The 98,735-nt window shown below is 59.5% G+C and carries 87 protein-coding genes, 7 pseudogenes and 1 riboswitch; of the genes and pseudogenes, 42 read left to right on the top strand and 52 right to left on the bottom strand.

The window, feature by feature from the left end:
- From AAGW05_RS14140 to AAGW05_RS14120, 5 genes and pseudogenes are all read right to left on the bottom strand, one after another.
- Positions 1 to 339: pseudogene (locus tag AAGW05_RS14140) on the bottom strand (hypothetical protein); the annotation flags it as partial.
- 15 nt (positions 340 to 354) lie between these two features.
- Positions 355 to 627 carry a hypothetical protein gene (locus AAGW05_RS14135; protein ID WP_411805189.1) on the bottom strand — a complete coding sequence of 91 codons (273 nt, stop codon included), beginning with the start codon at positions 625 to 627 and terminating at the stop codon, positions 355 to 357.
- Between the two features lie 155 nt (positions 628 to 782).
- Positions 783 to 1,388, bottom strand: coding sequence for a hypothetical protein (locus tag AAGW05_RS14130; RefSeq protein ID WP_411805188.1), 606 nt, complete (start codon positions 1,386 to 1,388; stop codon positions 783 to 785).
- Positions 1,389 to 1,703: 315 nt separating this feature from the next.
- Positions 1,704 to 2,288 (bottom strand): recombinase family protein, encoded by a 585-nt coding sequence (locus AAGW05_RS14125; protein WP_411805187.1) that lies wholly within the window; start codon positions 2,286 to 2,288, stop codon positions 1,704 to 1,706.
- A 161-nt stretch (positions 2,289 to 2,449) separates the two neighbouring features.
- Positions 2,450 to 5,524, bottom strand: coding sequence for a Tn3 family transposase (locus tag AAGW05_RS14120; protein WP_411805186.1), 3,075 nt, complete (start codon positions 5,522 to 5,524; stop codon positions 2,450 to 2,452).
- Between the two features lie 397 nt (positions 5,525 to 5,921).
- Between AAGW05_RS14120 and AAGW05_RS14115 the strand changes: the two are divergent.
- The 9 genes and pseudogenes from AAGW05_RS14115 to AAGW05_RS14075 form a co-directional block, all read left to right on the top strand.
- Positions 5,922 to 6,131: pseudogene (locus AAGW05_RS14115) on the top strand (hypothetical protein); the annotation flags it as partial.
- Positions 6,132 to 6,215: 84 nt separating this feature from the next.
- Positions 6,216 to 6,713 (top strand): hypothetical protein, encoded by a 498-nt coding sequence (locus tag AAGW05_RS14110; RefSeq protein WP_411805185.1) that lies wholly within the window; start codon positions 6,216 to 6,218, stop codon positions 6,711 to 6,713.
- A gap of 106 nt (positions 6,714 to 6,819) precedes the next feature.
- Positions 6,820 to 7,422 carry a DUF305 domain-containing protein gene (locus tag AAGW05_RS14105; RefSeq protein ID WP_411805184.1) on the top strand — a complete coding sequence of 201 codons (603 nt, stop codon included), beginning with the start codon at positions 6,820 to 6,822 and terminating at the stop codon, positions 7,420 to 7,422.
- An 86-nt stretch (positions 7,423 to 7,508) separates the two neighbouring features.
- Positions 7,509 to 8,402 (top strand): F510_1955 family glycosylhydrolase, encoded by an 894-nt coding sequence (locus AAGW05_RS14100; RefSeq protein WP_411805183.1) that lies wholly within the window; start codon positions 7,509 to 7,511, stop codon positions 8,400 to 8,402.
- A 4-nt stretch (positions 8,403 to 8,406) separates the two neighbouring features.
- Positions 8,407 to 9,156 carry a cytochrome c biogenesis CcdA family protein gene (locus AAGW05_RS14095; protein WP_411805182.1) on the top strand — a complete coding sequence of 250 codons (750 nt, stop codon included), beginning with the start codon at positions 8,407 to 8,409 and terminating at the stop codon, positions 9,154 to 9,156.
- Between the two features lie 26 nt (positions 9,157 to 9,182).
- The gene (locus AAGW05_RS14090) at positions 9,183 to 10,739 is read left to right on the top strand and encodes a multicopper oxidase family protein (protein WP_411805181.1); all 1,557 of its coding nucleotides are present in this window, start codon (positions 9,183 to 9,185) and stop codon (positions 10,737 to 10,739) included.
- A gap of 12 nt (positions 10,740 to 10,751) precedes the next feature.
- A complete protein-coding gene (lgt, locus tag AAGW05_RS14085; protein ID WP_411805180.1) occupies positions 10,752 to 11,684 on the top strand; it encodes a prolipoprotein diacylglyceryl transferase in 933 nt (310 codons plus the stop codon).
- Positions 11,677 to 12,312 carry a DUF3105 domain-containing protein gene (locus AAGW05_RS14080; RefSeq protein WP_411805179.1) on the top strand — a complete coding sequence of 212 codons (636 nt, stop codon included), beginning with the start codon at positions 11,677 to 11,679 and terminating at the stop codon, positions 12,310 to 12,312. Before lgt ends, AAGW05_RS14080 begins: the two co-directional genes overlap by 8 nt.
- 29 nt (positions 12,313 to 12,341) lie before the next feature.
- Complete coding sequence (locus AAGW05_RS14075) at positions 12,342 to 12,587, top strand: hypothetical protein (protein WP_411805178.1); 246 nt, start codon at positions 12,342 to 12,344, stop codon at positions 12,585 to 12,587.
- A gap of 68 nt (positions 12,588 to 12,655) precedes the next feature.
- Here AAGW05_RS14075 and AAGW05_RS14070 read toward each other — a convergent pair whose 3' ends face one another.
- The 3 genes from AAGW05_RS14070 to AAGW05_RS14060 all read right to left on the bottom strand — a co-directional run bounded on the left by AAGW05_RS14070 (position 12,656) and on the right by AAGW05_RS14060 (position 15,516).
- Positions 12,656 to 13,348 (bottom strand): M23 family metallopeptidase, encoded by a 693-nt coding sequence (locus AAGW05_RS14070; protein WP_411805177.1) that lies wholly within the window; start codon positions 13,346 to 13,348, stop codon positions 12,656 to 12,658.
- Positions 13,349 to 13,479: 131 nt separating this feature from the next.
- Positions 13,480 to 13,681: riboswitch (cyclic di-AMP (ydaO/yuaA leader) on the bottom strand.
- A gap of 493 nt (positions 13,682 to 14,174) precedes the next feature.
- Entirely contained in the window at positions 14,175 to 14,459 is a 285-nt protein-coding gene (locus tag AAGW05_RS14065) for a hypothetical protein (protein ID WP_411805176.1), read from the bottom strand.
- A 103-nt stretch (positions 14,460 to 14,562) separates the two neighbouring features.
- Positions 14,563 to 15,516 carry a LysR family transcriptional regulator gene (locus AAGW05_RS14060; RefSeq protein ID WP_411805175.1) on the bottom strand — a complete coding sequence of 318 codons (954 nt, stop codon included), beginning with the start codon at positions 15,514 to 15,516 and terminating at the stop codon, positions 14,563 to 14,565.
- 106 nt (positions 15,517 to 15,622) lie between these two features.
- Here AAGW05_RS14060 and AAGW05_RS14055 point away from each other — a divergent pair, with 106 nt between their 5' ends.
- The 5 genes and pseudogenes from AAGW05_RS14055 to AAGW05_RS14035 all read left to right on the top strand — a co-directional run bounded on the left by AAGW05_RS14055 (position 15,623) and on the right by AAGW05_RS14035 (position 21,621).
- Positions 15,623 to 16,810 (top strand): TDT family transporter, encoded by a 1,188-nt coding sequence (locus tag AAGW05_RS14055; protein WP_411805174.1) that lies wholly within the window; start codon positions 15,623 to 15,625, stop codon positions 16,808 to 16,810.
- A 766-nt stretch (positions 16,811 to 17,576) separates the two neighbouring features.
- Positions 17,577 to 18,208, top strand: a pseudogene (locus tag AAGW05_RS14050) (STAS domain-containing protein); the annotation flags it as partial.
- A gap of 376 nt (positions 18,209 to 18,584) precedes the next feature.
- Entirely contained in the window at positions 18,585 to 18,902 is a 318-nt protein-coding gene (locus AAGW05_RS14045; RefSeq protein ID WP_411805191.1) for a PadR family transcriptional regulator, read from the top strand.
- Positions 18,899 to 20,173 (top strand): APC family permease, encoded by a 1,275-nt coding sequence (locus AAGW05_RS14040; protein ID WP_411805173.1) that lies wholly within the window; start codon positions 18,899 to 18,901, stop codon positions 20,171 to 20,173. Before AAGW05_RS14045 ends, AAGW05_RS14040 begins: the two co-directional genes overlap by 4 nt.
- A gap of 146 nt (positions 20,174 to 20,319) precedes the next feature.
- Positions 20,320 to 21,621, top strand: coding sequence for an ISL3 family transposase (locus AAGW05_RS14035; protein ID WP_411805172.1), 1,302 nt, complete (start codon positions 20,320 to 20,322; stop codon positions 21,619 to 21,621).
- A 214-nt stretch (positions 21,622 to 21,835) separates the two neighbouring features.
- On the opposite strand, the pseudogene AAGW05_RS14030 reads toward AAGW05_RS14035, so the two are convergent.
- The 5 genes and pseudogenes from AAGW05_RS14030 to AAGW05_RS14010 all read right to left on the bottom strand — a co-directional run.
- A pseudogene (locus AAGW05_RS14030) lies at positions 21,836 to 22,949 on the bottom strand (MBL fold metallo-hydrolase); the annotation flags it as partial.
- Positions 22,950 to 23,086: 137 nt separating this feature from the next.
- Positions 23,087 to 23,482, bottom strand: a complete 396-nt coding sequence (locus tag AAGW05_RS14025; RefSeq protein ID WP_411805171.1) for a DsrE family protein — start codon at positions 23,480 to 23,482, stop codon at positions 23,087 to 23,089.
- 109 nt (positions 23,483 to 23,591) lie between these two features.
- On the bottom strand, positions 23,592 to 24,020 hold the full coding sequence (locus AAGW05_RS14020) for a metal-sensitive transcriptional regulator (protein ID WP_411805170.1): 429 nt from the start codon (positions 24,018 to 24,020) through the stop codon (positions 23,592 to 23,594).
- A gap of 106 nt (positions 24,021 to 24,126) precedes the next feature.
- The gene (locus AAGW05_RS14015; protein WP_411805169.1) at positions 24,127 to 24,438 is read right to left on the bottom strand and encodes a rhodanese-like domain-containing protein; all 312 of its coding nucleotides are present in this window, start codon (positions 24,436 to 24,438) and stop codon (positions 24,127 to 24,129) included.
- A 64-nt stretch (positions 24,439 to 24,502) separates the two neighbouring features.
- Entirely contained in the window at positions 24,503 to 25,159 is a 657-nt protein-coding gene (locus AAGW05_RS14010) for a class I SAM-dependent methyltransferase (RefSeq protein WP_411805168.1), read from the bottom strand.
- Between the two features lie 97 nt (positions 25,160 to 25,256).
- On the opposite strand from AAGW05_RS14010, the gene AAGW05_RS14005 reads away from it, so the two are divergent.
- From AAGW05_RS14005 to AAGW05_RS13990, 4 genes and pseudogenes are all read left to right on the top strand, one after another.
- Positions 25,257 to 25,622, top strand: coding sequence for a thioredoxin family protein (locus tag AAGW05_RS14005; RefSeq protein ID WP_411805167.1), 366 nt, complete (start codon positions 25,257 to 25,259; stop codon positions 25,620 to 25,622).
- A gap of 140 nt (positions 25,623 to 25,762) precedes the next feature.
- Positions 25,763 to 26,479 carry a hypothetical protein gene (locus AAGW05_RS14000; RefSeq protein WP_411805166.1) on the top strand — a complete coding sequence of 239 codons (717 nt, stop codon included), beginning with the start codon at positions 25,763 to 25,765 and terminating at the stop codon, positions 26,477 to 26,479.
- A gap of 134 nt (positions 26,480 to 26,613) precedes the next feature.
- Positions 26,614 to 26,961: pseudogene (locus tag AAGW05_RS13995) on the top strand (class II aldolase/adducin family protein); the annotation flags it as partial.
- Positions 26,962 to 26,984: 23 nt separating this feature from the next.
- Positions 26,985 to 27,488: a class II aldolase/adducin family protein gene (locus AAGW05_RS13990; RefSeq protein WP_411805165.1), complete on the top strand. Its 504-nt coding sequence runs from the start codon at positions 26,985 to 26,987 to the stop codon at positions 27,486 to 27,488.
- On the opposite strand, the gene AAGW05_RS13985 is transcribed toward AAGW05_RS13990, so the two are convergent.
- The 4 genes from AAGW05_RS13985 to AAGW05_RS13970 all read right to left on the bottom strand — a co-directional run bounded on the left by AAGW05_RS13985 (position 27,485) and on the right by AAGW05_RS13970 (position 30,086).
- Entirely contained in the window at positions 27,485 to 27,895 is a 411-nt protein-coding gene (locus AAGW05_RS13985) for a DUF302 domain-containing protein (protein ID WP_411805164.1), read from the bottom strand. The genes AAGW05_RS13990 and AAGW05_RS13985 overlap by 4 nt on opposite strands.
- A gap of 56 nt (positions 27,896 to 27,951) precedes the next feature.
- On the bottom strand, positions 27,952 to 29,439 hold the full coding sequence (locus tag AAGW05_RS13980; RefSeq protein WP_411805163.1) for a multicopper oxidase family protein: 1,488 nt from the start codon (positions 29,437 to 29,439) through the stop codon (positions 27,952 to 27,954).
- On the bottom strand, positions 29,439 to 29,714 hold the full coding sequence (locus AAGW05_RS13975; RefSeq protein WP_411805162.1) for an SHOCT domain-containing protein: 276 nt from the start codon (positions 29,712 to 29,714) through the stop codon (positions 29,439 to 29,441). Before AAGW05_RS13975 ends, AAGW05_RS13980 begins: the two co-directional genes overlap by 1 nt.
- Positions 29,715 to 29,828: 114 nt before the next feature.
- Positions 29,829 to 30,086: a metal-sensitive transcriptional regulator gene (locus tag AAGW05_RS13970; protein WP_186760291.1), complete on the bottom strand. Its 258-nt coding sequence runs from the start codon at positions 30,084 to 30,086 to the stop codon at positions 29,829 to 29,831.
- Positions 30,087 to 30,276: 190 nt separating this feature from the next.
- Here AAGW05_RS13970 and AAGW05_RS13965 point away from each other — a divergent pair, with 190 nt between their 5' ends.
- A complete protein-coding gene (locus tag AAGW05_RS13965) occupies positions 30,277 to 31,677 on the top strand; it encodes an MBL fold metallo-hydrolase (protein WP_411805161.1) in 1,401 nt (466 codons plus the stop codon).
- 201 nt (positions 31,678 to 31,878) lie between these two features.
- Positions 31,879 to 33,078 carry an MFS transporter gene (locus AAGW05_RS13960; RefSeq protein WP_411805190.1) on the top strand — a complete coding sequence of 400 codons (1,200 nt, stop codon included), beginning with the start codon at positions 31,879 to 31,881 and terminating at the stop codon, positions 33,076 to 33,078.
- A gap of 571 nt (positions 33,079 to 33,649) precedes the next feature.
- Here the strand turns inward: AAGW05_RS13960 and AAGW05_RS13955 are convergent.
- From AAGW05_RS13955 to AAGW05_RS13945, 3 genes are all read right to left on the bottom strand, one after another.
- Positions 33,650 to 34,414, bottom strand: a complete 765-nt coding sequence (locus AAGW05_RS13955; protein ID WP_411805160.1) for a sulfite exporter TauE/SafE family protein — start codon at positions 34,412 to 34,414, stop codon at positions 33,650 to 33,652.
- Positions 34,411 to 35,019: a rhodanese-like domain-containing protein gene (locus AAGW05_RS13950; protein ID WP_411805159.1), complete on the bottom strand. Its 609-nt coding sequence runs from the start codon at positions 35,017 to 35,019 to the stop codon at positions 34,411 to 34,413. The genes AAGW05_RS13955 and AAGW05_RS13950 overlap by 4 nt, the downstream gene beginning before the upstream one ends.
- A gap of 158 nt (positions 35,020 to 35,177) precedes the next feature.
- Complete coding sequence (locus tag AAGW05_RS13945; RefSeq protein WP_411805158.1) at positions 35,178 to 35,480, bottom strand: rhodanese-like domain-containing protein; 303 nt, start codon at positions 35,478 to 35,480, stop codon at positions 35,178 to 35,180.
- A gap of 674 nt (positions 35,481 to 36,154) precedes the next feature.
- On the opposite strand from AAGW05_RS13945, the pseudogene AAGW05_RS13940 reads away from it, so the two are divergent.
- Together AAGW05_RS13940 and AAGW05_RS13935 are read left to right on the top strand one after the other, a co-directional pair.
- Positions 36,155 to 36,521: pseudogene (locus tag AAGW05_RS13940) on the top strand (thioredoxin family protein).
- Between the two features lie 359 nt (positions 36,522 to 36,880).
- Positions 36,881 to 37,585, top strand: a complete 705-nt coding sequence (locus AAGW05_RS13935; protein ID WP_411805157.1) for an IS30 family transposase — start codon at positions 36,881 to 36,883, stop codon at positions 37,583 to 37,585.
- Positions 37,586 to 37,854: 269 nt separating this feature from the next.
- Here AAGW05_RS13935 and AAGW05_RS13930 read toward each other — a convergent pair whose 3' ends face one another.
- The 9 genes from AAGW05_RS13930 to AAGW05_RS13890 form a co-directional block, all read right to left on the bottom strand.
- Positions 37,855 to 38,322 carry a hypothetical protein gene (locus AAGW05_RS13930; RefSeq protein ID WP_411805156.1) on the bottom strand — a complete coding sequence of 156 codons (468 nt, stop codon included), beginning with the start codon at positions 38,320 to 38,322 and terminating at the stop codon, positions 37,855 to 37,857.
- Between the two features lie 299 nt (positions 38,323 to 38,621).
- A complete protein-coding gene (locus AAGW05_RS13925; RefSeq protein WP_411805155.1) occupies positions 38,622 to 39,005 on the bottom strand; it encodes a hypothetical protein in 384 nt (127 codons plus the stop codon).
- A gap of 1,188 nt (positions 39,006 to 40,193) precedes the next feature.
- Positions 40,194 to 40,865 (bottom strand): hypothetical protein, encoded by a 672-nt coding sequence (locus tag AAGW05_RS13920; protein ID WP_411805154.1) that lies wholly within the window; start codon positions 40,863 to 40,865, stop codon positions 40,194 to 40,196.
- A 115-nt stretch (positions 40,866 to 40,980) separates the two neighbouring features.
- Entirely contained in the window at positions 40,981 to 41,676 is a 696-nt protein-coding gene (locus AAGW05_RS13915; RefSeq protein ID WP_411805153.1) for a helix-turn-helix domain-containing protein, read from the bottom strand.
- Positions 41,677 to 42,660: 984 nt separating this feature from the next.
- Positions 42,661 to 42,954 carry a transposase gene (locus tag AAGW05_RS13910; protein ID WP_411805152.1) on the bottom strand — a complete coding sequence of 98 codons (294 nt, stop codon included), beginning with the start codon at positions 42,952 to 42,954 and terminating at the stop codon, positions 42,661 to 42,663.
- Positions 42,955 to 43,153: 199 nt separating this feature from the next.
- On the bottom strand, positions 43,154 to 43,636 hold the full coding sequence (locus AAGW05_RS13905) for a GIY-YIG nuclease family protein (RefSeq protein ID WP_411805151.1): 483 nt from the start codon (positions 43,634 to 43,636) through the stop codon (positions 43,154 to 43,156).
- 151 nt (positions 43,637 to 43,787) lie between these two features.
- Entirely contained in the window at positions 43,788 to 44,003 is a 216-nt protein-coding gene (locus AAGW05_RS13900) for a hypothetical protein (protein ID WP_411805150.1), read from the bottom strand.
- Between the two features lie 276 nt (positions 44,004 to 44,279).
- Positions 44,280 to 45,476, bottom strand: coding sequence for a type II toxin-antitoxin system HipA family toxin (locus tag AAGW05_RS13895; protein ID WP_411805149.1), 1,197 nt, complete (start codon positions 45,474 to 45,476; stop codon positions 44,280 to 44,282).
- Positions 45,473 to 45,772, bottom strand: coding sequence for a helix-turn-helix domain-containing protein (locus AAGW05_RS13890; protein ID WP_411805148.1), 300 nt, complete (start codon positions 45,770 to 45,772; stop codon positions 45,473 to 45,475). Before AAGW05_RS13890 ends, AAGW05_RS13895 begins: the two co-directional genes overlap by 4 nt.
- A 918-nt stretch (positions 45,773 to 46,690) precedes the next feature.
- Between AAGW05_RS13890 and AAGW05_RS13885 the strand changes: the two genes are divergently transcribed.
- The 6 genes from AAGW05_RS13885 to AAGW05_RS13860 all read left to right on the top strand — a co-directional run bounded on the left by AAGW05_RS13885 (position 46,691) and on the right by AAGW05_RS13860 (position 54,502).
- A complete protein-coding gene (locus AAGW05_RS13885; RefSeq protein ID WP_411805147.1) occupies positions 46,691 to 49,105 on the top strand; it encodes a TOTE conflict system archaeo-eukaryotic primase domain-containing protein in 2,415 nt (804 codons plus the stop codon).
- A 321-nt stretch (positions 49,106 to 49,426) separates the two neighbouring features.
- Entirely contained in the window at positions 49,427 to 50,776 is a 1,350-nt protein-coding gene (locus tag AAGW05_RS13880; RefSeq protein WP_411805146.1) for an MFS transporter, read from the top strand.
- A gap of 78 nt (positions 50,777 to 50,854) precedes the next feature.
- Positions 50,855 to 51,547, top strand: coding sequence for a GntR family transcriptional regulator (locus AAGW05_RS13875; RefSeq protein ID WP_411805145.1), 693 nt, complete (start codon positions 50,855 to 50,857; stop codon positions 51,545 to 51,547).
- Positions 51,544 to 52,326 (top strand): aspartate/glutamate racemase family protein, encoded by a 783-nt coding sequence (locus AAGW05_RS13870; RefSeq protein WP_411805144.1) that lies wholly within the window; start codon positions 51,544 to 51,546, stop codon positions 52,324 to 52,326. Before AAGW05_RS13875 ends, AAGW05_RS13870 begins: the two co-directional genes overlap by 4 nt.
- Positions 52,327 to 52,334: 8 nt before the next feature.
- Positions 52,335 to 53,762, top strand: a complete 1,428-nt coding sequence (locus AAGW05_RS13865; RefSeq protein WP_411805143.1) for a dihydroorotase — start codon at positions 52,335 to 52,337, stop codon at positions 53,760 to 53,762.
- An 8-nt stretch (positions 53,763 to 53,770) separates the two neighbouring features.
- Positions 53,771 to 54,502 (top strand): aspartate/glutamate racemase family protein, encoded by a 732-nt coding sequence (locus tag AAGW05_RS13860; protein ID WP_411805142.1) that lies wholly within the window; start codon positions 53,771 to 53,773, stop codon positions 54,500 to 54,502.
- A gap of 68 nt (positions 54,503 to 54,570) precedes the next feature.
- On the opposite strand, the gene AAGW05_RS13855 is transcribed toward AAGW05_RS13860, so the two are convergent.
- From AAGW05_RS13855 to AAGW05_RS13830, 6 genes are all read right to left on the bottom strand, one after another.
- The gene (locus tag AAGW05_RS13855) at positions 54,571 to 54,717 is read right to left on the bottom strand and encodes a hypothetical protein (RefSeq protein ID WP_411805141.1); all 147 of its coding nucleotides are present in this window, start codon (positions 54,715 to 54,717) and stop codon (positions 54,571 to 54,573) included.
- Positions 54,718 to 54,854: 137 nt separating this feature from the next.
- Positions 54,855 to 55,241, bottom strand: a complete 387-nt coding sequence (locus AAGW05_RS13850) for a hypothetical protein (protein WP_411805140.1) — start codon at positions 55,239 to 55,241, stop codon at positions 54,855 to 54,857.
- 6 nt (positions 55,242 to 55,247) lie between these two features.
- Positions 55,248 to 55,664, bottom strand: coding sequence for a hypothetical protein (locus AAGW05_RS13845; protein ID WP_411805139.1), 417 nt, complete (start codon positions 55,662 to 55,664; stop codon positions 55,248 to 55,250).
- Positions 55,665 to 56,303: 639 nt separating this feature from the next.
- Complete coding sequence (locus tag AAGW05_RS13840) at positions 56,304 to 56,975, bottom strand: hypothetical protein (protein WP_411805138.1); 672 nt, start codon at positions 56,973 to 56,975, stop codon at positions 56,304 to 56,306.
- A gap of 115 nt (positions 56,976 to 57,090) precedes the next feature.
- Positions 57,091 to 57,786, bottom strand: coding sequence for a DNA-binding protein (locus AAGW05_RS13835; RefSeq protein WP_411805137.1), 696 nt, complete (start codon positions 57,784 to 57,786; stop codon positions 57,091 to 57,093).
- A gap of 1,147 nt (positions 57,787 to 58,933) precedes the next feature.
- Positions 58,934 to 59,305, bottom strand: coding sequence for a hypothetical protein (locus AAGW05_RS13830; protein WP_411805136.1), 372 nt, complete (start codon positions 59,303 to 59,305; stop codon positions 58,934 to 58,936).
- 189 nt (positions 59,306 to 59,494) lie between these two features.
- On the opposite strand from AAGW05_RS13830, the gene AAGW05_RS13825 reads away from it, so the two are divergent.
- Both AAGW05_RS13825 and AAGW05_RS13820 read left to right on the top strand, forming a co-directional pair.
- Complete coding sequence (locus AAGW05_RS13825) at positions 59,495 to 60,280, top strand: FRG domain-containing protein (RefSeq protein WP_411805135.1); 786 nt, start codon at positions 59,495 to 59,497, stop codon at positions 60,278 to 60,280.
- A complete protein-coding gene (locus AAGW05_RS13820) occupies positions 60,273 to 61,445 on the top strand; it encodes a DUF262 domain-containing protein (protein WP_411805134.1) in 1,173 nt (390 codons plus the stop codon). Before AAGW05_RS13825 ends, AAGW05_RS13820 begins: the two co-directional genes overlap by 8 nt.
- 324 nt (positions 61,446 to 61,769) lie before the next feature.
- Here the strand turns inward: AAGW05_RS13820 and AAGW05_RS13815 are convergent, their stop codons facing one another.
- The 3 genes from AAGW05_RS13815 to AAGW05_RS13805 all read right to left on the bottom strand — a co-directional run bounded on the left by AAGW05_RS13815 (position 61,770) and on the right by AAGW05_RS13805 (position 65,260).
- On the bottom strand, positions 61,770 to 62,129 hold the full coding sequence (locus tag AAGW05_RS13815) for a hypothetical protein (protein ID WP_411805133.1): 360 nt from the start codon (positions 62,127 to 62,129) through the stop codon (positions 61,770 to 61,772).
- A gap of 605 nt (positions 62,130 to 62,734) precedes the next feature.
- Positions 62,735 to 63,289, bottom strand: coding sequence for a hypothetical protein (locus AAGW05_RS13810; protein ID WP_411805132.1), 555 nt, complete (start codon positions 63,287 to 63,289; stop codon positions 62,735 to 62,737).
- Positions 63,290 to 63,325: 36 nt separating this feature from the next.
- On the bottom strand, positions 63,326 to 65,260 hold the full coding sequence (locus AAGW05_RS13805) for a DNA-binding protein (protein WP_411805131.1): 1,935 nt from the start codon (positions 65,258 to 65,260) through the stop codon (positions 63,326 to 63,328).
- Positions 65,261 to 65,558: 298 nt separating this feature from the next.
- Between AAGW05_RS13805 and AAGW05_RS13800 the strand changes: the two genes are divergently transcribed.
- The 5 genes from AAGW05_RS13800 (at position 65,559) to AAGW05_RS13780 (ending at position 69,713) form a co-directional block, all read left to right on the top strand.
- Positions 65,559 to 66,047 (top strand): TIR domain-containing protein, encoded by a 489-nt coding sequence (locus AAGW05_RS13800; protein WP_411805130.1) that lies wholly within the window; start codon positions 65,559 to 65,561, stop codon positions 66,045 to 66,047.
- Positions 66,044 to 66,958 (top strand): HIT family protein, encoded by a 915-nt coding sequence (locus AAGW05_RS13795; RefSeq protein ID WP_411805129.1) that lies wholly within the window; start codon positions 66,044 to 66,046, stop codon positions 66,956 to 66,958. Before AAGW05_RS13800 ends, AAGW05_RS13795 begins: the two co-directional genes overlap by 4 nt.
- Positions 66,959 to 67,122: 164 nt before the next feature.
- Positions 67,123 to 67,584 carry a hypothetical protein gene (locus tag AAGW05_RS13790; protein WP_411805128.1) on the top strand — a complete coding sequence of 154 codons (462 nt, stop codon included), beginning with the start codon at positions 67,123 to 67,125 and terminating at the stop codon, positions 67,582 to 67,584.
- The gene (locus AAGW05_RS13785) at positions 67,571 to 68,278 is read left to right on the top strand and encodes an HD domain-containing protein (RefSeq protein ID WP_411805127.1); all 708 of its coding nucleotides are present in this window, start codon (positions 67,571 to 67,573) and stop codon (positions 68,276 to 68,278) included. Before AAGW05_RS13790 ends, AAGW05_RS13785 begins: the two co-directional genes overlap by 14 nt.
- The gene (locus AAGW05_RS13780) at positions 68,259 to 69,713 is read left to right on the top strand and encodes a TIR domain-containing protein (protein WP_411805126.1); all 1,455 of its coding nucleotides are present in this window, start codon (positions 68,259 to 68,261) and stop codon (positions 69,711 to 69,713) included. Before AAGW05_RS13785 ends, AAGW05_RS13780 begins: the two co-directional genes overlap by 20 nt.
- Here AAGW05_RS13780 and AAGW05_RS13775 read toward each other — a convergent pair.
- Positions 69,691 to 70,335 carry an NUDIX domain-containing protein gene (locus tag AAGW05_RS13775; protein ID WP_411805125.1) on the bottom strand — a complete coding sequence of 215 codons (645 nt, stop codon included), beginning with the start codon at positions 70,333 to 70,335 and terminating at the stop codon, positions 69,691 to 69,693. The genes AAGW05_RS13780 and AAGW05_RS13775 overlap by 23 nt on opposite strands.
- 211 nt (positions 70,336 to 70,546) lie before the next feature.
- Here AAGW05_RS13775 and AAGW05_RS13770 point away from each other — a divergent pair.
- Together AAGW05_RS13770 and AAGW05_RS13765 are read left to right on the top strand one after the other, a co-directional pair.
- A pseudogene (locus AAGW05_RS13770) lies at positions 70,547 to 71,733 on the top strand (IS3 family transposase).
- An 84-nt stretch (positions 71,734 to 71,817) separates the two neighbouring features.
- The gene (locus AAGW05_RS13765; RefSeq protein ID WP_411805124.1) at positions 71,818 to 72,654 is read left to right on the top strand and encodes a hypothetical protein; all 837 of its coding nucleotides are present in this window, start codon (positions 71,818 to 71,820) and stop codon (positions 72,652 to 72,654) included.
- Between the two features lie 102 nt (positions 72,655 to 72,756).
- Here the strand turns inward: AAGW05_RS13765 and AAGW05_RS13760 are convergent, their stop codons facing one another.
- The 6 genes from AAGW05_RS13760 to AAGW05_RS13735 all read right to left on the bottom strand — a co-directional run bounded on the left by AAGW05_RS13760 (position 72,757) and on the right by AAGW05_RS13735 (position 80,392).
- Positions 72,757 to 74,118: a hypothetical protein gene (locus AAGW05_RS13760; protein ID WP_411805123.1), complete on the bottom strand. Its 1,362-nt coding sequence runs from the start codon at positions 74,116 to 74,118 to the stop codon at positions 72,757 to 72,759.
- Positions 74,119 to 74,347: 229 nt separating this feature from the next.
- Entirely contained in the window at positions 74,348 to 75,163 is an 816-nt protein-coding gene (locus AAGW05_RS13755) for an ExeA family protein (protein ID WP_411805122.1), read from the bottom strand.
- Positions 75,160 to 76,749, bottom strand: a complete 1,590-nt coding sequence (locus AAGW05_RS13750) for a DDE-type integrase/transposase/recombinase (RefSeq protein ID WP_411805121.1) — start codon at positions 76,747 to 76,749, stop codon at positions 75,160 to 75,162. The genes AAGW05_RS13755 and AAGW05_RS13750 overlap by 4 nt, the downstream gene beginning before the upstream one ends.
- 85 nt (positions 76,750 to 76,834) lie before the next feature.
- Entirely contained in the window at positions 76,835 to 77,236 is a 402-nt protein-coding gene (locus tag AAGW05_RS13745; RefSeq protein ID WP_411805120.1) for a hypothetical protein, read from the bottom strand.
- 443 nt (positions 77,237 to 77,679) lie between these two features.
- Positions 77,680 to 78,939 (bottom strand): hypothetical protein, encoded by a 1,260-nt coding sequence (locus AAGW05_RS13740; protein WP_411805119.1) that lies wholly within the window; start codon positions 78,937 to 78,939, stop codon positions 77,680 to 77,682.
- Between the two features lie 31 nt (positions 78,940 to 78,970).
- A complete protein-coding gene (locus AAGW05_RS13735; protein ID WP_411805118.1) occupies positions 78,971 to 80,392 on the bottom strand; it encodes a hypothetical protein in 1,422 nt (473 codons plus the stop codon).
- 588 nt (positions 80,393 to 80,980) lie between these two features.
- Here AAGW05_RS13735 and AAGW05_RS13730 point away from each other — a divergent pair.
- The 4 genes from AAGW05_RS13730 to AAGW05_RS13715 all read left to right on the top strand — a co-directional run bounded on the left by AAGW05_RS13730 (position 80,981) and on the right by AAGW05_RS13715 (position 84,156).
- Entirely contained in the window at positions 80,981 to 81,874 is an 894-nt protein-coding gene (locus tag AAGW05_RS13730; protein ID WP_411805117.1) for an oxygenase MpaB family protein, read from the top strand.
- A gap of 47 nt (positions 81,875 to 81,921) precedes the next feature.
- Positions 81,922 to 82,425: a hypothetical protein gene (locus AAGW05_RS13725; RefSeq protein WP_411805115.1), complete on the top strand. Its 504-nt coding sequence runs from the start codon at positions 81,922 to 81,924 to the stop codon at positions 82,423 to 82,425.
- A 277-nt stretch (positions 82,426 to 82,702) separates the two neighbouring features.
- Positions 82,703 to 83,185, top strand: a complete 483-nt coding sequence (locus AAGW05_RS13720; RefSeq protein ID WP_411805114.1) for a hypothetical protein — start codon at positions 82,703 to 82,705, stop codon at positions 83,183 to 83,185.
- A 119-nt stretch (positions 83,186 to 83,304) separates the two neighbouring features.
- Positions 83,305 to 84,156, top strand: coding sequence for a hypothetical protein (locus tag AAGW05_RS13715; RefSeq protein ID WP_411805113.1), 852 nt, complete (start codon positions 83,305 to 83,307; stop codon positions 84,154 to 84,156).
- Between the two features lie 168 nt (positions 84,157 to 84,324).
- Here the strand turns inward: AAGW05_RS13715 and AAGW05_RS13710 are convergent, their stop codons facing one another.
- The 3 genes from AAGW05_RS13710 to AAGW05_RS13700 form a co-directional block, all read right to left on the bottom strand.
- A complete protein-coding gene (locus AAGW05_RS13710; RefSeq protein ID WP_411805112.1) occupies positions 84,325 to 85,140 on the bottom strand; it encodes an ExeA family protein in 816 nt (271 codons plus the stop codon).
- Positions 85,137 to 86,693, bottom strand: coding sequence for a DDE-type integrase/transposase/recombinase (locus AAGW05_RS13705; RefSeq protein WP_411805111.1), 1,557 nt, complete (start codon positions 86,691 to 86,693; stop codon positions 85,137 to 85,139). Before AAGW05_RS13705 ends, AAGW05_RS13710 begins: the two co-directional genes overlap by 4 nt.
- Before the next feature lie 89 nt (positions 86,694 to 86,782).
- Positions 86,783 to 87,289: a hypothetical protein gene (locus AAGW05_RS13700; RefSeq protein ID WP_411805110.1), complete on the bottom strand. Its 507-nt coding sequence runs from the start codon at positions 87,287 to 87,289 to the stop codon at positions 86,783 to 86,785.
- A gap of 497 nt (positions 87,290 to 87,786) precedes the next feature.
- On the opposite strand from AAGW05_RS13700, the gene AAGW05_RS13695 reads away from it, so the two are divergent.
- A complete protein-coding gene (locus AAGW05_RS13695) occupies positions 87,787 to 88,845 on the top strand; it encodes a DUF4192 domain-containing protein (RefSeq protein ID WP_411805109.1) in 1,059 nt (352 codons plus the stop codon).
- A 122-nt stretch (positions 88,846 to 88,967) separates the two neighbouring features.
- Here the strand turns inward: AAGW05_RS13695 and AAGW05_RS13690 are convergent, their stop codons facing one another.
- From AAGW05_RS13690 to AAGW05_RS13675, 4 genes are all read right to left on the bottom strand, one after another.
- Positions 88,968 to 89,537, bottom strand: a complete 570-nt coding sequence (locus AAGW05_RS13690) for a helicase associated domain-containing protein (protein ID WP_411805108.1) — start codon at positions 89,535 to 89,537, stop codon at positions 88,968 to 88,970.
- A 508-nt stretch (positions 89,538 to 90,045) separates the two neighbouring features.
- The gene (locus tag AAGW05_RS13685) at positions 90,046 to 95,250 is read right to left on the bottom strand and encodes an AAA domain-containing protein (protein WP_411805107.1); all 5,205 of its coding nucleotides are present in this window, start codon (positions 95,248 to 95,250) and stop codon (positions 90,046 to 90,048) included.
- Between the two features lie 363 nt (positions 95,251 to 95,613).
- Positions 95,614 to 96,294 carry a DUF6308 family protein gene (locus AAGW05_RS13680; RefSeq protein WP_411805106.1) on the bottom strand — a complete coding sequence of 227 codons (681 nt, stop codon included), beginning with the start codon at positions 96,292 to 96,294 and terminating at the stop codon, positions 95,614 to 95,616.
- Between the two features lie 93 nt (positions 96,295 to 96,387).
- Positions 96,388 to 98,685 (bottom strand): C-terminal helicase domain-containing protein, encoded by a 2,298-nt coding sequence (locus AAGW05_RS13675; RefSeq protein WP_411805105.1) that lies wholly within the window; start codon positions 98,683 to 98,685, stop codon positions 96,388 to 96,390.
- Positions 98,686 to 98,735 lie beyond the last annotated feature (50 nt).

The raw sequence follows: 98,735 nt of genomic DNA, 5'->3' as shown, positions 1-98,735 counted from the left end.
AGATACGGCAAAACCCATAGCGGTATCTGGATAAAGTACAAGCACTGCTGGAACAGCATAGGCAGATAATACCCCAGCAGAAACACTCAAGACCGAAGTGCGGTTCCTGCTGGCAACTTTTCGGATGAGGGCCCAGCAGCAGACAATGGTTGCGCAGGCCCACACAAAGATAGATATGACTATTCCAAGAATTGATCCAGCCTGAAATGACTCATAGGAGTTCACCAAGTCGAGACCAGTATATTCCGCCGAAGTAACCAGAACTGCATAAGCACCGGAAATTAAAGGGATCGCTGAAGCCACGATGAGAAGTATTGCTATGGGTTTTTCGATATTCATGAATGTAGGCCTAATTTACCAATTGCAGGTGGCGCTCAGAGGCGATACTCGACCGATCCTGTCGCGCCAGTTGGGGAGTGAACGTCGATCGTATTCGAGGTCGAATGTACCCCATTCGGCAATGCCACCCAACACGTGGCACTCCCACTGTTGGCGCATTGTGGGTGTGAACATCCACTCGGGGTATTTGGTCTTAAGTAGGTTCCAACCTGAGTTGACGAATTGACCTGCGTTGAGAATGACGTCACTGCGTCCCCAGGAGGAAAGCTCCATTGAGAGCTGATTCATTCCGTAGGTAGAGTTCCAGCGCCATTCGGACCAGGTGAAAAGCTGCCACCACGCATAGTAGATTTTCGGATCGGCCACCACGGGATACGCGACACCTGCACCCTGGTGATTGACGATCTGAGTAACGCTTGTACCGTCGATTTCATAGTGTGTCGCTACCGGAGCGCCGTTGGCATCAATGGCCCATGCGGGCTGAATGATCCTTGAGAGTTGCCGCTGGTGCCCGCAAGCGTGATGGACCCATCCGACTCGGGCCTGAGTGTGATCCCACTCGGAGTCTCAAGCTTGTATGCATACTCCCGTGGCGCGTCCTTGCCATTGATGACTGTGAGGGCACGGAAAGACCCGTCTTCCAATGTCTGAACACCAACGTCCACGAGTCCTTGGGGATCGGTGTAAATCGTTGTTCCATCAGCAGCGGTTGTGGCTTCTTTCGCATTAGCCGCCGTCGGAAGCCCGATCGATATCTTAAGGCCATCGGCGCCACCGTCAAGAACGGTAGTCGCATCGGTGCCTTCTTTGTGAATCTCGACAGTCCCCTCACCCACCGTACTGACGATAGTGTTATTCGTGGAGACCTCTGGTTTGATGAGCGAGAAACCATCTTCGTTGGCGGCAATGACCGCTTCTTTAATGACCTCAGCGGACACCTCTGCCTTTATATTCTCGCCGTCACTCGCTGATGCCAACGGAGCGGGTGCGAGAAGAGAAAAGGCTAATGCGGCGGCCGCAATTGTCGGACCGTAATTCCTGCGTTTCATACTTCCCCAATACTTTTCTATTCTGATTTGAGATTTTTCTGAAATTTGCAGCCTACTCTAGGTGGTCGGCGGTTTCGCCTGCGCCCAGAACGGAATCTGAAAGTCTGCCCAAAAGGTTAGCCCATTTGGTGATCGAATTTATGATGATTCGCAGACCTTGCCATCCCACCGGGGTGGGATGAACGCCGTCGGCACTGAGGTGCCGTCAGTGCCGAACAATAGGGTTTTGGGAACGACGATGGACGGGTTTGGCCTTCGGAAAGATCGACTTCGCGCGGTGCAGGGGTCCTGGTAGTAAGGGAGCGCGATTGAACGCTAAGCCGGCGGCGTGAGGCTGGGGCTGGTCTTGTGGGCTGCGATGACGGTGTGGACGGTGCCGATGGATAGTTTTGTGGCACCGGCGATGGTGCGGATGGACTCGCCGTCGAGGTGGCGGGCGATGATGACGCGGCGCTTGTCGGCGTCGACTACGCGGGGCCGACCTCCGGTCCGGCCGCGTCTGCGAGCTGCGTCGAGTCCGTTGCGGGTTTTACGGACGATGTCCCGGCGCCGGTCTTCTGCCAGGGCAAGTGCGAGGTCGAGAATGAGGCTGCGTTCGGTGTGTTCGCCCGCAGCGATCCCGTCCAGGACCTTGACTGCGATGCCGCGGGAGAACAGCTCGGTGAGCACGATCAGCCCCTCGAGGAGGTTGCGGCCGAGCCGGTCGACTTCCTGCACGGTGAGCATGTCCCCGCCTCGCATGTAGTCGATTGCTGCTGTAAGCCCTGGACGGGCGTCGATAGCAAGCTTGCCGCTAACCTTCTCCTCGAATACTCGCTCACAGATCGGGCCCAGGGCGTCGTGTTGCCGTGTGGTCTCTTGCTTGCTCGTGCTGACTCGAACCAATCCCACTAGCGCCATAACGTCTCCGTTTTGTTCAATAAATGTGTTCAACAAGTAGGATGGAGTCTACATGTTGTTGAACGGGTTTTTGAACACCGGAACTGAATTTTGCGTCGTTTGATCCGCGCGAGGTTGGGTGTTCAGTAATCGAACGTTTTCTGAACGAGGGTGGCATCCGATCAGTCTTCGATGGGATGCACTGCTTCCTCCCGCAGGGGCCGTAGCGTGTTGGGGGTTGGAGTGGTGAAGGCGTAGCGGCCGAGCATCTTGATGTGGGCGTCCCCGAGCGGGGACAGGCGGGCGACGTCAACGTCAGAGATCTCTTGTCCGGCAGCGCGCAGGGCTGACACAGCGAAGTCGATGTAGCGGGTGTTCCACAGAACGACGGCGTTCAGGACGAGGCCGAGTGCGCCAAGCTGGTCTTCTTGGCCTTCGCGGTAACGCTGGTAGATTTGTCCGCGCCGCCCGTGGAAGATTGCCCTGGCCAGGCGGTGGCGGGACTCCTGGACGGTGAGCTGGGTGTTGATCGAACGCCGGTAGCTCTCATCCGCCGGATCGATCAGGGCGAGCAGGTGCAGCGTCTTGGCGATGCGCCCGTACTCGGTGATCGCGGCACCGAGCGGGTTCGGTGCCCCGTTCTCGCGGGTGAGCATGCGCAGTACGTCGTACGCGCGGACCGTTCCGGTGGCCAAGGATGCCGCGACGCGGGTCATGTCTTCCCAGTGGGTGGTGATCTTGTCCAGGTTGATCTTGTGCCGGGCGACGCCGTTCAGGGATCCGTAGTCGCCCGGTGCCTGGCCGGGAACGGTGGCGCGCCACAGTCGCTGGTCCGCGAGGTCGGCGATCCGTGGTGAGAACCGGTAGCCGAGCAGGGTGAAGATCCCGAAGACCATGTCGGAATAGGACGCGGTGTCGGAGGCGACCATCTCGGGTTTGGGTCCACCGTCGAGGTTGAGTATGGTGTCCAGCACGTAGAGAGAGTCACGCACCGTACCGGGCACGACGACGGCGCCGATGCCGGCGACCTGGTCGTTGACGGCGTTGAACCAGGTCAGGCCGCGACCGTGGCCGAAGTACTTCGGGTTGGGGGCAGCGTTGATTGTCCGCACGGGGACTACGAAGCGCAGCCCGTCGACCGAGGCCAGCAGTCCGCCACCCCACTGGCCCACGATCGGTACCCGGGCTTGCGTTTCGATGAGCAGTGCGTTGGCGTCTGCGTGGGTTTCGGTGCGCACGTAGTTCGCCTGCACATGACCCAGCCGGTCGCGAGTCAATGCCGCGTGCCCCTCAGCAGCCACCGGTGTCAGCCCCACGTTGCAGGCCTCGGCGATCAGTACCGCGGCCACCGAGACCGGCAGGTCGCTCATGCGCGAGCCGGCACCTGAGACGTGGGTGTACGCGTTAAGGAATCCGGTCCAGGAATGCACCTCAAGCAGGATCTCCGGGAGGTCCACCTGCGGAAGTAAGCCCGCCACCTGTGTCCGCAACCGGATCAGGGACTCCGGTACCTCAAGGGCATCCAGCCGTGCGACCGAGAGTTTGACCTTGCCGCCCTCGGCCTCCGTCAGCCGCACGCTCGCGTCCGGACCAGCGTCGGTGACCTCGTCCGCCAGGCCCCGCCAGGCGGCGTCCAGCAGTTCAACTTTGCCAGCCAGGTGCTCGCTCACAGGGCCGTCTAGGCTCAACGATCGTAGCGCCGGCCCACGAGCCGCGTCCCATGCGAGTCCGTCGAGCAGCTGTGCGCGCGGGTCGCCCCACCGGTTCGAGGTCGTGGCGAACACGTCCCGGCGACGCAGGGACGAGCGCAGCAGCTCCAGCACGCACACGACCCACGCATCCCGGTCCACCTCATCGTCGTTACTGCGCCCGAACACTGCGGCTCGCCACGAGGCCGTCACGAGGCTTTCGTCGATCTCCTTCCGCCGGACCTTTCGCCGACCGCGCAGCGTGTCCAAGGTGGCCAGGGCGTCGAGAACGGGCTTCCCGCCAGCGGTCGCACCCCACGGGATTGTGGTGGACAACGTTTGCAGGAACGGCGCCACGGTGCGGAACCGGCGTGCCATCTGCTCGCGCATCGCGCCCTCAGCGCCGGAGGCGTCAGGGACAAGTTCGTCCACCCTCGCCACCGCGTCGGCGATCCGATCACGGCCAGCGACCTGTTCCAGAGCTGCCCACGCTACCGCGACATCAACCTGTTCCCCGGATTCCTCAAGGACGCGCAACAGAGTCTGCCCGACCCGGGCCAGGACGCTCGAGGCCTTCTCCAACTCCGGCAGCTTCGCCAATCGCTCCGCGGCCGCCGCACGGCGCGAGGGCCCGAGGACCTTCGTGGCCATCAGCAAATCGAACAAGTCCAGTGCGTCATCGACGGAGTCGGCCTCCAACGCCGCCACCGTCGCGACCAGCGTCGCCGTCCCCCGTGGTTCGGCCAACCGGCGCAATGACTGTGCCTTCGCGCCCAGCCCATACCGGGCCAACGCCCGCACTCGTGCCGCCGGCAGGCCGGATAAGTCGACCGCACCTGCACCGAGCATCCGCACCGCGGCAACCCGCTGCAGCGCCCTGTCCAGCTCCGGACCGGACACCCTCACAGGCCCTACCCGTAACGCTTCCAACCGGCTCGCCCGCTCACCCTGGTCAGCGCTCAGCAGACTCCGCAGCACCGCAGGCAACCCCAAATCCTCGGCAGCGGAAGCCGCCGCGACGACCTCGTGAAGGCGGGCGATGGACCGCTCACGTGCCGCTGTCACCAGCCGCGCCAGCACGCTCACGCCGGGCAGCAGCACCCGCTCCCGGCGAAGCCATGCCGTCGCGTGATCGAACAACACGGCCAGCCCCTCACCGTACGTCCAGGCACGGGAATATACGAACAGCGTCAGTTCTTCGGTCAACTCTCCCGCCAAGTCGCGGTACCCGTAGGCCGTCCGGATCTCGCGTGCATGCCCGTGGACCGTCGGCGCCCGCTGAGGGTACTTCTTTACGACCGAGGGATCCGTAATCTTGAGCTGGGCTGCGAGATAGTCAACGACGCCCCGCGGAACGTCAAGCGAATCAGAGAGGAACGCCCCCAGGAAGCGGACCGTCCCCAGCTGCACCGCGAACCCCAGCCTGTTGTGATCACCACGTCGAACGGCGATCAAATCCCGGTCGGCATCATCGAGATGGAAGAACCGCTCCAGGTCCGTCTGCGACAGCTCACCCTTAAACCGCCCAAACCGAGCATCCTGTTCATCGCTGAGGAATTCCACCGGCATGCCCTCACATTACCGAACCACGAAAGTTAGCGTTCAATCCTGCTCCATTACTACCAAGACCCCTGTTCGTGGCTGACACTGATCAGCATCTCTTCCCCGGTTGGACGGTCCCAATCATCGCCGGTATCCCCTCCATCCCGCTCCGGACCGTTGAGTAGGCATCGAAGCAGCTTCTTCGGTTCCGTCCGTGAGAAATACAGGCCCTGCTTGCGGCAGCCACCCTTTCCTTAGTAGCAATGCAAAACACCGCCGAATACATCGATCATGTGCACCGCCTCCGCGGTCACAGTGAAAGCGCCATGGTCGGGGGTTGCTTACTTGTAGATTCTGCCCATCCAGTGATTACGCCATATGTCCGGCTTTCTCATCGATGGACGTGGTGCGTGAACGGTTCTAGGCCAACTACCGCAAGATGTGACAAAACCTGATCTGTGCCACTGGCTACAACATCATTTCCGTCCTGTTGGCCGCGGGAGTATTGGCAGGCGCTGGTTCTGTACTCTCCCCCGCTGCAGGAGCAGCACTCATGTCTCTGTCAACCACCGTGGTGGCATTGAACTCTCAATTACTGCGCAGACTCAAGCTCAACCCGGCTGACGTTAGCTAGTACTAGGCTCACCGGAACCACCCAGTACGCTCCGGTACACTACACAACGACCGTCACTGCCAAGCCACCAGAAAGGATCCCGCCATGAACGCGTCAAGCACGCTGCGACTGCGGGGATCGTTGCTGCGTTGGGTGGGTTTAATCACGCTGGCGGTCGCTATTGTGGGCGGCCTTCTGGGCATGCACGTAATCGACAACGCACAGGCTGCACCGATGGCGTCCGTCCACATCAGCAGCGCTGGCACCCCAGTAACAGCCGACGTGACAGAAGCTCCTGCTGCTGCACACCCCGCACCGTCACTAACCATGTCAGTCGCCGACCATGCCGAGGTTTCGGCAGTGGCCTCCCCCCACGGAAACATGAATGTGTGTGGGTGTTCACCCTTGGGATGCGAGATGCCCATGGCCAGCCACGGAACTTGCATCCCCTTCGCCGGGGCGGCCACACCAGTGGCCCCGCAACCAGGCCTCGTGCCCAACCCTGCCGCCGGGCCCACCATATCGGGCCATGAGGGATACAAATGCGCAGGGCGCATCCCTGACCCTCCTTCCTTGACTCAACTCTCCATCAGCAGGACGTAAAACGTTCGATTCTGACCTGTCACCGTGTGACGGGTCCTCGTTAACGCACCCCACCGAGGGGTGACGTCCACCTGTAGTGAAACTTTTGAGTTGAGGACTGTTCCCTGTGAAGAAAATTCTGACGATTTCCGCCACCGCCCTAGCCGCCGTTATTGCTCTGTCCGGTTGTTCCACCAGCGCCGATGCAGGCTCCATGGAAGGCATGGACCACGGCAGCTCGGCCATGTCCACCGCCCAATCCCCCGCTATCGGCGCTGATCACAATGCAGCAGATACGATGTTCGCCCAAATGATGCTGCCCCATCACTCCCAGGCAGTGGAGATGAGCGACATCATGCTCGCAAAGCCCGGCTTGGACACAAAAATCATAGCTTTGGCCAAGGAGATTAAGGCCGCCCAGGCCCCGGAGATCAACACTATGACCAACTACTTGAGCGCGTGGGGCGAACCCACTACCATGACGGGCGATCACGCCATGACCGGCATGATGACCAGCGCCGACTTGGACAAACTCAAGGCAGCTCAAGGCAACGAAGCGGCAAGAATGTTCCTGGTCCAGATGACCGCCCATCATGAGGGCGCCCTGGAAATGGCCAAGACAGAAGTCACCTCCGGTAAGAACGCCGACGCCATCACCTTGGCCAAGTCAATTGTTTCCAGCCAAGAAGCTGAAATCAATGACATGAAAAAGCTGCTGTCAGCTCTCTAGAAGACCGACCGCACCAACCGCCGGTGGCGGCCCCATGGTGGGCCGCCACCAACCACAGCCTTCCCCTCTTGCCTTGGAGACCCCTGATGACCCCTCGAACCCTCTTTTCGCGTCCCCACCTTCCGCTGGTCAGCGCGGCCCTGCTCCTGCCACTGGCTCTGTTTGGCTGCACACCAGCGACGACCTCTGCAGTTACTCCCGAACCGGTGCCAGCTTCTGCCGGGCATGTCCACGGAATCTCTGTGGATCCTGTATCCATGCAGATCCTGCTCGCCACCCACGACGGTCTCTACGACGCCACCGGCAAAACCCCCGTCAAAATTGGTACTGAGACCATTGACCTGATGGGATTCACCGCAACTGCAGACCCTAAGGCCTTCTATGCCTCCGGGCACCCCGGCCCCGGATCGACACTACCTGAGCCCGTGGGTCTGATCCGTTCCTTGGATGCCGGCAAAACCTGGGAACCTCTCTCACGTGGAGGCCCGTCCGACTTCCATGCTCTCAGCAGCACTGATCACGGGCTCGTCGCCTTTGACGGGAAACTGCGTACCAGCGCCGACGGCCTCACATGGGCAACATCGACGGCGAGCTTTGCCCCGGCAGTATTGGCCGGAAACCCGGCCACCTCAATAGTCTTGGCCACCACCCAAGAAGGCTTGCAACGCTCCACCGACAGCGGGAAAACCTGGAGCGCAGTCCCTAGTGCCCCGCTGATGCAGTTCGTGTCCTTCGCCGCCGAATCCGCTAAGGCGGGGCCGGCCCCCACGCACGTAGTAGGCATCACCCCGGACGGAAACGTCCACATCTCCACTGATGCCGGCCTGACATGGACTCCCGCAGGGAAGATTGAAGGTCAGATCCAAGCTGTGACTGCGCTAGCCGGAGCCACTGGAAAACCCGGGATCTGGGTGGCCACAGCTGAAGGCGTTCAACGCTCGTCCGACGGCGGAGCCACCTTCGCCCCGCCAGTACCCTAACGCCGTGGGTATCGGGGAATTCTTCGCCACCAACGTCACCGACGGCGCCCTGCTTTTTGCCATGCTGCTGGCCCTGATCGCTGGCATAGTGTCCTTCCTGTCACCATGTATCCTGCCGCTGGTGCCCGGATACCTGGGCTATGTATCCGGGCTGTCCAATCCAAACGAGCCCGGCAACCGCCGCCGCGTCCTGACCGGGGTGGGGTTGTTCATTCTGGGCTTCGCCGCCGTGTTCACCCTCTACGGGGCAGCATTTGGACTGATTGGATCGTGGCTGCTGCGCTGGCAGGACCTGCTCATGCGCATCCTGGGAATCGTGGTCATCCTGATGGGCCTGGTGCTGCTGGGCAGTTTCTCCTGGCTCCAACAAACCCGCAAAATGAACCTCACCCGCCGCACCGGGCTCGGAGGCGCACCCGTGTTAGGCATCGTGTTTGGCTTGGGCTGGACCCCCTGCATGGGCCCCACACTCAGCGCCGTCCTAGCCCTGAGCGTCTCCACAGGCAGCGCCGGGCGCGGGGCCCTACTGGCCTTCGTCTACTGCCTGGGCCTCGGCATACCGTTCGTCCTTGTGGCCTTGGGACTGGGCTGGGTCACTCGTGTCCTGGGCCTGGTGCGCCGGCACATCCGCGTGGTCAACATCATCGGGGCAGCCATGCTCATCGCCTTGGGCCTGATGATGGTCACCGGCCTATGGATGAGATGGATCTATCAATTGCAAAACCTCGCCGGCACCTTCATCACCCCCGTCTAACCGGCCACCAACAAAAGGATTTCATTATGAACACCACCCCCACCCGGCGCTCCTTTCTAGGACTATCCGTGGCCGCTGCAGCCATGGCCGCACTCAGCGCCTGCACTCCCGCACCGGCTGTGTCCGGAGCGAACCGGATACTGCCCACGGATGTATTGATCGCAGAGATCGAAACCGCCCGCGCCGCCACCGGCACAACCATCACCGCAACATTGACCCCGGCAGCACTAACCACCACACTGGCAGGCAAGACCATCACCACCGCCGGATACAACGGCTCCCTCGTGGCACCAACCCTGCGCGGCACAGTGGGCGACCAGCTCAACGTCACTATTGCCAACAAACTCAGTGCCGGCACCAGTGTGCACTGGCACGGCCTGGCCCTACGCAACAATGACGACGGCGTTCCCGGCCTGACCCAGGACGCCTTCGCCCCCGGGTCCCAGAACGGCTACGACTTCAAACTTCCCCACCCCGGCACCTACTGGTACCACTCCCATGTGGAAATGCAGCGCGAACAAGCCCTCTACGGGGCGCTCATCATCGATGATCCCAACGAGACACTCGTTTATGACAAAGAGTGGGTGATCGTCCTTGACGACTGGCTCGACGGCATCACCGGCACCCCCACCGATGTTCTGAAGGAACTTTCCCAAGGCATGGGCACAGGTGGCGGTGGAATGAAAGGTATGGACCACGGCAACACGAACCAAGGAGAAATGGACCAAGGCGGCACCATGGACATGAGCCACATGCTCATGGGTGCCTCCAGCGACTTTTTGGGCGGCGACGCCGGCGACGTCGCCTACCCCTTCCATCTCTTCAACGGCAAGGACCCAGGGAATCCGGAAACGTTCGCAGCCAAACCGGGTGAGAAGATCCGTCTGCGCATCATCAACGCCGCAGGCGACACCGCCTACCGCGTCGGCGTCCCGGGCCAGCAGCTGACTCTGACCCACACCGACGGGTTCCCCATCCAGCATGCCATGGTCGACGCCGTCGTACTTGGCATGGGCGAACGCATCGACGCCCTCCTGACCGTCCAGGACGGCTACACACCGTTGCTGGCACTGGCTGAAGGGAAAGGGCAGATGACCTACGGGCTGATCTACACCGGGACCGGGACAGCGCCGGCCCGGGAGTCCTTGCCAACTGCCCTGACCGGCACAGTGGTCGACGGCGGCCAGCTCACCGCAGACCCCTCCGTGACTTTGCCCGCCAGGAAACCCGACCGGGTCCATGAAGTGCACCTGACAGGAGGGATGATGAAGTACGACTGGGGCATCAACGGCCACCGCTTCGACATGACTAAGCCATTTGAGAACGCCTTCGATCTCAAAGCCGGGGAACGCGTGGAAGTGAAGTTCATCAACGACACCATGATGTGGCACCCCATGCACATCCACGGGCACACCTTCCAGATCGGGACCAAAGGCGCCCGCAAGGACACAGTCATCGTCCGACCCATGGAAACCGTGAGCGTCCAATTCGATGCCGACAATCCGGGCCAGTGGCTCTTCCACTGCCACAACGCCTACCATGCCGAACGCGGCATGATGGGTGTCTTTTCCTACCTCAGCTAAGGCCCAACCATCATGAATCCCACAACACTGACCACCGCGTTCCTTCCGTCCCCCACCGTGGCGGCTTTCCAACTCGGACCGCTAACCATCCGCTTCTATGCCCTGTGCATCCTGGCAGGAATCATCATTGCCGTCTGGCTCGCCGGACGGCGATTGACCGCCCGGGGCGGAACACCGGGGGTGATCCTGGACATTACGATGTGGGCGGTCCCCTTCGGCATCGTCGGCGGACGCCTCTACCACGTCATCACGGACCCCGAACTGTATTTCGTGCCCGGGAAAAACCCCTGGAACGCCCTGAAAATTTGGGACGGAGGCCTGGGTATCTGGGGCGCCGTCGCCTTGGGCCTGCTCGGGGCCTATATTGGCTGCCGCCGCCACAATGTCCCGTTCACCACCCTGATTGACGCTGCCGCTCCTGGCTTGCTGATCGCCCAAGGCCTGGGCCGGTGGGGAAACTGGTTCAACAACGAACTTTACGGCGACCCGTCCACGGCACCGTGGAAACTGCAGATCCACCAGATGGACTTCACCACCGGCCGCGCCGTCCTCGACAATGCCGGGACACCCGTGGTGCTCGGCTACTTCCAACCAACATTTCTCTACGAATCCCTGTGGTGCCTAGCCACCGCCGCAGTACTGCTGATCCTTGACAAAAAATTCCGTCTCGGTGCCGGATCCGTATTTGCGCTCTACGTTGTTTTCTACACTTCCGGACGGTTCATCTTCGAACTGCTGCGCTCCGACTATGCCAACACCATCCTGGGACTACGAGTCAACACCTGGGTCTCAGGCCTGCTCTTACTGGCCGGGGCTGCTTGGTTCCTCGCTGCGCGCCGCAAGCCACGCTCCACCGCTAGTTCCTCAACCGTAAATCCAGCGGAGCCCACCAGTTCCCCCGACGACGCTGTGAAGCCTTCAACCCCGGGCGCCCCCCATGAGTGATTCCACTGACCGCCAAGCCGAGCGCCAGGGAAAAGTCAAGGCCGTGTTGGCCGAGCACCGGAGCAAGCAACGTAAACGAAACATGTTTATCTACGGCGGCTTTGGCCTGCTGGCCATCGCCGTCATCACCATCGTCACGTTCGTCGTCACCGGCTCAGTTCAGACCCGAACTGCCACGGAGGAGGCCGCCAAGAAGCCCATCGCCGGCGTCGAGACCTACTCGAACCTGACCCGCAACCACATCCAAACTCAGGTGGGCTACCCGCAGGTCCCCGGAGTCGGCGGGGACCACTCGCCGACCTGGACGAATTGCGGCATATACCCGGAACCCGTCAACGAAGAGCGGGCCGTCCACTCCCTTGAACACGGCGCAGTGTGGATCACCTACAAGCCCGGTCTCTCCCCAGCAGATCTGGGAACGCTGACAACACTGGTCAAGAACAAGCCTTATGTCCTGCTCAGTCCCAACCCGGACCAGGCCTCCGCTGTAACCGCCTCCGCGTGGGGAATTCAGCTCAACGTCCCGAACACCGGGGATATCCGCCTGCCCAGCTTCATCAAGGCGTATGCCATGGGCCCTCAAACACCCGAACCTGGGGCAGCCTGCTCCGGCGGCACCAACGGCTGACCCCACCACACCCCTTAGGAGACACCCCCATGAGCAACAACCTCCCTGGCAGCGACGCTGCGAAGGACTACCGCCACCACCGCTTTTTGGTCCGAATGGGACAACTCATCATAGCCGTCGGGATCCTGGTGGGACTCTCCCACTGGATCGCCCACGTCGCCATCACTGGGGGCCCACCCGGCATCCAAGACCTCTTCATCGGCTATCCCACCGCCGCAGTCCTCATGATCCTCGGAGCCGTTCTTGCCGGACGGGCCACTCCCAAGAAACGCTGACGGATGACCAGAGAGGCCGGCTGCCTGGTGGCAGTCGGCCTCACCGGCGTTTGGCGCCGTGGAGTTGGCTAGAGGTACGGGGCAGGATTGACAGTTTGGCCATTTTCCATTACTTCGTAATGCAGGTGGCAGCCGGTGGAATTCCCTGTTGTTCCGACGCCGGCAATCTGCGCACCAGCACCGACCGTCTGGCCAACGCTGACAGCGATGCTATTCAAGTGGTTGTACGTGCTCTGAATACCGCCACCATGGTCAACAACAATGCGGTTGCCGCCACCGTACTGGCTCCAGCCCGCCTCCGTCACCGTGCCAGCACCAGCGGCGAACACCGCAGTTCCGCATGCAGCACCAAAGTCAATACCTGTATGCATTTCCGCCGCCGCGCCTGTCAACGGATTGGTGCGGTATCCAAATGGAGAGGTCACCGTCAAAACGGCCAGAGGCGCGCGCAGCCCGGCGGCCGCTTGAACAGCCGGGGCTTGCTCCGGGGCTTGTGGCGCAGCCGCGCCCAACAGCGCGGACTGATCTGTAGCGGCGGGCTTTACCGTATCAGCGAGCGAGACCGGAGGTGCAGGCTTGCTTGACACCAAGGGCCTGGCAAAAGTCACCACAACATCCTTGTCGGCAATCACTGCCGGCTGCGGCGTTGTCGCAGCCGCAGGAGCCCCTGCGGTGACGGCCGGTGCCAAGCGGTGGGATTCGGCGTGTGCCACCGGCAAAGCAGTCAGGGCAATGGCGCCTACTACCGCGACGATACCCATCTGTTTGCGGCCTACGCCGCCTCTGAATCTCGACTCGATTCCCGGGGCCCAATGGCGCCCCGGCAATGCTGGCGAAGATTTGGTGGGCGTGGCTCTACGGCGGCCATGCTGGGGTGCGGCAGACAAAATGGCAATCCTCTCGACGCCGGCGAAGTTAGCTGTCGGATTCGGACGAGGTGCCTGCCCGGCCCGCCCAACACACGCATGTGAGATCCATGATGTGTCAGGTGGACTTCACCCCAAGGCGCACTATGGCGCCGATGGTGGTTCCTCCGCCCCCGTCAAGAAGCTCAATAGTCGTGGCCCGCCGACGGGGTTTGGCGAAGCGGCCCACAAACATACCCGTTTGGGGCATGTATTTTTATTAGCTTAGCGGACATCGAGCCAAAAGTTATAACTTCGTTACCTATTAATTGTGGGCACCATTGCCATCGTCAGTTTCTCCAGAGTCCCAGCCAAGGCAGTGCATACTCTCGCCTCTTGCGGTCCAGTAGAATAACGGCTAGCTCAGGTACCGGCCGCCGATAAGGAAAAATGAACCTTAACCCCGCACCAGTAATGCCGTACTGGATCGCTGAGAATCAACGCAACCTACCAGTCACACCCCACGACAGGCGGCCCTTGTGGCAGCCACAAGATTCCATTTTGGTCCCGTTTAATGGCCTACCTTCAAAGCCCCAACACCAATACTGGCTAACTAACACGCATCCACTAAAACGGCGGCCATGAATCCTGGGACGGTTCAGTTCCCGCATCTCATCGTGACAACAAGATCGGCAGCCTATACACTATCTCCGCTGTGTGGGCGGGGAATCTCTTTAAGAGATCAGCACCAGCCTCGGCCAAGGCTGGTATCGGCTGGGGCTTCCACCTCGATAACCGATGGAGACCGGCGGATCCAATCTTCACCGCTCCACTGGCTATGTCCGGCCACCAAAACGGCGGCCATCTGGAACCTGCTGGCGTTGTGGACGCGGACAAAAAGCACTTCTGAGACGGCGGGGACCAAGGCACCCTTGGTTTCGGCCAGGTTCTTCTGACGGTTAGCGGCAAATCGTGCTGTGGCTGCTGGCAGAAAGGTGCGGATCGGTGAGGTCCGCACCTGTGCCAAGTAAGACTCGAAATCGACTGCTTTAGACAGCGCTTCCTACTTTTCTGCGACCATCGGGCGGGGGACGTTTTGATCACGCTCTTTGCTCCGAAGCCGCCGGGTCTCATACCTTCCGGCGGGTGCCGGATATTGGTAAAACGCTGGCGGCGATGGCTGTCAGGTCTCTGGCCGGCCCTAGAGGAGGTGAGCCGCCGGTCTGCCAGAGAGCAGTCAGTGTCCGGCGTAGGGGCAGACCGCGGACGGGGACGACGACGAGCCGGTGCAGGGCTAGGTCGTCACGGACGGCCAGTGCACTGAGCACGCCGGGGGCTGTGCCAGCGGCAATAGCGGAGCGGACGGCCGCTGTTGTTGATAATTCCACCAACGGTTCTGCTAGAGCCTCGGCTCCGGCGGTCGTGAGCAGGTGCTCAAGCACATCTCGGGTGCCGCTGCCGTGTTCCCGAGTCACCAGTGCTGTTGCTGCCAGTTCCCTTGTTGTGACGGGTGTCCGTCGCCTCGCCCAAGGATGCTCCGGCGCGACAACCAAGACCATGTCATCGTCTTGTACCGCGGCGGCGCTCAGGCCCGGGGGAAGGTGGGGGCTTTCGATGAAACCGAGGGTCGCCTGTCCGGAGCGGACCATAGCCACGGTGGATTCACTGTTGCCCACCGTCAATTCCACGACCGTGGGAGTGAGCCCCAGACTCTCCTGCTGCCGGCGCAGTGCGACCAGCCAGAGCGGCACAAGATGTTCAGCGATCGTCTGACTGGCTGCGACCTTCAGCTGACGAGCGGCGTCGGATCGGAGCGAGGCTATCCCAGCATCGAGCCGCTCCGCGGCGGCAAGGACCTCCGCAGCCCACCCCGCGACTAGAACACCGGCCTCTGTGAGGGTGGATCCCCTCGGGGTCCGGGTCAACAGCGCCGACCCGATCTGGGACTCCAGGGAACGCATCCGAGAGGAGACGGCCTGCTGAGAAAGCCCTAAGTGTTTCCCAGCAGCAGAGAGAGATCCTAGCTCATCAACTGAAGCGAGCATTTCCAAAGCGGAGAGCTCCGGTATCCGGGGGCTGAGCATTGAGGATTCTCCTTCAGAAAGAACGCTTGTGATACAAGTCAGGCTTGTAGCCTAACAAGTCTATGCCCCCTACTGCGGCAGCTCTAAGACCGGGATCATGGAAGACATGGGAACAATGCTACTGACCACCAACCAACACCACACCACACCACAGGCACTGCCCTTGGGAGGACGTACTACCGGCCGTCGTGTCCTGCGCCTGTTGGATAGGCCCTCTGACCTGTTTGCGAACCTGACCCCGAACTGGTTCGCATCCATCATGGGCACCGGGATCGTCGCGACTGCCGCTGCGACGCTTCCCTTGCAGTTCCCCGGCTTACGCACCGGCGCCACGCTCGTCTGGGCCCTCGCGTCATTGCTGCTTATCCTGCTGACCGCCGCGACAGGGGTGCACTGGCTCAGGCACCGAGAGACCGCCAAAAGCCACCACTCAAATCCTGTGATGGCGCATTTCTACGGCGCACCTCCGATGGCGCTGCTCACCGTCGGGGCCGGGACCCTGCTGCTGGGCAAAGATATCCTTGGCGAACAGCTGGCGCTCGGCATTGATGTAGTGTTGTGGACCGCCGGGACCGTACTAGGTCTGGCCAGCGCCGTCGCGATCCCGTATCTGCAGTTCACTCGTCATGAGGTCAAACAGGACAGCGCGTTCGGTGGCTGGTTGATGCCCGTGGTCCCACCGATGGTCTCAGCTTCTACCGGAGCGCTGCTGCTGCCCTACGTCCCGGCCGGACAGGCACGGATGACGCTGCTGATGGGCTGCTATGCGATGTTTGGAATGAGTCTACTGGCCTCGATCATCATTATCACCTTGATTTGGAGCCGGTTGGCCGAACATAAGATCGGGGCCGCTGCGGCAGTCCCCACTCTGTGGATCGTTCTGGGTCCACTAGGCCAGTCCATTACTGCCGCGAATCTGCTGGGCGGGAATGCCCACTTCGCCGTGTCCGGGACCCTAGCCCGGGCGATGGAAGCCTTCGGCGTCCTCTACGGGGTTCCAGTCCTAGGCTTCGCACTCATGTGGGCAGCCCTCGCAACCGCCATCACCATCCGCACCGCCCGCCAGGGCTTACCATTCTCCCTAACCTGGTGGTCCTTCACTTTCCCCATCGGAACCTGCGTCACCGGATTGACCGGCCTCGCTGCTCACACACACCTGGCCCTGTTCGAGTGGATGGCCGTCACCGGCTACGCCGTCCTGGTAACCGCCTGGATCATCGTCGCCGCCCGAACCTTCCACGGCAGTATCCTCGAAGGCACCCTTCTCCAGAAGCCCGCAACGATCACCCGGTAAGAGAACCCAAGGTTCCCCTCCGGAACAGATCCTAACTCAGCTTGGATCCGAGGTTTGGTTCTGCTGAAGTAAGACGTGCGCCACGAGGCGCTTGTTGTTCGAATGGAGGTGTGAGACCTCGGTCTGCTGGCACTCGTAGGTGCTGGTTGAAGCTGACGGCAGCCGGGCCCATGGGTTGATGGGTGGGGTGGGAGCAGCCGTGACGAAGTCGGAACGGTCCGGGATTCCTTGACGGGCAGGGTCTGGTGAGCGAGGCGGGAAGGTATACGTAAGGAACCGGTGTTGTTAAACCTCTTCAATCAGTGCCTGCTCAAATCAAGGAAATATGGGCAGGGGTGCGGTGCGTACCCGTTCTCTTCCACAGGTAGTGGGAGCGGCGGGGGACTCCTGGTTCGGTTTGCCTCGTTGGGGCCAGGAGATCACGGTGAAGGTCTACGGCGTAGCCGTGATGATGCCGCAGGGGTAAAGCCGGGTGCCTCACTCGCTGATCGAATGCAAGTGAACCAGGGAACCAGAATCCTCTCGTTCCGTGCCGCTGTGTTTTGGTGGGGCGGATAGACACTTTGCCTGTTGAAGGGCGTTTTTGGGGCGGAGCCGCCGTAGTAGTCCGAGGCAGGGAAAGCCGGCCACATGGCCAAGGGCGGCAGTGTGTCAGGTAGTGGAATCGTGTAAAGGGTTGGAGGTTCGCTGGTGAATATCGGTGATGACATGCGTGCACGCAGTAATGCGGCGTCGGTGTCAGTACAACGGATGCAGGTAAAGCTACATCAAGGCCTCCGGTGCCCGCACCCGGATCTCGACCTTCCTCGCGGGCGTGTTCCTGCTGATCCTGGTCGTCGCGTTGGGCGACATCGTTGCCTTGATCCCGATGGCTGCGCTGGTGGCGGTGATGATCTTCGTTTCAGTGGCCACCTTCGACTGGCACAGCATCAGGGCCTCCACCTTGCGAATGATGCCCAAGAGCGAAACCACGGTCATGCTCGCCACCGTGGTCTTCACCGTCTTCACCGTCGTCACCGACAACCTGGCCATCGGAGTGGGTGTGGGCGTGCTCACCGCCATGGTCCTGTTTGTCCAGCGCGTGGCTCACTTCGTCACGGTGAAGCGAAGTATCGAGGAACACTTCGGACAGCAAATCGCCAAGTACGAGGTGGTCGGTGAACTGTTCTTCGCCTCGTCCAACGACCTCTACACCCAGTTCGAGTATGCGCAGGATCCGAGCCCATCGTCATCGACATGTACAACTCGCACCTGTGGGATGCTTCCACGATCGCTGCAGTGGATGCCATCACCGAAAAGTACAAGAAGTACGGCAAGACCGTCGAAATCGAGGGTCTGAATGTGGCCAATCTGAAGATGCGTGAACGCATGGCAGGGAGACTCGGAGGCGGACACTAACCGACTACCACGACGCGGTTGGGCTTGGTGGTTCAGCCCGAAAGGCGGAACCACCAATCCAGCTGCGGTTAAATCCGCAGCTAACCCGTCATCCGCATGTGACAGTCACAGCCTTGGCGGTCTCCTCCCCAGCATGTTCCGTCAACGTTCGTTACCGGACGCATCGATCTTGTGGAAAGCGCACTTTTCGCGGCACGGTGTTCCGTTCCAGGTCCATGCGTGTCGACGGCGACGCAGTGCAGCCATGGGTCCGGTCAGCACCGTCGAAGGTTTCCCGGAAATACTCCGTGCCGGCTGACATTTGGGGAAGGATCTGACGTAGTATCCACCATAGATATCGTTTCCCGATATCGGATATTGACAGATTGGGGTCGTGATGCGTGAATTGATGCGTGCGGCGGTGCGGCTGCATATCCTCCACCACGCAGCGGAGGAAGACATCCATGGAGCCTGGATGGCCGAAGAGCTGGCCAACCACGGGTATTCCATTTCCCCCGGGACCCTGTATCCGACCCTGCATCGGATGGAGGAAGAGGGCCTGCTCCTCTCCCGCCCGGAAGTCGTCGGCGGCAGGCCGCGCCGAGTCTACCGGGCCACGAAGGCAGGCCTGGACGCGCTGGGTGAGGGCCGCCGGTCCGTTGCCGAACTCGCCGCCGAAATCCTTCCACAACCTATCGAAAGAGAACAGTTATGAGTAGCCCCCAGGGCCTGGCCCGTCGACTCGGCACATTCGACGCTGTGGTCATTGGGCTGGGCTCAATGATCGGGGCAGGAGTTTTTGCAGCTTTCACCCCGGCTGCTGCCGCTGCCGGGTCCGGTCTGCTGGTCGGGCTCGCCGTTGCAGCCCTGGTGGCCTTTTGCAATGCCACCTCCTCAGCCCAGCTCGCTGCCATCTACCCGACTTCGGGTGGGACCTATATTTACGGCCGTGAACGCCTCGGCCCATGGCCTGGCTACCTGGCCGGGTGGGGCTTCGTGATCGGTAAGACCGCCAGCGCCGCGGCCATGGCCATGACCTTCGCCGCCTACGCAGCGCCAGCCGGTTGGCAGCGCCCAGTCGCCATCGCCGCCGTGATCGTGCTCGCCGCGGTGAACTATCACGGAGTAACCCGAACGGCGGGGCTCACGCGCATCCTGGTCATTGCCGTTCTGGCGGCCCTGGCAATCGCCATGGCGGCATCATGGGGCGGCTCAGTGGCAAATCCGGCCACTGTTCTCGGAGACGGGTTGCTGGCTCACGGAGCGTATGGGATCCTACAGTCCGCCGGACTAATGTTCTTCGCGTTCGCCGGCTACGCCCGGATCGCAACGATGGGTGAGGAAGTCCGTGACCCCAAACGGACCATCCCCCGCGCGATCGGAATCGCCCTAGCCGTTACCGTTGTGGTCTATGCCGTCATCGCGGTCACCATTCTGGCAGCCCTGGGCCCGGATGGGGTAGCTGGGACTCCCACACCCCTGGCCGCGGCCGTCGGCGCCGGTTCCTGGGCATGGGCCGGACCAATCGTGCGGATCGGCGCGGCCCTCGCAGCGCTGGGCGCGTTATTGGCGCTCATCGCCGGGCTGGGGCGTACGAGCCTTGCCATGGCCCGCGAGCATGACCTGCCACACTGGCTTGCCGCGATCCACCCCCGCTACAAGGTCCCACACCGGGCCGAGGCGACCTTGGCCGTGGTGATCTGCGCGGTCATCTCCGTCGCGGACTTGCGCGGGGCGATCGGCTTCTCCTCGTTCGGCGTGCTCATCTACTACCTGGTGGCCAATATCGCCGCTTTCACCCAACCCGCCACGGACCGCCGCTACCCCAAAGCCATCCAGGTCCTTGGAGCGCTGGCCTGCGTGGTCTTGATTGCAACCCTTCCGCCGCTGTCCGTGGGGCTTGGCATCCTCATGTACGTAGCGGGCATCATCCTGCGAATCATCCGGCTGCGCAAAAAACCTCACGCCACCATCCAATCTCCCTGAGAACATTAACGCCACAAGAGAACCCCTGTTAATCGGCTCTTGTGACTCTTCCGTGGGTCCTTTTGGCGCGCCTTAACGAGCGCACGCCGCTTTCCGTCTAGGTTTCTGACTGTCTAAGGAAAGAAACTTGAAGATGGGAAAACGGCGTGCAAGATGCAACTCTATGGCGGACTCTGCTTGGAGTCGAAAAAACGATCGTGGAGGACGTCAATTATGACGAGGAATCCGGGATCCTGATCGCCTCTGTCAGGCCCACGGCCTCGATGCAGCGCCGCTGTGGTGAATGCCGGCGGCGGTGCCCGAAATATGACTCGGGCGAGGGGAGGCGCCGGTGGCGGGCACTGGATCTGGGCACGGTCCCGGTGCTCCTGGAAGCCGACGCTCCCAGGGTGAGGTGCCGGGCTCACGGAGTCATCGTGGCCGCCGTTCCCTGGGCCCGGCACCAAGCAGGGCACACCCACACTTTTGATGCCCAGGTCGCCTGGCTGGCGACCCAAACATCCAAGACAGCGATCACCCAATTGATGCGTGTTGCCTGGCGGACCGTGGGGGCAATCATTACCCGGGTCTGGAACGACACGGCCGCGACCTTTGACCCGTTCGCGAACCTGACACGGATCGGCATTGACGAGATCTCCTACAAGCGCGGACACAAGTATTTGACCGTCGTCGTCGACCACGACTCCGGCCGGCTGGTGTGGGCTTCCCCTGGCCGGGACAAGGCCACGCTGGGCAAGTTCTTCGATGCCCTCGGTGCGCAGCGCTCGGCCGCCATCACGCATGTTTCCGCCGATGCGGCCGAGTGGATCGCCACCGTCGTGGCCGCCAGGTGTCCCAACGCCGTCCGCGTGGCCGACCCGTTTCACATCGTCAAATGGGCCACCGATGCCTTGGATGATGAACGCCGTACGGCTTGGAACCGGGCACGGAAAGCAGCCAAGGAAAACGAGCCGCCCCGTGGCCGTGGACGCCCGCCCAAGGACGCCCCCGCCCGGCCCGACAGCGAGCGGGCCGTGAAGCTGAAGAACTCCCGCTTCGCGCTCTGGAAAAACCCCGAGGACCTCACCGAGAAGCAGCAGGTGAAGCTGGCCTGGATCGTGCAGACCGACCCAAGGCTGGGCCGGGCCTACTACCTGAAAGAAGGCCTGCGCACAGTCTTCAAACTGCCACTGGACGAAGCCACCGAAGCACTGGACAAATGGGTGAACTGGGCCAGACGCTGCAGGATCCCCACATTCGTGAAACTACAAAAAAGCATCGTCAAACACCGCGCCAGCATCCTGGCCTCCATCGAGCACGGACTCTCCAACGGACGCATAGAATCCATGAACACCAAGATCAGGCTCATCACCAGGATGGCGTTCGGATTCAAATCCCCGGAAGCCCTAATCAGCCTGGCCATGCTCAGCCTCGGAGGTCACAAGCCAGCACTTCCCGGACGGAAATGACCCACGGATACGTCAGACGAGACGGATATTTTCTGTAATTTTCGGAGTCCTTTGACAACCTTTGTACGGCCTCCAAGGATGCCAACCACCAGGCAGGAGAGGATGAGGCAGGAGAGAGGGGAACCAAGCAGCCGAGATCGTCGACGCCCACGACGCACTCCTTATCGGCCACTAACCGCGGTCAAAACCACGCCACTTATCGACGCGACTCACAGTCCAGGACCTTTTCGCCCGCTCCGCGCCCGGTCAGCACTTCCTCCCAACCGGTCCGGAGGTAGGACGCTGTGGGGGCATCCGGGGCCAGGGCCTGCGGGTCGGTTCCCAGGGCGGCCTCTGGGGAGTCGATGCCAATGCGTGAGAGGTCCCGGATTGCGTTCTCCACATCCTCCCGGGACCCTAGAAGGGTCACCTGCTCACCCCAAGGCAGTATCCAGCCGAGGTAGGTTGTGAAGCTGGACCCGTCTCCGTATTCAAAGCTGATGCTGCCCTGGAGATGGTTGGGCGCGAACGCGACCCTCTGACGGAGATCCACAACCCATTCGCCGGCTTCGAGCCGGCGCCGAAGCTCGGCAGGGTCCACGGATTCGGGAACGCCGAGGTCCGCCGGGCCCGGGCCCTGGGTGTTGACCGGGCCCATGTGGGCGTAATACGACGGGTACGCGCTCAGGTTCGCGATCAGCTCCTGGACGAAGTGCTCCTCATCGGCATCCGTCAGTGCGTGGTTTACGTGCAGTTGCTCACCGACAGTGGAGGACCCGGCCCCAGTAGCCGGGCCCGAGGAACAGAAAGAACCGAAGCCGTGGGTGGGGAACAGGTCCGCGCTATGGTCTGCCTCGTGGGCCAGCGCATGCACTGAGGCGTACTGGTCCCGGGTCAGCCCGACTGTGTCTTCAGGGGCGACCAGGTCGGTGCGCCCCACCGACCCGTAAAGCAGGCTCCCGCCGGAGAACACCGCTTCCTTCTCTCTGTCCCGAACGATGTATGACAGGTGCGTATTGGTGTGCCCGGGGGTGGCGACGGCCTTGAGTGTGAGCCCGCCGATCCGCACAAGCTGCCCATCGATAACCGGTTCGCGCTCAAACGGGACCGGGTCGGCAGCGTTCATCAAATACACTGCCCCGTGGGCGCGCCAGTTCCAGGCCACCGGTGAGGTGATCATTGTGCATATGGGTTTCGGTCACATGGGTGATCCTCACCCCCGCATCCCGCGCTGCGGCATCGACCCGATCGGTGTCACGCTGCGGATCAATGACCAGGGCCACGTCCCCGTCATGCACCAGGTAGCTGCGGTCCCCCAACTGCGGGGTTTCAATAACAACAACGTCCATCATGTCTTCACTCTCCTATATCAACTAGCGGAACGCCATGGCGCCCCCCTCAACAGGGTCCGGGATACGGGCCGAAGCGATCGGCGCTACGGCACGGCGCGGGCTGGTCATCACCCCACCTGCCCCCTGTTGTCTTATCAGAGCCTGATGTAAGCCCAACCGGCCCACTGTAGGCGGGCCAGATACCCCACGGCGGCAGGTACGGTTCCCACCCCGGCAGTGAGGTCTGTGGCCTCGAGGCCGACCGAGCGGAGGCTGTTTCCGCAGGCCAGGACTTTTACCCCGCGCCTGAGCAGGGCCTCCAGCCGGTCCGCGGCGGCGTAGCCCGGGACCAGCAAGGCAACGCCAGGGCCCTGGATCACGACATGGATGTCGGTGCCGGCGCCGAGGTCCTCGGCGGCGTTGGATGCTGCGCGGAGCACATTCGGCAGCCAGGTGCCCGGATCCGGTCCGGTGCCGTGAAAGACCAGCCCGGCCCGCCCGGCCGGAACCACCTCTCCTGTCGGTGAAGATGAAGTACTGATGTCTGTCAAAGTAAAACCTTTCTGTGCTCCCCGGCCCAGCCATCCCGTTCAGGATGCCTTAGGCGCCGGAGGTGTGGAGTGGAAGCAGATAGGGGCACTGTTGCCTGGGAGTTGGTGATCAGGCGAGGGGGAGGAAGAGTTTGTGGATCTCCTCCAGCGACAGTGCTCCCGGACCGGCGGTCCCGTCCCCCTCCTCCGGGGCGCCGGTAAAGCAGTCGCGCATCGCGGTGGAAATGATGGAGAAGCCAGCCTGGTCCAGGGCAGCCCGGACGGCGGAGAGCTGGGGAATCAAGACCGGGCAGCCCGCCCCTGACTGCATCGCCGCGATCACCGCGCCGAGCTGGCCGTGGGCCTTCCTGAGCCGGTTCACCGTCCGCCGCTGCTCCGTCCCGGCCGCGACAGCCGGGACCAAGATCCGACCCGGGCTACAACCGCCCCGCGCTGGGCGGCCCAGCACGGAACGGTTCTTCCGCTGACCGGCAGACTGCACCGGGGCATGGGCTAGGCCGAGGGCTGCCGCTGGTGGGGTCTGGGCTGTGGTGGACATTGCGCTCTCCTGATGGTGGTATTTTCGGTCCCGCCCCCCACATAAGGGTGGGTAGCCTTCCCTGGGGCCGTTGCCGATGGACCGGCCAGGGCAGGGCACGTGTTCGCTACTTGACGGTGCCGTAGGTGACGGGGTGGCCGTCGCGATACCACTCGGTAATGCCGCCCATGACGTTCACCGCGTCATAGCCATGCTCGCTCAGGTGGGCGGCAGCGCGGGAACTCCGACCCCCGGAGGCGCACATCACATACACCGGGCGTCCAGGTGGAATATCACCCATTGACGCTGCGAGCCGGGAGAGCGGGACGCTCTTTGCCCCGGGTACCCGGGCCTCTGCGTACTCCTCGTCCTCGCGGACGTCGATGATAGGCGCGCCGGTTCCCAGGGCGGCCAGCTCGTCAACACTGATGCTCTTCATGGCGGGTGTCCTTATCTTTCAAATGAAACGGCAGGCATGAACCAATTTTATACCCCCAAGGGTATTACCGGCAAGGGCTGGTGGCCGGTGGCTGTTCTTCGCGGATGGCCATCACGACGCAGTCCAGGGCCGGCCTGAGGGACCCGGCCACCGGTCGGGAGCGGGTCTCGGCTGTGAGAACCGTCAGCCCGGCGCTTGCCAGCCAGTCGCTGACCTGCTTCGGGGTCTGCAGCACGTCCGGATCCTGCGGGCCTCCGTTGCCTCCGGCCAGGTTCGCCAAATCGTGGCTGACCAGCAGGAAACGGCCCCCTGCGGTCAGGGCGGCCGCGGCTGAGGCGACGGCGTTTTCCAGCAGGTCCTCGGGCAGTTGCAGATATGCCAGCAACGCTAGGTCCAGGCTGTCCGGAGCGGCGGCAAAGGCCGTGGCGTCCGCGACGGTCCAGGTGATCCGGCCCCCCACGCCTTCGGCCGTGGCTTGCCGGCGTCCGGTCTGCAGGCCGGCGGCGGAAAAGTCGACCGCTTCAACCTCCCAACCGCGCCCTGCCAGCCACACCGCGTGCCGGCCCTCCCCGGCTCCCAGGTCCAGCGCCCGGCCAGGGGGCAGCCCATTCAATTCCGCTGCGACCCACCGGTTGGGCTGATGGCCCCACACGACGGCGGTTCCACTGTAGCGCCGATCCCACTCCCGTGCTCCCATAGGAGGCGGTAATGACTTATCCATAGTCGATTCCATCCCCTCTGCGGGCGGCCTCTGCATGCCGCCCTGCGTCTTTGCTGATTCTTGCATACTGTACCCCAGGGGGTATATTATTTTGGCTATGGCAACCATAGATATCACCGAAAAAACGTTCGAGGACACCGTCACCGGCCAGGGCATCGTGCTGGTGGATTTCTGGGCCGCATGGTGCGGTCCCTGCCGGTCCTTCGCCCCCACCTTCAGCGCCGCCTCCGAAAAGCACCCGGACATCGTCTTCGCCAAGGTCGACACGGAGGTCGAACAGGGCCTGGCCGCCGCCGCTTCCATCACCTCCATCCCAACGCTCATGGCGTTCCGTGACGGAACCCTGGTCTTCTCCCAACCCGGGACGCTGAATGCCTCCTCCCTGGATGAGCTCATCGACCGCATCAAGGACCTGGACATGACCGAGGTCCAGGCCAAACTGGCATCGCGCCAGTCAGCCTGAGGCCCCCAAAAGGTCCATTGGAGCCATCCACACCCCACCAAACAGCTCGCAACAGCGGTGCCCAGGCCCAGCAGCAAGCCTAACCACCCCGTGCGCCGCCATCCTTTTCCACCCTCGTATGCCACGTCAGGACTCTGCGCATGAACCACATCGGACACCCGCAGGGCACGGCCGGGAGATCCACCGCTCCGCCGGCCACCGGGAGCCGGCTTGCCCGGGCAGGCCTGCGGGCAGTACGGACGGCGACGGTGCTGCGGCGCTGGCAGTGGTCCCGCTGGGTAGTGGCGGCCACCGCCACGCTTTTGGTACTGGCGGGGCTTACCGCTGCCGGCGGGCTTCTTTCCGGGGCCCGGCCTGCCGCTTTTTCCGGCCCGGGCGTTCCCGTCCCGTGGTGGGATTACCCCCTTGTTGCCGTCACCGCCGTGCTCGCCGGTCTCCTTATTGCCAGTTATGTCCGTGCGCCCATCGGTGCGGAGGCGACGCTGTGCGATACCCGCTGGCCGGTCCTTGGCCTGGCCGGCACGGCCCTGGCCACCGGCCCGTCCTCTGGCGATAACCTGCTGACCCAAGTGTTTGCCGGCAGCTCCCCGGCACTGCTGGCCGAGCTGATACAGCCGGTCCTGGGCATCGCCGCGGCAGCGCTGCTGGCGCGGGCCCTGGCCACCCACCTGTCCCGCGAACGCAGTGCTCTCACACCGTCCACCGATGAAACCGGTGCAACAGACCAAGGCACATGCGTGAGCTGCCGTCCCCTCTTCAACCCCCGCCGTGGACCGTCCACCGCCGCCGGAGAACAGACACACCAGCGCACTCACACACCAGACGATCTAATGAGACAAAAAACTGGAACGGGTTGACAATCGGTCCGCCACGCGCGTGGCGGCAGCATACCAAAAATGGTAGGTCCACACCCCCTCTGCTGCGCAGCATTGACATTGACACGACCAGGAATTTTTGCAGTTGCCGTTGAGAGATACCGAGGACAGAAACCATGGACACCAACAACCATCCCAGCCTCACAGAGAGCAAGGAAGCTATCCTTGCCGCGGCCAGGCACCTGTTCGCTTCAGGTGTGATGTCACACTCCGGTAACGCCAACCTCAGTGCCCGGACAGAAGGGGACCGGTTCGTCCTGACGGCCACCGGCGCCGTGCGGAACCTGCGGGCCGACCAGCTGGCGACCGTCAGCCTAGCCGGAGAAGACCTGGAAGGGACGCTGGGACCCGAGAACGCCGAAATCGTGGCCATGCACACCGTTATCTACACCCAACGCCCGGAAACCGGCGCCGTAATCCACACCCACTCCCCGGCCGCTACCGCGTTTGCCCTCGCCCAAAAGCCGCTGCCCTGCCGGGCGGACCGTTGCTGCGGTTCGGCCAGGCCCAACCGGTCCCGGTCATTCCCTGGGGGCCGCGCGGATCAGATACCTCCGTGCGCGGCATCGCCGAAGCGCTCAAGGACAACCCGGGAACTTCCGCCGTCCTGCTGGCCAACCACGGTCTGTTGGTATTCGGGTCCGACCCTCTGAGCACCGCCCGTCTCGTTGTTGCCATCGAGGAAAGCACCGAAGCCGAACTCGCGGCCACCGCCCTGGGCGGGGTCGTGGATTTCCCCCCCGGACGCTCTGGACGCCGTGCGCGCATCCATGGCCGCAACGCTGCCCTGAATCAGGACCCGGGCGAAGAGGCCCGGCCAACACAGGAACCCAAACTTCTCCCCTCCGGGAGCGTTCCAGCTTCGTACCCGGGCCGGCCTCATCAGGGCGATGACACCAACGGCCCTGGCGCCACAAAGGCCACAGTTGAGGCAAATGTTCCCAACCTTCAACCCTTGGTTGTTCTTCCCCAGGCCGGCCCGGGTCTTTAGGCGGTTTCGAGTTCCTTTAGGGCTGCCAGAAGTCGGTGATCGGCGTCGGCGGCGACTTCGGCGACTGCTGGGGCGTCGCTAAGCCGCACCATTGTCTGCGGGTCGATGGCTTGGATAACGGTGCTGTCGCTGTCGGATCCGCGCCTGATCACAACGTTGCAGGGCAACAGCAGTCCCATGTCGGGGTCCGCCGCGAGAGCTTTCTGGGCCAGGGCAGGATTGCAGACGCCCAGGATGAGGTAGTCACCCAGGCCTTGGCCGGCATCGGAGCCGAGCTTGGCCTCGAAGGTGGCGCGGACATCAATTTCGCAGAGAACGCCGAAGCCCTGCTCCGAGAGGGCTTCACGGGTCCGGGTTACTGCTTCGGCGTAGGGCAGGGCGACGGTGATGGTGTGTGCGTAGCTCATTGTGGTGCTCCTTCATCGGTTTTCTCAATCATGCAAAGAACTGTAAGGCCGCTGTACTACCGGACTTCGATCAGGCCCATCATGCCGCTGTCCTCGTGGTCCAAGATGTGGCAGTGGTAGACGGTTTTGCCGGTGAAGTCATCGAAGGCTATCCGGACCCGGACACTACTGCGGGCCGGGACGTTGACCACATCTTGCCACACGACGCTATCCACGGGCCGGCCGGCCTGTTCGATGATCTGCATCGGCCAAACGTGCAGGTGCACAGGGTGATCCATCGGGCTGGTGTTCCGCAGGGTCCATTCCTCGACGGCACCGGCCGGGACCGTGGTGTCGACCCTTGCCGGATCAAACGGCCTGCCGTCGATGGTGAAACTCATCATCTCGGACCCCCTCCCACCTCCCATGCCACCGCCGTTCATGCCCATCTCCATGGCGAAGACTAGCTCCCGGTGGGCGGATACCGGGGTGGCCCGCAGATCCCGCGGTGCCGGCTGGGTCGGGACGGGCCCCAGCCCAACGGCCGGTGCGCCGGTAACAGAAAGGGTGGCCAAGACGGTCCCGTCCGGGCCAGGCCGGGATTGTCCACCTCCGTTGTTGCCGCCCATCATGGATCCCATGCTTCCCCTGTCCACGGGCAGGGTACGTAGGATGGCAGTCCCTATGGCGGTGGTGACAAGCAGATCAGCCCGATTGCCCGGGGCCAGCAACACCTCCTCAACGTCCCTAGGACTCTGGAAGCGGCCCGAATCCAGACCCAGCAGCTGCAGGTGCTGGCCATCTAGGCGCAGTTTCAGGTACCGGGAGTTGCAGGCATTGATGATCCTCCACCGTTCACGCTCGCCCGGCCGGGCGGTTAGCGCCGGGCTCAGCTGGCCGTTGACCAGGACCATGACACCTTCTCGGCCCATTATTTTTTCCATCTCCGACACGGCCGCGATGGAGCCGCCCTCAGTGAGGGAGATATCGGAGATAACTAGGACCCGTTCCCGGGTTACCGGTACGGGCTGGGAGTCCTCGATGATGATCGCCCCGTACAGTCCGCCGAAGATCTGGTCGGCGACGCTTCCGTGGCGGTGCGGGTGGTACCAGTACACACCCGGCGGATGGTCCACCGGCAGCTGGTATTCATAGCCAAAGGACGTTCCCGGTTCGATTGAAACCAGCACGTTGTCGCTGTTGCCCCGCGGGGATACGTGCAGTCCGTGGACGTGGAGGTTGGTCGGATCCGCCAGCTTGTTCTCCAGCGTCACGTTGACCCGGTCCCCGGCCTGCAGAAATAGAGTGGGCCCGGGTAGGGACCCGTTATAGGACAGCGCAGTGGCGTCCTTGCCTGCGATGCGCATTTGGCCCAGAGCCGCTGAAAGTTTCACCTGAAGACGGCCATCGGCACTGTGCAGGGCCTGTGGTTCGATCAGTTCCTGGCCGACGGCGGCTTGGAATCCAGGACCCTGTCCCCACAACAGGCCTGCCGCACCCGTTGCGGTGGCCACGACCCCGGCACCTCCCAGGAACAAGGCACTGCGGCGGCTGAGGGGTTGCATCAGGTATCGTCCCTGAGGACGTTGAGCCGTTCGCGGTATTCCTCGGTGCTCAATTCTCCCTTGGCGTAGCGTTCGTCCAGAATCCGTCGGGCGGTAGTCTCACCCACAGTGCCGAGGGGTTCCGTACCCGCTCCTGGACGCCGGCCGGTCCCAGGCCGGGTGATGCCCCCGGAAAAGGCTCGCACGGCAAAGATGACCAGCAGGACAATGCCGATAATCAGGAGCAGCCAGAACAACCACGTCCAACCCATCGCCGAACCATATCCGTTCATCATTTTCCTTCTCCATTCTTTCTCCACCGGCCGCATTGGACCCTAAGTGCTGTCTGGAACCGGCACGCGAGACAACCTCGCCCTCCGTGGGCTTAGTTTTGGTGTGGTTGTTGCGGCTCAGGCGAGGGACAGGAAAAGTTTTTCGAGGTCTTTCTTGTTCATGCTGGCATCCTCTTTGGTGATGCACTGCTCCAGGCCGGTGGCGATGATGGCGAATCCTGCCCGGTCCAACGCCTTGGAGACAGCTGCCAGCTGCGTGACGATGTCTTTGCAGTCCCGGCCCTCTTCGAGCATGCGGGTGACGGCGGCGAGTTGGCCCTGGGCGCGCTTGAGGCGGTTGATAATCGGGGTGATTTCTGTTGAATCAAGTTCCATGGTGGGCTCCAAAGCTCGGTACGTATTTTCTACATTGTATACCCAGGGGGTATAAAGGCTAACGGGCACGCGCCCGCACCCGGGCGGTTTCGCCCCGCTTGCAAGATACCCCATGGGGTATTACCGTTGTGAATAGAGGAACGGAGAATCCCTCCCGGGAAATCCCCACCGCCCAACGAAGGAGAGCCCCATGCTTATCGAGCGCATTTACGACGAAGATCTATCCCAGGCCAGCTACCTGATCGGCTGCCAAGCCAAGGGTGAAGCACTCGTTGTCGACCCCCGACGTGACATCGCCGTGTACCAGTCCCTGGCTGCAGCGAACGGAATGAGAATTGTGGCGGTCACCGAAACCCACATTCATGCGGATTTCCTCTCCGGTACCCGCGAACTGGCCGCCGCGACCGGAGCCACCGCGTACGTCTCCGGTGAGGGCGGGACGGACTGGCAGTACGGTTTCGAGGCCGAACGCCTCAATGATAATGACGAGATCACCCTCGGGAACATCACCGTCAAGGCCCTACACACCCCGGGGCACACCCCCGAGCACCTATCCTTTTTGATCACCGACGGCGCGTTCGCGGACACCCCGGGATACCTGCTCTCCGGTGACTTCGTGTTCTCCGGAGATCTGGGCCGGCCGGACCTGCTCGACGAGGCGGCCGGCGGCGTTGATACCCGCTTCGCCGGCGCCAAGCAGCTCTTCACGAGCCTGCGAGAGAAGTTCCTGACCCTGCCGGATCACGTCCAGGTCCACCCCGGCCACGGTGCCGGCAGCGCCTGCGGCAAGGCCCTGGGTGCGATCCCGTCCTCCACGGTCGGCTACGAGCGTCTCTACGCCTGGTGGGGCCCGTATCTCGCGGCCAACGACGAGGAAGGTTTCATCAACGAACTCCTCGACGGCCAGCCTGACGCCCATGCTTACTTCGCCCGGATGAAGCGCGAAAACCGGGAAGGGCCTGCCGTGATGGGCGCACGCGCCCAGCTGGCAGAACTTGCCACGGCCGACGTCGTCCGCGACCTTTCCCAGGACGCGGTGACGTTTGTTGACACCCGCTCCAACGCTGAGGTCCACGAAGGCACGGTTGCCCGGTCTCTAAACATCCCGGCCGGGAAGTCCACCGCAAGCTTCGGTGCGTGGGTTGTGAATCCTGAAACGGACACCAACCCACTCGTGCTCCTGGCCCCTAGCCAGGCTGCCGCGCAGGAGATGTGGGACCATCTGGTTCGGGTTGGCATCGACACTGTCGCCGGCTACGTCACTAGCATCGAGGGCCTGCCTACCAGCACCCCGCAGCTCATCCAGTCTGAAGAACTGGACAGTTTCGACGCAGCGATGATCCTGGATGTCCGCAACCGCACCGAACACGCCGCCGGTCACATCCCTGGCTCCCACCAGCTCAGCGGCGGCCGCCTCATGTGGCACTTGGACGAGTTGCCGGCGGAGGGAACCATCGTGTCCTACTGCCAGAGCGGGGTCCGGAACTCGGTAGCGGCGTCCGCCCTGCGCCGGGCCGGCTACGACGTCGTCGAACTCGACGGCAGCTACGCCGCCTGGCAGCAGGAACGCGAAGCTGTGCCCAGCAACTGAGACTGTCAGTACCTGAATTAAACGATTGACAGCGTTGGCGGCGGTCGGGTGTCCCGACCGCCGCCAACGCATGTCCAAAAGAGCTGGAGTTCCAAGATGTCGCCCCGCAGCAACCCGTCACCGCAAGACCGCACCGTGCGGCGCGAACACCCTCAAGGCACCGCTGTCACGCTGGGGCTGCGTCAGAACCTGGCCCAGTTCATGCTCCTGGTGGCCGTCAACGCCCTTGTCGGCGGAACCCTCGGCCAGGAACGGACGGTGCTGCCCCTGCTGGCGGACCAGGTCTTCCACTTGGACCTTTACACATCCGCGCTGACGTACATCCTGGCCTTCGGGCTGGCCAAAGCCGGAACGAATTACTTCGCTGGCACCCTTTCCGATCGCTACGGTCGAAAGCCTGTCCTCGTTACCGGCTGGTTCATCGCCATCCCCGTCCCACTGCTACTGATTCTGGGACCTTCCTGGGGCTGGATCGTGGCCGCTAACGTGATCCTGGGCATCAGCCAGGGCCTAACCTGGTCCACCACCGTGATGATGAAGATGGACCTCGTCGGACCCTCACGTCGCGGCTTGGCCATGGGCCTGAACGAAGCGGCCGGCTACCTCGGCGTTGCCGCCACAGCACTGGCCACCGGCTACATTGCAGCCAACTATGGGCTCCGTCCGGGACCGTTCCTACTCGGCGCCGCCTACATCGCCCTGGGCCTGGGCCTTTCCGTTTTGTCCGTGAAGGAAACCCATCACCATGCCCAACTGGAAGCCGCCAACCACACCGTGGCCCATCCCAGTGCACGTGCGGATCTGAGCAATCGGCAGGTCTTCACGCTGACCAGCTTCCGGGACAAATCCCTGTCCTCGGTCAGCCAGGCCGGCATGGTGAACAACCTCAACGACGGCCTCGCCTGGGGGCTGTTCCCCGTCCTGTTCGCGTCCGCCGGACTGAGCATCGAGCGCATCGGTATCCTAGCGGCCGTTTACCCAGCTGTCTGGGGTGCGGGCCAGCTCGTCACAGGCGCCCTGTCAGACAGGTACGGACGCAAACCCCTGATCGTGGGCGGCATGCTCGTCCAGGGTGTAGCCCTGGGAATGGTTGCCCTCGGGCAAGACTTCGGGATCTGGCTCGCTGCCGCCGTGCTGCTGGGCGCGGGCACCGCCATGGTCTACCCCACCCTGCTGGCCGCGATCGGTGACGTCGCCCACCCAGCCTGGCGCGCACGCTCCGTCGGAATCTACCGACTCTGGCGCGACGGCGGATTCGCCGTCGGCGCCCTGGTCGCCGGTATCCTCGCGGACGCCTACGGCATCCCAGCGGCGGTCGCCGTCGTTGGCGCCGTCACCGTACTGTCGGGAATCCTCGTGGCTGTCCGGATGCGTGGCACCGACCACAAACCTGCCCTCTAGCGGCCTGCTTCCGGGAAAGGTACGCGTTGGCCCAGATGCAACAACCCAACAACGCTGATCCCTCACAAAGTGCACTTACCGGTCCCCCATCCAGCCTGTCTGGGCATACCGATCACCCCTTCTGCGCGGTCCCCGGTTCGGCTTAACAACGGGCTGGTGCATGACTTGCGCTCTCTTTTGGCGTACTCGCGTCACACCCCACCCGGCGCATTGGGGTGCCAGTGCGGCGGGTGAAGTATTTTAGAGAACACTCAATACCCCATGGGGTATACTGATGGGACAATCCATCCAGACGAAGGAGCAAGCAGATGTGCCGTGCAGTGACATGTAAAAAGTGCCAGAAGACGACGTGGGCCGGCTGTGGCCAGCACGTTGACCAGGTCATGCGCGGGGTTCCCGCCTCCCAGCGCTGTCGCGGTCACGAGCAGGAAAAGTCGGCTGGCAAGGGCTTCTTCGCGAAGCTGTTCGGACGGTAAATCCGCCCTAACGGAACCCAGAAACAGCTGTTGGAACAAAGGAAGAGCCGGAGGACATGTCCTCCGGCTCTTCCTTTGTCTCCTTGCCGTGTATCTCAGGAGAGTAGTGCCTGTAGTGCGACGTAGGCGGCGATCACCAGGACGAGGATGGCAAAGCCGCGTTTGAGGGCCTTGTCCGGGATTCTGGTGCCGATCCGTCCGGCCACGAGTGAGGCAGCCATCGCGGTTACGGCGAAGGCTGCCGTGACTGTCCAGTCGATCTGTAGGTCTCCGAGATGGGCGGCGAAGCCGGCAGCTGAGTTGATAACGATAATGACCAGGGACGTCCCAACCGTCAGTGCCATGGGGAGTCCGAGCACCAGGGTGAGTGCCGGGACGATCAAGAAGCCGCCACCGACCCCGAGCAGGCCGGTGAGGAATCCGACGACGGCACCGGTGGCGATTGCCTTGGGAAGGCAGCTGCGCCAGTTGATCCCGCCGCCGGGCAGCGCGCAGGCACCTCCAGCACTAGTGGTGGGCATGAGCATCCGGATGCCGGCGAAGACCATGATGACGGCAAAGGTCAGCAGCAGGATTTTAGGGTCCAGGAGACGGTTGACTGCCGCTCCGAGGTACGCCGTCGCAGTTCCGGCGGCGCCGATGATCAGCGCCAGGCGCCAGTTCACTCCGTTGCGGAGCCGGGGCAGCACCGCGACGGCGGAGGAAGCACCGACAACGACCAGCGACGTCGGGATTGCCGCGGCAAGCGGCAGCCCCACGCCGTAGACCAGGGCGGGCACGGCGAGGATGGATCCGCCGCCTCCGACCAGGCCCAGCAGTGCGCCGACGATCAGCCCAAACGCGGCCGCGGTTACGATCATTCCCGCGCGCTCAGGTTCTGTAGCGCTTGGTGGGCGGTGGGCTCGTTAACGGAGCGGTTCCACGGCATCTTGGAGAGCATCTGTCCCATGGCGCAACTGTTCGTTGCAGCAGAGAATGTCAGTCCGGCCCCGATCCCGCCAGCGATCAGGCCCAGCTTCGGGGAGACGAATTTCGCCGCGACGATGCTGGCGAGCACCAGGGAGCCGGCGGTCATCCGAACCTGGCGCTCCAGAGCCCACGGTCCACTGCCACGGACAACTTTTCCGCCAGCAGCGGCGTAGGCGGGGACTCCTCCGGAGAGGACACTGGCACCGGCCAGGCCGACGGAATCAAGGTGTTTGCGGGCCTGCTCTGCCCGGTTGCCCGTCTGGCAGACAAGCACCACACGCGTGCCCATCTTCGCAGCGAACTCTTCCGCGTGCTCGCTGAGCATCGCCAGTGGCACATGATAGGAGCCCACTATGTGCAGGGAATCAAACTCTGCGCCATTGCGCACATCAACGATCATCAGATCTTCATGGTTGTCTTCCCAGAACTTCAAGGTTGAGGCATCGATGGACTGAGGAGGGGAATCAATGGTGCTGGTCGTCTTCAAGGAAGTCATGATCTCTTTCGGTCTATTGTGGAGCATTTCAGGTGGCGGCCCCGCGTTTGCGCGAAGCCGCCATCCACCGTCCAATTGGCCATGTCGGGGACAGGATCCGGGAAAGTGGAAGTCCGGGCGGCACGTGGGGACATGCCGCCCGGAAGGTCTGGTGGGGGTCAGCTGACGGGGAAGCCTGCGGCTGTCCAATCGAGCATCCCGCCCGGCACGGTGTAGGCGGTGAAGCCAGCGGCTGTGAGCTGGTCCGCGGCCGCAGCACTGCGGGCTCCGCTGCGACATATGGCGATGACGGGACGGGACATATCCAGGTCCTTGAGGCGCTCTGGCAGTTCGCCCAGGGCGATGTGCTTCGCGCCGGGGATCATGCCGTCGGCGACTTCCTCTGGTTCGCGGACATCAACAATCTGGGCGTCGTAGCCGCCCTTGAGCTGTTCCGCGAGCTGCTGTGGGGTGATTTCCATGGGGTGGACCTTTCGATAGTCCAGGGCTTTCGCCCTGTAATGAAGTGAACTTATAAGAAGGGAACTTAGTGGCTCCTCCGGGAGGAGACAGGTGCATGCTCAGGTCAAGAGCATGCAAAGTGGGCGGATGTCTGCCAGCGGCGGTCGTTGGCACCATCCCGGACCTCACCGCTTCTGACGCTTGGACGTCCGCAGGCGCTGGGAGACAGTCGCGGATCGCCGTCGAGATCACTTTCAATATGCCTTAACCAGGGCCACTTGGGTGGTTGCCAGCTAGGTGACTACGTTGCTGCTCTCAGTCCCGGATGCGATGCCGGCAATCAACTGGAAGGGTGCCCCTGGTCGCGATAGAGGCGGGGACGGTTTGGTATCTTCCGACATCGGGGCCAGATTGGTGCTCCTGGAAGTTGACGGTCGAGGCCATCCTGACTTGCCACCACTCTGGTCAGTGACCGAGTGACCCTTACAGCACCCCTCGGTGACACCCCCATGACATTGACCGCATCGCAGTCTTCCCTAGTAACGCTCTTCATTACTGGTGTCCTTTCGCGATGCTCAAGAGCCGGATGGGCGTCTTCTTCTCCCATCCTAATACCCCCACGGGTATTTATGTGAAACTGCACAGCCCGCTTCTAGCCTTCAATGATATACCCCATAGGGTATAAAGCTCTGTCATGGCAACTATCGATATTTGGGAAAAGATTTTCAACGACACCATCAGCGGCACATACATCGTGCTGGTGAACTTCTGGGCAGCCTGGTGTGGGCCCTGCCGGATGTTCGCCCCCCACTTTCAGCAAAATATCCGAGATCCATGCGGACATTGTCTTCGCGAAGGTGGACACCGAGGCCGAGCCCGGACTCTCCGTCGCCGCCCGCATCACCTCCATTCCTACCCTGATGGCCTTCCAGGAAGGGATCCTCGTCTTCTCCCAACCGGGAGCCATGAACGCAGCCGGACTCGAACAGCTCATCAGCAGCATCAAGGAACTGGACATGGAAGAAGTGCGGGCAGAAATGGCCGCCGCTACGGTCTCGTAGGAAACCACCGGGCCCACACCCCGGCCCTCGAGCCTGATAATCGCCCAGCTGAGACGACGAGAAACCTTTAGGAGAAGCAAGCCCTTCATCACAGCTTCCGGCAGCGCAAAGCTGGCCCTCATGGCCCTGGATCCGGCGGTATCTAGCCGGTACGCGTCGAGTACCGAGGCGTTGGCCGGCCGGCCGGGCCCTTACTTCAAGGCCACTCCTGACACGGTTTCCTCGGGATGGCCGTGGTGGCTGTCGTCGTCTGCACCGCACAGATCGCCGCCACCGGCCGGCATTGACCGGGGAGGAGTCCACGCGCAGCTGATCTCCCTCTCACTGAACGGCATGGTGACTGTCACCGTGGCCACCTGGTGCAATGCCCTGATTGTTGCAGTCGGGGCGCTTCTGAAAGGTTTGGTGGCTGGCAGTTATTCTGGAATCCGTTGCCGACGAGCTCAACGGCCGCCCCCGCGCCGTCTCAGGATTCTTCACGCCACGCGAAGTATTCACCAAGCTACTTAACGACAATGTTGCTAAGACGGCTTGGCACCACCGCCAGCGTTGAGACCATGACGAAATCACCCGACGCCGAAGGCCGCACCGTCTCCCATGAGGCCATTTACCGGTGGATTTACGCCCTGCCCAAAGGTGAGCTGGCGAAGTCCGGGATCCTGCTCCAGTCAAAACGCACGAAGCGCAAATCGGTGAAGCCGCTGGGTGAGCGCACGGGCGGGAGGATCATCGGGATGGCCAGCATCGACGACCGTCCAGAAGCGGCATCTGATCGTCGTGTTCCTGGATCGTGGGAGGGGGATCTCATGGTCGGCAAGGGAGGCAAGAGCGATATCGCGACCCTGGTGGAGCGGCACAGCAGGTTCTTGATCATGCTGGGCCTGCCGGAGGGCAAGAAGGCCGACGGGCTCGCGGATGTGCTGATCGATCGGGTCAATGATCTGCCGGCGCTGATGCGCGGTTCCCTGACCTGGGACCAGGGCACAGAGATGGCCCGCCACGCCCAATTGACACTGGCCACAGACCTGCCGGTCTACTTCGCCCACCCGCATTCACCGTGGTAGCGGCCCTCGAATGAGAACACCAACGGACTCATCCGGGAGTACCTGCCCAAGGGCATCGAACTGACCAGTCACCAGCCCTACCTAGACTCCATCGCCGACGAACTCAACGACCGGCCCCGCGCAGTCCTGGGACTCCTGACACCACGGGAAGTATTCACCAAGCTACTCAACGACAATGTTGCTAAGACGGCTTGACACCGCCACCGGCTGTGACCTTGAAAGAAAGCCGACAAGGTATGTCAAAGCTGCTGATACTAATCTCTTGCACGCTAGCGGGAGTTGGCGCCGTAGAGCTTGAGCACGGCTTTCAGATCGCGATCCCCAACATGAATTTCTTGTTCAGAGACAACGGCGATGGGGTCGGCCGACAGTCCCAGGTCGCGGCGCCTGAGCCAATACGCCCAGCACTTACTTGTTCCATATTTCGAGTGGAACTTGATGCCATCGGCATAGCCGCCGTCGTCTAGGACCTGCTCTCGAATCCACTCGGCAATCATGGTGGTCGCCAGGCGGTTGTTGCCGGTGAATGTGCCCAGGGTAATTTCAGGCTCACCGATCCTGGCCAAGGCCACACCGAGCTCCCGGTTGAGTGCAGCGATGGAGGCAGCGTCCGTGAGATCAACCCATTGGGCGGTGGATGGCACTTGGAGCTTGTACATGAGCCGGCCATCGCGCCAACTGGCGGGAAGCCAGCCGGGGACCATATTGCCATTGGCAACCCAGTCTTCCTCGACCATGTGTTGTGCTTCAGCCAGTGTTTTCCCGAAGTGTTCAGCAGCAAAAGCAATTGCAGAACGAAACTCGGCGCTGAGTCGGATAGGCGCCAAAGTCTCCAAGAAAGCTATGCGCCTCGTATCAGCAATATAGACAGTCGACCCAGCAGTATCGAAGCGAGACCAAGCAGCACGATCCTCTGCCCCGAGAGGCATCGACGTGTGCGGGAGCGGCGACAGGGCTCCATAGGAACTCTTGGCGATCCGCCATCCCACCAGCGGCTGCGTTACAACAGTGAGGCCGGTGGTGTTACATACGCGCTTCATCCAGCGAAACTATCCTCGATCATTGCCTGAGCGGCCGTCATGACCTTTCTTGATTCCAGGTTGCTGATCGCTTCAATGGGTGAAATCTCATCCAACCAAGGGTTCGCGCCGATGAACCACAATCTTGCAACGTGCTCACCTTCGTTCGCGGACACAGCAGTCCACGCCCTGTGGGCCAGCAACAGTCTTTGCACTGCCTCTGGTCGGGGTTCGGGACCGTTTTCACGGGCCCACTTGTAGCTAACCCGAGGATCTTTACTTCCCGTAAGAGCCGCCACCAAGGTTGCCCCCAGCGCTCCGTTGAGTTGCCTCACGACTTCACGGATCCCAAGACGCGCAGTTCCTGCGAACCCTGCATTCGTAATATTTGCAATGCTCATAATTGTCCTAGTCGTAGTAGTGGTATGCCCAGTCTACCTCTCCAAAGGAGTCTTAATCCAATAAAAAACCACCAATAATCCAAAGTAAAGACAATGACTCTTATGCTCGGTGCCCCAGCTGCGTCCCTCGCGTCGTGACGGGCTAACGATCTCTTGCGCCGGCCCGCACAGCGGCAGAAATGGCTGACCTGAAACGCGGGGTTCCCATGGCGAACATTGGCGAATGCCCGTATCACGGCAGTTTAGTCGCAGATCCCGAATCCACTTTGGCTTGCTTGCCTACGTGAGATCTAACCGACGAGATACGGGGTATTGAGGTCGTAATTCCCGGCGGTGCCTTGCCTAGAACATCCGCGCCACCAGAGGAAAGCCACTCCTGAAACAGCTGAGTCCCCTGCCGCTTCTGACGCCAGAATGCCCCTCATCAACGTCAGCTATTGAGTACCCATGCGGCGCAATGACAACAAACGAGAAGATGGCGACGGCTTCTTCTCCACCGGCGCCGAGGGAATTGCCGACCTTGCCTGATCCAGGCAAGGCACGTCATAAGCCGAAAGGTCCGGACAAAAGCGCGGAACCGCTCCAGCCAAAGGGGAAAACGGGCTTCAATCTGGAGGGTTTGTGGAGGGTTAAGTTGAAAATGACCCCTAAAAGGGGCCATTTTCGTACCTAAAAACCGCGTGTTTCCGGGCTTTCTGGGCCCCCTATCGGATTCGAACCGATGACCCCCGCTTGCGTAACAGGGGTCCATTCGAGGTTGCCAATAGGCCTCTTTGACCTGTTCCTGCATGAAGTGATTGCAACAATGCAAGATACTAAATAGTCGCTGTTGCGTCTTCAAAAGTATGAGTTCTGTATGACGTGGTGGGAACGCCCATCAGACTGGTTCACGACCACGAACATAGCCAATTAGCCACCCAAGCTGTGCTTCTCATTTTACTCCTGCTTCTTCGCGGATAGCCTTTAAACCACAAATTTCACGGAACGGATCTTCAGCGCTTCTACGCGGGAATTTGCTGACCGTCACACCTGACGCTGATCTTGGGCGCCTTGCGGCCCTCGATCGCATCGGGTCGGATAGGTGTGACGGCCACGCCACTCAAACGTGGCTTGATTCGCGGGACGGTTCACGATTTGCGGCCAGCTTTACGAGGTGACCGACAAGACGAGATGGCTTCGTAGGCTGACTCAGGTCGGGCCTCCCAATCGGCTGATCGGAGGCAGCCCAGGCAGTTTGTCGACGGTTGCCAGGATTCGCAGTACGTCTTGTGCAGCTTGTCGGTTTGACTCTTCCAGCTGCATCCATCCGTGGTGCGTCGGAGACTCGAGCGCAGCAAACAGGGCGTTGAACCTCTGCCTATCAGAGCCATGACGCGCCTCGACGATGGCGTAGGGATCTTTGATACATGCGCACAGCACGGCTGCGTCGTCCAAGTGCCGGCCACGATCACGTGAATCCGTCATGTAGGCAGCACCTTTAAGAACCAGTGCGCCGTGCAGGTCGGGGATGCTCAGTCGAGTCTCGGCGCCATCATCGCCAGTGATCACCACGTTTACTGTGCGCTGGAGAGCCTGGGTACCGCCCTCGATCCGGAACGGCTCCCTGCCGGCCATCCTCGTAATGTTCCGCGGCGCCGTGTGGTCTGCGATCATGACGTCGACCTGCTGCTTACCGCGAAGGAAGCGGTGGGCTGGTGCGTCCTTGTTCAGGGAGTGCTCGATCTCGTAGCCCAATGCCCGGAGGGCATGTTGCATCTTGGGAGCAGTAGTTGCTTCCGTCTCGATGTGCAGCACCATGTCCACGTCCGGGGTGGCTCGGCTAACCGGAAGGCCAGCTGCTGTTGCGTGTAGCTGAACCATGAGTCCTCCGACCAGTGTCCACTGTTCGGAAGGGATCGCGGCGGCCAACTCCATGCATTGCGGCCAAGGTGACGTCCACCCTCCGGCTGGCGCGTCAATAGTCCAGGTTTCGCGTTCAACCACCATTAGCTTCTTTCCACTGTGTGAAGATCTTTTCGAGCATGTTTTTACCGGCGGCCCGCTCCCGGGAGTTCAGTGATTCCATAAGGTCGACGGCGATGACAGCATCTGGCGTACCCGGCCCCTCGAAGGCATATCCGTCATCGACGATGTGCACGATGATATTCCCGGCAGGGTCCTCCACCAAAGACAGTCCGTTGACAATCATCGGCGCCCTGACCGAGTCGACGTAACCTTCCAGAATATCGGTCCGTCCAGCGGCAAGCCCGAAACGCTCCGCAACCACTGAATCGTTCAGGGCCGTCGTCCCCGTAGGCAGGAAGTAGTCTGCGGCACGAGGGATGCCAGCGGGCGCAATGCGGTAGCGCTTCACTTCGTCTTTGGTGCCCACGGCGGCGGCCAGTTCGGCGGGATCCATGATTTTGAGGCGCTGCTTGATACGATACCGGGCCGTCGCGTCAATCCATCCGGGGGTTCCGCCTTCGATGATATTGAGCGCAGCCCAGGCCGTCGCGGCATTCCAGCTGCGCCCCTTCAGGGTGCGCCGGTTCTTATACCGTTGGACTGATGCACTGTCGATGAGGATCGAGCGTCCAGCGCGGCCAGCGACGAGCAGACTTCCATTCTTCAGGAGTTTATGGACCATAGCCCGTGTGGCCGCCAGCTCTTGGGCAGCTTCCTCTGTGGTCATCCACGATTGAAACATACGCATAATGGTATACCATCATCAACCATTATGAATAGATGTATTAGTGCACAACGATCTACCAATACGCCCATACCTAAGCAAGGCAGCCCCCAGCCATGGGCGGCACCATAGAAGGGAAACATGATCGCATGCCCCATCCACGCCGGCACACATCAAGAAAACGTTCCCAGAGTGGTCGCCTCTCAGAACAAGAGACGTAGATCGGAGCTTTCATCCCCGTGGCACCAAGGCCAGGCTATCCACCCGATCAGACTCACTCAAAATACGTCGGCATCGTGATCAGGTACTTCATTCGAACCGAAACAGCCTGCGTTGGAGGATCGGAATTCCAGCAGTGCGCAAACATCAACGAACTATATAACCGCAAGTCAGAGCATGTTGAGAACTAATAAACGATCGTCAGTTATCAACGCTTATGAACCCCGCTCTCCTGCATAGGGGCGATTCTGAGCTGCCAATAGGCCGTTTTGGTCTTTTCCTGTATGGGCTACTTGCAACAACGAGTGATACTAAGTAATCTCCACTTTGCACTGATTTGGATGAGTTTTGTATGACGTGGTAGGAACTCCTGCGACTGATGAACGACCTCTGGGCATGGCCAACCAGCCACCAAAGTTGCGCTTCTTATTTTACTCTTGATTAATTCCGGGTGACGGGGTGTTGCTAGTTCCGGTTCAGCCCAAATTGCCTTGTGAGGAGGGTCCGCTTCTAGTGGGCCTCGCCTGCGTCGTCTTCCGCAGTCGACGCAAGTGGACTGAAGACCTGCAAGATGCTGAACTGGAAGTATTGCCGGTGAGTAATGGGCGGCATGGATCAGGGCTATCAGGACTTCGTCCTCGATCTGCCGGGCGCTGGGACTGCGTCCTCGCCAGGCATAATATCCAGACGTTGATACGCCCAGCTGGGTGCACATGAACTTGACATCGAATTCTTTGGAATCAGCCCAGTCCGCGATCGCAGCAAAAATCACTGCTGGCCTTTCGCGAACCAGGTCGATACTTTTTTTGCGAAATCCAGCTGCATTTCAAGTTTCGCGTTTTCAGTGCGCAAACGCTGCAATTCAGCCCGTTCGGACTCGGTCAAAGGTTTCTCCACCGTGGCGACCTTATCCGGCTGGTCCTTCTTCACCCATTTCCTCACGGTCGTATCACTAATATCAAGCTTCTTCGCGACTTCCGCGACTGAATAGCCGCCGTCGGTAATCAACGCTACCGCGTCACGCTTGTACTCATCGGTAAAGCTCCTGCGAGTGGAACCCATAAAAGTAGTCTCCTACAATCGGGAACCCGAGCAAACCCCAACCGTGTCCACCAAACCGGGGACGCTCCAAAGGATGAGTTTTGTATGACGTGGTGGGAACTCCCGCCCGACTGCGGCACGGCCTCGAGCATGACCAATCAACCACCAATGCTATGCCTACCATTTTACTCTTGATTCACTCAGGGGGACGGTGGCACTGCTAGTTCCGATTTAGTCCAAACTGCCGTGTGAGGAGGGTCCGCTTGTAGTGGGCTTCGGCTGCGTCCACTTCCGCAGTTGATGCACCCGGACTGAAGACCCGCAAGATACTGAACTGGAAGTATTGCCGGTGAGTAAAGTCGAGTTTGTTCAATTCGCTAAGTGCCACATTGCCACCATGGCCTGTTTTCGCATACTCGCTCCAGCGGCCCAGGATGCGCTGGGCGCCGTCAGCGTTCCCAACGTAAAGGTGTTCAGTCTTTGTGTCAGCTATCAGGTAAATGCTCTGGACAGAACTTAGCGCCTGGCGCCAGCGCTCATAGCGCGAGTCGTCCACGACCGCCACGAGTTCACTGAAAGAGAGCACCACCTGATCGAAACTAGGGAAAGGCTCAGGGCGGGCATCAGCGATCTTCGTGATCAGGAACCCAACTGCGCTACTTGCTGACTTTGCCCAGCCCAGTTCACCGTGTCCTTTGACCATTCGACTACCAACCGGTCTTCAAGGTCTCTGAGGAACGTAGACGGCTGAATTTCAATGCAACGCAAAGCCTCTGTCCGCATGTCTGCTAGCTCCCCGTGGTTTTCATATGCATGAAGGAACCGTGCGCGGCGTCCGCCAGCGGCGATGAAATTCAACCAGTATTTAGGCGGCTTGTTCCCAATCTTGTTCTGAATTCCTTGCCAGCGTACATACTCATGTATTTTTCCGGCCTGAGGTCTGCTGGGCCAGTCAGCCCGTCAGGGTTGTAGGTATGGCGAAGAAGCAAGACCTCTTGTCGGTCAACTCCTGATGCATCAATGAGGTCATCAAAAGCTAGCCGTCCGGTGAATGGTGTTGGTGCTTTCATTTGGCTGATTTTAGCGCCCGCCATCAAAACAGATGTGCCGCACCAACATTCACAAGCACTGAAGACGATGGTGAACGGGTCCGGCCAAGTTCCAAGTGTTACTACTTTCGATCGGCCAACCCGAGTAGCGCCCGCCCATATTTGCAACAGTAAAGGGCCCAGTAAATTTACCCGTCGAGAGCCCTGGTTGAGAGCATTGCTGCGAGGTGCCGGCAGGTTTCTTCACAAGCGCCAGCCTAGCTACCAAGTGCGGCAAACCCGCCTTATAATCTCGCCTCAACCCGCCTTGGCCAGGGCCGGGAGCCAGTCGAACACCGGCTGGAAGTCTCGCCGCTGAGCCTCACCGATCTCCGGTGGCATGAGAGTTCGCCAGTGGGATACTGCGGCTGCCACTTCAGAAACGATGGCCCGGGCCTCGGTCGGATCGAGACGGAAAGCTCCGGCTTCTTCAAGTAACGCCGTTATCCCCTCACTTCGTTCTCGAGCACCACCAATGCTGGTGGAGCGAAGGGCTTCGGTGTTCGGGTTCGGGTTGATGTCGAAGGCTGGCGAGAGGACCCAGCCGCGATCATTACGCAAGAATCCGTGATTGCGGCCATGGTCGTCTGTGTTGTTGACGGCAAGGGAGAAAACAATCCTGCGGAACAACTGGTGGAGCTGGGCCTCTGCCTGGTCAGCTACTGCCTGAATGTCCCCCACGATGTCGAGGTAGTCCATGTCATCGCCGTCGCGGTTTCCCAACAGCGTCATCGCGGAGATGTACCCAATACGTACCCCTGACTGCGCCCGGTCAAACCGGCGCGTGAGCAGCACTGCTCTCGCCCCAACATGGACCAGCTCATGCTGGGGCACGGTGATGCTGGCGGCCGCGGCTAGACGCAACGTCACGGCCTCCAATTCGATGACCGACCAGGCATCCGTTGAGTGCGTAAACTTTGCCATCCACAGTTCGTCCCCCTTGCCGACGGCTGCCTTGGGGCGGGCGCCACCGAGTGAGTCGGTTCCCATCTGCAGTAGCAACTTATAGGCGTCGTTGTCATCATTGTCGGCGGCAACCGAGTCAACTGCGCCTTGGAGTTGAGCCAGGTCCAGCAGCGGCGGGGTGTCGTTGTCCGGGTGCTGATGCAGCGCACTTCCGCGTCGGTAGCGCAATGCACCTTGCCTCGTATGGTCAGAGACACCAAGAAGCAGGTCATCGTCGTTGGGATTGCGGCCGATACGCCGGCTGACAATAAGCCGACCCCAGCGGTCCGGAGCACCGTCCTGCATGGGCCCGGGAAGGCCTGCCGCACCAGCGAACGACCCGCCTGTCAGTGGGATTTGCGGAGCGAAGGGGTAGGCATCAGGATTGGCTCGATACTCGTCCGTGTAACGGAGCATGAACGATCCGCCGGGGCGTTTAGGAGGATAGAGGTTGGCTGCGTGGACCGTGCGGCCCGCCAGTTCGATGTCGACTTCGATTCGATCACTCATGATCGCACCCTCTGCGGCAGTTTCTCGGCGGCCCGGGCCCTGCCTAATTCAGTGTTGTAAGGATCCAGAGCTTCAACAAGGAGGTTGTCCACCCCCAGAATGCGGGCAACCATCAGGACTGTGATCAGTGACGTTCCCCCTTTGCCGGATTCCAAATCACGGATTGTATTCACCGAAACACCAGCGCGTTCGGCGACCTCTGCAACCTTGAGCCCGTTGAGCTTGCGCCAGTCAGAGAAGTACTCACCAACCCGCACAGCAGTTCGCTGCGTCTTTGCTGGAACATACCGCTTCACGATCCCACACTTTCATCGACAACATCAGTATATATCAACTAAATCTTGATAAATATCAGAATACTTACACTTATGATCGCTCAGATGATGTCACAGCGCCAGAAATTCCCCGCTCCGCACACAGGGCCACCACCTGTCCGCAGAATCCTTGAGGCCTCATGCCCGCTCTGAAGCACGACAGATCAAACAACGCTAGGCCGATCAAGACTCGTCATTTATGGAGCAGCGGACATGAGAAAATCGGCTAGATATCCCCATCAATCAGCCTTAGAAGTTCCTCAACAACTGCAATCCAATTTTCATTTAGAGCGAGCTCTACAAGTTCATCCAACAAGATTCGCGCATTCGATTCCCCCGTGCCGCCCCGGACAACCGCGGGGCCGCCTCGGCGGACTCCCCGGTCAACCGCACGCACCGGCACGGCATCAACATGGCCTGCCGCACGGCGACGGGGCCACTCCTTTCACGTGGTGGCCCCCACGGTATGGTTGCCAAATGCACCTGCCGAATGGTCCAGATCGTGAGCAGTCCGACAAGAGAGGCGACACAGATTGGATTGTCGTCGACATCGCCCCGGAACTGCGCGCTGGGTTTGCCAACCGCTTTGCGGGGATGCTTCAGTTCCGTTTCGCCGGTGCAGGGAGACTGTAGATCACCAACCCAGGACGGATTAGAGGCCAATGACCGACGAAAACTCTAATCAATCAAACCTTCGATGCGACGCAAGCGGCAAAAATATTGGGCGGGTGATCCCGATACCCGGTTCAGACGACTGGAAGATTGAATGTCCTGTGTGCGGGACCTGGTGGCACGGCGGTAGTAGTGTCCTCAGCGAACACGACCGCCCGCGATAGGCGAGCAACTGGAGGCCAGTGACCGGATTCAGCTTTCCATGCCCTGTCACGACAGAATGGTGTTGTGAGTGACGACACTTCTGAGTTGCCGGAACAAGATCCATTGCCGGGCCTCAACGCTGGCCGGGACCCTGCACTGGCTCGTGAGCTGGCAGAGTTGCGGCTGGACAACGCCCGGCTTCGTAAACTACTGGAGCTGAGTGAGGAGCAAGCTGCGGCGGCCCATGCCGACCAGCCGGTGTTCGCCGCGACCATGCCGGCCGGCCCGGTAACCATGCACTCCACACCGGAAACCAAGGTCCTGTTCTTTGAGAGCCTGTTTCGCTGCCGCAACGACGTGTACGCAACGCGTTGGGAAAACACTCAGGACGGGCGGTCGGGCTGGGTACCCGCCGTCGTCGGTGGCTGGCACAAGGGAAAGCCACGCGACAGCGTCTCCTTCCTCAAGCTCACACCTTCCGTCGTCGCAGACCATCTGACTGGCGCAAAACACATCGGCTTATACCCGCTCACTGAAAAGGACACCTGCTGGTGGATCGCAGCGGATTTTGACGGCAGTGCAGCCATGATGGACGCATTGGCCTACGTCAAGGCCGCCCGGTTCCGCGGCATTCCCGCCGCACTCGAAATTTCCCAGTCGGGCCGTGGCGCGCACGTGTGGATCTTCTTCACGGAGGCCGTTCCCGCAGCATCGGCCCGGCAACTGGGCACGGGCCTCATCCATGAAGCCATAGGACTGCGGGGCAGCATGAGCTTGTCCAGCTACGACAGGCTGTTCCCTTCGCAAGACGCGCACACAGGAAAGGGCATGGGGAACCTGATCGCGGCCCCGCTGAACGGAAAGCGGCGTAACAACGACGGCACCACCTTGTTTTTGGACACCACAACGTTGGAGCCCTTCGAGGACCAGTGGGCGTACCTCTCCAGCCTGGACCGGCTCACGCCGTCGGCCATGAACGGCCACATCCGACGCCTGCCCTCAGTTCGATTGGGCAAGGACGTGCGTCAGCTTGAATTGCCGCCGTCGTCCAAAATTGTTCCCCGTCCGGCCATGGTCGTGCAAGCAACGTTCGACTCGCGCCTGACTATCCGAGCCATTGACCTCGGCCCGGCCATGATCTCCGCCATCAAACATGCCGCGTCCATGGCCAACCCCGAATTCTACGACCGCCAACGGCAGCGGCGATCCACCTGGAACATTCCCCGCTACCTACACTTTTACGACGAGACCCTCGAAGGGGACCTCATCATTCCGCGAGGCTTACTGTCCCTGTTGCAGAGGTTGGTGGAGTCCGCCGGCAGCACGCTACGCGTCGACGATCAGCGAGCAGCGGGCACCCCGAAGGACCTTGAATTCCTTGGCGAACTGCGTCCCGAACAGAAACAGGCGATGCATGCCATCGAAAACATCGAGCACGGCATTCTCGTCGCTCCACCAGGCGCCGGCAAGACGGTCATTGCGTGCGCAGCGATAGCCCACCACGGCGTTTCCACGCTCATCCTGGTCGACAGGAAAGCACTGGCGGACCAGTGGCGGAAGCGGGTCCAAGAACTGATGGGAGAAATACCCGGCCAGATCGGCGGCGGTAGGGCCAAGACCACCGGAAGGATCGACGTCGCTCTTCTTCCCACGCTGGCCCGTCGCGACAACGTGGCCGAGTTGACGGCTGGCTACGGCTTTGTGATCGCTGATGAGTGCCATCATGTGCCGGCTGCGGCTTTTAGCCATGTTATGAATCAGATGCCGGCCAAGCATTGGCTCGGCCTGACGGCAACGCCCTACCGGCGCGACAAGCTCGATGCGTTGATGTATCACCAGCTCGGCGATGTGGTCCACACGATCACTGCGACGCCGGCCCAGCAGCTGCCTCGCCACGAGCTCGAGATCCCCTCCCCCGCCTTAGCACTGGAGCTGCATCGCACCAAGTACGCCTATGCTGGCGACGCCGATCCCAGCGTGCCCGGCGGCATCGCCGAAATCTACCGGGACCTCGTGGCCGATGATGAGCGGCTGCAGCAGATTTACGACGACGTCATGGCCACTTACGCGGCCAACTCACGTATCTTGCTGCTCACCACATGGAAGGCACACTTGGAACAATTCCGCGTCAAGTTTGTCGAGGCCGGCTTGTCGCCGGTGGTCCTTTCCGGTGGGATGAAGAAGGCCGAGACGCGCGCGGCTGTGGAACTGATAGAAGCAGCCGATCCGGACAAACCACTGCTGGTGTTGGGAACGGGGGCGTTCATTGGCGAAGGCTTTGACGCGCCCAAACTGGACACACTATTTCTTGCTGCACCGATCTCTTTCAAGGGACGCCTTGTCCAATACGCGGGGCGCGTCACACGGCCATTTCCCGGCAAGAACCGTGCCACAGTCCATGATTACCACGACGAGCTCACCCCCGTCTTGGCAGCTTCACTTTCCCGGCGGGCTCCCGGCTACGTCTCGCTTGGGTTCCCGGATCCGCGGAAGATGTAGCCGGGCCGGCTGGTTGCGGGAGCCCGGATTGCTCGCTCACAATGGCCCAGCAGTCTGCGCAGTCAGACCGTCTCCCCCTCTTCAGCTTGCCATTTTGGGCTCTTCTTTTAGCCCATCAACTTCATTGACTGTGGCGTGGAACACTAATAAATTGGTTTTTGGGATCCCAAGATGGGATCCCAAAACATACTTTGTTACACACACTGCTCCAAGTCCCTCTGCACCACCCCGGCCAGCCGTCCATCGGGCCCAGACACCGACGGCTGTGGAACTCGGCAGTCCAGCAACACTTCCTCCCACCTTCCATGTAAAGGAGCAGCCATGTCTCTCCCCAGTACTGAAGCGGTCGCAACTCCCACCACGGTCAATGATGACCGGCCCGGCAAGGACAATGTGCAACGTCGCACCAAGGTCCGCTGGAAACTGTTCATCTTGCTCTTGGTTGTCGTAGCCGTCAACTACATCGACCGCGGATCCATCTCCGTCGCCCTCCCCGTCATCCAAAAAGAATTCAATCTCCCGCCTGAGCTCGTCGGGGTCCTGCTTTCGGCCTTCTTCTGGACCTACGCCCTCATGCAGATCCCTGCGGGCTGGTTGATCGACAAGTTCGGTCCACGCAAAGTCATTACTGCCTCGTGTGTTGGGTGGGGCGCGGCGACAGCTGCATCCGGCCTGGCTGGCGGCTTCATGAGCATGTTCATTGCCCGGTTGGGCATTGGCGTTACGGAGGCTGGCGTGATGCCGGCCGGCGGCAAACTCAACGCCATCTGGATGCACAAGAAGGAACGTGGCCGAGGTGCCACCATCCTTGATGCCGGCGCCCCGCTCGGCGCAGGTGTTGGCGCCATCCTCATCACCTGGTTCATTGCCGCCACCGGCAGCTGGCGATACTCATTCTTCATCGCCGGTGCCGCCACCGTCGTCATGGGCTTGGTCATCTGGTGGTATGTACGCGACAATCCCCGCGACCACCGCGCCGTCAATGACGCCGAGGCGGAGTACATCGAAGCCTCACACGCTGAGGAGGACGCTGAAGCTGAGCTGTCCGGCAGCACCGGCAAGCGCGCGTTGCTCCCCTACTTGAAGTTCCGTTCCTTTTGGGCCATGTGCTTCGGGTGGCTCGGCTTCAACGGCGTCTTTTACGGCCTGCTCACGTGGGGCCCGCTGTACCTGTCGCAGGACAAGGGATTCGACCTGAAAACAATTGGCTGGGCCACTTTCGTGATCTTTGGCGCCGGCTTCGTTGGCGAGATCCTTGGCGGCACCATTGCAGACAAATGGCGTGAAACAGGTGCATCAGCCAACTTGGTGATGCGTACCCTGCTGGGCATCTCCAGCACCGTGGTGGTTGCGGGTCTGATCGGCGTCACGATCGTTCCGGACCCGACGACGGCGGTCGTCCTCCTCTCGGTGGTGATGTTCTTCCTTCGCTGGGTGGGCCTGTTCTGGAGCATCCCGGCTACCTTGGGCGGCCGGACAAACGCTGGAGTGCTGGGTGGAGCCATGAACCTCAGCGGCAACATCTCCGGATTTGTCACACCGATCGCCGTGGGTTTCATTGTTGGGGCAACCGGCTCGTACACCTGGGCATTGCTGTACTTTGTGGGCGCCGCAGCCATCATGGGCGTCTCCGTATTGACACTCAACTACAACAAGAGGCTGCCCGTTTAGCCTGCGGGAAACACTCAGGACACCGTCCCGACGCGTTCCGCGATCACAACCCTTCGCTCAAACCAGAATGGAGCAATCATGAACGACTCGCAGGACACCCGCGAAAAAGTTCGCCCCTTACGGGAAACCGTCCGTGACACCATTCGGGCACGAATATTTGAGGGGCACTATGCTCCCGGGACGCGTCTTGTGGAACGTGACCTGGCCACAGAATTCCATGTCTCCCGGCTCCCCGTCCGTGAAGCCTTGCGCATGTTGCGCCAGGAAGGCATCATCAGCGACCGCAGAGGCAGGGGCGCGGAAGTCAGCGCCCTCAGTTCCAGGGATGTTGCCGATCTCTTCGACGTTCGCAACTCTCTGGAAGTTCTGGCCTGCCGCTTGGCCGCGGACAGGGCCAGTGACAAGGACCTGCGGATGCTCGACCAGCTGTTGGGTGATGCCGAAGGTTTTTTGGCCAAAGGCTCCCTCCTCGAAGCGCACCGGTGCAACAGCGATTTCCACGATGCAATCACACGAATCGCAGACAACAATTTTCTGCGCACCGCCCTGGAACCCCTGCAAGGGCGAATGCACTGGCTGTTCCGGCACGTCAGCGACCTTCCGGAGCTGCTTCAGGAACACCGGGCGCTCTACCTCGCCATCGCCAGCAGGAATCCCGACCGTGCTGCCGCACAATCCGCCTCCCACATCGACAAATACCGTGAACAGTTCCCGCTGGACAACCACGAACCGGATCTCCCACAGCGGACCCCTGAACGAAGGAACCCATGAAACTCCTTGTCATCAACCCCAATATCAGCGAAGACGTAACCGCCCTCATCGAGGCCGAAGCCCTGCGCACCGCTTCCCCGGACACTGAACTCATCGTCCAGACAGCCCGATACGGCGTCGAATACATCGAGACACGCTTCGAATCCCTCATCGCCGCAGGAGCAGTCGCGGAGATCATCGCCGAACAATGCACAGGCCCTGACTCCGACCAGATTGACGGCGTCGTAGTAGCAGCTTTTGGCGACCCTGGCATGCCGGCATTGAAGGAACTTGCAGGCATCCCCGTCATCGGAATCACCGAGGCCGCACTGTGCGCGGCAGCCTTGCAGGGCCAGAGATTCGCCATTATTGCCATTTCCGACCGCATCAAGGCTTGGTACCAGGACTGTGTCAACAACTTCGGTTTGGGCAGCCGCCTCGTCTCCATCCGGTCCATCAACGAGACACTGAACTTCATCGGATCGGTTCAAACCGACTTCAAGGAAACCCTTTTGGCGTTGAGCCGGCAGGCCGTGGCAGAGGACGGAGCCGACGTCGTCATTCTCGCCGGAGCCCCACTGGCCGGCCTTGCCCGGGAACTTGTCGGGCAAATTCCAGTCCCCGTGGTGGACGGCATCTCGGCCGGCATCCACATGGCCGAAGCCGTGGTGCGAATGGGGTCCGGATCCCACCAGTCAGGATCGTTCGCTCCGCCCCCAGCCAAGGGTCGCAAGGGCCTTTCACCATCTCTCAATGCGGCCTTGGCCAACCTGCAACCGGCACCTGCCGCTGCACGATAGGAACAATCATGTTGAACATGCCAGAACTCGTCATCGCCAACGCTACGGTCGTCAACTCTTGGGGCCGGCGCCACGCCCATGTGGTGGTGCGCGACGGAAAAATTGAACAGGTGTTGGATGCCACGAATCCGGTACCGGCGGCGCTGCGCACCATCGACGCCACCGGACAGCTGGTTATTCCGGGAGGAGTGGACGGCCACTGCCACGTTGCACAGGTCACCGGCAGATTTTCCACGCTGGATGACTACCAGACCACGTCGTCGGCAGCTTTGTGGGGCGGCACCACGACCATTGTTGACTTCGGCATCCCCCGCGATGCCACCGAAACGCCTCTTCAGGCCGTCCGCAACAAGCGCCGTCTCGCAACCCAGTCCCGCTGCGACGTGGCCCTGCATGGCTCTGTCGTCACCTGGGACGAAACCGTTCCATTGCAGCTGGAACAAATGGCGGCCGAGGGCGTCCGCTCGGTGAAGCTTTACACCACCAACCGCGACAGCACCATGGCCAATGGCGACACGATCTTGAAGGTCATGCGCGAGATGGTGCGCTTGGACGGGCTGACCTACATCCACGCGGAACACGATCCAATCATCGTTGACTGCACCGAACAACACGCCGCGGCCGGAGCCATCAGCATCAACCACCTGCACAGAACCCGCCCGGAGCTGGCAGAGGAAGTCTCCGTGAAGGAAGTCCTCGCCATGGCCGAATACACGGGAGCACCCGTCTATTTTGTCCACCAAACCACTCCGGGCGCCGTCGATCTGGTTACTGATGCACGACACCGCGGGCACGAAGCGTTCTCGGAGACCTGCCCGCACTACCTCACCCTGGACGAGAGCGTGTACCGGTCCGATTTCCCGGAATGGTTCGCCTGTTGCCCGCCAATGCGCAGCGCCAAGACAGTCGCAGCCTTGCGCAACCGTCTGGCCGCAGGCGTCATCCACACCGTGGCCTCCGACCATTCCTGCTACGACCTGGCCCAGAAACGGGAGCGCACAGACGATGTCCGCGCCATGCCGCACGGTCTGCCGGGCGTGGAAACCAGGATGCCCGTCACCTATACGGCCATGATGGAAATGCCGGGCTGCCGTGTGGAGGACTTTGTGGAAGTCTTCTCGGCAGGGCCTACCCGTATCAACGCCATCCCGGGCAAGGGGACCATCGCTGAAGGGTACGACGCCGACATCGTCATCTTCGACCCCGACCAGCAACGGGCCGTCGACGGCGCCCAGTTGCATATGGGGACAGATTTCTCCCCCTTCGACGGCAAGACCCTCTCGGGATGGCCCTCCACAGTTATTTCTGCCGGACATGTTGTTCTCAGCGACGGCACTTTTCATGATCCGGGGCCCGTCGGAAAGTTCATTGCCCGGAACGGCTTCCACAACCATCAAAACACCGTCGACGGTGCAGCCGTCCTCTCAAACGTCTAGGAGCAGACATGCCTTCCACATCACGAACCAAGCGCATCGGCATGATCGTGCCGTCATCGAACACCTGCCTTGAGCCGCAAAGCTACCGAATCCTCGGTGATCGCCAAGACGTCACCATCCACTTTGCCCGAATACCCGTCACCCGGATTGCTCTTGACGACTCATCTGACAAACAATTTGACGCCGAGGTGATGCGTGACGCGGCACGCCTGCTGGCGACGGCCGACGTCGACGTCATTGCCTGGAACGGGACCTCAGGTTCATGGCTGGGCGTTGACCACGACCGCGAGCTCGCATCCCAAATCCAGGCTGCCACGGGGATTCCGGCAACCACCTCCACGCTGGCCTACATGGACGCCTTTGCATCCTTTGGCACGGAATCCATCTCGTTGTTCACCCCATATACGCAGGATGTGAACAGCAAGATCATTAACGCCTACGCCGAACACGGCCTCATCACCGTGGCCGACCACGCCTTGGGCCTGAGCGACAACGAATCCTTCGCACGCGTCACAACGGATGAACTTCGACCGGGCTCGCTCAAGCTGGCGGCGTCGGCGCCAGACGCCGTCGTATATCTTTGCACCAACCTTTTCGGGGCCAACATTGCCGCCGAAATCGAAGAGCAAACCAATATCCCGGTGCTGGACTCGGTGGCCGTCACCCTCTGGCAATGCTTGAAACTTGCCAACGCGCCGCTCCTGGCTCCCCATTGGGGACGGCTGCTCACCGATTCCTAGTCGAAGTCCCCTCCGGGGCCCGCACCAGCGAAATCCATCGGCATGTGGCGAAGGATCTCATGGGCCGTTCACGCCCAGTGGAACAGCGGGCCCCATGCAACAACCACCACGGCTGCCCAGATTGCATAGACAGGCAGGTGGTCCGTCTTCCAGCGCCCCAAGGCTGCAACCGGGCGGCGCCCGCGCACAAATGCCAACCCAAGCCATGCGGACACCACCAGATTGACCAGCAAAATGATGTTCAGGCCAAGGGCCGCCGCACGGTTTGAGGTCAGCCCCAGTTCAAAGGTCCGCCTGCCATCGCCACCAGGATGACCAGATCACCCACAAGCGCGGCAACCACCATCACCACCTACAGCCAGTCCGCGAATCCAGCCGGGGCGTGAGGTGTACGCGCAGAAATTGTGTGCAGCCACAACGCCAGCACCAAGACCAGGATCACGGTCATCAGGATCAGCAGTTCACGCTCAACGTCAAGGGGATCCGGGTTGACGGCGAAGGCGACCAGCAGTGCCGCCAGCAACAGAATGGTCAGGGGCGAGAACACTCTCGCCAACACCGGGGCACTGCTCTCAATGACGTTCTGCTTGGACTCCACCAGCCATGCGGCAATGAGGGTTGCCCCGGCCGCACCCAACGGCAACACCCATTCAAACAGGGGGACTTGCGGATCAATCCCAACGGCGTTGAGGGTGCCTCCGGCCAGGGCCAGCAGCAGGCCGCCACCGGCCGCTATCAAGAAGTATTACACCGCCCATTCGCCGGTGAACCGGATGAAGTCCATCCGGCGCCGCCCGGGCCGCGATTCCCCGCCCATGTAGAGCACTCCCGTCAGAAGCCACAGAAGGATGGGTGTGTGGATCGCGGCCAGCAGCAGGGTGTCACTGTGCTCGTCAGTGAACGGATAGGCCACCAGCAGCACGGCCGTAGCCACATATCCGGCAGCCATAATCCCCACTGTCCGCAGTGGGACGTTGCGCTTCCAGACGAAGAATGCGGCCATCCATGGCAGGACCAGCACGGATGCGAGGCGGACAAACTGCTCAGTGCCCAGCCATGTCATGCCTGCCCTCAGTGACAGGGCAGCTACAACACCCCAAGCGATGGCGACCCACAAGTCCCGGCTGAGCCTGCTCGTCTCCTCCTGGTCGCTGCAGGTCAAGACGAGTTGTTTCCACAGGCGTTGACATGCCCGGGAACCCCGGGACATTCGAACCGATATTGCTTCATGGGATAGACGGGTGAACTATGCAATCCAGTTCAGCCTGAACCCTATCGCCACAGGTCAGAGGTACATTCACCGCCTGATATTTACCACGCCTTTTCAACGTTTATAACCCCCGCTTGCGAAGCGGCGGTCCATTCGAGCTTGCCAATAAGCCCTTTTGACCTGTTCCTACATGATGCGATTGCAACAATGCAAGATACTAAATAGTGGTCGTTGTGTCTTCAAAAGTATGAGTTCTGTATGACGTGGTGGGAACGCCCTTCGGACTGGTTCACGACCACGAGCATAGCCAATTAGCCACCGAAGCTGTGCTTCTCATTTTACTCTTGCTTCTTCGCGGCTAGCCTTTAAACCGCAAATTTCATGGAACGGATCGTCAGCGCACCGACGCGGGAATTTGCTGACCATCACACCTGACGCTGATCTTGAGCACCTTGCGGCCCTCGATCGCATCGGGTCGGGATAGGTGTGACGGCGACGCCACTAAAACGTGGCTTGATTCGCGGGACGGTTCACGATTTGCTGCCAGCTTTACGAGGTGGCCGACAAGACTAGATGGCTTCGTAGGCTGGCTCAGGTCGGGTCGCCCAATCGGCCGATCGGAGGCAGCCCAGGCAGTTTGTCGACGGTTGCCAGGATTCGCAGTACGTCTTGTGCAGCTTGTCGGTTTGACTCTTCCAGCTGCATCCATCCGTGGTGCGTCGGAGACTCGAGCGCAGCAAACAGGGCGTTGAACCTCTGCCTATCAGAGCCATGACGCGCCTCGACGATGGCGTAAGGATCTTTGATACATGCGCACAGCACGGCTGCGTCGTCCAAGTGCCGGCCGCGGTCCCGTGAATCCGTCATGTAGGCAGCACCTTTAAGAACGAGGGCGCCGTGCAGGTTGGGGATGCTCAGCCGCGTCTGGCCACCGTCATCGCCCGTGATCATCACGTTTACCGTGCGCTGGAGAGCCTGGGTACCGCCCTCGATCCGGAACGGCTCCCTGCCGGCCATCCTCGTAATGTTCCGGGGTGCCGTGTGGTCTGCGATCATGACGTCGACCTGTTGCTTACCGCGAATGAAGCGGTGGGCTGGTGCGTCCTTGTCTATGGAGTGTTCGATCTCGTAGCCCAGGGCTCCGAGTGCCTGTTGCATCTTGGGAGCAGTGGTCGCCTCTGTCTCGATGTGCAGCACCATGTCTACGTCCGTGGTGGCTCGGCTGACGGGCAGACCCGCTGCTGTTGCGTGTAGCTGAACCATGAGCCCACCGACAAGAGTCCACTGTTCTGAGGGGATCGCGGCGGCCAACTCCATGCATTGTGGCCAAGGTGACGTCCATCCTCCGACTGGTGCCTCAATAGTCCAGGTTTCACGGTCATCCACCATTAGCTTCTTTCCACTGCCCGAGAATGCCTTCGAGCATTTTTTCGCCGGCAGCCCTCTCCCGGGAGTTCAGTGATTCCATGAGGTCGACCGCAATGGCGGCATCGGGGGTGCCGGGGCCCTCGAATGCGTATCCACCATCGACGATGTGCATGATGATATTCCCGGCAGGGTCCTCCACCAAAGACAGTCCGTTGACAATCATCGACGCCCTGACTGTGTCGAGGTAGCCTTCCAGAACATCCGTCCGTCCGGCGGCCAGCCCGAAGCGATCCGCAACCATTGAATCGTTCAGGGCCGTAGTTCCGGTAGGCAGGAAGTAATCTGCAGCGCGGGAAATACCAGAAGGTGCAATGCGGTAGCGCTTCACCTGGTCTTTAGTGCCTACAGCGGCGGCCAGTTCGGCTGGATCCATGATCTTGAGGCGTTGCTTGAGTCGGTAGCGGGCCGTCGCGTCAATCCAGTGCGGAATTCCGCCTTCGATGATGTTGAGCGCAGCCCAGGCCGTCGCGGAATTCCAGCTGCGCCCCTTCAGGGTGCGCCGGTTCTTGTACCGCTGGATTGAAGCACTGTCGATAAGAATCGAGCGTCCAGCACGGCCAGCGACAAGTAGACCTCCACTCTTCAAGAGCTTATGGACCATAGCCCGTGTGGCCGCCAGCTCTTCCGCAGCTTCCGCTGTAGTCATCCACGATCGAACCATGGTCATAATGGTATACCATCATGAACCATTATGGATAGATGTATTGGTGCATAACGATCTACCAATACGCCCATACCTAAGCGAGGCAGTCGCGCAGTCATGGGCGGCACCATAGAACGGAAGTATGAACGCATGACCCATCCACGCCCCCACACATCAAGAAAACGTTCCCAGAGTGGTCGCCTCTCAGAACAAGAGACGTAGATCGGAGCTTTCATCCTCGTGGCACCAAGGCCAGGCTATCCACCCGATCAGACTCACTCAAAATACGCGGGCATCGTGATCAGGTACTTCATTCGAACCGAAACAGCCTGCGTTGAAGGATCGGAATTCCAGCAGTGCGCAAACATCAACGAAATCTATAACCGCAAGTCAGAGCATGTTGAGAACTAATAAAAGATCGTCAGTTATCAACGCTTATGAACCCCGCTTCACCAAGAAGCGGCCATTTTGAGTTGGCTATAGGCTCTTTTAGCCTGTCCCTGCGTGGTGTGATTGCAACAACGAGTGATACTAAATACTCTCCACTTTGCACTGATAAGGATGAGTTTTGTATGACGTGGTGGGAACTCCCGCCGGACTGCTGCACGACCTCGAGCCTGGCAAGTCAGCCACCAACGCGTTGCTCCTAATTTTACTTTTTATTCATCCCGGGCTGCCGGCAAGTCGTCATATTCACGGAACCCATCTTCAAGGCCCGACGCGTGGACCCGCCAATTGGCTCACCTCACGGTGATCATGGATGTGTTGCGGCCCTCGATCAGATCCGTTGGAGCTACGTACGATGACACCACCCGTTCAACGGCGGCATGATACCCAGGACAGTTCACTGCATGCCGGGAGTGATCATGAAGTAAGTGATAATGAGTCCTGCAGCGTTCTTCTCGTCAGCCGTCGTGATTGCGTTGACGTTCACCGACTTACGCGCGAATGTTGCCGTTCCCGATGCTTTGGCACCGCCCCGGCGGGGCGCACAGCATAGCATGGGTGTGCGCATACCTCTCTCAGAAGCCATTGAACGCCTCAACAACGTGGCAGGGGCAGACCAAGCACAGCTACGAGCCCTACCGGCGCCACGAGGTCAGCTCCGGCCGATCCACCTGATATTCTGGCGGTACGTGGCGCCCGGGAGTTAAATGGTCGAGGCGGGAATTTCCGTTCCAGGCCATTCGACGGTGACGCCATTGACCGATGAGGCAACAGCGACAATCGATTCTGCGGACAAAAGCATTGCGGTATCAGGGAATGAGTTCGACGTGTTGTAGCTAATCCCCAGCAAATTCCCGTTGGAATCGACCACGGGGCCTCCGGAATCCCCTTCGCTTGCCTCCGGCTGCATCAGCCGTATCGCGCCGCCCTGGTGAGTTGAGCGGTGCTTGGCATTGCTGAGGCGGGGGAATCCATCGCGTCTTCCCAGCTGAGTAACTTCGGCACCAAAGTGGTGAGGACCAATATCGCGGGGAAGATCGAAGAAGGGACTGCCCCGGCTTTGCTTGACTGCCAACTAAACATTGGGCATACCCGTCTGCGCGCGAGCCGACAGCGAGATAGTCAGTCAAGCTGCTACGATCCAAGCGGGTTTTGCAGTTGCGGTACTCACAGTTGAACGAGTTGCCTCGGAAGATTAACCACGAAACAAGTAGTCGAGCTGGCAGCACGGGACTGGTCCATTCTTATTAGAGCTGGGGATAGTATGACCAAAATCGAAGTTAAGTCCGTCACTGAGTTCTTCAAAGTGATTGGCGAGTTTGCTGACCGCGCCGGCCCTGATCCGCTTTGGTTCCGTGGTACTGGTTCAGAAAAATATAAACTGGCCCCCAGTTTATATCGTCACCCCTCCGCAAAAACGATTGAAAAGCTTCTCGACGTAGAAAATCGACTGATAGAGCGTTTCCGTCAGCGGTCAGTTCCCTTCCTAATGGATCGCCATTTAAGCGACGACTGGGAATTTTTGTTTCTAATGCAGCATTACGACGTTCCCACAAGACTTCTTGACTGGTCTGAAAGCGCAATGGTCGCGTTATGGTTTGCACTAAATAGCAAAGCAAAGGATCGTGAGTTTGCGAGCGTCTGGACACTCAATCCAACAAAATGGAACCAAAAAGTCTTCGAATTCCAAAGCTACAGAGGTGGCATTATGTCGATTTCTGATCTCCAACTACTAGGTTACAAGCCTGGCGCGGGGGCGACCTCAATGAATACCATGCCAGCTGCGATATATGGGACACACAATAGCCCCAGAATAGTTGCACAGCGAGGCGCTTTTACGATCGCCGGATCCGACCTCACCGCTCTTGAGGAAACAGAGGCAGCACGGAATGTCGACGGCCTTCTTAGCAGGATTGTAATTATGGAATCTGAAGTTCCCATCATGCAAAAGCAACTCTCTCAAACAGGTTTCACCGAGTCAATGGTTTTTCCAGATCTTCCAGGCCTGGCCCGTGAACTCAGCTCAATGGAAGGATTTTCAAATGTTTAAGATCAGGCCTTTTGAGGCTCGAACGCTGAGCTGGTGGTATACGCAAAAAGATTTGATCGATACCGCCCCGCCCTACCAGAGGGGTGGAAGGCTATGGACCAAAGATGCCAAAGCCTTCCTCATCGATAGCATCTTGAATGAGTTTGATATACCGAAAATCTATGTGGCAGATTTTTCATATACAAACAGCCCTCTCAATAAGTCCAATATGCAGTACGCGCTCATCGACGGAAAACAGCGCCTAGAGGCAATTTTTGACTTCTTTTCTGGCAATTTAAACCTTCAACAAAACTTCTTTTTACATAGCGATCCGAGTTTGATGCTTGGAGGGCTTTCGTACAAGGATTTGAAGGCAAGCTACCCGAAAGTTGCGAGCTTATTCGAAAACTTCAATCTGTCAGTTATGTCAGTGATTACTGACGAATCAACGAAAATCAACGAGCTATTTTTACGGCTGAATACGAGTAAGCCGCTGACTGGTCCGGAGTACAGAAACGCCATGCAAGGTGTTGTGCCGGGACTTATCAGGCAAATTTCGGAAAACGAGTTCTTCAAAGAAAAGGCCTCGTTCAACATGACCCGAAATGCTGACCAGCAGGTTGCCGCAAAGTTCCTGCTTGTGGAATTTCGCGGAGAGCTTACCGATACAAAGAGATTCCACCTCGACCGGCTGGTGGCGCAAGGTGCGGCACCGAGCCCGCAAAGGCTCGGAAGCGATAGACTTATCGGTGACGCAAGCACTAGTGCTGATTCTGAAACCTCAGCAGACGACGTGGTCGAGACCGGCGAGGACGCGGAGGCTCCTGTCACTGAATTTTCTAACGCTGCCAGTAGAGTCGAAATAGTGCTCGCCATCATGAATAGAATGTTCACCAACCGCGACAGTTTACTATCGACACAAGGACCCCTGGTTATTTACTACTGGTTCGCACGAGAGCAGGGCTACAAGCCAAATTTTCGAGAGTTCCTAATTAAATTTAGTAAGGACGTTAAATCGTATAGTCAAAGATCTCAAACGTCTAAAGAGGGTATTCAACTCGACGCAAACGAGAACGAGCTTGCCCTATTCGCGTCGCTCAGTAGGAGCGTAAATGACTCTGGCAGCCTTGTTGGTCGCTATAGGATCCTTACAAAGCGGTACGAAGACTGGTCGAGTTCCGCATAAGTGATTGAGTCAACTGGGCGTGCGTAACGCGACACTTGGCGAAAAGCGCAGAGACTACGCGCTCACCAACCCGCAGTTGAAGCCCCGCAATCTGGATCTTCATCTGGCTCTTCGTAATTAGGCATGGTTGGTGGGGGCGGCGTCAAGCCGTCTTAGTAACATCTTCGTTGAGTAACATGGTGAATACTTCTCGTGGTGTCAGGAATCCTGGGGCGGCGCGGGTCCCTGTCGTTGAGCTCATCAGCGATGGAGTCTAGATAGGGCTGGTGGCTGGTCAGCTCGATGCCCATGGCCAGGTACTCCCGAATCAGCCCATTTGTGTTCTCATTCGACGGGCGTTCCCATGGCGTGTGGGGGTGGGTGAAGTACACCGGCAGGTCGGCTCTCCTTGCCGGTGTTAAAGTCCTTCGGCAGTACCGTTGCCGCAGCTTTTCCTTCCGCATCGGTAATCCCGGAAAACAGCCGGTTATAGCTAGAGAAATCGCTCAGTAGTTTCGTGATGTCAGGACCGGCCGACGCAGCACCAGGTTCCGGAGGACTCATCAAGATAACCGGTGCACTCTCCGGATCATTGAAGTTGTCGAGGTCAAGCAGCACGATCAGTAAATCGGGGAGGGGCTTATTGGTTTCCTTATGCAGGATCTTAAAAAGCACCTGATAGCTGTTTTGCTGGATAGCGTCCATGTGCGACTTCCTCTACGCAAGAAAAAGAACCGCCAGTAATCTGAGAAACTGCATGCCAGTGCGCCGATTTAGAGTGTCACGTTGCACTCGTTCGACCTCTGCGGCCTTTGAATCCAAAGGTCTCATCTTCGCTTGGTAACCAAAGAGACCGGGAACATGTCCCTCCAGCGGACTAATTATAAGACCAAAATTTTCCGACATCAATAAGACGACGAGGGTCAATTCAAGTGCTCGCGAAATGAGTGCGTACCCACCACGAAAGTAGGGCAGGTCAGGCTGCCTCCCGATTGCTCAAAGTGACGTTGCAATCCAGTGCTTGGAGACGGCTGGTGGCGTTGTTCTTAGTTCGGGTGGTGTCCTTTTTGAGCGGTTTACCCGCAGCGACCGTTATTCAAGTGGCCCGTATTCATCCAATGCCTGGGGTCCCGGCTGCGGTGTCCAAGTCCACGGGAAGGCATGGGCGTGGACGCTGAATGCCCGCACCGCTCTCTCGCGGCCCTCGATCATCGTGGAAACCGCGGCCTACCCGAAGACCATTGTGAAACATCACGGGAACGGTGAGGAAGCCGGAAAGATCGACACCCACCAAATTGTACAACGCACTCCTAGCCCACTGGGGAAAGAAATTCGTAGGAAACCCAGACTTGGATTTCTGTCAGCCCAGCGGTGTTGGTGCCCGTGGCAGCCACTTCCGTGTCAGGGAGGGTCAGTGTCCACTGTCCGGCCAAGCCGTGGCCCCATAACGGGGACAACAACGGTTCTTCAAGCGGGTCACCCAGAGTTCCGGGACTCACCCCCGAGAGTTCAAGTGCCGTGTGCGGGCATTGAATGGTCTGAGTGTGGGCTCGCAGGATCTGCGTCTGCCGTTTTCCATCGGATTTGGTTTGTCCATAGACTGACCCGTGCTTGACTTGGCAGCTGCTGAGTCCGCTGGGCGACGTGGCCCCGATGAGCGCTACCGCCACTGAATGAATCTTGGCCTCGACGTGGCCTTGCGGGAGGTCACCCAGCAGGATTTCGAAGCTCAACATGTTCGTGGTCTTGAATTCCGCAATGGCGTCGGGATCGCTGAACGAAAGGCGCCAATAATCGGTGTCAAGATGGCCGACAATGCCGCTGAAGTTGTCGAGGTAGTCGGTCTCCAACTGGATCGGGCTCACGAAGTGCGACCAAGCGGCGGAGTAGGCTCCGGCCATCTAGCTCAGGGGAATGTAACCTTCGGTGAAGTCGGCCTGGACATCGGGTGACACATACCCGCTATCCAAGCGGACGGTAGTCGATTCATCCCTCCGGGTGTAGATCTCCACCGCCCGTTGAGCCATGAACGCATAACGCAGGAGGTCATCGCGACGAGTGGCGGCTGTCTCGATGAGGATCTCGGCGGCTTCGACCAGCTGGGCTCCGTTGGTGGTTGTGGAGGCCAACTGCCCGTTCGCCTGGGCGACCAAGGAAGTTCCCTGGTCCACCCTGGCCTGGCAGGCCCTGACCTGAAGGTCGGCCTGGGCCTTTAGATTCATGGCCAGCAGCAGTTCGTGGCCTGCCTGAAGGGCCTGCTTGACAAGTTCCAGGTATTTGGAATTGGCTGCGGTCTTGGCCGCATCCAGCTTGTTGATGACTGCGACGAGGTTCATGATCGACTTGCCGGCGGCGATCAGTCCACCGATGTCCTTGCCAGCTTTGGCATATGCATCCTTGAGTTCCTGGGGTACGTCACCGGTGACGATCAGCTGTGCGGCGATCGCTCCTGCGCCTTGGTAGACGTCCGAAGCCAAGGTGATGAATGCTGGCACGAGGGCAACAAGGCTTGTCCCAGCCGTCGGGATCGCTGCAACGACGGCCACCACGGCGGCGGCGACCTCCAGAACCGTGCCGATAATTCCCCCAATGCTGACTGACTCGTCCTCCATGGCGGCCTTGGCTGCCGTGGTCTGCTGGGTCAGGGAATTGACAATCGATTCGGCATTGGTCGCGTTCTGTTGCCAGGCATCCGCCCCCGCCTTCGCCGCATCCAAGTCCGCGGTAGCCGTGCTGACTCCGGATTCGAGCTCGGCCAGGTGCTGTCCGAGCTGTCCCCTCCAGATCTCATTGATGACTCCTCCAAGAAGGAAGGCAATGGCAGAGCCGAAGGCACCGAACACGGCGCTGCCCCAGGCCGTGTAGCCCTTGGCATACACCTCGAACGCCGGGGTGACGTCGAGGCTGTTGGAGAGTCCCAGGACGTTTTGGTTGCCGGATATTTGGGCATCAAACCGTGAGGCCAGTGCATCGTTGGGGCGCAACTGCAGCACGCGGTTGAACTCACCTGTCGCTAAGGCCAAGTTCGGCTTGGTAGTTCCACTGGGAACGTTGGCGCGGCGGTAGAAGTACTCGCCGTTGGCCAATCGTGCATCTGCCCATGCCGATGCGCCCAGCCCCAGCGCGGCCCTTACGGAGGCCCAATACTGGTCTTCAGGTACCGGCCCCCGCCGTTGCGATGCCCGATACCCCGTTAGCGCCGTGTGCCCCTGCTGTGCCAGACGGTCCGTTGGTGCTATGCCAGCCGGCGCCCCCAATACCCGCGATCCGGCCAGCCGCCCCCCGGCGCCACCGGCACCACCGCTAGCGCCAAATCCACCTGTTGCTGCAAAAACAGGCTGCTGCACTACTGAAAGGTAGTTGAGCTGGATGCTGCCGCCATGGGTCCCAGGGCCGCCGTCGCCACCATTTCCACCAGCGCCTCCTTCACCCGGAGGGAATCCATCGATCTTCCGCGGAATCGTCCTGCGTCCGATACCGCCGTCTCCACCCGCCCCGCCCGGACCTCCTTGTCCGCCGGGACCGCCATTGGCCAGAAACAAGCCCCCGCCCCCCCAGGCGTTCTGGATAACGGCGTGTTCCGCTGTGGCGGTGCGGACGGCTTCTTCCCACACGGCGCCGGCGAGGCGCAGGGCCTGCTCGGCGATGGTGGTGTGGGTGGCGGCGATCTTGGAACCGGCACTGTCGCGTTCGGCCCGCCATTCATTCAAATACCGTCCGGCTTCCGCGCTGGACACCCCGGCTGCTTCGCGCGCCGTGGCGACGGTGGGGTTGCCCGTGGTGCTGATGCGCTCGGCGGCGGCGTAGACGCGATCCTTGACTGATTGTTCGGCCACGGCTGCTACTTCTTAGTAGTAAAAGTTGTAGTAGTAATACTACTACTTTCATGTGTTCGTCGCCTCTCGTCTGGCGTAGCTCCGCCCCGCTCGGCCGGCCATTCGGCGCCGTTGTCCTAGGCAATGGCGGCCGGGAGGCTGAACGCCTCCTGCACGACGGGCTGGCGATCTCTGGTTGCCTAATCACTGGTTGGGTGTCGGCCATGTTGCAGTAACCAGCCGCTAGTGTCTGTGGTCCTAGGTACTCTTGGTCGAGGGGCGATAATTGCTTGCCCCTCAACCAAGAGAGGAGCCAACTTTGGCTACCAAGACGGTGTTATATTCCTTCCACTACGAGCGGGACGTGAAGAGGATCATGCTCGTGCGGAATATCCAAGCACTTGAAGGGCAGCCGTTGCTCGGTGCTCAACAATGGGAGGAAGTGCGCGGCCAAGGCCAGCAAGCTGTCGTCAACTGGATCGACAAGGAGATGGCTTACAAGCGGACCGTAGTCGTGCTGATTGGAGAGGAGACGGCCAGTCGTCCATGGGTTCTATATGAAATCGAGAAGGCGTGGCTGGCGAAGAAACCGCTCGTCGGCGTGCGCATCCATGGGCTCTCCTCTATGGGGGAAGTAGACGCACCAGGTGCGAACCCGTTCGACAAGGTGCCGGGTGTGAGCGGGATTCCAGTGTTCGATCCGACTCGAACTGATTGGCAGGGGAGGATTGACACGAAAGCAACATATGCCAACCTCTCCAATAACCTAGAAAACTGGGTCTCTCAGGCCAAGGCGCGCATTTGGTGACTGAGGCGGAGTGCCCGTTCTGCGAGATCATCGGTCGAGACGATCCCGATGCTCGCGAGGTTTATCGAGACGAGCACGTCGTCGCATTTTTTCCGACTGATCCAGCGGTGCTTGGTCACGTTCTTGTGGTGCCTAGGCGTCATGTAAATGATATCTGGGGTCTCAAGCCCGAAGAAGCGACAGAGCTATCGCGTGCCGTGCTGAGGCTTGCAAGAGCTGTGCGCGACGCACTTCAACCCGAGGGATTGAATGTCATCCAGTCTAACGGGTCCGTCGCTACGCAAACCGTCGCGCACCTTCATGTTCACCTTGTTCCTCGGAGCAACGGCGACGCTATGGGGCCCATATGGCCCGAAGAGACAGACTATCCAGAGGATTCGAAGGACGAGACTCTTCGTCGTATTCGGGAGGCGGTGCGTCATCTGAGCGATTCGTCTCAACCACCACTTAGCGCTGAAGATCGTCGCAAGCATTTGGATTATATTCAAGCGGTAGTGACTCGTCAGTCTGCAGCGTCTTCTGCTTCGAAAGGATGGCTACTTCCGATCGTTACGGCGACTTACGGCTTTGCCCTCACTCAGCACGCTTGGTCGCTAGCAGCGCTGGGACTAGTATCGGTCATCCTCTTCGCATATCTCGATGCAAATTACCTAAGAAGCGAGAAGCGATTTCGTGAGCTCTACAATACGGTTGCTAGAGCGAAGCGAATGGTTCCTCACTTCACCCTAGATCCTGCAGATGCGGAAGATCCTGTTCCTGATGACGCTCCGACTGTCTCTAAGTGGCGGGGATTCGTAAGTAATTACCTTCCAGAGAGGGCGATCTGGATGTCCTGGTCGATCGCACCATTCTACCTTGCGCTGCTTCTTGTGGGGGTTGGGGTCCTAGTCATCGCCAGATGCCATCCATAAGAATGTCGCGTCTGCTTTGTTAGTGCCAAGTAATCTTCATGCAGTCCGGTTCCCACTGCTTCGCAAACAATGACGTCACGCCAATACCAGTCCAATCCACCGATCATGGCACCTATGTTACAGTTCGGTTCTAGGTCGTCTGCGGATAAATATACGGAGGGTCCATGCGGTTAAAGTTCAAGACTATTCGAAAGCAGGGGCGTCTCTTCCTCCTGCGGGCAAGCCTGCAACTCGCCGACGGAGGCTCGGTGAAGGCACACTTGATTCTCAATGATGACCTCGATGGTGCACACAAACATCCATGGAACTTCACGTCGTTCATGCTGCTCGGCGCTTACACGGAAGAGGTAGACGGGAGAATCGAGGCGCATAGGCCGTTCACTCTCGTCCGCCGCTACTTTTATGAGCGACATCGTGTCATCCTCTATCGTGTCGGACGCTTCCGGTTGCCATGCATCACAGTGGGGCGATACTCCGCCAAGCTGGAACCATGGTGCGAACGGCAGAGTATCTGCGACTTCTGCCGCCCAATGGGCGAATGTGCCGACAAGGCCTACTGGTTGGACCGTCGTCACTTGAGTGGCGTTGACAAGGATGAGGAGACGGGCGAACATGCCGCAGGTTGATCATCAGGAGGCCGTGGATTGCGAGACGGCCATCAGGGCAGCCTCCACACCGTTGGTGCGCGAGGCACTCCGCTACGCGTGGCGCGAGCTAGAAGGTGATTCCTCTGGGCACGATCCGTTGCATGTGGTACGAGTGTTCCTCACCGCGCAGAGACTATCCCGCGCCGAGCGGGCTTCGCTCGAACGGGTCGAGTTGATCGCAGCGCTGCACGATGTACAGGATTTCAAGTTCACGGGTGACACATCATCCGGAGCTCGTGCGGCTCTTCTGTGGTTGACAGAGCATGGTGCCGACTCCGCATTGGCGGAGGATGTGTCCCGAAACATCCAGGGGATCTCCTTCAAAGGCGAGGGCACGCCGGCCGAGTCGTTAACTATCGATGGTCAGTGCGTGCAGGATGCAGATCGCCTCGACGCACTAGGGGCAATCGGCATCGCCCGGTGCTTCGCGTACGGCGGTAGTGTAGGTCGATCGATCTTCGATCCGGGCCTCGAACCGATTTACCACGACACCGTCGAGTCATATCTGGCGACCAAAGGCACCAGTATCAACCACTTCTATGAGAAGCTGCTGCTCATCAGCGATCGTCTGAACACCGATACGGCGAAGAGGATTGCCCGGCGGCGACACGAATTTATGGAGGCATTCCTTGCAGAATTCATGGACGAGTGGAATGGTGCCGACTACCGATAACGTTGCGCGCCGGGCCGCCGAGCTTTTGCGTGTCGACGACTTTCCCACCCTCGTTGAATCCATACTGGCGCGGTCCCGGTTGGGCGGCAACAAATTCGAGGCAGGCGAGTTCGGACGAAACGAACACTCGACGGCGACAGCTGGGGTTGTTCTCAACGGAATCGGTAGCCTTCCTTTCCTCTCCAACGAGGTTCGCTCAGATATTGCAGCATCCGTCTTCAGTCTCGTGGCCGATGATGGAACAGTCGTATGCCACGATGGCGAAGCGACCATCGGGACGACCAGCTGGTCGTTGAGTCAGGTTCTCCTCGGCCTGTGGCGTTTCGGTGGGATCCATGAGCGGGAGTCGACGGCCTTCCGTAATGGCATCCTGCGGCTTGTGAGATGTCAGACGGCCGATCACGGGTGGCAGCTAAATGACGGTGACCTCGTGGACCCTATCTTCGCGGTCTACCCCACTCTACTGTTTCTCCGCCTCTCACACGACACGCAGTGGACGTCTTTCGCACAGCCGATCCTCGCCCGCACCCGTGCCTACTTAATGACCATGTTTCAGCCCGAAGCAAAGGCGACTCCCCTAGACAAGGTTCTGGCCATGTCTCTCGTAGAGCGGATCGACCGTGTCATGCCCACAAGAGCCGATCAGCATTCGATCGCGCAGCAGCACAAAGCAGGGCTGATCGGCTCCCTCATGAACTCTGCAGGTGAGCTGACGCTCCGTGATCAGGATGTGCGCAACGACATTCAACCTCGCTGGCACTCCACAACGTGGGTGCCGCCGCTCTACCTTTTTACCCGGCAATGGGGCGGCCCTCTGTCTCCCTATAATCTCTTGATCGGTGAACGTCTCGTGAACGAATTCGATCCTGATTGCGAGGCATGGCACGGCCTTCCAGGGAAGCGGGGTGCGGGAAGGTCCTGGGCAAGTTCACTAGCGCTAGCAAGCACCTACAGGCTTGCAGAAGACCTTGTGTCAGAGGGCGTATCGTATGAAAAATGGGAGGAACATGTGAAGAGCTCAAAGAGGTTCGACGTCGTGATCTCGTTTGGCGGACCAGATCGGTCGATCGCCGAAGTGATAAAGTCCCGACTGCTCGACGCAGGGCACACAGTCTTCTACGACCAGGATTATCAGCATGAGTTGCTCGGCGAGGATCTGATGATTCGTCTCCAAGAGATCTACTTCTCAAAGAGCCGCTATGCCATTGTCATCCTGTCCGAGTCTTTCCTCGCCTCCAACTGGGCATACAACTGTGAGTGGAGGGCTGTGCTCGAACGCATGCTGAGCCAGAAGGAAGGCTACGTACTCCCCTACTTCACGGGCGACGTCATTAAGGTCCGCGGCCTTAACTCTACGATCGGATATATCTCCGGCAAGGAGACGAGTCCTATGGAGTTCGCCGAGATCGTTATCAAGAAGCTTCGGAGCTCGTGACAGGAGTGCCACACCACCGAGAAGCGGCCATCGGAAATCCGCGATTCTGAAGGAGCATGAGCGTCCCGTCAGCCGTGCGGTTCAAATTGAAGAGCTCATTGAGTGAGAGCCATCGCAGTGACCTGTGCTTGTGTGGCTCCCGGTTCTCCGGCCGCCCTCGAAAGGCCGTGACCTCTACCAGGTGGAGGTTCACCTCAACGGTCAGACCCTCTCGGATGTACCGGAATCGCTGTTGTGCGAGTTCTAAGAATGTAACGCTTTCGAGCCCGAGCTCTTCATTTAGTTCCATCGCGACGCTCCCCGCGAGTGATTGGCCAGGGTTGCATTTACCCAATGGAATGGTCCACCAGTTGAACTTCACATGATCTAAGGCTAGATAAACGCCGCCTGGCCCCGGAATCGCCATCGCTACAGCGTCGTGATCCACAACATCGTCGTGCGTATAGGCGGGTTCCTCGATCAAGCGGCCACCAAGTTTGTCACGCGCCTTGGCATCCAGCTGGTCACGTTTGCAGTCACGCTCGTCCCGACGCATGAGCTTAAAATACCATGGAAATAGCAGCATGCCAGAGATCGACGCACCGACATGCTGTAACGCCGCTAGAGGAATGGATTTGGACACTTGTCATTCTCCGAAGGCGACTGCATAGGATGTCCAAAGTTGTCTGCACAACTCAGGGGTCGAGTAGGAACTGAACCGTGGTTAGCGCTAAGCCTGAATCCACCGATTTGGTTGGCGGGTTGCACGGTGTTTTAAACACGAAAGGGTCTGACCAGTGTTTAGTTGACATCTGACTTGTGAGTTTTGGCTTGCAAGTGAAAGGATGTTTAACATGCCTAAAGCTTTTCCTGAAGAGTTCCGCCGTGACGTGGTCGCGGTGGCCCTTGACAGGCGAATCCACTATTGTCCAGATCGCGAAGGACTTCGGTATTTCTCCGGCCGCTTTGCATCGGTGGTTGAAGATCGCCGATGTTCAAGACGGGGTGGTCCCCGGGGTCACCAAGGAAGAATCCACCGAGCTGCGAGAAGCGAAGAAACGCATCCGTCTCCTTGAGCAGGAAGCGGAGGTGATGCGCCGGGCGGTGGCTTATCTTTCCCGGGATATCAACCCAAAATGATGTACCCGCTGGTCCTTGAACTAGCCGCTCCCCAGGCCCCTGTACGGGTGCCGGTCGCGGTGACCTGCCGGGTCTTGGGATTCTCCCGCCAAGCCTTCTACCAATGGTGTACGAACCCTGTCAGTGACAGGGACTGGGAAGAAGCACACCTAGTCAACGCCGCCTTGGATATCCATGCAGAAGAGCCAACTTTCGGGTACAGGCTGATCCATGACGAACTTGTCCACGAACAAGGCCTCGTGGCTTCCGAGACCCGTGTGGGGCGGTTGTGCAGCGAGAACAGGATTCTTTCGGTCATCCACAGCCGGCGAGGTACTGGGAAGAAAGCTGGCCCTCCCGTTCATGACGATCACGTCCAGCGGGACTTCACGGCCACGGCGCCGAACCGGCTGTGGCTGACCGACATCACCGAGCACCACACCGGCGAGGGCAAGCTCTACCTATGCGCGGTCAAGGATGTTTACTCCAACCGGATTGTCGGCTACTCCATCGATTCCCGGATGAAGGCTGCTTTGGCGGTTGACGCACTGGCTGCGGCGATCAGTCAACGGAACCCGCAAGGAACGTTGATACATAGCGACAGGGGATCTCAATTCCGGTCGAAGAAGTACGTCCGCCTGATCGACTCAGCTGGCCTGCAGGGCTCCATGGGGAGGGTCGGGGCATGTGCAGATAACGCCGCTATGGAAAGTTTCTTCTCGCTGCTGCAAAAGAACGTCCTGAACCAAAAAAGTGGGAAACCCGGGACGAACTACGCCTAGCCATCGTGGTCTGGATCGAGAAAACTTACCACCGCCGACGCCGGCAACGACGACTCGGCAAACTAACACCCATCGAGTTTGAGACAATAAACAAGACCACTCAATCGATCACCGAAATATCAACCCAAACTGTCAACTAAAGCTTGGGCAGACCCAAATGCCCGTCTTTGGCGAGTTCTAGCGGTCGATGCAACACCCCCTGAAAAAAGGGAGTTGCACCACCCATGGATTCACCATCAAGTGATAATGCTTTCTTAACGAAAAAATCACCCTCGGATAAAAGCACCGAGCCGGCTGCCGAACTGCCGGGCAAGCGTGCTTACCGGCGTTACTCGGCAGCTGATCGGGATGAGTTCTTCACAGCGTTAGAGCGCTTGGGAAGTATCCCTGCGGCCGCCCGAGAGCTGGGATATAACCCGGTCACCTGTCGTTCCTGGGCGGGTCCTTCCGACCGGGTTTCTGGCCAGAAATACTCACAGGCACACAAGGACGAGTTCTTCATTATCCTCGACCGGGTCGGGAGCGTCAGCACTGTTGCAAAGATGCTGGGCATCAACGTGCAAACATGCTTTCGCTGGGCCTACAAGGCCGACGCAGTGACCCGCAGGCCCCGTCCGAATCCGGTGGTGGCCGAGCCTTCTGCGACCGCGGAGCAGAAGGACGAATTCTTCGCCGTGCTCGCCCGTGTTGGCAGCATCAGCGTGGCCGCCCGGGAGCTTGGCCTGCCCAGGCCACGGTGTGTGAACTGGGCCCGCAAAGCCGGCATTGAGTCAATCCACCCAGGGGTGACTAAACGCGCCGAATACTTCCGGCTGCGCGAGTCAGGGGTGGGCCGGAAGGAGGCCGCTGCGGCTGCCGGGGCAAGCCGAAAAAGCGGTTATCTGTGGGAAAACGAACGGGATCGTGCCAAGGACCGCTCCGTGAGCGACGTGTCCCTGGATCTGCCGTATAAACAGGAGGTGGCGGTGCTAAATAACACTAACGAGTGGTCCCATACTCGTGGCAACGCGGTGGTCCCATCCCGCTGGCAAGCGACAAGCCTGTTTGGCCAGGGACTATGAGGCACGAGTGAGGCCTCATAGTCCGACCGATTGCTATGTAGAGCACGCAAGTACGGCCTCAAACCATCCTGAATGCAAGGGTTGCACTTTTACTGCGCGGATTCAGGATTCACAAGTACCGCAAGTACCGGATGGGGTGAGTAGGGTAAAGCAGTTGGGGCACGTTCCCGGTTGAGTGGCGCTCAATAATGTCAGCGGTACTTTTAATTCCAAGGCCAAATTTCGAGCCTCCTGAATGGGACTGGTGAATACACCATGTTGGACGCGACAATGCCCGGCATTTCCGTTTTCGATCTGGTCCCGTAGCGTGCCCAGACCGCTTTTGGTTCGATAATGCTTCCACGTCATAAGCTGCCCTTTGCGTTCAATGGTGAATAGGTTTGGTTCGGACCAAAGCACTATTGCCAGTGACTGGTCATGGTCTGACATAGCCACAATACCCAGTTTTCCCATGTCCCTAGGCAGCACTTGCATTGCTGCTCCCAAAGGATTTCCTGAGTGGCTAGTCATCTGAAAACTCTTTTGCTCCCAGCTATCAACCAGATTTCCCGATGCTTCAGCAATTGCCATGACCGATGACAGTTCCCCACGGGCCAGAATTTGAGCGACGTCGTCAAAAACGTCTGCAGCGTCAAGCGGTGCCCACCCAGGCGTTGACAGGCACTCGACATACTGTTCGAGAAGCTCGAAGGAAATTTGTTCCAGATCGATGCGCCGCGCCATAGATTCAAGTTTCCTCAGCGGAGCCGTGCTCTGACTTGCTTTTGAAAGATCCAGCCTCTGGTAGATGCAGTCCAGCGCCACAACAGTCAGTGCATCCAGTTGCGGCTTCAAGTCGGCTGCCGAGGGACTGCTCTTGGCCTGTTCTAAGAATGAAACCATGTAGCGGACTGGCAAGTACTGTTCCGGATCCGACCAGTTGCCCGCACAGTAGAAACACAGCGTCAAGCGAGCAAGTCCCAGATAGAAAGTCGTGGTGAACTTTTCCTCCAGATTATGAAACTCCTCGATACGCCGCCGACGAATGCGCTTTATTTTGTCCGCATCCTCATGATGGTCAAGGGGATCAGTAGGCGCACCGTCAACCACTATAATGACGGGCATAGCAATATCCGATAGTTGTTCGCTGTCAGAGTCAAGGTCACCGCTATCACCAGCGCCGAAGTCCTCACCACGCCACAGCCTGCTTGGACTCATGATCCCGCAGGCGAAGGTTCCAAAGACTGAACCGAGTCGATCATCCATGGAGCGTTCCAACTCCCACCGCCAGCGAACCTGGCTGTCATCGAAGGTGTCTGTTGAGGAGACTACGGTTTTCATAGCAACTGCTGGTATTTTGCTTCTGACGCTTGAACTGCGTTCCCTCAATTCTTGATTGATGACGGATATCTCTCCGGCAAAAGCATTCAGAAAAGCTGTATCGGGGCCAAGTAGATCTTCGCGGGAACTCGGCTGAAAATTCACCGTGCCACCAAGTTTGCGGGCGCTATTCAGATACCGATACGGGGTAGAAAGCGGAACGGGTTGTCCAGTGCATTCTTCACCGGTTGCTGGATGTTACCCGTCGCGTTGTTTGACGATGGGGCTGCCACCGGATTTGACGACGAAGCGGGTATGAAAACGCCCCGCCAGGATTTTCCGGGCGGGGCGTTCGTGGTCATGGTGGCGGGGTGATCGTCATGGCTGCCGGTGGTTATTCACTGAATTCACTCACCGCTGATTGGGCTGCGGATTGGTCCACGATCGCGCTTTTCGTTGAGCGGGTGGCCATGAGCGCGGCGAGGGCGAGGTTGTTGATGGTGCGTGGGTAGCCGCGGGAAGCTTGGTGGATGACGGTGATGGCGTCCTCGGAAAATAAGGGATCGGAACGTCCGGCGAAGCCGAGGTGTCCGGTGATGTAGTTTCTGGTGTCTTCGGCGTTCATACCGCCGATGGTGAATCTTGTGCCGATGCGTTGGTCCAGGGCTGCCATGACCGCTAGTTTCAACCGTCTGCGCAGAGTGGGTTGGCCGATGAGTAGCAACGCGAAATGCGACTCCGTATCCATCGAGACGTTGCTGAGCATCCTGAGTGCTTCGAGGTCCTCGTTGGAGAGTAGATGTGCTTCGTCGATGACGATGACGGGCAGGCGGGAGCGTTCATCGAGTTCCCCGGCGAGCAGGGACGCTGCTTGGGCGGCCAGGGCACCGGAGAAGAACGAGGGTGTGGCCCCGAGCGCGGTAACGATGCTCGAGCGGATCCCTCGGATCCCGATGGTCGGATCAGGAATGTAAATGATTTGGTGGCGGGAGGGTTCCAGGTGTGCCAGGGCGGCGCGGGCCGCGACGGTTTTCCCGGCACCGACTTCCCCGGCGATCACGCCCATGCGGCGTTGCTCGATGCACCAGCTGATGCGGGCGACTGCTTCGCGGTGTCCGGGGTGCTGGTTGAGGGCCGCTGGCGGGATGTCACGGCCAAAGGGCATGCGGGTAAAACCAAAATAGCTTTGCAGAGTGTCGATCTGGGTCAACGGAGGTCCTCCTTGGGCTCGGTGCGGATGCTGGTGTTCTGCTCGTGGATGTCGGCGAATCTGATCGGTGCGCCGGTCAGTGATTGCCGGTGGCGGGTCGCGACGAGGTCCAGGTAGTTGATGCCTGTGCTGATGTTGGTGGAGGTGTCGTTGTCCTTGGCGGCGTTGATGACCTTGGCATGCACGTGTCGGCCAATATCGAGGGGCTTCGCGGTCCCGGCGGGATTGCCTTGGTGGTTGTTGACCGTGATTTCCCCGTCGAGGTCGAAGGGGTCATAGACCAGCTCGACTGTGGTGCCGGCCAGCAGCGGGTCTACTTCGTAGGTGTTGGAATGCAGGGACACCGTCCCGGTCTTGGTTACCCGGCGGGTGTCTGACCACAGGAATGCTTGGCGGATCACTTCCAAGGGTTTGCGGACCGGTTCCCGGCGTTCCCAGGATGCTTCCCACCGGGCCAGGGGTGTTTGCCCGGTGCTGCTGTGTTGCTGGTGGTGGTAGACCATGTTTACCCACGCAGTGAACAAAGTGTTCAGCTCTTCCATGGTGCTGATTTCGGAGCCGGCCTGCGGGCTGGTGCCCGGGAGCATGGGTGTGTCAGTGACGGTGATCTCGCCCAGAAACTGGCTCGTGACCGTGTTGAAGAACCGCTCGATTTTTCCTCTGCCCTGGGGCCGGTACGGGGCTGAATGCACCAGCCGGATCCCGAGCTTCGCACAAGTCCTTGCCAAGGATTTGTCAGCCATGGCGGCACCGTTGTCCAGGTAGGCGATGCCGGGGATTCCATGGGTTTGCAGTGTTGGGCGCAACACCGCGGAGAGGCGGATGGCATCCTCGGCATAGGCCCAACGGGCGGCAGTAACCATACGGGAATGATCATCGAGGAACGCAAAGAGATACGTTTTCCTCCCACCAATCCGTGGCCCCTGGAGGGCATCACCAACCCAGATCTCATTCGAGGCGTTCGTTTCGAAGCGGCCGGTGGCCACCGGCCGTGTGCCGGTGGCAATGTTCTTGGCCCTAAAGTGGCGCAGCAGCGTCGTTTCCGATGGAGCTTGCCCTAAAGTTTCGGTAATAATCCGCTTGACCTGGGCCGCCGTCCGGTTCGGCTTCTCACGCTTCAACGACTCAGCTAGGGTCAGCACGGTCGAATCGGTGTAGGGGGTGCAAGCCCGTTCCTCGGGTTTCAGCCCGTCAAAGCCGCCCAAGTGCCAGGCTTTGATCCAGCGGTCCAGGGTCTCTCGAGAGAAACGGCGGGTCCCACCGAAGGGCCAAAGATGATCCCTGCTGGCCAACTCCCGCACCATCGGCCCACGCTGGCGGGTGCTCAACGACGGGTCCGCCACGGACCGGATCACCTGATAACGAAAGAGGGCAATGTTATCGCGGTGTTCCTTACGCATCAACGGCGTCGTGGCTCGCGGGGCAGGGTTGGCACGCACCGGGGAAACGGCCAGCCTCAACTCCGGCAACGATTCAGCCGTGTCGAGTGTATCCACCACGGCAGTGAGAGCCGGCACAGGAGCGGCGATCGGGCCAGGCGGGGCAGCACTGGTCTCATGGGGCAGGTGGGCTGAAGCGCTCGTCATCGAAAAAGTTCCTTCCGGTGGGGAAAACAAGGGACCGTGCCACCACTGGAATGCGGAAAGGCACGTGAACCCCACCTTCGCCCACTTACCCTTGCCGCGGCAGGGCGAGCTGGTGTTGCACCTGTTCGGGCCATCCGACCTTGCTGAAGAACCACGGCCCATGAGCAAACAACGCAGCGTACTGCCACGGCACCGTGACCACGGGCTGGGCAACCCAGCGGTACTGGTAGGCCAGGACCAAGGCATGAGCCATCAACATTGCCCACGCATTGGTTTTCTCAGTGATTGCCGGGGCCGGCCAGAACCCCAGGGACTCAGCAGTTGCCCGGTGCACCCGGGCGGCGAAAGCCGCCGCGATCGCCGGGGCATTGGTCCTGAAGTCACGGAGCCAGCCCCGCACCGTGGATTCCGGACGATCAAGCTTCATAGCGATCTTCCGGAACCCCAACCCCTCCACAGCACTCAGTTCCACAGCGTCGGCGATCACCTCCGCATGATCGGCCCGCCGGGCAGCCAACACCGCCGGCAACAAGATATGGGTGCTACCGCACTCACCGCACCGAGCTCGGCGAGGCAGGTACCGGCGGTTCACCACCGGTACCTCACACCGGATCAAACGCTGCACCCCGAAACCCCATGGCTTCAGCGATCCACGGCACGCCGGGCAAATCAGTTCACGACCAAAGAGCTGGGATTCGACAGCGTCAGGATCGTGGCTTACCGTAAGCAACAGCGCGACTCGATTCGCGTTAGAACGACCTGGTGCGGCTTCGAAACTGGCACCGGGTCGTTCGTCTTTTAAGATCAGGATCCGAAAACCCAGATCAAGGGTCCATCGTCAGCCTGACGCCGCCAACGAAGAACGTCAAGAGACCCACAAAGAAAACCAGCTCACCACGCCACATCGTCAGGCACAGCGACTACCCACGGTCATCCACCGCGACGCGTAACAGCTGGATCTGTCCAACGCAACCGCAGTATCGCGCTTTCGCCCACCTCGCGCGTTGTGAACCTTGCGCTCTTCGCCCCTGACGATATCGGGCCGAGCTGAGTCCACTCGTTGTTAGCGGGCGAATTGGAGTATTCAACGTCCAAAACATACGTCGCGGTGGCAGAGATTTCTATTTCCACGTGTTCGCCCTTACGTTCCACGCTAAAGAGCATGGGACGTAGTTTCATCGCGTAGAGGTCTGCAGGGTAGTCAGACGGGGCGTGACATGTCAGGGCAGCCAAGTCCTCGATTTTCGTATAGTTTCTCGGGTCTAGTTCTGGTTCTGGCCATAGTGGTTTGTCCATTGATGTCAAAATGGACAACTCAACATTTCCGCCGCCCTTGGCACTTTTTAGGAGCGCTGCAGTTGATAAGTTCGCACTGCCGATCAAAGCGTTGTAATCGCTACCGGTGGACCATTCGATAAGCTTGGCATGCCTGTAGCGGCTGGAATTATCGGCCAAGACTTCAAGCTCCCACTCTCCTACACAAACGGTTGCCAACGCTTCAGGGTTCGCAAACACAACGTCTGGTTGCAGAATCAGTGTCAGCTTGGCGGGCTGGAATCGCTTCAACAGCGCGCTGACGGCGGCCCCCGTATTATCGAAAAATGGTGCGGCCAACGTCAATTGGTCCACGGGTCCCGAGGGTAGCTGAGAAATAATAGATTGGTCTAGGTTATGTATTAGGTGTTGGTTGGTCTCGGTTCCGGGCACCTTCTTCACAATCTCGTGGACATGATGACTCACGCGATTCAGTGCTTTGACTGATGCCTGTGGCAGAGGAATTTCCCCGGAGAGATCCTTGAGCCACTGCGCAATTTCAGTGACGATCTTTGGACATTCGTCTACGTTGCCAGTGACGATCTGCCATAACTCGGAGTTGTTCTGCCAGCCACCCATAGTCAGATTCCCCGAGCCTATTGCCACAAATACCCGCTTAGGGCCCACTAAGAGTATGAGTTTTGGGTGGAACGCGGCGCTGTGGGCAGCAAGACCTACGAGGAATTCAGTGCCTGCCCCTTTCAACGCCATGACATCTGGTTCCCACATGTGGGCGTCGGCTACAACCGTCACCCTCGCGCCCATCGCCCTACATAGGCCCAGAATACCCCGCTCAAAAAACCCAAGATTTACGTTGAAGCTTAGAAACAACGCCTCTTCCAGGTCCCATTCGCCATTGTTCTGCAGCTCGTGCAAGACTCTTGACAGATTTACATGCTGTGACTCTTTAGGCAAGGTATCCACGCCCTTCGGCGGTCAACGTCCACTTCGAAGAACCCGTGTCTGGAATCTGTACCTTGGAAACTATTCCCAGCCCTGACATGACTTGGACAAGTTGGTCCCATCGCAATGACACTGGTCCCCCACCTTCATTGCTTGACTTGAATATCAAACCGTCCGAGACCGTAATCCTGCTGGGTATTTTCCAAACTCCGTTCTTGAACGTTCCCTTGGCCAGCGCCACTCGCTGGGACCTATCGATCACTAGTGCGATGAGCTCCCTACCGACATCAGTAATTTGCTGGTCCTGTCTTTCGTCCAAGAACTTCGCCAACCAAGATGGAGTTAACTGAGCATTGCGTATTTCTTCTTCAGGGTTTTCAAAATGTGGTGCCACCGATTCGGGCAAGTTGCCAACCCTTCGGGCACCGATGATGAGCATTGCTATTTGGCGCGCGCCAGTACATTCGATATATCTGACCACGTCCGAGATCTCAGCAGATTTGAGCTTTCCTCCAACTACGCCCAAGGGCAACTTTTGCTCGTACTCCAGAAGAGTCATATTCGCAGGTAATCCGCCAGTGAGAGAATGCTCCCACACAGAACGTGGACGAGCACCTACAAGTTTTTCATTGACAAGCCATTGCCAGAAATCACGCCATGCCTGCGTGTACCAGCGACGCAGCACTACTCCTCGCCACGCTGGGACAACATCCAATTCAAGCAAGACGTGGTCTTCGTAAGCATCCGGATCCTCGACCAGGCTGCCGGCCAAATCACGCGAAATCGACTCAGGTTCAAAGAGTTCTATGAGGCGGCCCAACATTTGAGCCGTCTGCGCACGCATCATGCCCAGGGTCCGAACCGCACTCGAGTCACGAGGAATCATCACTGAGCGCAGCCACTCCCGCTCCGTTGCAATATGACCGCAGAGACACAGATGGTTGTTTCCCTGAAGGGTCGATATTGCCACTCGATCCATCTGCGCGATCTTCAGAAGGCCATGGAACGCATGCCCAAGAATGCTTGGTTCTACCCGCACACCAGGTTCAATAAGCACAGTTCCCTGCTGAACCAGACGCATGGTCCTTTCGCTGCCTAAATATGGACCAAGGAATCCGTCCTGAGCCTGAGCATATTCTTTCAAAGCTGCGAGTTTGACAACTTCGAGCACCCCATAGCCATTCATTGACTGCTCAATTTTGTCTCCCCCGTGGGGCTGAGACATTCCAAGATGCATTTCAGGGTGTCGCCGTGCGTGCAAAATCGAAACTGCACCGAAAACGACTTCGCAACGGCGCAGAAGATCACGCGCATCTTGAGTCTCCAAGCCGGAAAGTTCGGTCGCAATATACGCGTGAAGAGAGTAATAGCGAGCGTGAGGAGTCACAGTGGTGACTCCTGGAAGCAACGCTTCGACGCGCCTCATGGGGAATCTCTCCACGGCAAGAGGAAACCGCCCTTGATATGTGCTGTCGTCCCGATCAGACCACTGGGGTTGCACTCGAACACCTCATTTTATTTCGCCCTCATTTTGCAGGGCTTCAATCAATATTTATCTGCATGGAACCCACTCCCCCAAAGAGTACCCTGCCCGTCTGGTCCAGCATCCGCAGCCGGTGCGACATAGCCTATTTCCTGCCATTACAGCTGGCGTGAGGTGCATTCCTGGAACTAGAAGTTCCTTGGGAGAATAGCTTTCATACCGTCAGGAAAATGTCCTCCGCTCCCTGGGCCTCAAGATAGGGAGGCAAGGCCCACTCCGGGTTGAGGTTCCCATTCAACCAGGCCCAAGAGCATCCTCAGTGGGCACCACTTCCAACGCCCAGACACCTCCTAAAGAAATGAGTAAGGCGAATCAGCCGCGGGGTGTCATCCCGGATATACAAGCCACGCAAAAAGGACATTGCGAGTCTGGCCGCACACAAAAATCGGTCCTACGATTGATGGAGACGGCCATGCAGGTATCGGCAGCGGAACTGAAGCAGCCAGAGTCGCAGTGATGGGAGGACTTCCAATGCGCACGAACCCCAGCCTTGCCGCGTCCACCCGCAGCCTAACCAATGCAGCCTCTGATGATTGGGAAGCCACCTACCGTCAGATGGTCTTGTACGACCTCGCTGCCGACATTGAACTCGGCTTCTTTCTGGCCTATTACCGCAACTTCGCCATTCCCAGCATCGCCGCAACCCTGCAGCGCAACGGCGAAATCATCGAACGCCCCATGAAGCGCTCCTACGACACCGCCATCGTCACCTATGAGCTCATCACCAGCGGCCTGAACAGCGACCGCGGCCACCACATGATCCGCCTGCTCAACCATGCCCACCGCCACGTCCCCGGCAGCCACGACGACTTCCTCTACGTCCTCCTCACCCTCCTCGTCGTCCCCATCCGATGGGCCCGCACACATGCCTGGAGAGCACCAACCCCGGCGGAGGAAACTGCTGCGACACGCTTCTACCGGGAACTCGGCACCCGAATGAGCATCCACAGCTTCCCCACTACGCTCCAGGAGGCCGAGAAATTCTTCGACAGCTACGAGCGGGACAACATCACCTACTCCCCCGCCGGCGCACAGCTAATGGCCGGCACAGTCCAAGTCCTCAAATCCAGGCTGCCTGCGCCCGTTAGGCCATTAACCAAAATGATGCTCACCGCAATATTCGACGACGACCGCCTCACCGACGCCCTCGGCCTCCCCCGCGCCACGCGCCTTACCAAAGCCACCCTTGGAACCGTTTTGAAGGCACGCAACGTAATCCATCGCCGTCGTCCGATGAGGACAGCGCCTCATTTCGTCCCGGGCCAAGCAGGTTCCAGCCTCTACCCCAACGGTTACCGGCTCGATGACATCGGCCCGGAGAACATCATGAAACCAACAACACGCCAGCCCAAAGAGTCATCCTGACGCCATCCACGCTGAATCGCTACAGACGCTATGCAACAATTACGATCATGACGCCCCGACTCTATGACCTCTCATCTTCATGGACGTTCCCAAACACGCAGCAGGAAGTCTGGGACGTCATCGCTGACCCCGATATGGCTTGGCCGGATTGGTGGCCCGGTTGCATGTTAGCGAAACCCCTGGAGCGCCCAACACGAACCGGTCCATCGGATGATGATCTGCTCCTTGCGACCACGGCAACCCTAAACTTCAAGGCCTCACTGGGCTACACGCTGTCTGTTTCCTACCATCCAACATATGTGGACAGCCCGAAAGAAATCACGTTCGACGCCGGCGGTGACTTGGCAGGCGAAGGGCGCGTCACACTCTCGGCAACCAAAAATGGCCTGACACAAATGGACATTGAATGGCGGGTACGTCCCACCAGCCGTTGGATGACTTTTCTAAGCCCGGTGGCCAGGCCCGCATTCACCTATGCCCACGCTGTCCTCATGAAACGCGGGGAAGCAGGCCTCAGAGAATACCTGGCCCGGCAAAACGACAAAAGCTAGCCAACAAAGTTTCGCCCCGCCTATGGCCAGCAACAATATACGGATTTAGCATGAAGTAGACAGCGATTCATCATCAGTCGCTGGGGCACTTCGATGGGATTCCACGTATGACCGTCCTCCAGTACCGCATTGTGCAGTCCATCGTCAGAATATGCGATGGGCCTACCGCCCGGGAGAAACAACGCATGTGCGCCCCAAACAGGGGCACCGCTCAGACGGACAGACAACGGGCCGCTGACGCCAACGCCGGGGACAACATCTTCACAGAGGTCATGCCATGATCACCCGCAAAATACGCCGCAATCTCAAGAAAGTAGTTAGGCAGCTTGGACTGGGAGACCACTCCGATATGCACAGTATCCAAACACGCCTCGAAGCGATCCGCGATCGTCCAATCACCATCATGGAACTCCCCACAATGAACAAAGGCGACGTTTCAGGATTCTGGGCGTACTACGAAAACCAAGACGTAATCGTGCATGCCCCACCGCAGTCGACCATGCAGCTGCAACAAATCGTCCTGCACGAATTTGCCCACATGCTCCTTGATCACGAACATGCAGCGGTGTCGCTGTCCCTTCCGCTTTTGCAGCTTCCAGGTATTCCAGGTACTCCACTAATGACCCTCGAGCGCACCAACTTTGAGGATCAAGACGAGGCCTCCGCGGAATACCTTGCAGACCTATTGGCCGCAACCATGCAGAATCAACCAGTGGACCCGCCAACCGATCCGACAGGCTTCACCAAGGTCTTTGGGTAATGGACTACGTGCCAGCTGCGATGTTGTGGCTGCTCACGATCGTCCGCATCCCCACGGCATTGGACAGGGAACGAGCTTCGGTCCTGCGTGCGACATTCTTTGCCGCCATAGCCTGCACCTTGTTCATCCCAGCTGTCTACACCGCGGCAGATCCACTCCTCGGCGGGCGCAACCACGCAGGGTTGCTCCTCGTCATCGCCATCTTGGCCGGCTTCTGGCAGTTTCACACCGCCACAGTCTGGGCCTCCTTCAGTGATGAGGTACGACGGCGCAGCCACCTGATGCGCGGACGGCTGGCCTTCGCTGTGGCCAGCACCTGCGTCATCGCCGGATTCCTTACCAGCCGTGTAGAGGTGACTAACCAAAACCTCCCCCTGGCTTACGGCAATCAACCAGGTATGCAGTTGTTCCTCTGGGCAGGCTCAGCATTCATTATTTTGGTGTGCGTAGATATCACAGCGACTTGCCTGAAGTTCCTTCCGGAGTTGCGGAGTGGAACATTCAAGTCCGGCGTGGGCTGCTTCGCCGCCGGCTGCGGCTTCATGACTCTGGCATTGGGGAACAGGCTGGCGCTGGGAATGCTTGAGCAATCCGCTGCCCCCAATAGCAGCGGCATTTTAGGAAGTCTCAACTGGTCATTCTCAATTCTCGAGACCTTGGCCGTGCTCCTTGTCAGCTTTGGTTTGATGCTGCCGCGCTACCACGACGCCATGCTGCTCTTCCGCCAAGACATCCAGTCACGGCGGCTAATGGCGCTGTTGACGCCATTGTGGCATCGCAGCAGTCACAACAGAAAATATCTGCTTCGCAATCGCTGGACACCCCTCTTGGACCCGGTCACCGGTCACGTCAATGCTCACTTGCATCGCCGAGTCATCGAGATCCGCGACTGCCAATTGCGAGGCATGGAACTTTGCCCCCGCGACCGAGTCCTGTTAAGTCGGGCCGAAGATCACCTTATCGGACGCTAAAGCATCCGCTTCGACGTCCGATCACGACGTGTTGACCGTCGCGTTGTTTGACGATGTGGGCGTCGTTGGTTTTGACGATGGACTGGGTGTTGAAACGCCCCGCCGGGTTGGTCCTGGCGGGGCGTTTGTTGTCATGATGGCGGGGTGATCGTCATGGCTGCCGGTGGCTTATTCGGCGAATTCACTGACTGCTGATTGTGCTGCGGATTGGTCCACGATCGCGCTTTTCGTCGAACGGGTTGCCATGAGCGCGGCGAGGGCGAGGTTGTTGATGGTGCGTGGGTAGCCACGGGACGCTTGATGGATGGTCGTGATGGCGTCCTCGGAGAAGAGCGGGTCGGATCGTCCGGCGAAGCTGAGGTGTCCCTTGATGTAGTCACCGGTATCGGCAGGGTTCATGCCGCTGATGGTGAATCTGGTGCCGATGCGTTGGTCCAGGGCGGCCATGACGGCTAGTTTCAATCGGCGGCGCAGGGTGGGTTGACCGATCAGCAGCAGCGCGAAGTGTGACTCCGTGTCCATCGAGACGTTCGAAAGCATCCGCAATGCTTCGAGGTCGTCATTGCTCAATAAATGGGCCTCGTCAATGACAATTACGGGCAGGCGGGAGCGTTCATCGAGTTCCCCGGCAAGCAAGGACGCGGCTTGGGCGGCCAGCGCGCCGGAGAAGAACGAGGGTGTCGCTCCGAGCGCGGTCACTATGGTCGAACGGATGCCACGGATCCCGATGGTCGGATCCGGGATGTAAATAATCTGGTGCCGGGATGGTTCCAGGTGGGCCAGGGCGGCGCGGGCGGCAACGGTTTTACCGGCACCGACTTCCCCAGCGATCACTCCCATGCGACGTTGCTCGATGCACCAGGAGATCCGAGCGACTGCTTCACGGTGCCCGGGGTGCTGATTCAGGGCTGCCGGCGGTATGTCGCGACCAAAGGGCAGGCGGGTAAAACCAAAATAGGATTGCAGAGTATCGATCTGACTCATGGCTGCTCCTCCTCGCTCACGGCGGGCTGTGTCTGGTTCTTGGGCGTGGTGTGGTCGTGGAGGTCCGCGAAGCTGATCGGCGCGCCGGACAGTGATTGCCGGTGCCGGGTCGCGACCAGATCCAGGTAGTTGATGCCGGTATTGATGTTGGTCGCGGTGTCGTTGTCCTTGACGGCGTTGATGACTTTGGTATGCACGTGCCGACCAATATCGACCGGTTTCGCAGTCCCCGCCGGGATACCTTGATTATTATTCACCGTGATTTCCCCATCCAAGTCGAAGGGGTCATAGACCAGCTCGATGCTGGTGCCGGCCAGCAGTGGGTCCACCTCGTAGCTGTTCGAATGCAAAGACACTGTCCCGGTCTTGCTCACCTTGCGGGTGTCTGACCACAGGAACGCTTGGCGAATGGTTTCCAGGGGCTTGCGCACCGGGGTGCGGTGCTCCCAGGACGCCTCCCACCGGGTAAGGGGTGTTTGCCCGGTACTGCTGTGTTGCTGGTGGTGGTAGACCATATTCACCCACGCAGTGAACAAAGTGTTCAACTCTTCCAGGGAGCCGATTTGCGAGCCGGCTTCCGGGGCGGTGCCTGGGAGCATGGGCGTGTCAGTGACAGTGATTTCGCCCAGGAACTGGCTCGTGACCGTGTTGAAAAACCTTTCGATCTTGCCTCTTCCCTGGGGACGGTACGGGGCTGAATGCACCAACTTGATCCCGAGCTTCGCACACGTCCTCGCCAAGGACTTATCACTCATCGCGGCCCCGTTGTCCAGGTACAGGACCTCCGGAATTCCATGGGTTTCCAATGCCGGGCGCAACACTGCTGAAAGCCTGATGGCATCTTCCGCCCAGGCCCAGCGGGCTGTGGTGACCATGCGCGAATGATCATCCAGAAACGCAAACAAATACGTTTTCCGGCCACCAATCCTGGGCCCGTGCAACGCGTCACCAACCCAGATCTCATTCGAGGCCACCGTTTCGAAGCGGCCGGTGGCGACCGGGCGGGCACCAGTGGAAATGTTCTTAGCCCGGAAATGGCGCAACAGCGTCGTTTCCGACGGGGCCTGGCCCAGGGTTTCAGTGATGATCCGCTTGACCTGGGCAGTGGTCCGGTTCGGTTTCTCACGCTTGAGCGACTCAGCGAGCAGCAAGATGGACGGATCAGTTCCCGGCGCCGTGGCACGCTCGTCGGGCTTGAGCCCGTCGAAGCCATCCCGGTGCCAGGCCTTGATCCAACGATCCAAGGACTCGCGTGAAAACCGGCGCGTGCCACCATACGGCCATGGATGATCCACCAACGCCAACGCCCGCACCAACGGGCCCCGCTGCCGGGTGCTCAACGATGGATCCGCAGCGCCTCGAATCACCTGATAACGAAAGAGGGCAATATTGTCGCGGTGTTCCTTACGCATCAACGGGGTATTGGCCCGCGGGGCTCGATTCGCCGGCACCACTGGCACCGCCGGCACTGGTGCTGGGGCAGGGACCAGCGCCAGTACCGATGGTGCCGGGGCAGGGTCGAGCTCGTGGAGTGGGTGGGGTGAAGCGCTCATCATCGAAAAGGATCCTTACAAGTGAGGAAAAGAGGGACCATGCCAGCACCGAACCCGGCACATGGCATGTAAACCCCACCCTCACCCGTTTACCGCCCCAGCGGCAGGGCGGGCTCGTGTTGGAACCTATCGGGCCACCCAACCAAGCTGAAGAACCACGGACCATGAGCGAACAAGGCACCCTGATGCCACGGCATGCTGAGAACGGCGTCCGACCCCGTACCGTGCAGATTTGCCAGTACCCGGGCGTGGGCCATCACCATGGCCAACGCGTTAGCTCGTCCTGTCGCGGCAGGCGCCGGCCAGAACCCCAACGCCTCGGCAGTTCCCCGATGCACCCGGGCAGAGAACGCCGCCGCGATAGCCGGGGCATTGGCCGTGAAGTCGCGCAACCATCCCCGCACCGTGGTCTCCGGCCGGCCCAGAAGCACAGCGATTCTCCGGTGCCCGGCACCGGCCACAATGTTCATCTCCACGGCCTCGGCGATAATCGCGCCATCATCGGCCCGACGGGCCGCCAACCCCGACGGCAGCAGGATATGAGTGGCTGCGCACTCGCTGCAGCGTCCCCGGCGCGGGATCAACCACCGATTCACCACCGGCACCAAGTACCGGACGCTCCGCCTCACCCCGAACCCCCAGGGCCTGAGCCGGCCAGGACACAGCGGACACGTGAGCTCACCGCCCAGAAGCTGGAATTCGACAGTGTCAGGATCGTGGCTTACCGTAAGCAACAGCGCGACTCTTTTCGCGTTAGAACGACCTGGTGCGGCTTCGAAACTGGCACCGGGTCGTTCGTCATTTAAACCTTGAATCAAAAATCCAAGATCAGGGGCCCATCGTCAGCCTGACGCCGCCAACGAAGAACGTCAAGAGGCAAACAAGGAGACCAGGAAGATCACGGCAGATCGTCACCCAACGCGACTACTCATAGCCATCCGCTGCGACGCGTAACACACGACGCCGCCCAATTCGGTCATGCCTCACCCAAACAACTGGCAACTCCTACAAGAAGTACGTCGTTCTGCTTTCGAACCTCCATGAACTGGTAACAGGAGCTTCGGCTCATGGCCAGCGCGTGGTCGGAGGAATTATGGAACGGCTCAGCATCAAAACCCCGGACGACTTCATCAGCCTAATGGGCCACGCCCTCGGCTATTGGCCGCAGGAAAGTTTGGTCTGCGTCATTCTAGACGGCCAACAGATTGGTTCGACTCTGCGGATTAATCTTCCTGCTGTAGGTAGGGACAATCACCGGTATGTGCACGACGTGGTCAAGAACATTGCCAACGACCGCGAGGCAACCGGCGTCGTCTTCGGTATCTTCACACCTGCTCCATGGGAGCCTATGGACGACCGACCCTACGAAGACGTCATGGAATCCTTGACCATGGAGCTGTCTAAGCACAACATCAAAGTCCGGGATGGCTGGATCATCGACGACACCTCATACAGCAACTACTTCCAGATCGTCCCTGACCCACTGTCCCGCAGCCGCCTTGATGGAATCAAAACGAGCCAGCTCAACGCAGAACTGGTATTTCGCGGCTCCAGTATCGAGCCGGGTCCTGGATTTCGCGTCCCCATTCTTGCTCGACGCGATCTCAGCGAAGAGGTGTTCAAACACTGCATCCGGATCGAGTCCATGACTCCACCCGTCGCCACAGCCAAGGCACGAACCTTATGGGGCGGGCTGCTCGAAGCCACTGACCTTCCAACGGATGCACAGTCGGCAGAGCTACTCGCTGACTTCAAGTTCATCTCCGTGCGCGACCGGCTCTTGGCCGATATTCCTGGCCTGGACGATAGCTTGGGTGACTTGCTTCTAGGGCAAACAAAGCGCCCGCCGCATTGGCAGCGTGTGGACCGCGCACAAGAGCTGCTGCTCCACCTCTATACCCGAGCTGATGGCCCCGATGCGGCCCCGATCCTGACGAGTCTGGGCATCATCCAGTGGTGGGAAGGGAAAGGATCCCGAGCGCACCAGTGCTTCCATCACGCACTTGAAGCCGACCCCAACTATCGGCTGGCCCAACTCAGCGACCAAATGGTCGGTGCGGGTATCCTCGCCTCCTGGTCCGTGGACAAGAACTCCGCATACCAGCCTCCGATGAGCCGCGGGCCGAGGATCGATGGACCGGGGACGGTGTAGATGAAAATTGGAGCTGCCTTGCTTTATGAAATGACGGGTTCAATTTCCGACAAACTTCACACGGGCAAGACGGCGTATCCCAGCCCTGCTACCGAGACCAGACCACAACTAGGTGGCGCCACCTACTGCCTGCTATGCCAGCCGGACAGGGCGGAGTCAAGGGCCCCGAGCCGCCACGACAATAGTCGACCCTCAGCGCGGGCTTGGTGTTGGGTGTGAAGCCAAACGCCTAAGACGTGCTCACTCTCGTCACTGTACTTCTTGTAGCGGGGCATCTGGCCAGACTCGGCCACGAAGGCCGTCAGATCGCAGAGACGGTCTCGCCAATGGTCATCAAGGGTTGTCCTAGGAGAAGACACATCCCAGTTTGGGATCATGTCCATCAGAGTGATTCTGATGGCCGGCAAAGCTCCGCGGCGGTGCAAGGTCCGCTGGCTCTTGAGCCATTTTTCGAGGTCGCGCTCGGCCTCATCTCCGTCGACAGCGGGGAGCCTGCCGTTCGTTTTGAAGAAGTCCTGGACTTCCTTGTACCTACGCTGCCAGCGCGTGGGTGGCCAGGCTGGGCCGCGGGCCTCCCGTGCAGCGTCATGCTCTGCGCGGAGGCCCTCATTGCAGGCCTCTCGTACCTGCAGATGCCGATGCACGGTAGAGCGGGCCCGACCGGCGAAGTCAGCAATCTCTTGCACAGTCATTCCAGACGCGTACATCCGATCCCACGGCGGGTGAAGAGAGAACGACTGGGGTGACATGCGCCCACAGTAACGGACAGTTGCAGTCTTTGTCAGTCGCGCCGGTAGCCTTCATGCTTGTAACCGCTCGATGTGCCCATGCAGAAACAATTCGAGCCGGCGGTCGCCGATCTCTCCCAATCAACCGCTGTACCCGTACGAGCGGGTCCACGCCCCGATCTGATAACATAGATCGTTCATTTTGGCCAGCAGATCATTCCAGAGTGTGAACGGTGAACGAGCTTTACTAATATCGAGTTGCCACTCTATGCCAATACCCCGTATTGGCCCATATTTCCGGTGTTAATATGGAACAATGGAAGGTACTAAACACTCTCCAGTTTGCGCTGATTGTGGAGAGTTTATGGCGAGTCGGTTGAAATCCGTATTTCCGAAGCTCTGACACGTCAATGGAGGGCAGATTACTCGCTTGCCACCTTCCCGTGCAGAAACTATCTTGAGCACGGTTCGGTTAGTCGATCCGCCACGAATAGGTCCTGCATTCTTGGAGATATTCGGACGTTCGCTTCGTTAACTTTTTCAGTCCGAGAGCGTTGAGCAGTTCCCTGTCTAGGTCCCGTTCGCTGACACCTTGCGATGCCAAGACGTCAAGGATTGCCAAGATTTCCGACCGAGGCATTTCAAACAACGTACGACTGCCCAGGCTTCGGGGCATCACAGGTTCCGTTCCGGGGATGTAAAGAGTGGCCTCTACAATCTCGGTAACCCCGTCCGCCAAGCGAGCGATGGAGCCAGCTCGGATCCCCCGTACAGTGACGACATTGAAAATACGTTCAAGTGCCTTCCCGATCTTTTGTCCTCCGGCAGCTTGTTGGTAGCGCAAGAATGCTTGGCGAGCAATCATTGGGCCTTCGTACTCAAGAATTTCTACAAGTGCACCCTGAATATACCGAATGTTTTGTTCAAGAACTGGCGGCTTGGGTGACAGCGGCCATTGTCTATAGGGCGACAATGACAGGTATTCAGGTGACGATGGCTCAACTTCGTCGAGGCGGAACAGCTGGGTGCCGTCGTCGCTTGGTTCAACTACATCGTCAAACAGTACATCCAGGGTTAGCACGCTGGTGGACGGTGGTTCAGGCTGCACGTCTTCATTTTCACCGTGGACGAAAGTTTCCGGAGTTCCCGGGGCCGTTTCTTCATCCAGAGATTCCAAGAAACCGTCCCAATCAAGTCCAGAATCATTTTCAGCGCCATCGATCTCGTGGTCTTCGTCTGAAGAAAAGACCATGCCATCATCCGCTCCGGGCAGGTCGGCAACACTCACTTCGCGGACAGTTGAGATCGCTGGTCCTTGGATCCATTCTGCTCCTGTTGGTATTCCAAGGGCTTCCAAATGGTCCCAGACTGGTTTCATTGCCGCTTCTGAGTCTCGGAAATATGCGGATCCGCGAATCCGTTCGAACGTCCACCCTGCCCGTTCGAGCACTTCCTGCCGTGACCGGTCCTGGTACCAAACGTCGGGGCCGTGCCAGCGGTCGCCGTCACATTCAATTGCGAGACGGCGCTCTGGTCCCGCTACAACAATGTCCAAGCGGTATCTGCCGACTACCTTTTGGACTTCTACGCCTGCGTATCCCCGGGCTAGCAGTTGATTGACAACGCGCCGTTCAAACTCCGATTCGCAGGCGGCGATTATCTGGTCTTGATTTGGCGCGTCTGCAGTAAAGGACGAACAGTGCCTAATCAGGGCGGCTCGGTAATCACCATTCGGCAGCATATCAGGGTCAACGGAAGTCACTACCCACATTTGGTTGCGTGCTCTCGATGCCGCGACGTTGATTTTTCGGAGATCTTTCACACTGCTCATGGCGCCGTATCGGGTGCTTGCTGAATTCGGATCTGGGGCGACCACTGTCGAAATGACGATAACGTCTCGCTCGTCCCCCTGGAAGTTGGCTGCCTCGCCGCAGCGAATTTTGCGTTCTTCTAGTTGCTCGGGACCAAGTTGGTCGTAGAGCTTGTCCCAAATGAGTTTCGCTTGGCTTGAACCGAGCAGAGTGACCACACCAAAAGTCATGTTTGCATAATTTTCGTCAGCGCACATTTGAGCTATTAGATTTGCAACTTGCAGCGCTTCCGGTTCGTTGATGTCGCCTTCGCGGTACCCGTCCATAACTCTCAAAACCCCCAAAGGCGCCCAGCCTGGGCTTGGGGGTTGGTCCCGTAGCGGCACGATTTGCCGGTTGTAGGCTTGGACATTTGAAAATGCGATGATCTCAGGCAAGGATCTGAAGTGTTCTGACAGCATGACAGGTGTCGCGAATTTCTGAGTGGCCAGATCATAGAGGCTATTGTCTGGATCGAAGAGTGTCCGGTATTTTGGGACTCCCTGAAGATGGTCGTCCATGATGTCGAAAACCTTCTGGCGGTCAAGGCCCACGTGTTCAGGGCTCGTCTGTTTGTCATCACCAACGACGATGGCTTTCTTTGCGAGCGATAGCAGTGGCAGAGCTTCGAAGCCGATTTGTGAGGCTTCGTCGACAATCAGAACATCGAACGGTGGGATTTCTGATGGGCGAAAGCTAGAAAGCGCCCGTGAAGTTGTCATAATCCACACGGGAACAGCGTCTTTCGATTCATTGAGTGCCTCTCGCATCTCCCTGATCCAACGCTGCGCGTACTTGCCGCCGGTCTTTCCGTAGCGTGTCACAGCTTTTAGGTACGACTGCAGCGCAAGATGTTGTTTAGGCCCGAGGTTATCCTTCAGTCTGCGCCAAGCCAGGACTTCCACCAGTTCCGCAACAACTCGACGGCGGTGGCGGCCCAACTCGTCCAGTTGAGACTGCAGTACCGCTGGCGACGTTTGCTCGGTGGTGGCCGTCACCCATGAGTCCAGTTGCCTCCACTGCCACGCACCCACGATCCGCTCCGGGGCAATCGCCTCATCAGGATCGGATGCCAATGCTGCCGCCCATCTGGGTGCGACAGCCATAGCTGCATCATGGAGTTCCTTGAGGCGGGCGGCCGGGTCCGCCAATGAATTGAGCTGAACTACCTCGGCTCGCAGAAGTGCCCAGGTGCTGCCGTCTACATCTTGGAGAGCCTCAAGTAGCTGCGACCAAAGCGGTGAGGCCTGCAGTCGACTGGCCCCGTCGTTCAACCAATTTCCCAGCGTCTGGATGCTGACACGCGCTTCTTCGGCCTCGAAGTGAAACATAGCTTCACTAATTCCGAATGCAATTTGCTCCGCTTCTTGAGCACTGGCAATTCTTACGTTCCGGATTCCGATTTGCGCCAGCCTGTTGGCCAGGAACTCCTGCTTTCCCGGCAATTCGAAAATGACAGCTAACTGCTGAATTTCAGTGGCAACGTCGTCTTCGGGACGTTCTGATAGAACGATGCTTCGCCCGATCGGTGACTGGTTGACGAAGAGTCTGACGATGTTCTGTCGTACCAAACTCAACCGGGCCGCCTCGATACAAAGTAGCGTCTCAGCCGGACTCTGAGGTTGCCTCCCATCGACGGTATAACCCGAAAGAGTCTTTTTGTGGTGCCTATCGAATAATCCAAGGCGTGAACCTGACGCAAGTTTTTCATGTGCCTGCATCAATAGGCCCCACGACTCAGCTGTAGCCGGCTGGGCAAGTTCAACTGTCGAGGCCATCAATGCACGTCTGTGTGTAATGGCCTGCTCACGCAGTTGTACAAGCGACGTGTGATAAGCAGAAAGTTCTTCCCGAAGTAGCGGGTCAACCATCCGGCCCGAGAGAGCAGCATATTCCGACGACTGCACGGAGCTTAGAGCTTGCGCGTGCACTGCGGCGACACTATGGGTTTGGCGTATCTCATCCTGTGACGCGCGCGTGAACTCGGACCAGTCTCCAAATATCGAAGCGGCTTTTGCTGCGCGTTCGTCTCCCTCAGCAATGACCTTAAAAATTTCCGCGAGTTCAGGAGCCGTTGGAAGTTGCGAAATCGGAGGCAACTCCTTGAGAGCTTGCTCGCCTATATTTAATCCGACAGATTTTAGAAGCTCGAGGTACTGACTAAAGCTGGACTCAGAAAAGGGTATCTTCGCCGTTAACTCAAGGATATCTGGGACCGTACTAAGCTCATCGGCATTTTCGCGCACCCACTCGGCAGCAATTTGAGGAGTAATCTGTTCGCCTGATAGCCACGTCCCCGGGGCAACATCAACTTCTGCTTGTCTGGCGCGCAGCATCTCAGTCATTGTCGAAGCAATGCCTCGGTTGGCAGATTCAAGATCGGAGCGTAGCCGAGCAATGACATTGTCGACCTGCGGGGTATCCATTGTTCCGACCCTGGATTGAATGGTCGTGACTGACTTTTCGAGAGACTTTCGGCTTTCCTCATCGGCTCCAAGCACGGAAACGGTAAGGTCTCGGATCCCACTGGGCACTTTGTCTGCAAGCACCTTAAGTGCCTGTTCCTTCTCTGCAACCACCAATACGCGCTGGCCATAAGCGACATAGTGACTTATGAGATTTGCGATGGTGTGCGACTTACCAGTCCCTGGTGGGCCTTGGACAGTGACTCCGGCATGCTTCTGGGCAAGTATGAGGATGCGTTGTTGTTCTTCATTCGTAGCCAACGGGAGCAGTAATGGCTCGGCCTGCGACGAATTGGTGTGCCCGTCGCTGACCGCGTTGGAGGGCTGTGAATCGCTGGCGAGTGCGACGATATCCCTAAGTGGTTCAGGTATCACCCCATCCCCAAGATAGATCTCTCGCATTTCGTTCAAGAAACCCTGAGAATCAGGGACTCTTGGGCGAACGAACAAATTCCAACTCGAATCGACCTCGAGGTTCGATTTAGCCGAGCTCGCCACAGAAACGACAGTCCCATTATCGTCGATTGCCCTAGTCAAGCGGAGCAACAGGTCGGAAGTCTCCTCGCTGTCCCATGGGTCCAGATCGATTTCGACTGCAGTTTGTCGGGCGGATGTGATCGAGGACCGATCGTGAATATCTAGACCGGCCAAGTATCGAATCTCCACCTCAGCCTGCCCTCCAGGCACGACTGATAGCCGTTGAGTTTCAGGGTCTAGAGAGATTTCAACGGGGACAGTGACCAACGGATGGTCCACAATGTAGCCATTCGTAGACCATCGTGCGCGCCCAAACCCCCAAACAATTTCAAAGGACTCGCGGTCAAGGTTTAGGCGCTCTCGCTGTTCGAAAACATCCCGGTGAAGACTTTTTACTCTTGCTGCCTGACGGTGATCGGTTGCCCAAGGAAGCCAAGAATTCTCGATCCAGAGTTCACACGCAGACGTGGTGACCTCATAGAACTCCAGCTGTGCCAATCTGTCAGCTTGAGCCGTGGCGGTCAGTGCATCGTCGTCGAGGTCACGATCGCCCGACTCGACAAGGTCCGGTAGCGTAAGGGAAATCGTTGGCCGCCTAGTTGCCGAAATTGAGGACATATCAGCGAAGTACTGGCGTAGATCCTCCGGAATCACAGGCGGCTTCGGCAAGTCAACAAAATCAATACCAAGCCACTCGGTTTCAGCCGCGCACACGCTGATAGCCTCATGGACTGGGAGAGATTCTTCGTCGATACTGAACAGCCGATAATCCGCAATATTGCGAACCGGCTTGTTCCGTTGGGCGTCGTAGTCAACGAGGAAATCAATCAATTGCAGGACCTGAGCCCGACCATTTTGGGCACTGCTAGTTGATTCTGTAGTCACTATTTCCCCCTCGAAGTTAGCGGCTAAAACGCCAACGATGCATGGTATTCAATACTAGATCAGAAGTCCGCAGGGCCCACTTTTTGACCGTCACCAACAGCGAGATTCAGCACCTCCATCTCATCCCGAAACTCAGACTAAGAGCATCACTGGCGAGCCGTCGACTGGAATCTTCAACATCGAGATCCTGAATTTCTGGACTAGACCTCAGTCATGATCAAACCGGATTGGGTTCTTCTTCACCAAATTGCCGTGAGTGGACCCGCAGCGACATGAAGTTTGGCAAGCCACCCTCTCTGTGACTGAACGGCATACTTGCCACGCGGCTGGCCAACATTAACCGGTCGCCCTGATACGCGTTTCCTAGTCGCCGTCGTCAACCCTTTCGCGAACCTTCGCAGCACCATGCCCGTCCATCCACAAGACGATATCGATGACGCGAAGCAGCGACAGGTGGGACTGGCCAGAGGCTTCACGGATGGACTCAAGGCGCATAGCGAACTGCCGACCCTTGTCGCTTTGAAACGCCTCCCACCATCTCACCCATTGTCCGCCGCTGTCGCGCAAACCGACCTGATCCTTCACGACGGAGTCGTAGATGGGGACGAGATGAGGTCGTTTACGAGCGAGAATTTTGCTGGCCGTCGTCTGGCCAATGCCCCAGGTGGCTTTTTTCTGTCGCAGCAGCTGCCACATACCATCCGCAGGCGAACCGTAGTCAAGGAGTTCCGAGAACTGCTCCGCAGTCAGGTTCTCGAGCCGCAGTTCGACAGCTAACGGTGTCAGGAGCGCCTCGATCTTACCGTCGAGCTCCTCCATGATTCCCAGTGCAGCCTGGCCTGGGACATGGACTGAGAGCATGGATACGGCAATCAGATCGGCGGCCGTGATCCGATTCGGCTCAACGAAGTCGCCTCCCCCAGCGAAGTTCTCGAAACGGGAACCCGTGTACAAAGGCCGCCCATTGGATTGGACTTCAAAGTATTTTTGGATGTGGCCAACTGCTACCTCGTCGCTGAGACGTTCCATCGCGTCAATCGGCATCTATTCTCTTCCTGAAAAGTTTTGCTCAGTGTTCCTGAACAACCTGATTCTTTCAATCTGCCATATACGTCTGACAAATACGCTAGACCCTTGCTAAGGACTGAGATCCAGCGCCTTCATGTCCGAATTTCGCAGCGTTTCAAGCAGATCGTCTTGGCGTGCCTGTCCCAGAGCCAAACGGTACCCTGCCAGCCCTGACAACATCCGTTGTGTCCTCGGGACGTCCCGACTGAGCGGGTGGTCAAGCAGCCGCCGCTCAATCCTGTGTTCTCCGGGATGTACCCAGTAAGGGGCGAAATCTCGGACGGCCTGCGGCCTTGAAACAGCTGCCGCCTCCGCACGCTTGAACAACGCCGCCCACGGATTTCGCGCACCTTCAGAACGCACCTCGTCCCAGTGCGCAGCTGCAACATTTTTGCGCACGGCATGTCCCATGTATCGATGCACGCGCCCCTCACGCTGCTCGAAGTCCACCGGATTCGTCGGAACGTTCCAGTGGATCACCGAGTGGCTCCACCAATGGAAGTCGATACCCTCTTGCCCTACCGAGGTCGAGGTCAGCACAAATGGCCAAAATGGACTGTTGAAAGCGGCGCGGACGTCTGGCATTCGCAGGGATCCCCCGTCCTCCGTGCGCCCGCCACCGTAGCGCACGGCGAACCTAGTGCCCATGGCCAGACCTCGGTCATCTTCCGCGGGGTCTTTGGCCCACAACGTGGCTGAAGTCAGGGACAGTGAGCGGCGCATAGCGTCCGCAATGTCCATGAGCTGGTCCTCCGAAACGGAACCACTCGGTTGCTGGCTACGCAGCTGGAAGACGTACTCATCCAACACGGCCTGCAGATTCCCGTCAGCACAGTACCGAAGAATCGCCTGCCAGTATCGCAAACCAGGGTACAGCTGAATCAACAACTCAGTTGCTTCCGGGCGATTAAATAGCGTCCGGAGACCCTCCGAGGCATGAAGCGCAGCTTGCCAATGCGCCTCCGCGTCAAAGGACGCCGGCAAGATACGTCCAAGTGCGCGGTACACACAATTCGCTGGCGAATTCAGGGCCAGTTCGCCTACACCCTCTCGCCAGATGCCCCTGCCTGACACCGCTGCCTGAAGCATGCGGGCCACATGGGACATGAAGTTCGTTTCTTCCATTTCCCCTTCCGAGGACGACGTCGCCCCGGATAATCCGCGTTCAGCTACCGAAGCAATCCCTTCCCTAGCTGCCGCCGGGTCGTGCATCCATGGACGAGGAAGCGGGTTCCCGAGCCCAAAATAGGCAGCCCACACGCCTCTCTCGTCGGAGGAACCCCGCGCAAATTTGTGCTCTTGAAGTACCAACTCCGCAGTTTGCCGGAGGTGTTCCGAACTCACTGATACGCCGTCGTCGGCCTGGGCCGAAAGCCGCAAGGGGTCAGCCAAACCGGCCAGGTCGGCATGCGGGATAAAGAGTGCCATGGCCGACATAGCCAAGGGTTCGCCGTCACGCATGCGCCATACCAACCGTGGGGCGAAACGGGCTCGAGCCTCGGCTGAGTTCTCAACTTCCCCTTCTCCCGCAGCCATGATTAGCCGCTCTGCCTCATAGGATAAAAGCGTGCTCACAGCATTCGGAGTCGCGTTCCAGGCTGAAAAGAGCACCTGCTTTGTGGCCGATGATTCGACTCCAGCGAACGGCCCGGAAGGTTGAGTGTAGGGGCACGACGGCGGCATCCACAGCAGCCGCCACAATCCGCCGCCAAGCACGTGGCTTTCAACTGCGCGGTACTTTGTATTGTCACCCTCGAGCCGTGCGTAGCGACGGTAGCGGTCCCGGTCGATCGTCTTGAGTGAGGGAAGGTGCATCCGCACGTCGTTGCTCTCGGAAGCCCACCCATCAATCGCCCGTCCCAATTGATAGTCACCTAGGAAGTTCGCGAAGTATGGCACTGACTTCCAATATTCGATCGGGTTGCCCGCACCAGCCGCCCTGGACAATCGGGTCAGTGCCGCCAGGCTGCGCAGGTCTGCCGGACGGACGTCGTTAGGTGTCATCTGATGCACGCGCAGCATGTCGTCATCGCCCAGCTGTGGCCGTTCGGTGCGGCACATGTATTGCTTCAGCTGCCGTTCAAGGGTCACCGCGTTGTCCCCGGATTCGATGCCGGCAAGCTGGTGCCGACGTCGGTCCAACAACCTTTGGAGCTTCCGTATCCATTCGGGATCATCCTGCGAGAGGAAACCCAACAGCTCTGTGAACTCGCTTGCATGGTCCTCACCGCCGTCGTCCGCTCCTGACGTATGTGCTTTGTACGGTGTGGCCGAGAGCAGCAACAGCTTGGCGCCGTCGTAGTTGAGGAATTGCCGGGCCAGTTCGGCGGCACTACTAGCCTGCGCATCATTCTTGGGACCATGCAACAGATCCTGGAAGCGCTGGAATTCATCAATCTATGCGGATATCCGCATAG

The sequence above is a fragment of the Arthrobacter sp. LAPM80 genome (assembly GCF_046736435.1).
GTDB lineage: Bacteria > Actinomycetota > Actinomycetes > Actinomycetales > Micrococcaceae > Specibacter.
This window is presented reverse-complemented; position numbering and strand designations above follow the sequence as displayed.

Bases quoted from the DNA above. Each gene is read 5' to 3' on its own strand.
- AAGW05_RS14100 (WP_411805183.1), top strand. From the start codon at position 7,509: ATGACCCCTCGAACCCTCTTTTCGCGTCCCCACCTTCCGCTGGTCAGC.
- AAGW05_RS13985 (WP_411805164.1), bottom strand. From the start codon at position 27,895: ATGAGCTACGCACACACCATCACCGTCGCCCTGCCCTACGCCGAAGCA.
- AAGW05_RS13750 (WP_411805121.1), bottom strand. From the start codon at position 76,749: ATGACGAGCGCTTCAGCCCACCTGCCCCATGAGACCAGTGCTGCCCCG.
- AAGW05_RS13960 (WP_411805190.1), top strand. From the start codon at position 31,879: ATGCTCCTGGTGGCCGTCAACGCCCTTGTCGGCGGAACCCTCGGCCAG.
- AAGW05_RS13780 (WP_411805126.1), top strand. From the start codon at position 68,259: ATGGTGCCGACTACCGATAACGTTGCGCGCCGGGCCGCCGAGCTTTTG.
- AAGW05_RS13695 (WP_411805109.1), top strand. From the start codon at position 87,787: ATGGAACGGCTCAGCATCAAAACCCCGGACGACTTCATCAGCCTAATG.
- AAGW05_RS14055 (WP_411805174.1), top strand. From the start codon at position 15,623: ATGGGAACAATGCTACTGACCACCAACCAACACCACACCACACCACAG.
- AAGW05_RS14010 (WP_411805168.1), bottom strand. From the start codon at position 25,159: ATGGATAAGTCATTACCGCCTCCTATGGGAGCACGGGAGTGGGATCGG.
- AAGW05_RS13925 (WP_411805155.1), bottom strand. From the start codon at position 39,005: ATGAGCATTGCAAATATTACGAATGCAGGGTTCGCAGGAACTGCGCGT.
- AAGW05_RS13970 (WP_186760291.1), bottom strand. From the start codon at position 30,086: ATGGAACTTGATTCAACAGAAATCACCCCGATTATCAACCGCCTCAAG.
- AAGW05_RS13920 (WP_411805154.1), bottom strand. From the start codon at position 40,865: ATGGTTCAGCTACACGCAACAGCAGCTGGCCTTCCGGTTAGCCGAGCC.
- AAGW05_RS13720 (WP_411805114.1), top strand. From the start codon at position 82,703: ATGATCACCCGCAAAATACGCCGCAATCTCAAGAAAGTAGTTAGGCAG.
- AAGW05_RS13945 (WP_411805158.1), bottom strand. From the start codon at position 35,480: ATGGAAATCACCCCACAGCAGCTCGCGGAACAGCTCAAGGGCGGCTAC.
- AAGW05_RS13895 (WP_411805149.1), bottom strand. From the start codon at position 45,476: ATGAGTGATCGAATCGAAGTCGACATCGAACTGGCGGGCCGCACGGTC.
- AAGW05_RS14080 (WP_411805179.1), top strand. From the start codon at position 11,677: ATGAGTGATTCCACTGACCGCCAAGCCGAGCGCCAGGGAAAAGTCAAG.
- AAGW05_RS14015 (WP_411805169.1), bottom strand. From the start codon at position 24,438: ATGAAGAGCATCAGTGTTGACGAGCTGGCCGCCCTGGGAACCGGCGCG.
- AAGW05_RS14070 (WP_411805177.1), bottom strand. From the start codon at position 13,348: ATGGGTATCGTCGCGGTAGTAGGCGCCATTGCCCTGACTGCTTTGCCG.
- AAGW05_RS14000 (WP_411805166.1), top strand. From the start codon at position 25,763: ATGAACCACATCGGACACCCGCAGGGCACGGCCGGGAGATCCACCGCT.
- AAGW05_RS13870 (WP_411805144.1), top strand. From the start codon at position 51,544: ATGAAACTCCTTGTCATCAACCCCAATATCAGCGAAGACGTAACCGCC.
- AAGW05_RS14090 (WP_411805181.1), top strand. From the start codon at position 9,183: ATGAACACCACCCCCACCCGGCGCTCCTTTCTAGGACTATCCGTGGCC.
- AAGW05_RS13725 (WP_411805115.1), top strand. From the start codon at position 81,922: ATGACGCCCCGACTCTATGACCTCTCATCTTCATGGACGTTCCCAAAC.
- AAGW05_RS13765 (WP_411805124.1), top strand. From the start codon at position 71,818: ATGGATTCACCATCAAGTGATAATGCTTTCTTAACGAAAAAATCACCC.
- AAGW05_RS13975 (WP_411805162.1), bottom strand. From the start codon at position 29,714: ATGATGAACGGATATGGTTCGGCGATGGGTTGGACGTGGTTGTTCTGG.
- AAGW05_RS13905 (WP_411805151.1), bottom strand. From the start codon at position 43,636: ATGGTCAAAGGACACGGTGAACTGGGCTGGGCAAAGTCAGCAAGTAGC.
- AAGW05_RS13950 (WP_411805159.1), bottom strand. From the start codon at position 35,019: ATGACTTCCTTGAAGACGACCAGCACCATTGATTCCCCTCCTCAGTCC.
- AAGW05_RS13705 (WP_411805111.1), bottom strand. From the start codon at position 86,693: ATGAGCGCTTCACCCCACCCACTCCACGAGCTCGACCCTGCCCCGGCA.
- AAGW05_RS13835 (WP_411805137.1), bottom strand. From the start codon at position 57,786: ATGACTACAGCGGAAGCTGCGGAAGAGCTGGCGGCCACACGGGCTATG.
- AAGW05_RS13785 (WP_411805127.1), top strand. From the start codon at position 67,571: ATGCCGCAGGTTGATCATCAGGAGGCCGTGGATTGCGAGACGGCCATC.
- AAGW05_RS13825 (WP_411805135.1), top strand. From the start codon at position 59,495: ATGACCAAAATCGAAGTTAAGTCCGTCACTGAGTTCTTCAAAGTGATT.
- AAGW05_RS13680 (WP_411805106.1), bottom strand. From the start codon at position 96,294: ATGCCGATTGACGCGATGGAACGTCTCAGCGACGAGGTAGCAGTTGGC.
- AAGW05_RS13710 (WP_411805112.1), bottom strand. From the start codon at position 85,140: ATGAGTCAGATCGATACTCTGCAATCCTATTTTGGTTTTACCCGCCTG.
- AAGW05_RS14020 (WP_411805170.1), bottom strand. From the start codon at position 24,020: ATGTCCACCACAGCCCAGACCCCACCAGCGGCAGCCCTCGGCCTAGCC.
- AAGW05_RS14045 (WP_411805191.1), top strand. From the start codon at position 18,585: ATGCGTGAATTGATGCGTGCGGCGGTGCGGCTGCATATCCTCCACCAC.
- AAGW05_RS13735 (WP_411805118.1), bottom strand. From the start codon at position 80,392: ATGAGGCGCGTCGAAGCGTTGCTTCCAGGAGTCACCACTGTGACTCCT.
- AAGW05_RS13930 (WP_411805156.1), bottom strand. From the start codon at position 38,322: ATGGTCGAGGAAGACTGGGTTGCCAATGGCAATATGGTCCCCGGCTGG.
- AAGW05_RS13860 (WP_411805142.1), top strand. From the start codon at position 53,771: ATGCCTTCCACATCACGAACCAAGCGCATCGGCATGATCGTGCCGTCA.
- AAGW05_RS13730 (WP_411805117.1), top strand. From the start codon at position 80,981: ATGCGCACGAACCCCAGCCTTGCCGCGTCCACCCGCAGCCTAACCAAT.
- AAGW05_RS13875 (WP_411805145.1), top strand. From the start codon at position 50,855: ATGAACGACTCGCAGGACACCCGCGAAAAAGTTCGCCCCTTACGGGAA.
- AAGW05_RS13690 (WP_411805108.1), bottom strand. From the start codon at position 89,537: ATGACTGTGCAAGAGATTGCTGACTTCGCCGGTCGGGCCCGCTCTACC.
- AAGW05_RS13820 (WP_411805134.1), top strand. From the start codon at position 60,273: ATGTTTAAGATCAGGCCTTTTGAGGCTCGAACGCTGAGCTGGTGGTAT.
- AAGW05_RS13880 (WP_411805146.1), top strand. From the start codon at position 49,427: ATGTCTCTCCCCAGTACTGAAGCGGTCGCAACTCCCACCACGGTCAAT.
- AAGW05_RS14005 (WP_411805167.1), top strand. From the start codon at position 25,257: ATGGCAACCATAGATATCACCGAAAAAACGTTCGAGGACACCGTCACC.
- AAGW05_RS13965 (WP_411805161.1), top strand. From the start codon at position 30,277: ATGCTTATCGAGCGCATTTACGACGAAGATCTATCCCAGGCCAGCTAC.
- AAGW05_RS14125 (WP_411805187.1), bottom strand. From the start codon at position 2,288: ATGGCGCTAGTGGGATTGGTTCGAGTCAGCACGAGCAAGCAAGAGACC.
- AAGW05_RS14110 (WP_411805185.1), top strand. From the start codon at position 6,216: ATGAACGCGTCAAGCACGCTGCGACTGCGGGGATCGTTGCTGCGTTGG.
- AAGW05_RS14060 (WP_411805175.1), bottom strand. From the start codon at position 15,516: ATGCTCAGCCCCCGGATACCGGAGCTCTCCGCTTTGGAAATGCTCGCT.
- AAGW05_RS13900 (WP_411805150.1), bottom strand. From the start codon at position 44,003: ATGAAAGCACCAACACCATTCACCGGACGGCTAGCTTTTGATGACCTC.
- AAGW05_RS13980 (WP_411805163.1), bottom strand. From the start codon at position 29,439: ATGCAACCCCTCAGCCGCCGCAGTGCCTTGTTCCTGGGAGGTGCCGGG.
- AAGW05_RS13915 (WP_411805153.1), bottom strand. From the start codon at position 41,676: ATGACCACAGAGGAAGCTGCCCAAGAGCTGGCGGCCACACGGGCTATG.
- AAGW05_RS13865 (WP_411805143.1), top strand. From the start codon at position 52,335: ATGTTGAACATGCCAGAACTCGTCATCGCCAACGCTACGGTCGTCAAC.
- AAGW05_RS13790 (WP_411805128.1), top strand. From the start codon at position 67,123: ATGCGGTTAAAGTTCAAGACTATTCGAAAGCAGGGGCGTCTCTTCCTC.
- AAGW05_RS14120 (WP_411805186.1), bottom strand. From the start codon at position 5,524: ATGCCGGTGGAATTCCTCAGCGATGAACAGGATGCTCGGTTTGGGCGG.
- AAGW05_RS14130 (WP_411805188.1), bottom strand. From the start codon at position 1,388: ATGAAACGCAGGAATTACGGTCCGACAATTGCGGCCGCCGCATTAGCC.
- AAGW05_RS14040 (WP_411805173.1), top strand. From the start codon at position 18,899: ATGAGTAGCCCCCAGGGCCTGGCCCGTCGACTCGGCACATTCGACGCT.
- AAGW05_RS13955 (WP_411805160.1), bottom strand. From the start codon at position 34,414: ATGATCGTAACCGCGGCCGCGTTTGGGCTGATCGTCGGCGCACTGCTG.
- AAGW05_RS13815 (WP_411805133.1), bottom strand. From the start codon at position 62,129: ATGGACGCTATCCAGCAAAACAGCTATCAGGTGCTTTTTAAGATCCTG.
- AAGW05_RS13910 (WP_411805152.1), bottom strand. From the start codon at position 42,954: ATGGGTTCCACTCGCAGGAGCTTTACCGATGAGTACAAGCGTGACGCG.
- lgt (WP_411805180.1), top strand. From the start codon at position 10,752: ATGAATCCCACAACACTGACCACCGCGTTCCTTCCGTCCCCCACCGTG.
- AAGW05_RS14135 (WP_411805189.1), bottom strand. From the start codon at position 627: ATGAATCAGCTCTCAATGGAGCTTTCCTCCTGGGGACGCAGTGACGTC.
- AAGW05_RS13840 (WP_411805138.1), bottom strand. From the start codon at position 56,975: ATGGTTCAGCTACACGCAACAGCAGCGGGTCTGCCCGTCAGCCGAGCC.
- AAGW05_RS14075 (WP_411805178.1), top strand. From the start codon at position 12,342: ATGAGCAACAACCTCCCTGGCAGCGACGCTGCGAAGGACTACCGCCAC.